Annotated in this window: 90 protein-coding genes, 2 pseudogenes and 1 riboswitch (1 of these 93 only partly in view); of the genes and pseudogenes, 62 read left to right on the top strand and 30 right to left on the bottom strand. The window is 44.8% G+C overall.

The window, feature by feature from the left end; translation table 11 throughout:
- The 7 genes from tsaB to rseP all read left to right on the top strand — a co-directional run.
- Positions 1–198: the final stretch of a tRNA (adenosine(37)-N6)-threonylcarbamoyltransferase complex dimerization subunit type 1 TsaB gene (gene tsaB / locus HMPREF9010_RS06765; protein ID WP_032852843.1), read on the top strand. It extends 492 nt beyond the left edge of the window; the window shows 198 of its 690 coding nt (coding positions 493–690); the start codon falls outside the window, past its left edge; it ends in the stop codon at positions 196–198.
- A gap of 36 nt (positions 199–234) precedes the next feature.
- Entirely contained in the window at positions 235–846 is a 612-nt protein-coding gene (locus HMPREF9010_RS06770) for a DUF4290 domain-containing protein (protein ID WP_004296797.1), read from the top strand.
- A gap of 30 nt (positions 847–876) precedes the next feature.
- The gene (gene murA / locus HMPREF9010_RS06775) at positions 877–2181 is read left to right on the top strand and encodes a UDP-N-acetylglucosamine 1-carboxyvinyltransferase (protein WP_004296796.1); all 1305 of its coding nucleotides are present in this window, start codon (positions 877–879) and stop codon (positions 2179–2181) included.
- The gene (rimM, locus tag HMPREF9010_RS06780) at positions 2178–2720 is read left to right on the top strand and encodes a ribosome maturation factor RimM (protein ID WP_004296795.1); all 543 of its coding nucleotides are present in this window, start codon (positions 2178–2180) and stop codon (positions 2718–2720) included. The genes murA and rimM overlap by 4 nt, the downstream gene beginning before the upstream one ends.
- A gap of 75 nt (positions 2721–2795) precedes the next feature.
- Positions 2796–3656, top strand: coding sequence for a M23 family metallopeptidase (locus HMPREF9010_RS06785; RefSeq protein WP_004296794.1), 861 nt, complete (start codon positions 2796–2798; stop codon positions 3654–3656).
- Between the two features lie 46 nt (positions 3657–3702).
- Positions 3703–4839: a 1-deoxy-D-xylulose-5-phosphate reductoisomerase gene (locus tag HMPREF9010_RS06790; protein ID WP_032852842.1), complete on the top strand. Its 1137-nt coding sequence runs from the start codon at positions 3703–3705 to the stop codon at positions 4837–4839.
- 129 nt (positions 4840–4968) lie between these two features.
- The gene (gene rseP / locus HMPREF9010_RS06795) at positions 4969–6324 is read left to right on the top strand and encodes an RIP metalloprotease RseP (RefSeq protein ID WP_004296792.1); all 1356 of its coding nucleotides are present in this window, start codon (positions 4969–4971) and stop codon (positions 6322–6324) included.
- 110 nt (positions 6325–6434) lie between these two features.
- Here the strand turns inward: rseP and HMPREF9010_RS06800 are convergent, their stop codons facing one another.
- Positions 6435–7316 carry a hypothetical protein gene (locus HMPREF9010_RS06800; protein ID WP_008998748.1) on the bottom strand — a complete coding sequence of 294 codons (882 nt, stop codon included), beginning with the start codon at positions 7314–7316 and terminating at the stop codon, positions 6435–6437.
- 187 nt (positions 7317–7503) lie between these two features.
- Between HMPREF9010_RS06800 and HMPREF9010_RS06805 the strand changes: the two genes are divergently transcribed.
- From HMPREF9010_RS06805 to HMPREF9010_RS06815, 3 genes are all read left to right on the top strand, one after another.
- A complete protein-coding gene (locus HMPREF9010_RS06805; protein ID WP_004296790.1) occupies positions 7504–8841 on the top strand; it encodes a DUF5690 family protein in 1338 nt (445 codons plus the stop codon).
- 37 nt (positions 8842–8878) lie between these two features.
- A complete protein-coding gene (phnX, locus tag HMPREF9010_RS06810; RefSeq protein WP_004306877.1) occupies positions 8879–9664 on the top strand; it encodes a phosphonoacetaldehyde hydrolase in 786 nt (261 codons plus the stop codon).
- Between the two features lie 74 nt (positions 9665–9738).
- Positions 9739–10827, top strand: coding sequence for a 2-aminoethylphosphonate--pyruvate transaminase (locus HMPREF9010_RS06815; protein ID WP_004306876.1), 1089 nt, complete (start codon positions 9739–9741; stop codon positions 10825–10827).
- 101 nt (positions 10828–10928) lie between these two features.
- Here the strand turns inward: HMPREF9010_RS06815 and HMPREF9010_RS06820 are convergent, their stop codons facing one another.
- The 5 genes from HMPREF9010_RS06820 to HMPREF9010_RS06840 all read right to left on the bottom strand — a co-directional run bounded on the left by HMPREF9010_RS06820 (position 10929) and on the right by HMPREF9010_RS06840 (position 17743).
- The gene (locus HMPREF9010_RS06820; RefSeq protein ID WP_004296786.1) at positions 10929–12332 is read right to left on the bottom strand and encodes an MFS transporter; all 1404 of its coding nucleotides are present in this window, start codon (positions 12330–12332) and stop codon (positions 10929–10931) included.
- 205 nt (positions 12333–12537) lie between these two features.
- Positions 12538–12996 (bottom strand): anaerobic ribonucleoside-triphosphate reductase activating protein, encoded by a 459-nt coding sequence (gene nrdG, locus HMPREF9010_RS06825; RefSeq protein WP_008650388.1) that lies wholly within the window; start codon positions 12994–12996, stop codon positions 12538–12540.
- A gap of 2 nt (positions 12997–12998) precedes the next feature.
- Positions 12999–15392 (bottom strand): anaerobic ribonucleoside triphosphate reductase, encoded by a 2394-nt coding sequence (locus tag HMPREF9010_RS06830; protein WP_008650387.1) that lies wholly within the window; start codon positions 15390–15392, stop codon positions 12999–13001.
- A 39-nt stretch (positions 15393–15431) separates the two neighbouring features.
- Positions 15432–15626: riboswitch (cobalamin riboswitch) on the bottom strand.
- Positions 15627–15907: 281 nt separating this feature from the next.
- Positions 15908–16732: an Rpn family recombination-promoting nuclease/putative transposase gene (locus HMPREF9010_RS06835; protein WP_008650386.1), complete on the bottom strand. Its 825-nt coding sequence runs from the start codon at positions 16730–16732 to the stop codon at positions 15908–15910.
- Positions 16733–17230: 498 nt separating this feature from the next.
- The gene (locus HMPREF9010_RS06840) at positions 17231–17743 is read right to left on the bottom strand and encodes an HU family DNA-binding protein (RefSeq protein ID WP_004296776.1); all 513 of its coding nucleotides are present in this window, start codon (positions 17741–17743) and stop codon (positions 17231–17233) included.
- Between the two features lie 247 nt (positions 17744–17990).
- On the opposite strand from HMPREF9010_RS06840, the gene HMPREF9010_RS06845 reads away from it, so the two are divergent.
- Positions 17991–18242, top strand: a complete 252-nt coding sequence (locus HMPREF9010_RS06845) for a DUF4248 domain-containing protein (RefSeq protein WP_008650385.1) — start codon at positions 17991–17993, stop codon at positions 18240–18242.
- Between the two features lie 204 nt (positions 18243–18446).
- Here the strand turns inward: HMPREF9010_RS06845 and HMPREF9010_RS06850 are convergent, their stop codons facing one another.
- The 8 genes from HMPREF9010_RS06850 to HMPREF9010_RS06880 all read right to left on the bottom strand — a co-directional run bounded on the left by HMPREF9010_RS06850 (position 18447) and on the right by HMPREF9010_RS06880 (position 30468).
- The gene (locus tag HMPREF9010_RS06850) at positions 18447–18974 is read right to left on the bottom strand and encodes a hypothetical protein (RefSeq protein WP_008650384.1); all 528 of its coding nucleotides are present in this window, start codon (positions 18972–18974) and stop codon (positions 18447–18449) included.
- A 20-nt stretch (positions 18975–18994) separates the two neighbouring features.
- A complete protein-coding gene (locus tag HMPREF9010_RS06855; RefSeq protein WP_008650383.1) occupies positions 18995–20788 on the bottom strand; it encodes a hypothetical protein in 1794 nt (597 codons plus the stop codon).
- A 65-nt stretch (positions 20789–20853) separates the two neighbouring features.
- Positions 20854–22053: a hypothetical protein gene (locus tag HMPREF9010_RS06860; protein WP_008650382.1), complete on the bottom strand. Its 1200-nt coding sequence runs from the start codon at positions 22051–22053 to the stop codon at positions 20854–20856.
- Positions 22054–22270: 217 nt separating this feature from the next.
- Positions 22271–23440 (bottom strand): BACON domain-containing protein, encoded by a 1170-nt coding sequence (locus tag HMPREF9010_RS06865; protein WP_032852840.1) that lies wholly within the window; start codon positions 23438–23440, stop codon positions 22271–22273.
- Position 23441: 1 nt separating this feature from the next.
- Complete coding sequence (locus HMPREF9010_RS06870; RefSeq protein ID WP_008650380.1) at positions 23442–24752, bottom strand: DUF4302 domain-containing protein; 1311 nt, start codon at positions 24750–24752, stop codon at positions 23442–23444.
- A gap of 61 nt (positions 24753–24813) precedes the next feature.
- A complete protein-coding gene (locus tag HMPREF9010_RS0124610) occupies positions 24814–25725 on the bottom strand; it encodes a putative zinc-binding metallopeptidase (protein WP_004321732.1) in 912 nt (303 codons plus the stop codon).
- Between the two features lie 20 nt (positions 25726–25745).
- A complete protein-coding gene (locus HMPREF9010_RS06875; protein ID WP_008650378.1) occupies positions 25746–27299 on the bottom strand; it encodes a RagB/SusD family nutrient uptake outer membrane protein in 1554 nt (517 codons plus the stop codon).
- 40 nt (positions 27300–27339) lie between these two features.
- Complete coding sequence (locus tag HMPREF9010_RS06880) at positions 27340–30468, bottom strand: SusC/RagA family TonB-linked outer membrane protein (protein ID WP_032852838.1); 3129 nt, start codon at positions 30466–30468, stop codon at positions 27340–27342.
- A 572-nt stretch (positions 30469–31040) separates the two neighbouring features.
- On the opposite strand from HMPREF9010_RS06880, the gene HMPREF9010_RS25590 reads away from it, so the two are divergent.
- Positions 31041–31265, top strand: coding sequence for a carboxypeptidase-like regulatory domain-containing protein (locus tag HMPREF9010_RS25590; protein ID WP_004310107.1), 225 nt, complete (start codon positions 31041–31043; stop codon positions 31263–31265).
- 18 nt (positions 31266–31283) lie between these two features.
- Here HMPREF9010_RS25590 and HMPREF9010_RS06885 read toward each other — a convergent pair whose 3' ends face one another.
- Entirely contained in the window at positions 31284–31754 is a 471-nt protein-coding gene (locus tag HMPREF9010_RS06885) for a hypothetical protein (protein WP_004296754.1), read from the bottom strand.
- Positions 31755–32111: 357 nt separating this feature from the next.
- Between HMPREF9010_RS06885 and HMPREF9010_RS06890 the strand changes: the two genes are divergently transcribed.
- The 6 genes from HMPREF9010_RS06890 (at position 32112) to HMPREF9010_RS06915 (ending at position 36007) form a co-directional block, all read left to right on the top strand.
- Positions 32112–32474 (top strand): SH3 beta-barrel fold-containing protein, encoded by a 363-nt coding sequence (locus tag HMPREF9010_RS06890; protein ID WP_004296751.1) that lies wholly within the window; start codon positions 32112–32114, stop codon positions 32472–32474.
- 2 nt (positions 32475–32476) lie between these two features.
- The gene (locus HMPREF9010_RS06895; protein ID WP_004296750.1) at positions 32477–32707 is read left to right on the top strand and encodes a hypothetical protein; all 231 of its coding nucleotides are present in this window, start codon (positions 32477–32479) and stop codon (positions 32705–32707) included.
- 93 nt (positions 32708–32800) lie between these two features.
- A complete protein-coding gene (locus tag HMPREF9010_RS06900) occupies positions 32801–33544 on the top strand; it encodes an HNH endonuclease (protein WP_008650367.1) in 744 nt (247 codons plus the stop codon).
- Entirely contained in the window at positions 33541–33984 is a 444-nt protein-coding gene (locus tag HMPREF9010_RS06905; RefSeq protein ID WP_004296748.1) for an N-acetylmuramoyl-L-alanine amidase, read from the top strand. The genes HMPREF9010_RS06900 and HMPREF9010_RS06905 overlap by 4 nt, the downstream gene beginning before the upstream one ends.
- A gap of 33 nt (positions 33985–34017) precedes the next feature.
- A complete protein-coding gene (locus HMPREF9010_RS06910; protein WP_008650360.1) occupies positions 34018–35022 on the top strand; it encodes a DUF4373 domain-containing protein in 1005 nt (334 codons plus the stop codon).
- Between the two features lie 109 nt (positions 35023–35131).
- Positions 35132–36007 carry an Rpn family recombination-promoting nuclease/putative transposase gene (locus HMPREF9010_RS06915; protein WP_004296746.1) on the top strand — a complete coding sequence of 292 codons (876 nt, stop codon included), beginning with the start codon at positions 35132–35134 and terminating at the stop codon, positions 36005–36007.
- 103 nt (positions 36008–36110) lie between these two features.
- On the opposite strand, the gene HMPREF9010_RS06920 is transcribed toward HMPREF9010_RS06915, so the two are convergent.
- From HMPREF9010_RS06920 to HMPREF9010_RS06935, 4 genes are read right to left on the bottom strand one after another with little or no spacing between them, the layout of a single operon-like run.
- A complete protein-coding gene (locus tag HMPREF9010_RS06920; RefSeq protein ID WP_004296744.1) occupies positions 36111–36719 on the bottom strand; it encodes a TetR/AcrR family transcriptional regulator in 609 nt (202 codons plus the stop codon).
- A 10-nt stretch (positions 36720–36729) separates the two neighbouring features.
- A complete protein-coding gene (locus HMPREF9010_RS06925; RefSeq protein WP_008650358.1) occupies positions 36730–38094 on the bottom strand; it encodes a TolC family protein in 1365 nt (454 codons plus the stop codon).
- Positions 38095–38136: 42 nt separating this feature from the next.
- Positions 38137–41334, bottom strand: a complete 3198-nt coding sequence (locus tag HMPREF9010_RS06930; protein ID WP_008650357.1) for an efflux RND transporter permease subunit — start codon at positions 41332–41334, stop codon at positions 38137–38139.
- An 18-nt stretch (positions 41335–41352) separates the two neighbouring features.
- Entirely contained in the window at positions 41353–42555 is a 1203-nt protein-coding gene (locus HMPREF9010_RS06935) for an efflux RND transporter periplasmic adaptor subunit (RefSeq protein ID WP_008650356.1), read from the bottom strand.
- 158 nt (positions 42556–42713) lie between these two features.
- On the opposite strand from HMPREF9010_RS06935, the gene HMPREF9010_RS06940 reads away from it, so the two are divergent.
- The 5 genes from HMPREF9010_RS06940 to HMPREF9010_RS06960 all read left to right on the top strand — a co-directional run bounded on the left by HMPREF9010_RS06940 (position 42714) and on the right by HMPREF9010_RS06960 (position 50623).
- Positions 42714–43562 (top strand): helix-turn-helix domain-containing protein, encoded by an 849-nt coding sequence (locus tag HMPREF9010_RS06940; protein WP_004296739.1) that lies wholly within the window; start codon positions 42714–42716, stop codon positions 43560–43562.
- A 247-nt stretch (positions 43563–43809) separates the two neighbouring features.
- Positions 43810–47067, top strand: coding sequence for a SusC/RagA family TonB-linked outer membrane protein (locus tag HMPREF9010_RS06945; RefSeq protein WP_004310102.1), 3258 nt, complete (start codon positions 43810–43812; stop codon positions 47065–47067).
- A gap of 10 nt (positions 47068–47077) precedes the next feature.
- Positions 47078–48556, top strand: coding sequence for a SusD/RagB family nutrient-binding outer membrane lipoprotein (locus HMPREF9010_RS06950; protein WP_004296736.1), 1479 nt, complete (start codon positions 47078–47080; stop codon positions 48554–48556).
- A 69-nt stretch (positions 48557–48625) separates the two neighbouring features.
- Complete coding sequence (locus HMPREF9010_RS06955; RefSeq protein ID WP_004326049.1) at positions 48626–49183, top strand: hypothetical protein; 558 nt, start codon at positions 48626–48628, stop codon at positions 49181–49183.
- A 3-nt stretch (positions 49184–49186) separates the two neighbouring features.
- A complete protein-coding gene (locus HMPREF9010_RS06960) occupies positions 49187–50623 on the top strand; it encodes a calcineurin-like phosphoesterase C-terminal domain-containing protein (RefSeq protein WP_004321760.1) in 1437 nt (478 codons plus the stop codon).
- 121 nt (positions 50624–50744) lie between these two features.
- Here the strand turns inward: HMPREF9010_RS06960 and HMPREF9010_RS06965 are convergent.
- Positions 50745–51188 (bottom strand): annotated as a pseudogene (locus tag HMPREF9010_RS06965) (Bcr/CflA family drug resistance efflux transporter); the annotation flags it as partial.
- Between the two features lie 451 nt (positions 51189–51639).
- Between HMPREF9010_RS06965 and HMPREF9010_RS06970 the strand changes: the two are divergent.
- The 12 genes from HMPREF9010_RS06970 (at position 51640) to HMPREF9010_RS07020 (ending at position 65564) form a co-directional block, all read left to right on the top strand.
- On the top strand, positions 51640–52959 hold the full coding sequence (locus tag HMPREF9010_RS06970; RefSeq protein WP_004306866.1) for a TolC family protein: 1320 nt from the start codon (positions 51640–51642) through the stop codon (positions 52957–52959).
- Positions 52960–53038: 79 nt separating this feature from the next.
- Positions 53039–54073: an HlyD family secretion protein gene (locus HMPREF9010_RS06975; RefSeq protein WP_004321762.1), complete on the top strand. Its 1035-nt coding sequence runs from the start codon at positions 53039–53041 to the stop codon at positions 54071–54073.
- Positions 54074–54160: 87 nt separating this feature from the next.
- On the top strand, positions 54161–55780 hold the full coding sequence (locus HMPREF9010_RS06980; RefSeq protein WP_008650353.1) for a hypothetical protein: 1620 nt from the start codon (positions 54161–54163) through the stop codon (positions 55778–55780).
- A 233-nt stretch (positions 55781–56013) separates the two neighbouring features.
- Positions 56014–58305 (top strand): NADP-dependent malic enzyme, encoded by a 2292-nt coding sequence (locus HMPREF9010_RS06985; RefSeq protein WP_004306858.1) that lies wholly within the window; start codon positions 56014–56016, stop codon positions 58303–58305.
- A complete protein-coding gene (locus tag HMPREF9010_RS25940; protein ID WP_004297674.1) occupies positions 58302–58478 on the top strand; it encodes a hypothetical protein in 177 nt (58 codons plus the stop codon). Before HMPREF9010_RS06985 ends, HMPREF9010_RS25940 begins: the two co-directional genes overlap by 4 nt.
- A gap of 247 nt (positions 58479–58725) precedes the next feature.
- On the top strand, positions 58726–60060 hold the full coding sequence (locus HMPREF9010_RS06990) for an NADP-specific glutamate dehydrogenase (protein ID WP_004297671.1): 1335 nt from the start codon (positions 58726–58728) through the stop codon (positions 60058–60060).
- Positions 60061–60363: 303 nt separating this feature from the next.
- Positions 60364–61824 carry a catalase gene (locus HMPREF9010_RS06995; protein WP_008650352.1) on the top strand — a complete coding sequence of 487 codons (1461 nt, stop codon included), beginning with the start codon at positions 60364–60366 and terminating at the stop codon, positions 61822–61824.
- A gap of 162 nt (positions 61825–61986) precedes the next feature.
- Positions 61987–62205, top strand: a complete 219-nt coding sequence (locus HMPREF9010_RS07000; protein WP_004297664.1) for a helix-turn-helix transcriptional regulator — start codon at positions 61987–61989, stop codon at positions 62203–62205.
- On the top strand, positions 62202–62528 hold the full coding sequence (locus tag HMPREF9010_RS07005) for a HipA N-terminal domain-containing protein (protein ID WP_004297663.1): 327 nt from the start codon (positions 62202–62204) through the stop codon (positions 62526–62528). The genes HMPREF9010_RS07000 and HMPREF9010_RS07005 overlap by 4 nt, the downstream gene beginning before the upstream one ends.
- 2 nt (positions 62529–62530) lie before the next feature.
- The gene (locus HMPREF9010_RS07010; RefSeq protein ID WP_032852837.1) at positions 62531–63466 is read left to right on the top strand and encodes a HipA domain-containing protein; all 936 of its coding nucleotides are present in this window, start codon (positions 62531–62533) and stop codon (positions 63464–63466) included.
- Between the two features lie 173 nt (positions 63467–63639).
- Positions 63640–64767, top strand: coding sequence for a PCMD domain-containing protein (locus HMPREF9010_RS07015; RefSeq protein WP_004297660.1), 1128 nt, complete (start codon positions 63640–63642; stop codon positions 64765–64767).
- A gap of 14 nt (positions 64768–64781) precedes the next feature.
- Positions 64782–65564: a porin family protein gene (locus tag HMPREF9010_RS07020; RefSeq protein ID WP_008650346.1), complete on the top strand. Its 783-nt coding sequence runs from the start codon at positions 64782–64784 to the stop codon at positions 65562–65564.
- An 830-nt stretch (positions 65565–66394) separates the two neighbouring features.
- Here the strand turns inward: HMPREF9010_RS07020 and HMPREF9010_RS07025 are convergent.
- Together HMPREF9010_RS07025 and HMPREF9010_RS07030 are read right to left on the bottom strand one after the other, a co-directional pair.
- Positions 66395–67876: a PCMD domain-containing protein gene (locus tag HMPREF9010_RS07025; RefSeq protein ID WP_032852836.1), complete on the bottom strand. Its 1482-nt coding sequence runs from the start codon at positions 67874–67876 to the stop codon at positions 66395–66397.
- 321 nt (positions 67877–68197) lie between these two features.
- The gene (locus HMPREF9010_RS07030) at positions 68198–71164 is read right to left on the bottom strand and encodes a PEP/pyruvate-binding domain-containing protein (protein WP_008650343.1); all 2967 of its coding nucleotides are present in this window, start codon (positions 71162–71164) and stop codon (positions 68198–68200) included.
- Between the two features lie 171 nt (positions 71165–71335).
- Here HMPREF9010_RS07030 and HMPREF9010_RS07035 point away from each other — a divergent pair, with 171 nt between their 5' ends.
- The 5 genes and pseudogenes from HMPREF9010_RS07035 to HMPREF9010_RS07055 all read left to right on the top strand — a co-directional run bounded on the left by HMPREF9010_RS07035 (position 71336) and on the right by HMPREF9010_RS07055 (position 79608).
- The gene (locus HMPREF9010_RS07035; protein ID WP_004326065.1) at positions 71336–73453 is read left to right on the top strand and encodes a prolyl oligopeptidase family serine peptidase; all 2118 of its coding nucleotides are present in this window, start codon (positions 71336–71338) and stop codon (positions 73451–73453) included.
- 199 nt (positions 73454–73652) lie between these two features.
- Positions 73653–74990 carry an NADP-specific glutamate dehydrogenase gene (gene gdhA / locus HMPREF9010_RS07040; protein ID WP_008650340.1) on the top strand — a complete coding sequence of 446 codons (1338 nt, stop codon included), beginning with the start codon at positions 73653–73655 and terminating at the stop codon, positions 74988–74990.
- Between the two features lie 232 nt (positions 74991–75222).
- Positions 75223–76386 carry a M24 family metallopeptidase gene (locus HMPREF9010_RS07045; RefSeq protein ID WP_004306834.1) on the top strand — a complete coding sequence of 388 codons (1164 nt, stop codon included), beginning with the start codon at positions 75223–75225 and terminating at the stop codon, positions 76384–76386.
- 82 nt (positions 76387–76468) lie between these two features.
- Positions 76469–78031, top strand: coding sequence for a sulfatase family protein (locus tag HMPREF9010_RS07050; RefSeq protein WP_008650338.1), 1563 nt, complete (start codon positions 76469–76471; stop codon positions 78029–78031).
- 49 nt (positions 78032–78080) lie between these two features.
- Positions 78081–79608: pseudogene (locus HMPREF9010_RS07055) on the top strand (arylsulfatase).
- A 400-nt stretch (positions 79609–80008) separates the two neighbouring features.
- Here HMPREF9010_RS07055 and HMPREF9010_RS07060 read toward each other — a convergent pair.
- Complete coding sequence (locus HMPREF9010_RS07060; RefSeq protein WP_004297989.1) at positions 80009–81442, bottom strand: CCA tRNA nucleotidyltransferase; 1434 nt, start codon at positions 81440–81442, stop codon at positions 80009–80011.
- Positions 81443–81537: 95 nt separating this feature from the next.
- On the opposite strand from HMPREF9010_RS07060, the gene HMPREF9010_RS07065 reads away from it, so the two are divergent.
- Complete coding sequence (locus tag HMPREF9010_RS07065) at positions 81538–82374, top strand: hypothetical protein (protein WP_004297988.1); 837 nt, start codon at positions 81538–81540, stop codon at positions 82372–82374.
- 222 nt (positions 82375–82596) lie between these two features.
- Here the strand turns inward: HMPREF9010_RS07065 and HMPREF9010_RS26385 are convergent, their stop codons facing one another.
- From HMPREF9010_RS26385 to ruvA, 3 genes are read right to left on the bottom strand one after another with little or no spacing between them, the layout of a single operon-like run.
- Positions 82597–82734 (bottom strand): hypothetical protein, encoded by a 138-nt coding sequence (locus tag HMPREF9010_RS26385; protein WP_008998781.1) that lies wholly within the window; start codon positions 82732–82734, stop codon positions 82597–82599.
- A 40-nt stretch (positions 82735–82774) separates the two neighbouring features.
- Positions 82775–83767 carry a DUF3843 family protein gene (locus HMPREF9010_RS07070; protein ID WP_008650334.1) on the bottom strand — a complete coding sequence of 331 codons (993 nt, stop codon included), beginning with the start codon at positions 83765–83767 and terminating at the stop codon, positions 82775–82777.
- A gap of 1 nt (position 83768) precedes the next feature.
- Positions 83769–84371: a Holliday junction branch migration protein RuvA gene (gene ruvA, locus HMPREF9010_RS07075; RefSeq protein ID WP_008650331.1), complete on the bottom strand. Its 603-nt coding sequence runs from the start codon at positions 84369–84371 to the stop codon at positions 83769–83771.
- A 187-nt stretch (positions 84372–84558) separates the two neighbouring features.
- Between ruvA and HMPREF9010_RS07080 the strand changes: the two genes are divergently transcribed.
- The 5 genes from HMPREF9010_RS07080 (at position 84559) to rpiA (ending at position 91319) form a co-directional block, all read left to right on the top strand.
- Complete coding sequence (locus HMPREF9010_RS07080; protein ID WP_008650328.1) at positions 84559–85458, top strand: diaminopimelate dehydrogenase; 900 nt, start codon at positions 84559–84561, stop codon at positions 85456–85458.
- Between the two features lie 96 nt (positions 85459–85554).
- Entirely contained in the window at positions 85555–87597 is a 2043-nt protein-coding gene (locus HMPREF9010_RS07085; protein WP_008650324.1) for a DUF3857 domain-containing protein, read from the top strand.
- A gap of 19 nt (positions 87598–87616) precedes the next feature.
- Positions 87617–89536, top strand: a complete 1920-nt coding sequence (locus HMPREF9010_RS07090) for a transglutaminase domain-containing protein (RefSeq protein ID WP_004310052.1) — start codon at positions 87617–87619, stop codon at positions 89534–89536.
- An 80-nt stretch (positions 89537–89616) separates the two neighbouring features.
- On the top strand, positions 89617–90267 hold the full coding sequence (gene trhA, locus HMPREF9010_RS07095; protein ID WP_004297979.1) for a PAQR family membrane homeostasis protein TrhA: 651 nt from the start codon (positions 89617–89619) through the stop codon (positions 90265–90267).
- A 350-nt stretch (positions 90268–90617) separates the two neighbouring features.
- The gene (gene rpiA, locus HMPREF9010_RS07100; protein WP_004297978.1) at positions 90618–91319 is read left to right on the top strand and encodes a ribose 5-phosphate isomerase A; all 702 of its coding nucleotides are present in this window, start codon (positions 90618–90620) and stop codon (positions 91317–91319) included.
- A 523-nt stretch (positions 91320–91842) separates the two neighbouring features.
- Here the strand turns inward: rpiA and HMPREF9010_RS07105 are convergent.
- A complete protein-coding gene (locus HMPREF9010_RS07105) occupies positions 91843–92064 on the bottom strand; it encodes a carboxypeptidase-like regulatory domain-containing protein (RefSeq protein ID WP_004297975.1) in 222 nt (73 codons plus the stop codon).
- Between the two features lie 333 nt (positions 92065–92397).
- Here HMPREF9010_RS07105 and HMPREF9010_RS07110 point away from each other — a divergent pair, with 333 nt between their 5' ends.
- Both HMPREF9010_RS07110 and HMPREF9010_RS07115 read left to right on the top strand, forming a co-directional pair.
- Positions 92398–95376: a SusC/RagA family TonB-linked outer membrane protein gene (locus tag HMPREF9010_RS07110; protein ID WP_255342295.1), complete on the top strand. Its 2979-nt coding sequence runs from the start codon at positions 92398–92400 to the stop codon at positions 95374–95376.
- A gap of 11 nt (positions 95377–95387) precedes the next feature.
- A complete protein-coding gene (locus HMPREF9010_RS07115) occupies positions 95388–97001 on the top strand; it encodes a SusD/RagB family nutrient-binding outer membrane lipoprotein (RefSeq protein ID WP_008650316.1) in 1614 nt (537 codons plus the stop codon).
- Between the two features lie 244 nt (positions 97002–97245).
- Here HMPREF9010_RS07115 and HMPREF9010_RS07120 read toward each other — a convergent pair whose 3' ends face one another.
- Positions 97246–97644: a response regulator gene (locus tag HMPREF9010_RS07120; RefSeq protein WP_004297972.1), complete on the bottom strand. Its 399-nt coding sequence runs from the start codon at positions 97642–97644 to the stop codon at positions 97246–97248.
- Positions 97645–97763: 119 nt separating this feature from the next.
- On the opposite strand from HMPREF9010_RS07120, the gene HMPREF9010_RS07125 reads away from it, so the two are divergent.
- From HMPREF9010_RS07125 to HMPREF9010_RS07150, 6 genes are all read left to right on the top strand, one after another.
- A complete protein-coding gene (locus HMPREF9010_RS07125; RefSeq protein ID WP_004311684.1) occupies positions 97764–99401 on the top strand; it encodes an ABC-F family ATP-binding cassette domain-containing protein in 1638 nt (545 codons plus the stop codon).
- A gap of 98 nt (positions 99402–99499) precedes the next feature.
- Positions 99500–99910 carry a DUF6769 family protein gene (locus HMPREF9010_RS07130; RefSeq protein ID WP_004306814.1) on the top strand — a complete coding sequence of 137 codons (411 nt, stop codon included), beginning with the start codon at positions 99500–99502 and terminating at the stop codon, positions 99908–99910.
- Between the two features lie 88 nt (positions 99911–99998).
- The gene (locus HMPREF9010_RS07135) at positions 99999–101234 is read left to right on the top strand and encodes an efflux RND transporter periplasmic adaptor subunit (RefSeq protein ID WP_008650313.1); all 1236 of its coding nucleotides are present in this window, start codon (positions 99999–100001) and stop codon (positions 101232–101234) included.
- Between the two features lie 77 nt (positions 101235–101311).
- Positions 101312–104410, top strand: coding sequence for an efflux RND transporter permease subunit (locus HMPREF9010_RS07140; protein WP_008650311.1), 3099 nt, complete (start codon positions 101312–101314; stop codon positions 104408–104410).
- A 157-nt stretch (positions 104411–104567) separates the two neighbouring features.
- Positions 104568–105752, top strand: a complete 1185-nt coding sequence (locus tag HMPREF9010_RS07145) for a TolC family protein (RefSeq protein ID WP_004311687.1) — start codon at positions 104568–104570, stop codon at positions 105750–105752.
- A gap of 258 nt (positions 105753–106010) precedes the next feature.
- The gene (locus HMPREF9010_RS07150; RefSeq protein ID WP_004321813.1) at positions 106011–106841 is read left to right on the top strand and encodes a hypothetical protein; all 831 of its coding nucleotides are present in this window, start codon (positions 106011–106013) and stop codon (positions 106839–106841) included.
- Here the strand turns inward: HMPREF9010_RS07150 and HMPREF9010_RS07155 are convergent.
- A complete protein-coding gene (locus tag HMPREF9010_RS07155; protein WP_032852834.1) occupies positions 106838–108301 on the bottom strand; it encodes a methyltransferase RsmF C-terminal domain-like protein in 1464 nt (487 codons plus the stop codon). The genes HMPREF9010_RS07150 and HMPREF9010_RS07155 overlap by 4 nt on opposite strands.
- Positions 108302–108410: 109 nt before the next feature.
- Between HMPREF9010_RS07155 and HMPREF9010_RS07160 the strand changes: the two genes are divergently transcribed.
- From HMPREF9010_RS07160 to HMPREF9010_RS07185, 6 genes are all read left to right on the top strand, one after another.
- Complete coding sequence (locus tag HMPREF9010_RS07160; protein WP_004306807.1) at positions 108411–109190, top strand: DUF6249 domain-containing protein; 780 nt, start codon at positions 108411–108413, stop codon at positions 109188–109190.
- Entirely contained in the window at positions 109187–109738 is a 552-nt protein-coding gene (locus tag HMPREF9010_RS07165) for an RNA polymerase sigma factor (protein WP_004297960.1), read from the top strand. Before HMPREF9010_RS07160 ends, HMPREF9010_RS07165 begins: the two co-directional genes overlap by 4 nt.
- Positions 109719–110048, top strand: coding sequence for a DUF5056 domain-containing protein (locus HMPREF9010_RS07170; protein WP_004297958.1), 330 nt, complete (start codon positions 109719–109721; stop codon positions 110046–110048). Before HMPREF9010_RS07165 ends, HMPREF9010_RS07170 begins: the two co-directional genes overlap by 20 nt.
- A gap of 120 nt (positions 110049–110168) precedes the next feature.
- Positions 110169–111440 carry a cardiolipin synthase gene (gene cls, locus HMPREF9010_RS07175; RefSeq protein ID WP_004311690.1) on the top strand — a complete coding sequence of 424 codons (1272 nt, stop codon included), beginning with the start codon at positions 110169–110171 and terminating at the stop codon, positions 111438–111440.
- Positions 111441–111479: 39 nt separating this feature from the next.
- On the top strand, positions 111480–112274 hold the full coding sequence (locus HMPREF9010_RS07180) for a thymidylate synthase (RefSeq protein ID WP_004311691.1): 795 nt from the start codon (positions 111480–111482) through the stop codon (positions 112272–112274).
- Positions 112275–112278: 4 nt separating this feature from the next.
- Complete coding sequence (locus tag HMPREF9010_RS07185; protein ID WP_004311692.1) at positions 112279–112773, top strand: dihydrofolate reductase; 495 nt, start codon at positions 112279–112281, stop codon at positions 112771–112773.
- A gap of 3 nt (positions 112774–112776) precedes the next feature.
- Here HMPREF9010_RS07185 and HMPREF9010_RS07190 read toward each other — a convergent pair whose 3' ends face one another.
- Positions 112777–113256: an Lrp/AsnC family transcriptional regulator gene (locus HMPREF9010_RS07190; RefSeq protein WP_004297952.1), complete on the bottom strand. Its 480-nt coding sequence runs from the start codon at positions 113254–113256 to the stop codon at positions 112777–112779.
- Positions 113257–113408: 152 nt separating this feature from the next.
- On the opposite strand from HMPREF9010_RS07190, the gene HMPREF9010_RS07195 reads away from it, so the two are divergent.
- Together HMPREF9010_RS07195 and HMPREF9010_RS07200 are read left to right on the top strand one after the other, a co-directional pair.
- Positions 113409–114686, top strand: a complete 1278-nt coding sequence (locus HMPREF9010_RS07195; RefSeq protein WP_008650304.1) for an IgA Peptidase M64 — start codon at positions 113409–113411, stop codon at positions 114684–114686.
- A gap of 43 nt (positions 114687–114729) precedes the next feature.
- Positions 114730–115269, top strand: a complete 540-nt coding sequence (locus HMPREF9010_RS07200) for a GNAT family N-acetyltransferase (protein ID WP_008650303.1) — start codon at positions 114730–114732, stop codon at positions 115267–115269.
- The last annotated feature ends 74 nt before the right edge of the window (positions 115270–115343 follow it).

Genomic DNA, 115343 nt, shown 5'->3' with positions numbered 1-115343 from the left:
GGAAACGGAGCCGACAAATGCCGCGAACAGATCACGCATCCGAACGCACATTTTATCGACAATATCCATCCGTTGGCTAAAATGATGTTCCCACTGGCAGAAAAAGCAGTGGCCGATGAAGACTATAAAGACGTGGCTTACTTCGAACCTTTCTACCTGAAAGAATTCGTTGCCTCCATGCCGAAAAAGCTTCTTTAATTTTTTAATTTTTAATTCTCAATTTTAATTTAACAAATGCAATACAATACTCAACAGAAAAGAATGCCGCTTCCCGAATACGGACGTAGCATCCAGAACATGGTAGATTATGCGTTGACCATTCAGGATCGTGCAGAACGTCAGCGTTGTGCCAACACCATCATCAACATTATGGGAAATATGTTCCCCCATTTGCGTGATGTACCCGATTTCAAGCACAAGCTTTGGGACCACCTGGCTATCATGTCCGGTTTTGAGCTGGATATTGACTATCCGTATGAAATCATCCGCAAGGACAATCTGGTGACCCGCCCGGACCATATCCCCTACTCCACTGCCCGTATGCGTTACCGTCACTACGGACATACGCTGGAAGTACTGATAAAAAAAGCGATCGAATTCCCTGAAGGAAACGAAAAGAGAAACCTGATTGCCCTTATCTGCAACCACATGAAAAAGGATTACCTGGCATGGAACAAAGATACAGTGGACGACAAAAAGATTGCCGAAGACCTATACGAACTGTCTAACGGGGAACTCCAAATGACCGACGATATCGTCCGGCTGATGGCAGAACGCCTGAATCAGAACTACCGTCCGAAGACGAACTATACCAACAATCGTCAAAACAATAAAAGAAGATACTAAAACACTTTATACTTAATACTAAAAAAATTAATGGCTTCATTTGTAATCGAAGGAGGACATCGGCTTAGCGGAGAAATCCACCCGCAAGGAGCTAAAAACGAAGTTTTGCAGATAATCTGTGCCACGTTGCTGACCGCAGAGGAAGTGACGGTGAACAATATACCTGACATTCTTGATGTCAACAACCTGATTCAGCTCTTGCGGGAGATGGGAGTGACGGTTGCAAAGAAAGGCATTGATTCTTATAGTTTTAAAGCAGAAAATGTAGACCTGGCTTATTTGGAAAGCGATGAATTCCTAAAGAAATGTTCCAGTCTGCGAGGCTCTGTGATGCTTATAGGTCCCATGGTGGCACGTTTCGGCAAGGCATTGATTTCCAAGCCGGGAGGAGATAAAATCGGTCGCCGCCGTCTGGACACTCACTTTGTAGGTATTCAGAATTTAGGGGCCGACTTCCGCTACGACGAAGAGCGGGGTATCTACGAAATAACGGCCGACAGACTTCAGGGAAGCTATATGCTACTGGACGAAGCATCTGTCACCGGAACAGCCAACATCGTCATGGCAGCCGTACTTGCCAAAGGTACGACCACCATTTACAATGCCGCCTGCGAACCCTACGTGCAACAACTCTGCCGGTTACTCAACCGGATGGGAGCCAAAATCAGCGGTATCGCATCCAACCTGCTCACCATCGAAGGCGTGGAAGAACTGCACGGCACGCAACACACCGTACTGCCCGACATGATTGAAGTGGGCAGCTTCATCGGCATGGCGGCAATGACGAAAAGCGAAATTACCATCAAGAATGTTTCTTACGAAAATCTTGGAATCATCCCCGAGAGCTTCCGCCGTCTGGGCATCAAGCTCGAACAAAGAGGAGACGATATTTACGTTCCCGCACAGGAAACATACCAGATAGAATCATTTATCGACGGCTCCATCATGACGATAGCCGACGCCACTTGGCCGGGACTGACTCCCGACTTGCTAAGTGTGATGCTCGTTGTAGCCACACAAGCCAAAGGCAGCGTACTGATCCATCAGAAAATGTTCGAAAGCCGCCTGTTCTTTGTGGACAAGCTGATCGACATGGGTGCACAAATTATTCTCTGCGACCCTCACCGCGCCGTAGTCATCGGACACAACCACGGCTTCAAGCTGCGCGGTGCCCGCCTGACTTCACCGGATATACGTGCCGGTATCGCCCTTCTGATTGCCGCCATGAGCGCCGAAGGCACCAGTACCATTAGTAACATCGAACAGATAGACCGTGGTTATCAGAACATCGAAGGACGTCTGAACGCTATCGGAGCCAGAATCACCCGGATATGATAAAGAAAGAAGAAGTATACAAGATAGGATTATTCAATAAACCGCACGGCATCCACGGCGAATTGCAATTTACCTTCACGGACGATATTTTCGACCGTGTGGACTGTGATTACCTGATATGCCTGCTCGATGGCATTTTCGTGCCTTTCTTCATCGAAGAATACCGCTTCCGTTCAGACTCCACCGCCTTGGTGAAACTGGAAGGAGTCGACAGTGCCGAACGTGCCCGAATGTTCACCAACATTGAAGTCTACTTCCCCGTGAAACACGCCGAAGAAGCGGAAGATGGCGAATTATCCTGGAACTTCTTCATCGGTTTCCAAATGGAAGACATCCATCACGGACTTCTGGGAGAAGTCATAGATGTAGATACCACTACGGTAAACACCCTTTTCGTGGTTGAAGGAGCGGAAGAAGAGGAACTGCTCGTTCCCGCCCAGGAGGAATTTATCGTAGGAATAGACCAGAAACAGAAACTCATCACGGTGGAACTTCCCGAAGGGTTGCTCAATCTGGAGGAATTGGAAGATGACCGGTGAGAACGAATCAAACGATGAGCCGCTCATCCACTGAAAATAGTAAATAGTAAATAGTAAAAACAGTAAATACCCGAGATGCCAAAGAGAAGACGAAGTAAAGCTTTCTGGAAAAATTTCAAGTTCAAGTATAAACTAACGATCGTTAATGAAAATACACTTGAAGAAATTGTCGGACTTCGCGTATCCAAGCTCAATGGACTTTCCGTATTACTTTGCGTGCTGGCGGTACTTTTCCTGATCGCTTCCTGCATCATCACCTTCACCCCGCTGCGCAACTACCTCCCCGGATACATGAACAGTGAAGTCCGTACACAAATCGTGGACAATGCCCTGCGTGTAGACTCTTTACAACAAGTGCTCAACAAGCAGAATCTTTACATCATGAACATTCAGGATATCTTCAGTGGAAAAGTATCCATCGACAGCGTGCAGACACTCGATTCACTGACCACTGCCCGCGAAGACACACTGATGGAACGTACCAAACGGGAAGAAGAATTCCGCCGTCAGTATGAAGAGAATGAAAAATATAACCTGACCTCCATCACTTCCCAACCGGACGTGACCGGACTCATTTTATACCGTCCGACACGAGGTATGGTGTCCGACCACTTCAATGCCGAGAAGAAACATTACGGCACCGACATCGCCGCCAATCCCAACGAAAGTGTATTGGCAACCATGGACGGGACCGTCATCCTAAGTACATACACCGCCGAGACAGGTTATCTGATTGGCGTACAACATAACCAGGATTTAATTTCAATCTATAAACACTGCGGCTCCCTCCTGAAAAAGGAAGGTGAACGCGTGAAAGGAGGGGAAGCCATCGCTCTGGTAGGAAACAGCGGCACACTTAGTACAGGGCCGCACCTCCATTTCGAACTTTGGTATAAAGGTCATCCGGTAAATCCCGAAAAATACATCGTATTTTAAGTGATAATAGAAAAATGAATATAGAGACTAACAAAAGAAAAAACAAATAGCTATCCTAGGCTCAACAGGCTCCATCGGGACGCAGGCTCTGCAAGTCATCGAAGAACATCCCGACCTGTACGAAGCCTATGCGCTGACAGCCAACAACCGCGTGGAACTACTGATTGCCCAGGCACGGAAGTTCCAGCCGGAAGTGGTAGTGATAGCCAACGAAGAAAAGTATTCCGAACTGAAAGAAGCATTGAGCGACCTGCCTATCAAAGTGTACGCAGGCACAGACGCTATCTGTCAGATTGTAGAAGCAGGCCCCATCGACATGGTGTTGACAGCCATGGTCGGTTATGCCGGACTAAAACCAACCATCAACGCCATCCGCGCCAAGAAAGCGATTGCGTTGGCCAATAAAGAAACATTGGTAGTAGCGGGCGAACTGATTAATCAGTTGGCACAACAATATCGCACTCCGATTCTGCCGGTAGACTCTGAACACTCTGCTGTTTTTCAGTGTTTAGCGGGAGAAGTGGGTAACCCGATCGAGAAAGTGATATTGACAGCCTCCGGAGGTCCGTTCCGCACTTGCACCTTGGAACAGCTGAAATCCGTCACAAAGACGCAAGCCTTGAAACATCCCAACTGGGAAATGGGAGCAAAAATCACAATCGACTCCGCTTCCATGATGAATAAAGGTTTTGAGGTGATCGAAGCCAAATGGTTGTTCGGTGTTCAGCCCAGCCAGATCGAAGTGGTGGTGCATCCGCAATCAGTCATCCACTCGATGGTGCAGTTTGAAGACGGAGCTGTCAAGGCACAACTTGGGATGCCAGATATGCGCCTGCCCATCCAGTACGCATTCTCCTACCCCGACCGTATCAGCTCTTCTTTCGACAGACTCGATTTCTCCCAATGCACGAATCTGACGTTTGAGCAACCCGATACGAAACGGTTCCGCAACCTGGCACTCGCCTACGAAGCGATGTACCGCGGAGGGAATATGCCCTGTATCGTCAATGCTGCCAATGAAGTAGTGGTAGCCTCTTTCCTGAAAGACGGCATCAGCTTCCTCGGCATGAGCGACGTAATAGAGAAAACAATGGAACGGGTTGCCTTCATCGCCAATCCGACATACGACGATTATGTAGCTACGGATGCGGAAGCAAGGAAAATAGCAGCCAGTCTGATATGATCCGCTTCATCCCATTGATGAACAAAGAAAATAAAGAAATTGATTAGTATTAATATAAATTGAAAATAGCCTTTATATCCTCTCTTCGGTAGAGAATTAGTTGAAGGCTTTAAACTGTAAATAGACTATATGGAAACATTTTTGATTCGTGCCCTGCAATTGATTATGAGCTTATCCTTGCTCGTTATCGTTCATGAAGGCGGGCATTTTCTTTTTGCCCGTTTGTTTAAGGTGCGTGTAGAAAAATTCTGCTTATTTTTTGACCCTTGGTTCACCCTTTTTAAGTTCAAACCCAAGAAAAGTGACACAGAGTATGCAGTAGGCTGGTTGCCATTGGGCGGTTATGTCAAAATAGCCGGCATGATTGATGAGTCGATGGATACCGAACAGATGAAACAACCCGAACAACCGTGGGAGTTCCGTTCCAAGCCGGCGTGGCAACGTCTGCTGATAATGGTGGGTGGCGTACTGTTCAACTTCCTGTTGGCACTGTTCATCTACTCCATGATTCTTTTTGCATGGGGCGACCAATATATAAAGGTACAGGAAGCCCCTCTTGGTATGGAATTCAACGAGACTGCCAAAGCGGTAGGTTTCCAGGACGGTGATATCCTCCTTTCTGCCGACGGTGTTCCTTTCGAACGTTATGACGGCGACATGTTGAGCCAGATTGCCGATGCACGCGAAGTAAGCGTCATCCGTAACGGGGCAAAAGCCTCCGTCTATATCCCGGAAGACCTGATGCAACGCCTCTTGGCAGACAGTGTCCGCTTCGCCTCCTACCGTTTCCCGTACGTTATAGACAGCGTAATGGTGAACTCTCCTGCCGCACAAGCAGGAATCCAGGCAGGTGACAGCATCATCGCCCTGAACGGAACACCGATCTCTTTCTCCGACTTCAAAGAAGCGATGGCAGAACGTAAGAAAAACGAAGCAACCCTGCTCAAAGACAGCATAGATCCGCGTCTAATCACGCTGACTTATGTGCGTAACGGTGCAACAGACACGCTAAGTATGCGTGTAGACTCCGCCTACCTGATGGGTGTAACCGCCTGTCTCGTCACAGACCGTCTGCTCCCTATGGTAAAAAAAGAATATGCTTTCTTTGAATCCTTCCCCGCAGGTGTCTCCCTCGGTGTGAAAACCCTGAAAGGCTATGTAGGAAACATGAAATACCTCTTCTCAAAAGAAGGAGCCAAACAGCTGGGCGGCTTCGGAACGATCGGCAGCATCTTCCCCGCTACCTGGGACTGGCACCAGTTCTGGTATATGACAGCCTTCCTTTCCATCATCCTGGCTTTCATGAACATCCTCCCTATCCCCGCATTAGACGGTGGCCACGTGCTCTTCCTCTTCTACGAGATGATAGCCCGCCGCAAACCGAGCGACAAGTTTATGGAATACGCCCAAATGACCGGTATGATTCTGCTCTTCGGTCTGTTGATATGGGCTAACTTCAATGATATTTTGCGATTCTTCTTCTAGCGAATATAACAATAGAAAGATAGAGAAAACATATAAAAAGAATCATCCCGGATGAAAAAGGTTTTAAAAACCAATTTTCATCCGGGATCTTTTTTTATTGTTGTTTGTCTTTAAATCTTCAACATCTTCTTCTCTCTCTCCAAATCCGTCTCATCCAACTTAGGTGAAGGCACCGTGCACGTTTTGATATAATCTCCCTCCTGACACGTATAATTATAGTACACCTCCAATTCCGGAGTCAATTCCGCCCGCGGAACCAGACACCCTTCCATCTCCAGAAACTGATTAACATCCGTACTATCCGACTGTTTCACCAGTACAATACGACGCGCAATCGGATTATGATTGTAGTCCAGACAGAGATAAAGCCCTTTCAGCATATTCGGAAACTCATAATGCGGAAGTTGCAGGTAAATAGTCACCAGCGCAAACTGTGGCAAATCCCTTTCGTTGAACATCAGGTAAGAGTTCTGATGATTACTGATAATCCCGCTCCCCCAATGCACCGACTTATACGCATTAATCATCCCCACCTTCACATACTCATTATTCTCGGAAGCACAAATCATGTACGGCTCGATCTTCAAGCTATCCGTAGAAGACGACAAACTGTAACTAAGATACATACCGCTATAATTATACACCTCCTGCACAGACTCCTTCGCCTCTTTCCCCAGCAACTTGATAAAAGAGTTGCCATTCTCCGCCTCGCTCTGCACGTCCGGCTCCATCTCCTGAAGCAACAGCCTCACCGATCCCACATTATTTAATAAGCGTTTCTTGGAAACATTATTCACCAGTGCCAAAGCTTCATCCAGCGCCTCGTCCGGTGTGCGTGTTTTCAATAAGTCGATATAAGCGGGAAGCACACTCGAATACAAAGCAGACAACACACTCGGAGCCATATCCACCCGGTCGGCAATTTCTTTCATCTTCACCCCGTTGTTGCGCAGGTACTCTATTCTTTTATAAATATCCGTAAGTTCGTCCATGATTTTTCGGTTTGTTAATTGATTCCGTTGCAAAGGAATGACTAAGGTATTATGTTTGTATTGCATGAATATTACATTAATATTTCAGTACACTTAAAGGCTCATATATACAATATGATTCATTGAAATTCATTTTTTCGTTCGCTCCGACACCCTACTTTTGCACCGGAAACAAAAAAATAGCATTATGAATTTCAAAGAAAAACTGTCGCCTTCGGCCCAAAAGAAACTTTCCGATTTACTCTTTATCCTTTATGCGGGAGGAGCGGCACTGCTATCCTATTCATTAGTCTACGCACTACGCAAACCGTTCACCGCTGCCACGTTCGACGGCATGGAACTATTTGGTATGGACTATAAGATAGCCACCAGCATCATCCAGATATTCGGATATATGGTATCCAAGTTTATCGGGATCAAACTTATTTCCGAACTGAAGAGAGAAGGCCGCCTGAAATTCATTCTTGTTTCTATTTTAGTGGCCGAACTCTCTTTGGTTCTTTTCGGATGCCTACCCCGCCCGTTCAATGTGTTGGCGTTGTTCTTCAACGGACTGTCGCTTGGCTGTATGTGGGGAGTCATCTTCAGCTTCCTCGAAGGACGCCGGGTGACGGATCTGCTCGCTTCCCTTTTCGGACTTAGTATCGCAGTCAGTAGCGGCACAGCCAAATCCATCGGACTTTTCGTTGTCGACACCCTGCATGTCAGTGAATTCTGGATGCCTGCACTGATCGGTGCGGTAGCATTGCCCTTGCTGGCAGGACTGGGCTATATCCTCGATCACCTGCCCAAACCGACTGCCGAAGACAAAGCACTGCGTGTGGAACGTGTCACTCTCAACAAACAACAACGCTGGAACCTGTTCCGCAGCTTTGCTCCCATATTGACACTGCTTTTCTTCGCCAACCTCTTTCTCACCGTTTTGCAAGATGTCAAGGAAGACTTTCTGGTGAAAATCATAGACGTCAATGCCGCCGGACTTTCCCCGTGGGTATTCGCCAAAGTGGACGGTGTAGTCACACTGATTATCCTGGCCATTTTCGCCACCTTGGCAGTGATGAAAAGCCACATCAAAGTACTTTCCGTTCTATTGACCCTTGTCATTGCGGGAGCAATCACACTTAGCACTGTGGCATTCAACTACCATACCCTGCAACTTTCTCCGCTCGTGTGGTTATTTATCCAGAGCCTCTGCCTCTATTTTTCCTACTTGAGCTTTCAAACCATTTTCTTCGACCGCTTCATCGCCTGTTTCCGCATCAAGGGAAATGTAGGTTTCTTCATAGCGATGGTCGATTCCATCGGCTACACAGGCACAGTGGTGGTATTGGTAGTGAAAGAATGTTTCAACCCGGATTTGAATTGGCTGGAGTTCTACAATACGATGGCAGGGACAGTAGGAATCGTCTGCACCTTTGCGTTCACCTTAGCAATGATTTATCTGACACAAAAATACAGAAAAGGGAAACAGGGTGAAATACGCGGGAACGAATCCTGCCCCGTCCCCTCCCTCGCTTCTTATTAATTTCCGACGAATAAACCAATATTATATAGAAACAAGAATGAAAAAGATTGAATGTATTATTATGGACTGGGCTGGTACAGCCGTTGACTATGGATGTTTTGCCCCCGTGGCTGCTTTTATCGAAGCATTTGCCGAAAAAGGACTGGTAATCGATGTTGTACAGACCCGCAAACCAATGGGACTACCCAAAATTCAACACATCCGCGAACTACTTTCCATGCCTGACGTGAACGAACAGTTTACCGCCCGTTACCAACGCGCCTGGACGGAAGAAGACGTGGTAGAACTAAACCGCCTTTTCGAGAAGCATCTCTTCGCCTCTCTCGAAAACTACACAGACCCTATTCCGGGAGTAATCCCAACTTTGGAAAAATTGCGTGCCGCAGGTATTAAAATAGGATCGACCACCGGCTATACCCGCGAAATGATGGATGTAGTTCTCCCCGCCGCACAGGCAAAAGGATACCACGTGGATTATTGCGCCACTCCCAACCTGCTTCCCGCCGGACGTCCCGCTCCTTACATGATTTTTGAGAACCTGACGAAATTAGCAGTCCCCAGCCTCGACGCCGTTATAAAAGTGGGTGATACGATTGCTGATATTCTCGAAGGAGTGAACGCGAAAGTGTATAGTGTAGGCGTGATTCTCGGCAGCAATGAAATGGCACTTACCGAAGCAGAAACAAAATCAATGCCTGCCTCCGAACTCGAAGCCCGCATCGCCGATGTCAAAGAGCGCATGCTTGCCGCAGGAGCTTCTTACGTGATACGCACTATCGAAGAACTTCCCGCACTGATTGAAACGATCAACGCCGGCAACTAACATTCAAGCCCGCACCCAACAATCAGAAAAGAAACAAAATCATTTATTTATTCATTTCTAAAGAAAACATCATTATGAAACCATATTTGTTATTAACTCCGGGACCTCTAACCACCTCTGAAACAGTAAAAGAAGCCATGATGACCGACTGGTGTACATGGGACGAAGACTACAACCTCGGCATTGTTCAGGAACTCCGCAAAGACCTGGTTAACATCGCCACTAAAAAACCGGAAGAATACACTTCCATCCTTTTACAGGGAAGCGGAACCTATTGCGTGGAGGCCGTTTTAGGCGCCACCATCACCCCGAAAGACAAACTCCTGATTTGTAGCAACGGAGCCTATGGCGACCGTATGGGCAACATTGCAGAATATTACCATCTCGACTACGACATGCTGGCTTTTGAAGAAACAGAGCAGGTATCAGTTGAATATGTAGACGATTATCTTAGCAATAACTCCGATATCACACATGTCGCTTTCGTTCATTGCGAAACAACGACCGGTATCCTGAATCCGATCAAAGAACTGTCCCACATCGTCAAGATGCATGGTAAAAAGCTGATTGTAGACTGTATGAGCAGCTTCGGAGGTATCCCCTTAGATGTAAACGAACTCGGTATCGACTTCCTAATCAGCAGTTCCAACAAGTGTATTCAGGGTGTACCGGGATTCGGATTCATCATCGCCCGCCGTTCGGAATTAAAATATTGCAAAGGAGTGGCACGCTCTCTTTCCCTGGACATCTACGACCAATGGGAAACAATGGAAAAGGGACACGGAAAATGGCGCTTCACTTCACCGACACACGTTGTCCGTGCTTTCAAACAAGCCCTGACCGAATTGATTGAAGAAGGAGGCGTAGAAGCACGTTACCAACGTTATTGCGAAAATCACCGTATTTTGGTGGAAGGAATGCGTGCACTCGGATTCAAAACACTGCTCGAAGATGACATCCAGTCGCCTATCATCACTTCTTTCCTTTATCCGCATGAAGGATTCGACTTCAAAACATTCTATTATGCACTGAAAAATAAAGGATTCGTGATTTACCCGGGAAAGATTTCAAAAGCAGATACCTTCCGTATCGGAAACATCGGTGATGTGCATCCGGAAGACTTCCGCCGTCTGGTAGAAGTCATACGGGAAACGAAATACTAGAAAGTCAAATCTTTCAAGTTCATCTTGAATGATTGCTTACTGATATGTTGTATGATGTTCCTGTGAAGTTCTGAAAGACTTAATCCTCTTTCAGGACTTCATTATTTTCTTTTCAGGGTGGAAGGCTGTGATAGCCTCAAGCTACTGACGATAGCTGCCACAACGGCAAACCCACTCCCCACCATCAGGCAAACAGCCGTGCTCCGGCTATGAGTAACAAAGCTGAAAAGCAAGGCAACCAATGTTGTTCCGGTGGTCTGTCCCAACAGGCGGGCCATTCCCAGCATCCCACTGGCCCCTCCCGAACGCTGCGTAGGAGCGGAAGAGATAATTGTGCTGTTGTTTGGCGTCTGAAACAATCCGAAGCCTGCACCGCATAACATCAAACGCAGGATAATACTTATATCAGATGATTCGGCAGTCAGACTGGAAAGCGAGAAAAGCCCGATGGCAAACAAAACCATCCCGATACTTCCCAGTATACCGGGGTGAATACGCTCCACGAGATACCCTGCCAATGGAGCCGTGACCAGCGTAGCCAACGGCCACGGAGTAAGCAAAAGTCCGGTCATCACCTCACTGTGTCCTAAAGTGTTCTGCAGGAAAAAAGGCAGGGAAACCATTGCCGACATTTGAGCGATAAAGGAACAAATGGAAGTCAGGATGGATAACCGGAAAATCGGAATCCGCAACAGGTCGAGCGGCAATAGCGGAGTAGTCTGCGTGAGTTGCCGGCGCACATAGTACGTGCCTACCACTGCCAATACAACCAGTTGGATGAAAAGGAAATCCATTTCCTCGTGATGGGCGAATCCGTCCAGCGTATATATAAGCAGGCCGAAGGTAACCGCATTCGCTATGGCGCTGATATAATCAAACTTGCGTTTCGAGCGTTCCTCCTGCCTTGGCAGATGTTTGATGCCGAGGAACAATGCGGTAAGTCCTAACGGAACATTAATAGCAAATAACCAGTGCCAGCTGGCAATAGAAAGAATACCGCTCGCCACAGAAGGCCCGGCGGCAGCCGATATGGCAACGACCATCGCATTAATCCCCATTCCCCGCCCAATCTGGCTCTTCGGATAGATGTAACGTAGCTGTGCCGTATTCACGCTGGTGATGGCAGAGGCACTGAACCCCTGAAAAATACGGGCGACGGTTAGCGTCCAAAACGAATCGGACAAGGCACAAATCAACGAAGTGATGCAAAACAGACCGATACCTGAAAGAAAGACTTTCCGGTAACCGATGATTTCACCCAAAGCGGAAAAAGACAGTAGCGATATGACGATGGCCAGCTGATAGCCGTTGATAATCCAGGTGGTTACAGCGGGAGAAGTCCCAAAATCATGCGAAAGCGTGGGTAGTACGATATTGACGATGTTAATATCCAATACCGACATACAAAGAGCGAATCCGACGGACACCACCGCCCAAATACGCTTAGGCATCGGCAATCCGTCGGTTTCCTCTATTTTTTGAGTTGAATTTATCGATTGTACCATAAAAACTTATTCTTGTAAGTAGTCATTCTTTTTTCACCATAAAGCAACGCAGGGATGCAAACACAAACACCACCGACGACAAAAAAAGCACCGCGTTACTCTGTGATGAAAAATGATTCACTTGGTTTCGTAAAGGTAAACAAAACAATGGTACAGGTGTTTTTGTTTCCTTTGAAAAATAAGTTTTTTTAGTGGAGAAAAGTCGTTACTTCAACTTCAAGATCCGTTGATTACTGCTTCCCCTGAACGCCAGATACGGAGAGAAAAGAGCCTGCTCGAAGCGTCCGTCCACCAACACATCTATATAATCAAGGGCAGCACTCAAGCGGGGCTGTGCCTTGATTTCTTCGTAGCTATATCCTGTATAGCACCACACATTCATCCCCGTCTCCTCTTTCACCCGTTTCAGTAAAAGCAGAAACTCCTCCGGATGGAAGAACGGATCACCACCGGAAAAAGTAACACCGTCCAGCAAAGGATTTGCCTTGATTTCACGGATGATGGACTGTATTTTTTCTTCCGTCAACTCTTCCCCCGCCCCCGGATTCCAGCTCTCCGGGTTGTGGCAACCAGGACAGTGATGGGAACATCCGGCAAGATAAATAGAGTACCGGATGCCTTCACCATCGACAATCGTTTCAGGATAAGTTCCTAATAAATTCACTTCTACAGGTGTTTTACGCGGTCTTGTTCTTCTGCCCGTTTAGCAGAGTTCCAGGAACTCAAATCGCCTGTCAGGTAACCGGTTATACGGCGCATACGAAGGATGCTTTCACTCTGGCACACCGGACATTTATCGAAGATAACCCCTTTGTAACCACAGTTATGACAAGTATCTACCGGGTGATTGATAGAGCCGTAGCCAATCCCCTCGTCGTGCATCACTTTCACAATCTTGGCGATGGCACGTACATTCTTCTGTGCTTCACCGTCCAGTTCTACATACGTGATATGTCCGCCGCGCGTAATGGCGTGGAACGGAGCTTCACGCTTGATTTTCTCAACGATGCTGATCGGTTCTTTCACGTCTACGTGAAAAGAGTTGACATAATAGTCGCGGTCTGTCACTCCGGGGATTTTTCCATATTTCCGACGATCCATTTTAGTGAAACGTCCCGAAAGTCCTTCGGCAGGAGTAGCCAGAACGGAGTAGTTCAGGTTATATTTCTCTTTATATTCGTTTACCACTTTATTCATTTCCATCACCGCTTCATACAGCGTGTCCCATGCTTTCTGGTTGTGGCCGTGACCTTGTCCGTAGAGAGCCACCATCGCGTTGTGTCCGCCGATAAATCCGATACCCAGCGTACCGCTGCGCAATGCATCACCCACCTGTTCATTCGGGTTCAGCTCACCGCCGCCTTTCCACACATTATTTCCCATCATGAACGGGAACTGACGTGCCAGGGCCGTACGCTGATACTGATAACGCTCGTAAAGCTGATCGGCTACAAGCACGGACATTTGGTGTACGGATTCGATGAAAATTTCTTTTGCCTTCTGTTCAATGGCATCCTTGTTGCGTTCATCCTCTATCAGGTTTTCCGCCTTGATGCGGGCTTCAATTGCCAGTCTCGGCATATTCAGCGTAGTGAATGAAAGATTGCCACGACCTAAAGAAGATTTTTCTCCTGCCACGTTTTCAAAGACACGGGTGCGACAACCCATCGTCGCCAATTCGTAGATGTAACGTTTCGGATCGTCCGCTCTCCATTTCTCGTTCTGGTTGAAAGGTGCGTCGAGGAACATGAAGTTCGGGAACAATGCTTTCGCCGTAGTCTGGCAAGCCTTCAACAGCAAGTCGAAGTTGGGAGCCTCGTAACGGTCGGTCATTGCCTCTTCGATATTTTCCGCTTTCATTGCTTTCTCAAAGTCTTTTTCCGAGTAAGAAACTCCGTCTTTCACCTTGAAAATCTGGATCGGGAATACAGGCACCTCACCTCTTGTACCCAATCCTTCAATGGTAGCTTTCAGCAATTCTTCGATCACCATGCGGCCTTCGGCAGAAGTGTCCGTACCGTAATTGATGGAGCTGAATACCACCTGATTACCGCCACGTGAATGCATCGTGTTCAGGTTGTGGATAAATCCTTCCATGGCCTGATGGGTATCTTTGCGAGTCTGCTGATAAGCTTTCTCAACGATACGGGCAAGGTGTTCCTTATCTATAATAATCTGTAAAGCCACCAAAGCAATGCGCAATGTTTCGCGTTCGGCTTCAGTAGTCTTGATAGACGGAAGATATTCTTTAATCAATGTGCGGATGGATTTCTCATCGACCTGATTTCCGTTTTCCATGGCGACATAGAAATTGATGAACGATGCCAGATGCTTGCGGAAAGATTTGGCCACACCTTTTGCCATGAAGAAATCGAAAGCAGGAATTGCCTGTCCGCCATGCTGCTCATTCTGATTCGTCTGGAAAATAATGGTAGCCAACGTAGCATAACTCTGGATGCTTTGCGGGGTACGGATACTACCGTTCTTGGTGCGAAAACCACGTTCAAAAAGGTCATCCATATCATATTGGATACAGGTCGTCGTCTTTGTCGGATAATAATCCAAGTCGTGAATGTGAATATCTCCCAACTGGTGCGCTTCGGCAAAACGTTTCGGCAACAGGTATTTATACGTATAATCTTTGGTTACTTCGGAAGCGAACGTCATCATCTGTCCGGCAGGCGTGTGACTGCTCATGTTGGCATTGCTCAAGTTGACATCGTTCTTGTCGATAGCAACGATGCCGTCCATCACTTGCTTCATCTGGGTTTTCTTATCGCGCTCCGTATTCCGCCATTCGCGATAAATAATATATTTCTTCGCTACTTCCGGGCGTACTTTCATCAACGACTTTTCTACTAAATCCTGAATCTCTTCTACGGTAATAGTAGGAGTAGTAAACTGACTGATTACGTTCATAGTGATGTCAGCCACCAACTGCTGCTCATCCTGAATACCTGTTGCACTGAATGCTTTACTAATTGCATTCTTGATCTTACTGATAGAGAAATCTTCTCTCTTACCATCACGTTTGATGATACAAATTTCCGCGTAGTTCATAACTTTAACTCCCGAAAGTTTAAATTTAAAATATTGATAACTAAAAGAAAAAGTTCCGGCAGGTCTTCTGACTTATCCCTCCCTCGCAACACCTTCCCACACCGACATCGATGCAGTGGCTTATTGTGCGGATTCTTAGAGAATTACAGCAGCGGGTACTGTCGCCGATTTACACAGCGTTCCCTCATTGACTAAACCTCTTTTAGCTCCGAAACCGGATACAAAGATAGAAGATAATCTAATAGCTTGGTTAGCTTTTAACATTAAATTTCGGGAAACATTTCTTTCTCGCTGATACAGAAAGTTTTCCAAAACGGAAAACTTTTTTCTGATTTTAACGTGGATAATATTCCAATTCCGTTTATTTCACCCAAAAGACATATATAGTTTTTAGCTACTTCACTCTTAGCGAAAAAAGAATGTGTTAAAAGTCTCCACAACTATCTTTTGCTTCATAAGTTACAGACTATTTTTCACTTTCAACCAAACCTTTCTTTCCGATAAAATGAAAGAAATTATAATTTTTCGATTTCTTCTTTCGAAAGCCCGGTAGATTTTATGATAATATCGTCAGCCACTCCTAATTCTTTCAAATTACGAGCTGTTTCTTCTTTACCTTTTTGCAAGCCTTTCTGTTCAGCAAAGTCCAACGTATTAAAATAATCGTTATAAACTTTCCATTCTTCTTCATACCGGGCTCTTTCCTCCTGGGTCATATTTGCTTTGGAAGCCAACTTTTCAAGTCGCTCGAAGACGGCCTTGCGAGCCTTGAAAGGCATCCGGTCAAGTGTATCCATATGCTTTAGTATATAAATCCAGCGTTCAAAATCATTTTCACATTCATCCTCCTCTTTGTTGAAGTTCGGCAGTTCGATAAAAATCTGCCGGAACTTGTTGCTGAAGAGCTTCCCCGTATCCCTGTCAGAAAGAACGATATCCGTTCTGATTTTAGAGGGCATATCCTTGTCCATCACGAAATTCATGAAGAACACTCCGTACACGGCATCCAATTGAAAGTTCCAAACTCCCCTTTTCGCCTGCTGCGTAATGGCCCTAGAAAGATAGAAGAGGGCACGATCTTTAAAGTAAGGCTGTTCCCGGTTCTGCATTTCTACGATAATACGTTCACCGGTATCGGTTACGCAATAGATGTCGTAGATAAGACCTCGTTCTGTTTTTACTTCCGGCTGCTGTTCACTGTTAAGGAACTGAATGTCGGTAATCACATGCTCTCCTACGAGCAAATCGTTCAAGAAGTCGATTAACAACTCCTTTTCTACCTCTCTGCCGAATAAAAACTTAAAGCCAAAATCGGTAAAGGGATTGATAAATCTTCCCATTATATGCTGTGTCTCAATTACAAAACAAAGATAGAGTTTTTTTGTTGAATACGGTCAAGAATAGAAAAAAATAAATGGGTACAAAAAAAGAAGCTGCCTCATTCATCGGGAGACAGCTTCTTCATTTGAACCTTGAGCCTTACTTTACTTTCACTTTATGAGTTGCTCCACGTTTGTTACCGGTTCCGTGAGCTATGTGCGGGCGGCACGTTTCGTTTTTTTCAGGATCATTTTTTTACACGTACACTAATCTTTTTCCGTCTTACTGCTTCTCCGATGACGGAACCGCAGAACAGCCTCAAGAATGTCTAACAACTTTTCCAGTAATAATTTCATTCGCTTTTCTATTAAGGTTGATAATCTATTTTATATCGGTCGAAGTGCAACCATCAGCTATACCCGATTCGCGGCTACTGATAAGTCTATCAATAAGCTTTAGTTTGCCTGACAAACTTATCAGTTAATCCCAACGGATTCAGCTGCCAGCTGCACTTCCGGTTAAGCGGCCGGGTCCGGCGCTTCGCCTCCTCCGCCACCAGGTTCGTCGCCGTCATCCGGGTCTTTGTCAACGACATCGTCGGCCACAAACGAACCCGCTACATCCTTGATGTGCACAAACTCCACTCCGGTGGTCAATGCGCGGGTAGCACTTCCGTTAGCGGCACGGGTGTATTCAGGGGTAAACTGACAACGCAATGAAGTGATCTGCGAACTGCTGACCTTACTCTCCAACTCCACTCCTTTTCCTCCTGCTTTGGCAATCATTGTAAATGTTCCCAAGCCTTCGAGGCGCACCGTGCGGCTGTTGAGCAACTGTTCGCGCATCACCGACATCAGGTTACGAATCACGTTATGAACATCACCCGCCGTCAGCGAGGCTTTTTCTGCAATCAATTCCGCCATTTTCTGCGTATTGACCATTTTCCCGAATTTCACCAGACGGGGATAATAAAGTTTCTGTCCTTCCTTGTTGGCAAGTGTTGCCTGATAAGGTTTGTAAATTAATGGCATACTGTTTTCCTTTCTTTTTTGATTGATTAATAAATAACTACTGTTTGTAACCGATTACGAAGACAAAAGTACACGAAGAGAAAAAAGCAGGGAAACACGATGTTACAACCCGTCGCAAGAGAGAACAGACAAGCACAAATTGACACGATTCATGCCTGCAAAGGCTTCTGTACAACACAGAACCAACCAGCATAAAAAGGCGTACCTTTGCATGAGTTCATAAATAAACCTCTAAAAAACAGTCAATATGAAAACAGAAACAACTCCAAAAGCAGAAACAGAGAACCGTACCCGCATACAATCCTATAGCAAAAGCCAGTTGGCCGGGCTTTACCTGCCTCACATACAGTCCGCCTCGGCACGACGTACCCTCCGTAGTTGGATTGCCAAGAATACCGCACTGCAAGCCGCACTTGCCCAAACCGGATATAGTGAAAAAGCCATCCTGCTCACCCCGGCACAAGTAGGGTTATTCTTCAAGTTTTTAGGAGAGCCTTGAAACGGCTCTTTTATAAGGAAACATCATTCGGACAAAGACAAAACAAGGCAAAAACAAGCCAAAGATAAATAAGGCAAGACCAAACAAAGCGGACATTTCATCACAGATCACGCGAATCAAATTATAACTAGCTGATTGCTGTTATAAAGAACCCAAGATAATCTGTTGCGAAATGTCCGCCCATTATATAAGAAAAGGATTATATCATTCCGGAGTACCTTCTCCCGACGGCTTCATCAAATCGGCTGTAACCTCCGCTTTAAAACGGACACCGTCGTGAAGCCGCAGATTCAATTTGACAGTAACATTCTTATCATTGTTACGCTTCACATAAAACGTTCCTGTCACCCTTTTATATTGGGAATAATAATAAAACGGATCTTCATAGATAAAGACATACTGGTCGTTGTGATACAAAGTCGATGCATCCACCACTTGCCCCTCCCAGTACATGTGAAGAGAAAACATAAAATAAGTATTAGTTTTCCCACCCTCCATCTCTTCCGGAGAAAGGATACAGGTGAAATAGTCACCGTCCATAGAGGCCACACCGGACACGATCTTGTTCGCTTCTCCCCGGAACGAATAAGTGCCGATGGAAGGCAATTCCTCCACATCCGGACCGGGATTTACCGGATCATTATCTTTATCGTCACTGCATCCGGCAAAACCCACCAGAAGCAGTCCCGATAAAACGAATAAATTTAAATATTTCAATAAGATTTTCTTCATGAATACACTTCATTAAATCGTCACTCTATTACCGTCACCGCACCTTTATAGTAGCCGGACAAACTGACATCGCCATACTTCTTAATACCTACCACTTCAAAAGTCATTTCAACCTCATTGCCCTGAAGAGACACCGAAGTCCGGCCTCCCAGAGCCAGGTTGCCCAATGTGGTATTAGCCTGACTGTACGTCACTCCTTCATACGTAATAGAGATTTTCGCATTTTCCTCATTACCGGAGAATCCGCGGAGCACTCCATCCATCATTGCTTTCGGAAGACGCACCACTGCATCCGCTGCCGACATTCCCGCCACAGTAGTGATACCTGCCTGCCGTGAAAGGTAAATAACACTGATATCTGCACCCGTCTTATCTATCACCACAGACTGGATAGTGACTGGAGCACCGTCCGCCCCTAAGCGATATTCATTCGGGATCGTCGTATCATACACCGTGAAAGTACCGCTATAGTTACCTGATATTTTAAGACTATTATCACCCAAATATTTGAGGTTAAGCGTCAATGAATATTCATTATCCGCTGATTTCGATACACTGAACGTACCTGCCGCATCCTCCAAGTGACCTTTGGATATTTGTATTCTTTCTTCGTCATACGGGCTATAATAAGTAAATTCAAAAGCCAGATTGGTATTTGTTATATCCACTTCCTTCCCGTTAAGTCCTGCGTTCGGGACAAAGAGACGCACATAATATGTGTTTACATTCTCCAAGTCCGCAGCAGACGAAATTCTCGACGGAGTGAGATACAATGCCACTCCTTCATCCGTCTTTTCATAGAAAGTAGCTTTGATGTCACGCGTTTTTTCTCCGTTCAACGTTAATATATTCGTCGTACTCTGCTTAATTTCAGAATAAGCACCCTCATAAGAACCTTCGAACTTTTCACCCGAAAGCAAAGTAAAGCTAAAAGTTACTTTCACATGATCGTCCGTCTTTTCTACTTTGAACTTACCTGCCGAACATATTTCAGACCATCCATAAGGCTCCACCGCACCCAGATCGTCAGCTCCCAATTCTGTCATATTATAGAAAGCATAATCCGTACCGTCATAAGACGTGATATCCAATACCTGTCCCAACATAGCGGGATTGATTCCGATCATCAGGAACTCCGTGTCCGACATATCTTCCACCGTTGTCACTCCCGCGTCCGGACTAAGATAAAGGTATTGAATCCCTCCGATGACAGTAGCCACCGCCGATTTCAACGGACGCACTTCACTTCCGAAAGAAAATTCACTGGGCAACTTTGCAGGAGCCTTGTAGCTACAACCAGCCTCCCCTGTAAACTTACCGCCACTTTTCAGCGTACAATCAAAAGTAGCTTTCACAGCCGATGTTTCATTCTCACCCGGAGTCATCGTCAAAGTGATCTTGCCTTGCGTCAGCACCTCTTCCCATTCGTAAGGGTCCACGGCTACAATAGCCTCACCATCGGCATCCATGTAATAAAGCACATAATTGTCATCTTCAGAGCCGCCTATCGTAACCGGGCTGCCCACCAGACTCTTACTCACTCCCAGCATCACATATTCCTTTCCGCTATTCATAAAGTCTTCAAGCGTTTCCAAACTCTGCAACGGACTCATACACACATACACAATGCCATCCTGTTCAAAACAATACACCGATTTAGCTTGTATCGTCTTATCCTTATACGTATACGTATTCACTGTTTCCACAGGTTCCGGCTCCGGTTCGGGATCAGGGGCCGGATCATCGTCACTACATGCCACCAAACAACTCATTGCCAGCATGAACAAGAAAAAGGAAATAAATCTAATTTTCATATTTCTTATTTTTAGGGTTAATTATAAAATCGCGTTATTAGTAAAATGATGCCATCCACCCGTATTTACTGCGGGCGATAGCTGAATACGGTAATAGGAGTATCCTGCGAATAAGTGGTACGCACATGGTGCGGGTGTTCCTTATCACAGTCAATAAAGTCTATCGTCAGCGTGTGTTTGTCACCGTCGCGTGCCACGGTCATGGTTCCGCCGTCTATGCGTGCATATTCTTTCATGGCTCCGTTCTGCAGTTTCTCATACCAGGTTCCTCCCGGATATGTAAAGACATTGGGGTAACCCGGGGCAATGCCTCCCGGTTTCAGCAACTCACGCGGGATACCCTGCGATCCCTCATCACGCGCCACCATTGTATAGGTGCCTGCCGGAATACCCTGTGTTACATCCGTAGCCCATTCCACGAAAAATTCCACCTTCAATACTCTTCCGTTACCGGACGGCCAGGTGTCGGCAAGACTTATACCGTCTTCCGCCAGATACAACTCGACTACACGACACGATTCATCTTGCAGATAATAAGAATCTCCCTTATCCTGCAGGCGGGCTTGCGTCCATCCGTTCAGTGCAATATCGGCGGTCAGGGTAGAATTAGAAGTTTCAACCTTGTTTTCGTGACGGTCGATGGTGGTTACTTTTCCCGTATAGGTGAAATAATGTTTCAAGGAAAGATTGCCTACCAACGTTCCGCTAATCGAATATTCGCCGCCGGACATCCGTTTCACCGTCATTTTACCATCGGAAAGCAAGTCGGCATCGACACTCGTAGAGTAGGATTTCACTTCACCATAGAAAGTTCCGGCAGGAATTTCCACCTTTCCGGTCGGTAAATCGATTTGATTCATATATCCGAGGTTGAACGTCCATTCATCAAACGTATATCCGTTCAATGCTGCATCAAAAGTGCCTTCAGGGAGCGGAAATTCCGTAGCTTCCGAAGCAAATGGCGGGACATTCAGGCTGAAAGCCATGATCTTGCCCGGTCCTATCGGATTACCAGTAGCATCCACTTCCATATCCGTATAAAGCGTCAATACAAAATGATCCGTTCCCACTCCGTCTTTATCTCCCCAGTACACCAGGTTGGAGTTGACAAACTCCACCACTTCCGGCGCCGGGTTTACGTCTTCTCCGCCGGGTTTTCCTCCCTCCGGATTTTCGGCGTCATTGTCACTGCAAGCGGTCAACACCCCCACAGACGCAACAGCGAACAGGCAGACACCCAACAACTTCATTATTTTCTTATCCATATCAGACTGATTTATATATTTTACATCATTGAAAAGAACTTCCGTAGCGACCGGGAATCATAAAAAAGGCGGAGTAAGCCCGGGAAAAGGATTCCCATTCTTCGCGCGAGTATCCCCGCCTGTCATATAGTAAAGTTAAATTAAGAGAGAATTAGTAAATTCTCATTCCGTTTCACAACGGTAGTTCTTTTCTTTATTCATCAAGGTAATGTTCGTTTTATCTGAAAAGTGCAATATCCGGGAAAAGGATATAATCTTTCAGCGTTCCGGTCAGGAACTGCTGTCCGTCAAACAATGCTATCGCCAGGTAGCATCCGCTTTCCGGTGCTTCGGCCACGTCCTGAAAACTGATTCCGACAGAACCGTCCTGATAGAGCACAGGAGCGAAACCGAAATTTCCTTTCGAATAAATATTGGAAGAAGCCGCTACAGAAAAACCGTACAGGGTTTGCAAAACAACACCTGCCCCATCATCCGATGTTCCGTCCGATGCGCCTTCTGCCGCCTCATCCGCAACCTCTTCCACGACTGTAAAGTCTTTCTGTGCCGCACCGATAGGTACCACAAACGATCCATTCTTATAGGTAGCCTGCAATGAAACCGTAGCCTTTGCGGGGTCTTTCAGATATTGTGCCGCCGGAGTATTTGCCAACGACATCTTAATGGTATATCCCTCGCCATCGACATTCTTCGAAATTTCAGTAGCCGACAAGGGATAGGCGTCTTCGATATCCTTCGTGTCCCATTTCACATAAATCCGGCTGTTTCCCCACGCTCCGAGCAAGTCTGTCACTTCATACTGATATACGTAGTAAAAGAACTTCCGCCCTTCATTGGTGCTGACCAATAACTGGCAGGCACGGGGATTTCCGGTTTTATTCTCTTTCAACACAAGCAAGAAACCATCTTCTTTTGAAGCAGCCGGCACTTCCAGCCAGTCGATTCCCCGCTGCACGCTCACTTTGAAATCAAACGAACTATTCACCCGTACAATCGTCTGTGAAGGAGCATTTCCGAGGCGTATCACCTGCTGGTCGGAGTCGGGAGCAAAAATATTTCCCTCCTGCGTCACTACAATTTTCTGTTCGCTATTGCCATCGCTCACGGTCACCTGCGTGGCACGTGACGTATATTCATAATTGGCTCTGACAAGCAAAGTTATCTTTTCGTTTGTCACTTCGATTACCCTGCACCAGTCCGCACCCGAAACGGCAGTTAGTTCTCCGGTAGCCTGCAAAGCCACTTCCACTGTTCCGCCTCCGGCTACCAGATCGACGTCCGCCTTCATGACGCGAAAGCCTTGTGCCGTTTCATCGTTTTCCTTGTCGCACGCTGTCGTCAGCAGACAGCACGCAGATAATAACAGTATAAAAAACTTATTCATCATATCATTCTTCTATTGTTTTTTTAACCAACCTGATTGCTGCAACTGCATCCGTGTATCCCATGAAAGAGGCCTCCTCATCCTGCGAGTTGTACACACCGAAGATAAATCCGGAGATTTCACCTATCCACACTCCATTGTCCACCAGATAAATGCCGTCGGTGGTAGGATAACTGATAAGACCGATTGCCGGACTGCGCAAAACGTAATCATTCATCAAATCCCACATAGCCAGATATACGTAACCTCCCTGTACTTTCTTCAAGAATTGCGGCAGGATGGAAAGTCCGCCACGCGGCTTGTCGTAAGTTACCAGAATGTCATATTCGAGTCCTTTAAGCCAGTAGCTCTTGCCGTCCTCGTTCTTCACCAGTTGAATCTCCTGCGAAGCCACTTCCAGTTGGTTCGTCGCACCGTTCAGGCGGTAGAAATCCATCAAATAAGTGCCCGGATAATAGTCGTAGCTCTGATATCCGTCAATGTAGATGCCTTTCATCTTCACTCCTGTAGCTCCTTCGTCGGTACAGACAAAGCTGATTTCCTCGTTCTTCCAGACAAAATTCTGCATGGTCTGTCCGTCTATCGTCACCGGTTCGTGAAAACGCATTCCGCCGGTGGTAAACATAAAAGGTACGGTTTTCTGATGCACCTTTCCAACTTCGTCATAATAGGTCACAATGAATGTATAGTTGCTGCGTAGCATTTGCCCGGTGTAGAGTCCGTCCATCCGCAGGTCGTATTCATAAAAGAAAGCATCGTTTTCCACTTTCTTTATCCGGGTGAGATATTGCTTCCACGTCTGGTCGGCAGAAAAAGCCTTCATCACGATGCGGTTGCCATATTTCTTGCCTTTCAGTTCGATACGGTCGGCGGTGGCATCGGAGATCACGAATTCGTAGTCGCCTCCGAGCGTTCCGTTCGGGTCGTCGGCCATACTTCCCTGTGGTTGACCGAAATAATGCACCAGATAATTGTAGGTATCGAAAGACAACATCGTTGCCTGCTCGGACTTGACGCTATAAAGCGAACTGACCGTCTCATCCGCTCCCGCTATCTGCGAAGCCATCGTCACCCGCTGCCCGTCGAACTTGCAAAGCAGGGTAATACCTCCCAGCGAGTAGTCCTTACCGACGTAATATTCCATCACCCATCCGTTGGGTGCTGCTTCCAGCAGTTCGCTGCAACGCTTCACATCGGCCGTGGCACGGTTGGCAGACGAATCGTCAAAATAATCTTCTTCCTGAAAGAGGCACGACTGCAAACCCAGGCAGACAAGGGCCAACAGGAAATATATCGTTCTATTTTTCTTCATCATAATAATGTGTAATTAAATAATCATCCAATCGTCAATCAAAAAAACAAGAGGTGACCGGCACTTATTGAATAGTGCTCAAGTCAATTTCGGTAATCTCCTGCTGGCGGCGCAGCACGATCTTACGCAGTTCGTTGAGGTCGATCCCCCATGTGTCGCGCATATAGTTATAGACAATCGTGAATTTCTTGTTGATGATGGCAGCGCCCGATTCTCCGGCTGCCGTCATCATATTGTCCCAGTAGGCCTGCGTATGCGTGACGTACATGGCTATATTTTCCACAAAATCCTCGTTGGACTGGCTCATGGCATAAGCCGTCACGAAACCGTCGGGCCAGGCCACATCGTCCGTACGGGGCATGGCACCTTGGGCGGTCATGTAGTAATACCAGTCGGCTCCCACGTATTTTCCCTCCGAGATGCGGTTGAAAGAAGGGTCGAAATTCCGTTTCTGATGCAGGATATGGGCAAACTCATGATGCATCGTTTCAAAATAATACTCGTTGAGCTTTTCGATATTGATCTTCTTTATGTTGAGGTCGTTCACGTTGTAGAGGGTGATTTTCTTCCCGCCTTCTGCCGTGCCGAGCACCATGTTACCGCTACTTTCGTAGGCGGGCGATCCGATGAGGTGGAATGTCTTGGGTACGTAGACACGGAGAAAATCCATTCCTGCCAGTTCGACGTAAGCGTCCATCCAGACGTGTTTGATGATTTTCGACAGTGCCACCGCTTTGTCATAGTCGGCGGGCACGAGGTTGTATTTATGATCGCTCTCGATATCCTTCATGCGGTACATGAAGTCGATGTTATAAGGATAGGTGTAGTTGTCGAGCAGCCAGTAGTCGAAAGCATTTCTCTCCAGCGGTTCGGTAGAGAAGATGCTGTTCGCGGTGTCTATCTCGTCGTTATTGTTGCAAGCCCCCAGGCAGACTGTGGTGAGAGCAAGCAAAGAGTAAATGATCTGTTTCTTCATAATTTTCACTTTTTTCTCTGTTAGTTTCTTCTCGGGTTAGGTTGCATTCCCGCCACGATCACGTTTCGCGGAATCTGGATGGCACGGCGCAGGTCGTTCGGCGGCATTTCGTCGGTGACACGTTGAGTAGCCATGTTGCGACGGTAAATCATAATACCGTACCGTTTGATATCGGGCCAGCGCATCCCCTCGTGCAGGGTGGTGACACGGCGTATATGCAGAATACAGTGAAGAATATTTTCCTGCATCCCTTCCTCGATAGTGAAATCGGGAGCAAGCTGTTTCTTAGGTGTCTGCTGCGTAAAAGGCGTGTAGAAATTCATTTTATCATAATACGCATTGATCTGGTCGGGTGTCAGGGCCGATTTGTTGCGGGTGTAGGCACGTTGCCAGCTTGTGATGTCGGCAGCCGACTGGGGGTACATTTTCTTCAACGCGTATGCTTCGGCACGGCAAAGCAGGGTTTCGTCCGTTGAAAACAATACCGGCATATAATAAAGGTAGCCGCCATCATAAAGTCCGCTCTTGCGCAGGATGCTGGCTACAAATCCGGTGGTAGAGAAAGGTTTCAGATACAAATAATCCGAGCTGCCCCACAGTCCTGCAGAAAGACAGGTTTCGCTGGTGGCGAGCGTTTGGTTGTGGAAGTAACGCGGGCCTACCAGGTAGTCGCTTCCGAGTGCGCCCCAGTTGGAGACGGTGCTGCTTATCAGCAGGTTGGCCTCATTGGAAGAAGCAATATACGCATCTGCCTGCACATTTCCGTTCACGGAAAGATTGCTCAATGCTTCCCAGTCGCGGAGCAGGTCGTCGGGGTTGCTGCCCAACACACGGGTGGCAAAGTCAATCACCCGGTCGCAGTTGGAGAAATCGGGTTTCATATAATAAAGGTAGAAACGGGCGGCAAAGGCATAGGCGGCCTTGCGGGTGAAATGGTATTTGGGGACGGAATATCCGTCGTCCGAAATCAGTTCCACTCCCTCCAGGAGGTCACGCTCCACTTTCCGGTACACTTCTTCCAGCGTGCTGCGTTCGTAACGGGGCGACACGGTGGTTTCCACGTCTTCCATATAAGGGATTCCCAACGATTCGGAAGCATGAGTGTCATAAGCGTTGCAGAAGATAGTTGCCAGCATGAAATGGCAGTAGGCACGGCACACCAGTGCTTCACCGCGCTGCGGGTTGAGCGATGCCGGATTTCCTTTCTCCTCTATCGCCTTGAGTGCCATGTTGGCGGCTGAAATTGCACCGTAATAACCTCCCCAAAGGGAATTGGGTGTGTCCTGATATTCCTCTTTGGTATCTTCCCAGTTGTAACATTCCTTTTCGGAAAGCTGGTAGTAACCGTAGGTGGGGCCGCTATCATCGGAGTTGTCGCTGTAGAGTTCGAACAGTTCGTTGGGCGATACGTCGGGATAGGCCGATACAAGCAGTTTGGCTATTTTCTGGTCGGTGTTCAGTTCCGTGCGGTTGTCCGGTGTTTTGTCCAGAAAATCATTGCAGGAAACGGTAGTCAGACCGGAAGCTGCGGTGAGCAGCAGCACAGGGAGTATATGGTTTATTTTCGTCTTCATCTATCGTATATTTTTTCGGGTTCTCTATTGGGGGTTACAATCACAGTCCCAGACGCAGGGTGAGGGTAAACTGACGCGGAACGGGGGATGCCACCCCTCCGGTGTTCACAAATTCGGGGTCCTGCCCGTTCAACTTCTTGTCGGCGTAGATCAGGAAGAGGTTGGTAGCCTGCAACTTGAGCGACAGGTTGGATATTTTGGCAGGAGCGATCCAGCTTCTCGGGAACTCATACATCAGTGATATTTCTTTCATGCGGATAAAATCGCCTTTGGCGATGCGCTCCGTAGAATAGTTGTAGGCGTTGTAGGCAAGATAAAGCGATGTATTCGTCCTATATTGCGGGTCGCTAAGTATCACCGGGATATTCGTTCTCGCTTCGTCTCCGGAAACAGTCCATCGGTTTTTGAACTCACGCGGCATGGCGGTAAGGTCGGAATATTTGTAGTTGAACACCGGGTTGAGGCGGACTACGTTGCCAAAAGAGTAAGTCATAAAGACATTTAGTTTGAAGCCTTTATAGGTGAATACATTACCGAAACTTCCCGTGACGGTGGGATCGGTAGGACCTTCGTATTTCAGGTAATCCAGTTTTTCGCGTTCCTGGAAGTTGATGCTGGTGCTAGTCACTTTTCCGTCGATGAGGTATTGCGGAATACCGTCTTCATCAAGTCCCGCAAAAGGGATGGAGAAGAGTCCGCGCACGGGGTATCCTTCGCGGGCAAAGCCGTTGCCGGAAACGAGTTCCATCATACTTGTGAGTCCTTTCAGTTGGGTGACTTCGTTCTTGGCATAGGAGAAGATAAAGTCTGTGTTCCATGAAAAATCCTTCGTGCGGATGTTGCGGGTGGAGAGCGTGAATTCCACACCGTGAGATTTCATGGTGGCTACGTTGGCATATTTGTTGATGACGCCGCCTACTCCCTGTGTGGGGACTACACCGATCAGGTCGTAGTTGTTACGCTGGTACCAGTCGGCGGAGAAGTTGATGCGATTTTCGAGCAGGCCGAGGTCAATGCCGATGTTCAGCTCATGCTTTTTCTCGTAGGTAAGTTCGCTGTTCTCGATGTCATCGATATAAAGTCCCGTTTCCTGAATGTCGGTAAAGGGGCGGTAGGGCGAGAAGCTGCGGATAATGGCTTGCGAGTTGGTCACTTCCGCCGGACCGCGGTCGGCGGTGAGGGAGTATGAGGCTTTCAGTGTCAGGTTGGAAAGGGTGGGTTGCAGCGCTTTGAAGAAAGATTCTTCATGCACGTTCCAGGCACCGGACAGGTTCCATGTGGGTAGCCAGCGGGATGAACGGCTGCGTCCCATGCGGTTGGTTCCTTCATAGCGGAAAGTGCCGTTGAGGGTGTAGCGTCCGTCGTAAGAATACGTGGCGTTGAAGAAGCTGGCTATACTCCGGGTTTCGGAGTGTCCCAGGCTGTAATAGCGCGAACCGGATTCGATACCGTTCTTGAAGAACTGGTAGATGTAGGACGGAATTTCCCCCATCGAATATTGCATTCCCCAGCCTTGGAAAGAGGAATATGTTTTTTGAAGGCTGTTCACTTCCATTCCGGCAAAGAAGTTGGCGATGTGCTTTTCGGCGAAAAGATGATTCCATGAGAGTGTTCCACGGAAATCGAGTCCCAGCATACGGCGGTCCTGACGCTGGTAGATACCACCTTCGGGCAGCAGGGTGATAGGCAGGGCGTATGGGTTGTCGGGGTCGGTATAGAGCAATTTGTTTTGCTCGCGGATGGTGGCGTCGTCCATACCGGTGCGGTAGGCGATTGCCTGATTGGCGTCGTCGAGCACGTTGTGTTCCTGCGATGAAGTCTGGTATCTAACGGCTCCGAGGGCACTCAATTCGAGTCCCTGAACCACTTTCCACTTCATCTCGCCTTGAAATTTCACATCGACCATATTGATTTCGATGTAGTTATTGTCGAGTTCGTGGAGAATATTGAATGGGGCGTAGTTGCTGATATAGTCCACAGAGGGGTCGAGTGTGCGGCTTGTGTTGAGCGCGTATGAATAAGGGTTGATGTCGAATCCGCGGGACATCTTTCCTGATGCGATGTCGAGGGTGGAGTTCATCGTTCCCGGCGCGTTCTGCTGGCGGTAGGAGGCGTTGGATATGAGGTTGAGCGACAGATTTTTATATATATTATAGGTTGTGTTCACATTGGCCGTATAGCGTTTCACCTTGCTCTGCTTGTACCAACCCGGATCGAGCATGGCACTCAAGGAGGCGTAGAAAGAGGATTTTTCCGTTCCGGCGGTGATGCTGACGGAATGGTTCTGCGAAACGGCATTGGTGAAAAGCACGTCGAACCAGTCAGTGTTGCGCATTTCCGCTTCGCGGAGGTAAGCGTTACGGGCTTCGGTGGTGTTGAGCAGTCCGCGTTGGCCGTTACTGTTGTTGTATTCGTCGATGAGGCGGTACATACGACCGTACACTCCGGTGTCTCTGGTGCGGAAAAGGTCGGCACTGTTCAACCAGCCTTTCTGTTCCATTTCTTTGTAGATTCCCATCTGTTCCTGCGAATTCATGATATTGAATTCTTTGTAGCTGGGGATAGCACGGGTGGTGAACTCGCCCGTATAACTGATCTTGCTGACTCCGGCACGTCCTTTCTTAGTGGTGACTACGATAACGCCTGCCATCGCACGTGCACCGTAAATGGAGGTTGCCGAACCGTCTTTCAAAATTTGGAAACTCTCGATATCGTCGGAATTCAGTCCGGCTATGGCGGAACTAATCAGTGTCTCGGCATCACCGGAGGAAAGGTCATCGGGACCTACGTCGATGGCGTCTTCCAGAATCACGCCGTCAACAACCCACAATGGTTTGGAACTTCCGTAAATGGAAGTAGCTCCACGCACACGAATCTTGGGGGCAGTTCCAAAAGTGCCCGAAACATTCTGAACGGAAACTCCTGCCGCACGACCTTCCAGTCCGCGACTAATGTCGGGCAAACCGTCCAGCTTCACATTATCGGCATTTAATTGTTTGGTGGCTCCGGTAAAAAGACGTTTATCCATTTTCTGCATACCGGTCACTACCACTTCCTGTAATACTTCGGAATCGGATTTCATCATTACCTTGATGGTCCCGGACTTGATGGGAACATCCTGCGACTTCATGCCGACATAGGTGATTTGCAAAGTTCTTGATGAACTCATGCATTTTCTGCCCCTCCTTCCATAAGTGCTTGAGCACAAAATATTTAATAAATATAAAAAAGAAAATACCGAAAGGGGAATAAAAAAAGCAAAAAAGGAAGTGAAACGCAAAATAAATCGTCCTTTTTTGCTTTTTATCTACTTACTGAAAAGGTAGAAAATATCTTTCATGTAGCAAACTTCAAGTCCGGCAGCAACTCTCGTCTCCCCAATTAGGGTATTAATATAAGAGACTATGGATAGAATTTCTTTCTTTGTCCAATAAACTATCTTTTTTCTACCTGCAATTATTTATTTGCAGATTATTATGTGTTATTAAACATCTTATCTACGAATTTATCCACATTTATTTATCAAAAAGATACTTATTTTCGTTTATTAATCACCAAAAAGAAATAAGAAACCGCCTTTCATGTACTTATCTTGTATTTAAGTCCTTTTGCTACAAGTATTTTGTATCGACAGCACAAATTCATATTTTTTTTCATATTTTTCTTTGTTTTTCTAAAAAAGTGATTACTTTTGCGAATCGTAAGATAGCAAAACAGACTATTCTACTATATAAAAACTATATGAAAAGAAAACTAACGCTGTTATTAACCTGCCTGCTAGCAGGCATTAGCCTGGCAATCGCTCAAACCTCCAGAAAGGTAATGGGCGTTGTCTTCTCCGAGGAAGACAACCAGCCCGTCATAGGAGCATCCGTTTTAGTTAAAGGTACATCTATAGGAACCACCACCGACCTCGATGGAAAGTTCGTTATCAATAATGTACCAAGTTCATCAAGAACTTGGTAACTCCCCTCCCGCTTTCTTCTATTTTCCATCTTTTTTCTTCACCTTTCCTTCCTTTTCACCAGTCTCCAGGAACAGTGTTTTATCGTCATGAAACTGAATATCTATACGAATATGATGACTATCATCAACTGTATAGCCTACATCCGCAGAATCTCCTAGAAAAAGCTTCAGAATCCAGCACAACACCTCCGGAATATTGACAATAATCGTTGCCTTTCCAATCACACAAGAGAAAAAATTAAAGATAGTTGTCCAATTTGGTATAGGACTCCGACCGTCGAAATTACACCTGTACACACGCCCCACGGACGAACGCGAACAATCCGAATTCTTTTCAACATATTTTTCTGGAATATTATTCAGTTGCCCCAACTTAAAAACACAATCAATTACTTTCTTCTTAACATCATCGTCGCTGTGACGTACACCGGTCATTTCTTTCTGACCATTTTCACTGTTAAAAACCACTTCTCTTTCTACCTTAGTCATTTTTTTACATTTTATTTAATATCTACATATAAAATTCACGACAAAAGTACAATGCTTATTTTAACATATATGTTCAAGCATGACACATTCTATATTTTTCATCCATATTTTCACAAAGAAAGAGGGTTTGGGGTACCCATTTTCTACCTTACCGGTATTATCAAGAAAATAGATGAAATAAAATCTGCCAAAGAGGAAAGAAATCACTCGTTCCAAAAGCTGTGATTTGCGCTAAAAAAGAGAAAGCATTCCTGCACTAAAAGTTTCAACGTTTCATTATGGTTCAAGCTTGGACAGCCTTTGCATTACCTGCTCTCTACCTTTGTCCCCATAATCAAATCATTAAAACGAATCAAAATGACTGAAACTGAAAAAAATCATTCCTTCCAACGGGTACAGCTAATGAAGCAAGCTGCCGTCATCCGGCAAAACAACGGTATGAACCGGCACGATGCACTCGTCACGGCTCACCGGATAGGGGCTCTCATCCGGCAGATGCATCACGGAAATGTCTGTTTCCGCTACACCAAACAGGATGGAACCATCCGACATGCCACCGGCACCCTCACCGGATATGAACATAGTTTCCACCGTCCGTATCTACCCAAACCGGAAAATACGTTCGTTGTCTACTATGATATCGAAGCCAAAGGCTGGCGCACCTTTCACGCTGAAAATTTTCTGGATATCGAAACGGACGGGCAAGACAGCAACAAGTAAAAATGAATCTGCAAAAGAACGGAATGAACGGGCAGGAACGAAAAGAATGGGAGGCGCTTTGCAGACAGTATAACGTAGATTCGCTATACGAGGCCATTCAAGGCTGCCGGGAAGAACTGGAGTTTCTGATTCATTGTGCCGAACGGCTCGAACCTCATACGGAGGAGGAGGAAGAAACGCCGTTTAACACATACAGACCACAGCGTTTCTCCGCACCAGAAAGCGCCGTTTAACAGATGGAGGAAACGCCGTTTCTCCCCGCATGATTCAGAAAAACGATTATTTTTTAACAGAGTATAATTTTATTAACATTATCAATATCAAGTATGGAAAATTGGAGATTTATTGAAGAAAACCCCGACTATATGATTTCAGATCACGGACGGGTATTGAGTTTCAAGGGCAGATCAAAGTTGATCCTTTGTGCCAAAATCATGGGGACCGGTTACGAAACTGTCATACTGCCGAATAAAGGTGTTTGTATCGAATACAAAATTCATCGTTTGGTTGCCAAAGCATTCATCCCCAACCCGGAGCAGCTGCCACAGATTAACCACCTCGATGGCAATACGATGAACAACCACGTGTCAAACCTCGAATGGTGCGATGCATACACCAATATGATGCACGCCATCCGGACGGGATTACGACGTACGGGAGTGGGATCTCATCAAACACCTTTCGCCGTTACGGATGCAACGGGGAAAGTATTGCGTGCCTACCCGTCTATGAAAGAAATGGTCAGAGAGGAACGTCTGAAGCCTGCGCACCGAAACTGGCTTATCCTCCAACTAAAGCATCCGGACCGCGTGAAACAACACGCCTTGCGTGTGCAACATCATCGGGGAGATGCTTTTATTATGGTTCAGACAAGGCCTGATCTGATTACAGTGCTTAATCGGCCCACCATGCCTAATCAAACGACAACGCCGCCGATGGATGCTCCCTTCTCTCCGGTGCTCCATTCAGTAACAAAGCAATATTACCGCCAACTGTCCAAAGAGGAGGCTATTGCGTTCGGGGTTATCTCACCTGCCGTCTGCAAACAGGAAAGGAGGATTCTGCCATGAAAGACACGATCATCATCCACTGTTCCGCCACTCGTGCGGGACAGGATTTTACCGCTACCGACATCGACCGCTGGCATCGTCAACGTGGTTTTCGTTCTATCGGTTATCATTTCGTCATCCGTCTCGACGGTACGATAGAACCGGGAAGAGATGTTGCTCTCGACGGAGCGCATTGTACAGGTTGGAACCATCGGTCTATCGGCATCTGCTACATTGGCGGATTGGACAGGAACGGCCGGCCTGCCGACACACGGACGGAAGCGCAACGTGAAGCACTCGTCCGGCTGGTAGAAGATTTGCGCCTTGTCTTCCCTTCTCTGAAGCAGGTGATAGGGCATCGGGACACCAGTCCTGACCTCAATGGAGACGGCATTATCTCACCTGACGAGTATATAAAATCCTGCCCCTGCTTCGATGTAAAAGCAGAATTTATTCAGTAATAATCAACCATTTACAACCAGCATTTTATCATCATGGCCCGCATTTCCAAACCCGGATTAGATTATTTCCCCCTCGATGTCAATTTTCTGCAGGACAGAAAAGTACGCCGCATCTCCTGTCGCCACCACGCGGCAGGGATTGCCGCACTCACTTCGCTGCTCTGCCTCATCTATAAAGAAAAAGGTTATTATATTTTGTGGAACAAAGACACTCTTTTCGACATCGCCCAGGAAGCGTGTTGCGGGGAGGAGGAAATGCAGGCCATCATTGATGATTGCCTGTCAGTGGGGCTGTTCGATGATCTTATATATAAGGAGTATGGCGTACTGACTTCACAGGCGATTCAGGAACAATATCATAAAATCATCACCGACAGCCGGAGAAAATATAAATTACCCCTGGAACATTTCTGGAATATCAAGGAGGAGAGTAGTGAAATAGAACCGGAAAATACGGATGACTCCAGTGCCAACTCCGGCAAAGATGTTACAAAACCCCATGAATTTGCTACAACAATGCCACAAACAAAAGAAGAAACGGATACAGATATCAAAGGTAAACAGGAAAGGAATATGGAAAATGAAATCAAACCTGAAATAAAAAAAGACATAGAGACAGAGAGGGAAGGAAAAGACGGAAAGGAGAATGAGAGGAGCATGCCGCCCGTTCCGTCAAACAGCGTTTTTCAGGCTTCGCCTGTCGTTGTAGAGGGTTTGTCTTTGGATAAATCGATTGGAAAAGAAACGGTTTCGGAAGGGATGCAAGCGGGAGGAGGCTCGGAAGCTATACTTCTACTTAATATGCAAACTATCGGCATCCGGAACGAACAGACCGTAAAAGCGATTGTCGCCCTTGCCCGACGTAAAGAATTGGGAGGCCCCGGCGGTATTTTATGGAAAATTCTTAGTTCCCAATACCGCCCTACCCTACTCAAAAAGAATGAACCGGGTGATTACATTCTTTGGGCACTCAATCATCCGACGGAATTTGAAAACACCTACAACGGGACACTGAAAAAGCTAATCAGGGGAAGATAAAGCGGAAAAGTCTGCCTATAAACAAGGAACCTTTTTATTTTTACTGCAAAAGGGATGGAAAACCAAGAATTATCGTACCTTTGTAGTACGAAGAAAAAGCCTCTTTTTTATGTATAAAGAGAAACGTCTCTTTGCAAAACATAAAAAGAAGCGACCCAAAACAATGAGTAAATTTATCAATCCGTTCACCGACTACGGATTCAAACTAATATTCGGCAGAGAAGTGTCTAAGGATTTACTAATCGAATTTCTGAACGACCTGCTCGAAGGTGAACGAGTGATAACGGACTTACAGTTTTTGAATAATGAGCAATTGCCGCTCTATCCGGAAGGACGAGGTATTATCTATGATGTATATTGCACCACGGACACAGGCGAAAAAATCATCGTTGAAATGCAGAACCGTATGCAAAGCAACTTCAAAGAACGCTCGATTTATTATTTATCGCGTGCCATCATCAATCAAGGAAGGGTAGGCAATGAATGGAAGTTTGAAATAAAAGCCGTATACGGAGTTTTCTTGATGAATTTCATTATCGACAAGAACATAAAACTCCGCACGGATGTTATTCTAAGTGACAGGGAAACAGGAGAACTCTTCTCGGATAAGTTCCGGGAAATCTTTATCGCTCTCCCTCTCTTCAACAAAAACGAAGAGGAATGCGAAACGAATTTTGAACGTTGGATTTATATATTAAATAATATGGAAACTTTAAAACGCATGCCGTTCAAGGCACGAAAAGCTGTCTTCGAGAAATTGGAAGATATCGCTGATGTGGCTTCTATGTCTCCGGAAGACAGGGAGCGATACGACAATAGCGTCAAAGTGTACCGAGATTATTTGGTGACAATGGATGCAGCTGAACAAAAAGGTGCACAAGAAACCCAGCTGAAAATAGCCCGGAACATGAAAGCCAAAGGGATAGACAATGAGTCTATCGCCGAATGTACCGATTTACCTTTAAGCATAATCGAAGGGTTATAAAGTAATCGGATTCATAAAGGCACTATGTTGTAACCAACCGTTTACGAACGAAGAAAATAAAAAGAGGTGAGCTCCCTTTGCAGGGTAGTCCACCTCTTTCTCTTCATACACAAACATTCAAATTATCAGGTTTCAGGTGTTCGTCAATATAACGGATACCGTCCATCTTAAAAAGCCCCCGCAGAAGCGTATAGTTCAACATACGCTGTACCAGGTACGGGGTGCCTTGCAAGCTGCTCTGGTAGATGACCTCCTGCAAATCCGGTGCAAAACGGTCGGGATCGACTCCGGGAAGCAGATAACCGCAAATCTTACAATGCGTCAAGACATCAATCAACTGCTGCAACCAGAAAGCCTCCTCCCGCTCGAAAGCAGCACGGTATTCCCTGTCGGCAGCAATATCCATCAGCAACTTCTTCCCCAGCGAATGAAGCAGGGTGAGATAGCCATCCACTGTGATGAAAAGTGCCTCCATGCACGAGCTGTCCATCCGTATCTGTTTTTGCTGGATCCGGCTTCTGATTCCGTTGGCAAAATCAGAAAGACAGACACGGAACAGACTCGTTTTGCTGGGAAAGAGCTTGTAGAGTGTCCGCTTCGACATCTTCATTCCCCTGGCTATATCATCCATCGTCAACCCGTCGGCACCATGCTGGTACATTTCCCGCTTGGTGTAGTCGAGTATCCGGCAACGCAGTGTTTCTGGATTCATACATACCTCCCTACATACGGCCGCCACCCAATGCCTGATACAAAGTGATTACGCCTTGGATTTCGGTAAAGCGGTTCGCTACTTGTGACAGTTGCGCGTTGAGCAACGTCTGTTGGGCGGTCAATACTTCCAGATAAGTGGTGTTGCCATGTTTCATCAACAGGCTTGTGCTTTTGGCTGCTGTTTGCAGGGAAGCCACCTGCTTGTTGTAGTAGTCGGCTTTCTCGCGGGCAGTCTGGTACTGCACCAGTGCCTCGTTCACTTCCACGCCTGCGTTCAGCAAGGTCTGTTCGAAACTAAGGCGGGCTTCCTCCTGTTGGGCTTTCGCTATTTTCAGTTGGGCGATGTTCGCTCCTTTATTAAACAAAGGCTGCGTCAGGGAAGCCACGGCGGAGGCCAGGAACTTACCCGGGTTGACAATCATGCTCCCTGCACTGTTGGTCCATCCTGCACTGCCGCTCAACGTGATGGAAGGATAGAAAGCGGCACGGGCGGCATTCGTGGTATAGAAAGCCTGTGCCAACGAAAATTCTGCGCTACGCACGTCAGGACGGTTGGCAAGCATCTGTAAGGGAACACCCACGGAGAAGTTTTCCGGCAACTGTTGATTTCCCAATTTGCCACGCTGTATTTTGTGAGGAGTTTCTGCCAGTAAAAGTGCCAGTGAATTTTCCGCCTGATTGATTTGCTCTTTCAGGTCGAGTACGGTGGTACATATATTGAAGTAGGTAGCCTCCGTCTGCGCCAGTCCGGCCTCATTCACCATCCCGGCCTTTTTCATGGCATGGGTGGCATTTACACTTTCTTTCCAGGCAGCTTCGGTAGCCACAGCTATCTCATACTGCGAATCGAGCATCAGCAAGGTGTAATACGTATTGGCAACGGATGCTACTAACTGCGTCTTGACAGCCTGTTCATATTCCTTGCTCTGTTCGTAGGCAGCTTTCGCACGACGCTTTGCTGTTGTCACCTTTCCAAAAATATCCAGTTCCCACGAAGCAGTCACGGGCAGCGAATAAGTTTGTGTAGCCTTTCCACGGTCGAAGCTGCTGACAGCTCCTTCCGGTGCCAGAAACAAAGAAGGCAGATAAGACAGTTTGGACGTCAACAGCGTGGCTTCCGCTTCTTTCACACGCAAATGGGCAGTCTGCATATCGGTGTTGCGCAAGAGTGCCGAATCCACCAAATTCTGCAAATAAGGGTCGGTAAAGACCTCCCGCCACGAGAGGTTACCGAAGTTTGCCGTATCGGTGGCAGCAACAGACTCGCTGCCGTAAAGTCCTTCGGGAACTTCCGATACCGGTTTGTATTTATTGTAGATACCGCAACTACTCAATATAAGCGTTGCTGCGGACAGAATGATTATTTTTCTCATTAGTTCTTATTTTAATTCAGGTCTAAAACCTTTAATCATCAATTATTCTTTTCCAGCTTTAGATTTTTCTTCGTCGCTCACCTTGATTTCTTCTTCAATCTGCCAGTCATGCGTCGGGACGCTCTGCACGGGACGCAAACGTTCCTGCAACCACTGGAAAGCAATAAACAAAGTAGGCACGATGAAGAGCAACGCCAATGTACCGATGGTCATACCACCTACTACACCCGTGCCCAATGAACGGTTACCGTTGGCTCCCACTCCACTTGACATCATCAACGGGAACAGACCGAAAATCATCGTCAATGCCGTCATCAGAATCGGACGCAGACGGGCTTTAGCCGCACTGACCGCAGAAGCAATCAGCCCCATACCTGCTTTACGACGTTCGGCAGCATATTCCGTCAGCAAAATAGCCGTCTTCGCCAGCAGACCGATCAACATAATCAAACCTGTTTGCAGATAAATATTATTCTCCAGTCCGAACATCCAGGCGAAAAGGAAGCTACCCATCAATCCGCAAGGCACACTCAAAAGCACAGCGAACGGAATAATGAAGCTCTCATAAAGCGCACTCAAAATAAGGTAAATCATCAGGAAGCAGATACCGAAAATAATGATCGTCGTACCGCTCTGCTGGTTTTCCTCACGGGTGATACCTCCGTAATCATAGCCATAGCCTTTCGGAAGAGACTGTTCGGCAGTTTCCTGCACAGCCTTGATGGCGTCTCCCGTACTATATCCGTCGGCCGGCATCGCATTTACCGCAATGGAGTTGTACATATTGAAACGGCTCAACGATTCCGCACCGTAGCTACGGGTCAGCGTAACGAACTGGCTCAACGGCGCCATCTCTCCATTCGACATACGCACAAAAGCATTATCGAGGGAAGTTTCGTCCAAACGGAACACCGGATCGGCCTGAATCATGACACGGTACACTTTAGAGAAACGGTTGAAATTGGACACATACTGCCCACCGTAATAACCGGACAGCGTACTCAACACAGCGTCGGGCGTGATACCTGCACGCTTACATTTAGCCGCATCCACCTCTACCGTCCACTGCGGATAGCGAACGTCGAACGTCGAATAAGCCATCGATATTTCAGGCCACTGGTTCAAAGCTCCCAAGTATTGCTGGGTGGTGGTGAAGAACTCGTTCATATCACCGCCCATCTTATCCTGCATGTGGAGTTCGAGCGCATTACCCATACCGTAACCCGGAATCATACCCGGAGAGATGGCGAACACACTGGCATCCTTGATATCAGCCGTACGCGCATATACCTGACCGATCACCGACTGCACATTGTCCTCATCACCCGGACGTTCGTCCCACGGTTTCAGTTTGAGAATCAACATACCGAACGAACTACCCTGTCCTGCCAACAATCCGTAACCGGCCACTTTCTGCACGTGTTTCAGTTGAGGTATTTCTATCAGGCGTTTTTCGATACGTTCCATCACCTTATCCGTCGTTGTCAGCGAACTGCCTGCCGCTGTACTCACATTGACGAAAATAACACCCTGATCCTCGTCGGGTACCAGACTGGTCTTCGTGTTATTCATCAGTAACACAAGCAATACCACGGAACAAGCCAGCAACGACCATGTCAACCATCTGCGCTTGATAAAGAACAATACAATCGTCTTATATTTATCCACCATCATATCGAAAGCCGAATTGAAAGCCTTACGGAAGCGTGCCGCAAAGTTGTTCTTCTGCGTTCCGTCTTCATTAATATAAGGTTTCAGCAGCAATGCACACAAAGCCGGACTCAAAGTCAACGCGTTAATAGCGGAGATACCTACCGCAACCGCCATCGTCAAACCGAACTGGGTATAGAACGTACCGGAAGTGCCGCCCATGAAGGACACCGGAATGAACACCGCCATAAACACCAGCGAAGAGGTGATAACGGCATTACTGATACCTTTCATAGCGTCGATACTTGCCATATATGACGACCTGTAGCCCACATCGAACCGCGCCTGCACCGCCTCGACGACAATAATGGCATCATCCACCACCGTACCGATAACGAGCACTAGCGCAAACAGGGTCAGCAGGTTGATACTGAATCCGGCTATCGCCATGAAAGCAAACGTACCCACCAGGGAAACCACAATTCCGACCAGCGGAATCAATGTAGAACGGAAGTCCTGCAAGAAGACGTACACCACAAGGATAACCAGGATGATAGCCTCGATCAACGTTTTCACCACCTCATGAATGGAAGCGAACAGGAAGTCGTTGGAGCTCATCATCTGCGTCAGTTCCACGCCTTTCGGAAGGTCTTTACTTGCCTCTTCGAGGAGTTTGTCGATATTCTGGTTTACTTCGGTCGCATTGGAACCTGCCGTCTGGAACACCATACAGGATACACCCGGATGACCGTCCATACCACCGTGGTAAGCGTAGCTGTCCTGTCCCAGTTGGATATCGGCAACGTCTTTCAGTTTCAAGACTTCGCCATTGTCGGTGGAACGGATGACGATATCCCCGAATTCTTCGGGAGTAATGAGACGTCCGGTGTACTTCATCGTATACTGATAAGTCTCATCGGAATTTTCACCGAACGAACCGGTAGCCGATTCGATATTCTGCTCGGCAAGCACACCGGTGATATCGGACGGAATCAGTTTGTACTGTGCCATCACGTCCGGTTTCATCCATACACGCATACTATATTCACCGCCCATAATCATCAGGTCGCCCACACCGGAGATACGAAGAATCTGCGGTTTCAGGTTGATGCTGATATAGTTGGACAGGAAGTTCTCGTCGTAACTGTCGTCCGGACTATACAATGAGAACATCTGCAGAATACTCGTCTGACGCTTGGAAGTGGTCACACCGACCTGGGTTACCTCCGCCGGAAGTTGTCCCGTAGCACGTGATACACGGTTCTGCACGTTGACAGCCGCCATATCGGGGTCTGTGCCCTGCTTAAAATAGACGGTGATGCTCACCGAACCGGAATTGGTGGCGGAGGAAGTCATGTAGGTCATGTCTTCCACTCCGTTGATCGCCTCTTCCAAAGGCGCAATAACACTCTTCTGCAATGTTTCCGCACTGGCGCCATAATAGGTGGTACTCACCATAATGGTAGGCGGAGCAATATCGGGATACTGCTCAACGGGCAAGCTGAACAGCCCGATGATACCCACTACGACAATCGTGATAGAGATGACTGCCGATAATACGGGGCGTTCTATAAAGGTTCTTAAATTCATGAATGATTCCTCCTTGGTTTAATTTTCAGTAGTAGTTGCCGGAGACTTCGTTGTTGTCTCTGTTGATGAGGATTGATTAGCATTTGTCACTCCTGCCACTGGAGTTTGAGCAGCCTTTGCCTTGACCGGAGTACCTTCACGAAGCAAACCTACTCCTTCTGCCACGATCACATCTCCCGGTGCCAATCCTTCATCTACAATAAATTCCCGACCGCCATTGACACGGGTCACTTGTACCTGGCTGGATTGAGCCTTGCCGTCCACTACCTTATAGACATATCTCTTATCTTGTATTTCGAAAGTGGCAGCCTGTAGAATGGTCAGCGCAGCTGTTTTTTGAACAGGAACAATCACATTACCCGCACCACCGCTATGCAGCAATCCTTCCTTGTTCGGGAAAACTGCACGCAGGCTGACCGTACCCGTCGAACGGTCGATCACTCCGCTGATAGATTCAATCTGTCCCCGTTCGGAGTAGGCTGACTTATCGTTCAGTTGCAGGTCGATGGCAGGCATATTTTTCAATGCTTCCTCTTTAGAACCGTATTGGCGGATCAGTCCCAGTAATTGGTTTTCCGTCATGGAGAAGTAGACGTACATATCCGAATTGTCGGAAACGGTAGTCAACGGCTGGGCAAGAGCGGAACTAACCAAAGCTCCTACACGGTAAGGCAACGTGCCTACCACTCCGTCGGCCGGACTTTTCACAACCGTATAAGAAAGATTATTGCGGGCACTCACTTCCTGCGCCTTGGCCTGTGCCAACTGTGCTTTGGCAGCCAACAGGGAGTTTTTTGCCGTACTCAAATCGAAAGAGGAAATTACGTTCTCTTTATACAGTTCCTCTTTACTGTCATACGTCAGTTGCGCTGTAGCCAGAGAGGCCTTGGCCGATTCAACGTTTGCCACTGCCGTCTGCAAAGCAGCTTCATACGGCACTTGGTCGATGATGAACAATGTCTGTCCGTTCTTTACACGCTGCCCTTCCGTTACACAGACTTTAGTCAGCGTACCACTTACCTGGGGGTAAATATCAATATCCTGACGTCCGCGGATGGTCGCCGAGTAGGCGCTTGAAATCATCCGGTCGGCCGGAGAAACGGTCATCACTTCGTATTCTGTTTCCATTTGTGCCGGAGGAGCTTGTTTACAGCCCGTAGCAGCTACCATACAGCAGAGCAACAATAGCCCTTGCTTCACTTTACATACCTTTTTACTCATTTTCTGTTACCTATTTAACTATTTTTGAACGCGGCAAAGGTAGACTGTTTTCTTCATAGGAAACTGGACTTAACATCTTCAGTTTTGTTCATTTTAGGAACATTAAAACCGATATTTAGTGAAAAAGTCCTATTTTTGTACCCAAAATAAGAACAACAATGGAATCAAAAAACTCTAGCCTAGCCATACTTCATGAACCGTTCGTTGCCGGAATGGACGAAAACCTGTCTCCAATTATGCAACGCCTGTGGAAACTGGAAGGGGGTGCCATCTATTTTTGCAGAAGCGGATGGGCACACGTCACAATCGACCTGAAAGACTATGAAATAGTAGAAAACACTCAAATCGTGCTCTTGCCGGGAACGATTATCCGCATCAATGGCAACAGCAGCGATTTCACAGCTTCTTTCTTCGGATTTCCCAAAGAAATGTTTCGCGAAGCCTGCCTCCGTTTCGAGCCGATCTTCTTCCGGTTCATCAAAGAAAAACCGTGCTATACACTCAAGGATGAAAGCACAGGAGCAATCAACGGGTTAATGCGTGCCACAACAGCTATATACAACGATCGTGAAAACCGTTTCCGCAACCAGATCGCCAAAAATCATCTCCAGTCGTTTATGCTGGATATTTATGATAAGTGTTACCGCTACTTCGACCGACAGGAAATCGAAGGAGGAAGCCGGCAGGATGAAATCTTTAAGAATTTCATCGCACTGGTACATGAAAACTGTATCTCACAACGGGAAGTGACTTTCTACGCCAGCAAACTGTGTATCTCCACCAAATACCTGACAGGTATCTGCAAAAGCGTGACGGGCGAGGCTGCCAAAAAGATTATCGACGACTTTGCCATCCTGGAGATAAAAGTGTTGCTTCAATCCACCGGATTGACGATTCAGGAAATAGCCGACCGACTTGGTTTTCCCGATCAGTCGTATTTAGGAAGGTACTTCAAACGGCACGAGGGGATGTCGCCGAAAGAGTATCAGAGTAAATATTCTATCTAATCAAGTAAAATAATCTTTTATTATTAGATTATTAGGCACGGATTACGCGGTTCTTTTATTAACTAAAACCGTGTAATCCGTGCCTCCATTTATTTTATTAATTTGTATTTATCGCACAACACAGATTGTTAACAGATCTGTAATACTATCTTAATCTGCCTTGCATTCCTTTGCACCGTGAAACAAAAACACGGGTGTGAATAACTTTATTGCATTTAATAAATTAAAAGAAGCAAGGTAAAAGATTATGAAAAGAAACAAATGGCTGCTTTCTCTGTCAATTGGGCTCTTGTGCTGTGGCTCTGCATACGCACAGACAACAGTGAAAGGAAAAATAACGAGTGAAGGTGGGGAACCGTTAATCGGGGCTACCGTAGCTGTGAAAAACTCGACAGACGGCACGGTGACCGACATCGACGGAAACTACTCCCTGAAGACTAAGAAAACATTGACTCAAAAGGATTTGCTTGTATTCAGTTATGTGGGATATAAAACGCTACAGAAGAACTATGCAGGCAATACGATGAACGTAAAACTGGCGGAAGAGTCGCAACAACTGAATGATGTGGTGGTGACTGCCCTGGGGATCAAACGTGAAGAAAAAGGATTGGGATATGCCACGGAAACCGTGAAAGGGGATATGATTACGAGTGCCCTGCCCACCAACTGGTCGACGGCACTGAACGGCAAGGTAGCCGGATTGAGTGTTATCTCTTCCGGTGGTCCGCTTAATTCGAGCCGTATCTCGCTGCGGGGGGACGTCTCGCTGAACCAGAACGGAAACGACGCATTGGTGGTAGTGGACGGTGTACCGATGAGTAGTCCGATGACCAATCCGGGTGTTGCCTACGGTGCAGGTTCAAACAGCGAACTTTCCGTGGACTATGGTAACGGATTCTCCGACATCAATCCGGATGATATCGAAAGCATCCAAGTATTAAAAGGGGCCAGTGCGACAGCCTTGTACGGTACGCGTGCAGCCAATGGCGTGATTATGGTGACTACCAAATCGGGAGCGGGTGCACCCAAAGGTATCGGTGTGTCTTACAGCGGTAACTTCAGTATTGACGATGTGATGAGATGGCCCGATTACCAGTATGAATTCGGACAGGGATTGCCGAGCAATATCGGTCCGGCAGGTTCTATCTACGAAGGCCAGCCCTATTACTCTTACGGGAAAGCGGAAGACGGCAGTTACGCAAGCACCAGCGGAACCAGTAGCGCCTACGGAGCACGTTTCGACGCCAACAGGTTGTTCTACCAATATGACCCCGTAACGCAGGGACGCGCTTCTGTTGCCACCCCTTGGGTAGCGTACAAAAACAACCGCAAAGATTTGTTCCAGACAGGATACACCCTGACCAACTCGGTAGCCTTGACCGGAAAATCCGACCGGGGCAGCGTACGGGCGTCCATCACCCACACTAAGAACGAATGGATTCTCCCCAATACAGGTTTCCAGCGTATCACCGCCATGGTTTCCGCCCAACAGCAGATTTCGAGGGCACTGCGCATTAATTTCAAGTCGAGTTATACGTACCGCAAGCTCAACAACACGCCTGCACTGGGATATAACAGTAACTCTATCTCCTACTTCCTTATCTTCCAGAATCCGAATGTCAACCTCGACTGGTTGCGTCCGATGTGGCGTACCGGACAGGAAAATGTGAAACAGCTCCAACCGTACAGTTCCTTTATCGGAAACCCGTATGTCATTCTGTACGAATCTGAAAATCCTTCGGAGAAACACAGTAATGTATCATCCGTTTCTGCCAATCTGCGCATCAACAGTAAATTCGATTTCATGATCCGGTCCGGTATCCAGTTGTCAGCAGACCAACGCGAACAGCATCGTCCTATCAGTGACGTGGTTTTCGGAAACGGGTTTTTCAAGAAGCAGAATGTGTTCGATTATGAATTAAACAGCGATGCTTTATTTACTTACCATGATTCATTCGCCAACGGATTGCGTGTCAACGCTTCGGCAGGTGGAAACATGATGCAACAAAGCTACGATATGTTGGCTGCCTCGGTGGTAGGATTGATTACGCCGGGAGTATACAAACTGGCAAACGGTGTTTCCAACCCGAACGTGCAGACGGTTATCAAAAAGAAAGCGCTGAACAGTCTTTATTTCACGGCCAATTTCTCGTATAAGGATAAACTGTTTCTCGATGTCACCGGGCGCAATGACTGGTCGTCTACCCTGCCGAAAAGTAACCGTTCTTTCTTCTATCCGTCGGTCAGCGTCAGTGCAGTGATGAACGAGTGGTTCACGTTGCCGGAACAGATCAGTCTGTTGAAAGTGAGAGGTTCGCTGGCACAGGTGGGCAATGACACAGACCCTTACAAGACATCGCCCTATTATGGCACGAGCGATTTCCCCGGATCGGCCATCGTATCTTCTACGCTCTATAATCAGGATTTCAAACCGGAGATTTCGACCAATTACGAAACGGGATTCGACTTCCGTATGTTTCACAACCGCATCGGACTCGATTTCACATTCTATTATAACCGCACCAAAAACCAGATTCTGGATGCTCCGATGGACCCGACCACAGGTTACAGCAAAGCTACCATCAATTCGGGATGCGTCCGCAACCGCGGTTACGAAATCCAGTTGGACGTTACTCCGGTAGTCAGCAGGGATTTCCGATGGAACGCTACTTTCACCTGGTCTAAGAACGAGAACCGGATTCTCTCACTGGCGGAAGGGGCGGATGAGAACCAGTTAATCAGCAGTATCGGTAGTGTGTCTATCATCGGACGTGTGGGTGGAACTACGGGCGATCTCTGGGGATATAAACTGGTACGCGACCCGGAAGGAAATGTGGTCATCAACGACAATGGATTGCCCGAACGTTCGGGAGAGATTGAATACGTCGGCACGGCCTATCCGAAATGGAAAGCCGGACTGTACAATGAATTTTCTTACAAGAACTTCACGCTTAGCGTCCTGCTCGACGGACAAGTGGGAGGTAAAATGTACTCGCACTCGCACCACAAAATGACGGAACAGGGAAAACTGCAACATACCCTGAACGGACGTCTGCCGGGAACGGAATTTTATATGTCGAAAGACGACCCGCGCATCGCTGCCGCCGGACTTTCACCACAAGACGGGATGTACATGATTGCCCCGGGAACGGTGAAGAACGATGACGGAACTTACTCGCCAAACACCAAAGTGGTGACCGTGGAAAGTTATTATAAGGAATATTACCGGATGGCCAATGTGGAAACTAACACGTTCGACACTTCATTCCTCAAGTTGCGCGAAATGAGACTGGAGTACAAGTTGCCGAACAGCACACTGAAGAAAACACCGTTCAGCAAAGCATCGGTGGCACTCTACGCACGCAACCTGTTCTGTATCACCGACTATCCTCTGTTCGACCCCGAATCTGCCGCCCTCAACGGAAGTTCGATGGTGACCGGTGTGGAGACGGGCTCACTGCCTACGGCACGTACTTTCGGACTGAATATTAACGTATCTTTTTAAACACTGACTTATGAAAACCAATAAACTTTTCAAAAATATAGTATGGGGAATGACTTTGTGCGGAGCTCTCTGCACGACTTCCTGCACCAGCTTCGACGAACTCAATACAGACCCCACCCGCATGGATGAGGTGAATCCCGGCACGCTGCTCAACCCGATTTTATACGAAACATCGGTCTACAACTGGAAACGCTACAACAGCTATACCTACGACCTGATGCAATGCGCCGTATCTACCAGCAGCACCAACGGTGTGGGATGGTGGTATATGACGGACAGCGAAGGAGACGGCACATGGACTACTTATTATAAATGGATCAACAACGCCAAAGAGATGATGCGCCTCACCGGAAAATTGCCGGAAGCCTCCAAACAACCCAACTACGATGCTATATCGCTGACTTTGCAATGTTGGCTATACCAGATTCTGACGGATGCCTTCGGTGATATTCCGATGAGCGAAGCCTGCTCCGCCGACGAGGGAATACTTGCACCGAAGTTCGACACCCAGCAGCAGGTGTACCAACAGATTATCGACAACCTGAAAACAGCTAACGAGTTGTTCGACAAAGCTAACGGGTTGATCTACAACCAATCGGGCGAAATGTTGTACAAGACGTCCAAAGGGGATGCAACCGGTATTTTGAAATGGAAGAAGTTCTGCAACTCGCTCCGTCTGCGTGCACTGCTCCGGGTGATCGACGTGCCGGAATTCAACGCGAAACAGGAGCTGCGTACCATGCTGACCGATCCCGCCACTTATCCGGTATTCGAATCGAACGATGATGCTGCCCTGCTTGCCATCAGCGGAACTTATCCGGAGGAAGCTCCGCTCACCCGTCCACAGGATTTCACTTCTTATGTTCAGATTTCAGAGTTCTTTGTTAATCTGCTGAAAGGTTGGAACGATCCCCGTCTGCAGGTGTATGCAACACAGGTCACTCTCCCCGACCAGACTAAAGATTATGTGGGTTTGCCCAGCGGTTATCAGACGTTGCCTTCAATCACTGCTTCGGGACTGAATCAGGAAATGGCGAAGGCACCTATGAAACTTGCCATGATGCCTTATGCCGAAGTGGAATTCATCAAAGCGGAATTACTGAAAAAAGGAGTGATCGACGGAGGAAGTAGCGCTGCCAAAGAGGCTTATCAGAAGGGAGTGCAGGCGGCTATCGAACAGTGGGGACAGAAAATGCCTGACCATTATTTTGAAAATCCGGAAGCTGCTTATGATGATACGCTGGAACGAATCATGAACCAGAAGTTTGTCGCACTGTTCTTCTGCGATTATCAGCAGTGGTTTGAATATAACCGTACCGGTTTTCCTGTGTTACCTGTGGGGCCCGGCATCGCAAATGCTAATAACAAAATGCCGAAACGCTTTAAATATCCATCTGCTCTGCAGCGTACTAATCTGAAGAATTATCAAGCGGCTAAAGCGAACATGGGAGGCGATGACTTCCATATCCGACTGATGTGGCAGCAATAAATGAATGTGTCGGTCACCAAGATTGCGGCAATAATCATCATTTCAATCAATCTTTAAAATTCAATGAATATGAAAAGAATAATCAGTATGGCTGTTGTGTTAGTTATAACGATGGCAGCAATGGCGCAAAAAGGAGAGCTCGCCATGAACGAGAATATCTCCGGAAAAGACCATATTTCCAAAAACGAAAAAGAAGCTACTCCCGTAGGCAAAAAGCCGAAAGCGGCGTTTATATTCGACGTGTATGGAGAAATCCCGACTACCAAACCAGTGTTTGAAGCGGAACATTATCTGGGGAGTGACATTACCGGAAAATGGAATACTTTCATCCAGAATTATACGCACGAGTATGATGTAACAATCGGATTTACGGATTCTTCGGTCGAAATTTTGAAGCCTTCTATTTACAAGGCGGTCAATAAGGTGAATAAATATTATAAGAAGGCATTGAAGAAAGAAGAGGTGAGCCGGGAAGTTGCTACATTCAACATGGGTCATATTCTGGATTGCGCCAATGTGATGTGTTTCGATGATAACAGCAAGTCTTTTGAGGAGGCTCTCAAGTCGGCAGATGAACCGGAAGAAATTATCGCATTATTCAATCAGGTTACTTTAAGAAAGTTATAAGCAATGAAAAAGATCAATTTTAGAAAAACGCTGTTTGCAGCGGTTTTGCTTTTCCAGCTGAACGCTATTGCCGCCTTTGGTCAGACGGTGGTGAAAGGTAGTGTGAAAGATAATACAGGTAAACCCATCAGCGGTGTAGTGGTGACAGACGGGGCACATTTCAATACGACTGATGCAGAAGGAAATTATGTTCTGAACACTGATCCGACACGTTATCCAATGGTTTACATCTCTACTCCGGCAGCGTATGAGCTTCCTTCCAAAGAGGGGGTAGCCGATGGTTTCTATCAATATCTGGATGCCGGGAAAAGCGAAAACCAATGTGACTTCGTATTGACTAAACGGCAGAAGCCGGTGGATGAATTTGTCTACATCGTCCTTTCCGACCCGCAAGTGAGAAACGAAAAGCAACTGGACCGCTTCCGCACGGAAACAGTGCCCGACCTGAAACAGACTGCCGACTCACTAAAGAACTTCGAAATCGTCGGCATGGGACTGGGGGATCTGGTGTGGGATGCCATGAACCTGTACGCTCCTTACCGGCAAGCGGTGTCCAACTTGGGAATGACGATGTTCCAACTGATGGGAAACCACGACTTCAACCTGCTCTACAAATCTATAACGCAGACGGATCATCCGGCGGATGGTTATGGGGAACAGAATTATTATCAGTCATTCGGCCCGGCCAACTATTCATTCAATATCGGTAAAGTGCATGTGATAGCAATGAAGGATATTGATTACGACGGCAACAAGAAATACACGGAACGCTTCACGCCGGAAGATTTGGACTGGTTGAGAAAAGATTTAAGTTATGTGCCTAAAGGAAATATCGTGTTCCTGAACGTTCACGCTCCAGTAGCTAATAACACGGTAGCTGCGGGGGGAAATGCGCGCAACGCCAATGCGCTTTTCCAACTGTTGAGGCCTTACCAAGTACATATTTTCTCCGGACACACGCACTTTTATGAAAATCAGTTGCCCGCCCCTACCATTTACGAACATAATATCGGAGCGGCCTGCGGCGCATGGTGGGCAGGACACGTGAATCGTTGCGGAGCACCAAACGGTTATCTGGTGGTACAAGTGAAAGGTGATGATGTGAAATGGCGTTACAAGGCAACAGGGTGTTCGCCGGACTATCAGTTCCGGCTTTACCAACCGGGAGAGTTTGAAAGCCAGAAAGACTATGTGGTAGCCAATATCTGGGATTGGGACTGGACGTATACGGTAAACTGGTACGAGGATGGAGTGTTGAAAGGTGCTATGCAGGCTTTTGACGATGAGGATCAGGATTATATCAATATGGTAAAGGGAAAGAAAACGGGTTATCGCACACGTCATCTTTTCCGTGCACAGCCTTCTAAAGATGCAAAATCTGTCAAGGTGGTGGTTAAGAATCGTTTCGGGGAGATATTCACGGAAGAGATAAAACTCTAGTTTTATTTCAGTCTGTTTATACTGGTAGTAATTATAATTATACTGGTAGTAAATTATAAAAGTCATGAGGGAGTTTAAGCTTTAACTTCCTCATGACTTTTATTTTTGAAACAATCTCACTTTAACGGAAAATCCGGCACATTGCTACTTTCATCGGTACTTTCCTCATCGCCCATAGTGCACAAAGCAGGGAACAGATGGCGCAGACCACAAATGTAACTCCGGTAGATACAAGGATATTTCCCAAGCCGACCAACGGAGAAACAATACCTCCGGAAGCAAAACAGAGTGCTCCCAACAGGGCGGAAGCTGCTCCGGCGTAACGGCGTTCGCTATCCATCGCCAAGGTGGTGGAGGAAGTAAAGGTCAGTCCCATTGTGAAAAGTAATGCGAACATCAGCAGTTCATAGGTCCAGAAGCCGCATCCGTTATACAAGGCAATCATCACACAGACGGACAGACACAACATACCGATGCATCCGGTCAGCGTCCCAGTTTCAGGTTGGCGGAATTTCACGGAGATAGCTGCTGCCACCCCGATAGCTACCGCATTCACCGCGAAGCAAGCTTCACCTTACGGTACATATTATATCGCATCTTTACTTCAGGAGTGGTTGTGCTTCTTTCTATTCTTTCTCCTATTTGATATGCTAGCTGCCATTCGTTAAAAAACATTATATTTGAGCCTATATAGGGTTACAACTTACTTGTTTTTTTTCATAATTTTGCAAACCAAAAATAGAAAAATAGGTATCAAGATGAAACTAAGATATTATCAAATCGCCATTCGTTACAAGAACAAAATGCATGACTTTCACGGTTGGGGTGTAGCAGCGCAGATTTGATAACCCTCCTATTTTCACTACAGAGAACGCCAGAGGACACAGCGTTCAAATAATCTTCATTAACTTGTGTCAACTGACATATTTCAAAAGAAAAAACTCTGTGTTACTCTGTATTATTCCGTGGTGAAGAAAATTCAAAATTCTACTATTAATTAAATTTCTTTTCACTTTATGAGCAAAAAAAGATGGCTCATAGTGCCGCTATGTGCCGTGCTATGCAGTCAGGGACTGTTTGCCCAGACGCTTGACAGGAGAGTGTTGGGCATTGACGAAATGTTCCGTCTGGCAGACGAGAACAGTCAGAGTATTCAAACGTATAAAACCGGAAAGGAAGCAGCCGATGAAGCTTTGAAGGCTGCCAAGTCACAACGTTTGCCGGACATAGGTGCCTCACTCTCATTTAGTTACCTGGGCGACGGATATATATGGGACCGTGACTTCAAAAACGGGCAGAATATCCCTATGCCACACTTCGGCAATAACTTTGCGTTGGAAGCGCAACAAGTGATTTACGCCGGAGGAGCCATCAACAGCAGTATTACTCTGGCTGAACTCGGTCAGCAAATGGCTGCATTGGACTGGCAGAAGAACCGTCAGGAAATCCGCTTTCTCCTGACCGGCTATTACCTGGATTTATACAAGTTGAATAACCAGCTGCAAGTGTTACAGAAGAATCTGGATTTGACGGAACAGGTGATCCGCAACATGGAATCACGCCGCACACAGGGAACGGCCTTAAAAAATGACATCACCCGCTATGAGCTACAGAAAGAGACGCTGAAACTGCAACTGGCAAAGGTGCAGGATACCCGCAAAATAATGAATCACCAACTGGTGACTACCTTACATCTGCCTGCCGGAACAGAAATCGTTCCCGATTCTACCTTGCTGAACGAGGAAGTGACAGCATTAGCCGAAAACGACTGGCAAATGATGGCCAGTCAAAGCAATGTAGGACTGCAACAAGCCCAGCTGGCTATGAAAATGAACGAGCAGAAAGTGAAATTGGAACGCTCGGAACTGCTTCCGAAAATTGCACTTGTGGCCGGTGAACATTTAGATGGTCCTATCACCATCGAAGTCCCGGTGCTCGACAATAACTTCAATTACTGGTATGTGGGGGTCGGTATCAAATACAATCTTTCTTCTTTATTTAAAAACAACAAGAAAGTGCGCCAGGCAAAACTGAACGTCCGCAGAGCACAGGAGGAATATTCACTGGCACAGGAACAAATAGAAAACGGTGTACAGGCGAACTACGTCAACTTTCTCACCTCTTTCACAGACCTGCGTACACAGGAGAAAAGCGTGGAACTTGCCGACCAGAACTATAACGTAACCAGCAACCGTTATAAAAACGACCTTGCCCTGCTCACCGATATGCTCGATGCCAGCAATATGAAACTAAGTGCCGACCTCGGTCTGGTCAATGCACGTATTAACTTGATATACAGTTATTATAAAATGAAATATATCACACACACTCTCTGACAGAGAAGTAATGACTTATCAAAAAGAATCCAACTTATAACAGAATCAAATTCTCATCTCTCTTAAAATAGAACAGATTATGATAGCTAGAAAAACCCAGAAGATAATATACAACATTGTAATTATCTGTTTACTTATCGGTGGTGTCACTTATGTTTGTTCCCGGTTTATCCACTTGGGAAATATCGAATATACGGATAATGCACAGGTGAAACAACATATCACGCCGATCAATACCCGTGTACCGGGATTCATCAAGAAAATCTACTTTGACGAGTATCAGCAAGTGCGCAAAGGCGACACGCTTCTTATCATCGAAGATGCGGAATTCCGTCTCCGTGTGGCACAGGCAGAAGCAGATTTGGCGAATGCCACCGCAGGACGCCAGGCCACTACCATCGGTATCGCCACTACGCAAAACAATTTAAGTGTGAGCGACGCAAGTATTGAAGAAGTACGTGTACAGATGGAAAATGCCAAACGTGAACTGAACCGTTTTGAGAAACTGTTGCAGGAAGACGCAGTGACGAAACAGCAATATGACAACGTACATACAGCATACGAAGCTGCCAAAGCCCGTTATGAACAGGTGTCACGGGCTAAAATGTCTACTTCTTTAGTGAAAAGTGAGCAGACTCATCGCCTGGGACAGAATGAAGCAGGTGTCCGCCTGGCAGAAGCTGCGTTGGAACTTGCCCGTCTGAATCTCTCTTATACAGTCATCATTGCTCCGTGTGACGGCACGACAGGAAAGAAAGAAATCCTGGAAGGGCAACTGGTGCAACCGGGACAGACTATGGTTGATATCGTAGACAGCAGTGATTTGTGGGTAATCGCCAATTACCGCGAAACCCAGCTTCCGAATATCAAAGAAGGTGCAGAAGTGGAAATAACCGCAGACGCCGTGCCGAACGTCACATTCAAAGGAGTAGTAGAATCCATCTCCGATGCAACAGGAGCCGCCTTCTCAATGATTCCGCAAGACAACGCCACCGGAAACTTCGTGAAAGTGGAGCAACGTATTCCCGTACGTATCAGTCTGAAAGGAAACAAACCGGAAGATTTAAAACGCATGCGTGCCGGTTTTAACGTGGAATGTGAAGTGAAGTATTAACCGCTTTAACCCTTTATCGTTTTAATCATTGTTTTAATTATCAATTGCTTTAATTTTTTAATTTTCAATTCTTAATTTTCAATTCTTATGAGTGCTCCTGTTCTGAACGGTCCTTTTGTTTTGCCGATGTTCCGCAGTTTCGTGCCGCGGAAGATGCAACCGTGGATTTATCTTTTCATAGCCGTCACCTTCCAACTTTCGGGAGGTGTCTATTTGGGTGCATTGAATCAGATGATCGGCAGCATGTCACTGATGCGGGAGGATATTTTAATGTGCATGTATGCCAACCTGGCCGGTATGGCGATCTACTTTCCGTTACTGTTCCGCATGAAGTTCCGTTTTACCAATAAAACCCTGCTTACATCGGCCGCACTGGGAGTATTACTCTGCAACCTGATAGCACCGCATATCACCTTTCTCCCTCTATTGTGGTTGGTCTGCTTCATCGAAGGTATGTGCAAAATACAGGGAACTTTCGAGTGTATGTCAAACATTCAGCTGTGGATGACCCCTAAACGGGATTTCACCGTTTTCTTTCCCTGGCTTCATATTGTAATTTTGGGAAGCATCCAGCTATCTGACCTACTTACGACCCGTCTAATGTATCATTATCACTGGACGTACATGAACCTGTTCGTTGCCGGTCTGATGCTGATTGTCTTATTGATACAGTTCACTTGTGTGAAGCATTTCCGGTTCATGCGTAAATTTCCTCTGTTTGGTATCGACTGGCTGGGCGGGATACTATGGGCTGCCTTATTAGCGGAAATCGCCTTCCTCTTCAACTACGGAGACTGGTACGACTGGTGGAACAGCCCGGTCATCCGCCAACTTACCATCGTGATTTTCATCACTTTAGGAATTTGTATTTGGCGCATGATGACCATTCGACACCCATTTCTCGAACCAAAGATGTGGACGTACCGCCATTTTTTGCCTTTATTGGGATTAGTCACTTTAGTGGAAGCGTTCCTCGCCACGGAGCACGTGCTGGAGGAAGTCTTTTACGAGGAAGTAATGAAATATGAAGAACTGGTCAGTTCCCAACTCGATTGGCTTGCCATTGTCGGTATCGTATGCGGTTGTGTGTTTTCGTATTGGTGGATGCACGTCAAGCAGTATAATTATGTACGCCTGGTCATTGTCGGCTTTATCGGGTTGATCGGTTACCTGATCGGTTTCTACCTGACTTTATCCACCGACATCCATATTTCACAGCTTTACCTGCCGACCGTATGTCGGGGCTTCGCTTATGCCATATTGAGTGCTACTTTTATGGTGTGTCTGGAGGAAATCATGACTTTCCAGCATTTCTTCCAGGGATTAAGTGTGTTCAATATGCTGCACATGGTAGTAGGCGGCGTAGTGGGAGCCGCAATCTATGCACAGGGATTGGCGTATTATGTTCCCGACAATCTGGCCCGTTACGGTTCAGCCATCGATCATGTAGCTTTCAGCAGTAGTCCGTTCAATCTGGGTCACTATATGGAAGAGTTTATCAGTCAGATGATGGAGATAAGCATCAAGCAGATTTACGGCTGGGTGGCTTATGCCTGCATTTTCCTCTTCCTATTGTTATTGCTTTACGATTTCCCGGCTCGACGCTCACTAAAAAATATACCAAGCTGGAAAGAGGTGGCAAGGGAGGTGAAAAATACGTTCTGGCGGACAACACACACGCCGTCGGAGAAAGAAATAGAAAGATAACTATTAGACACAGATCGTATGATAACCGCATGTTTATATCAAACGAAAAATATGTGATCCTGCGTCATCTGTATCTGATAATAGTAAGTTGTCCATTAATTGTATCCGACTTCATTATTTTAGCCATTTTGCTATAAAATTAATAGAAATTATTAATCAACAGCTACAATTTCGAACTTTTATTCCTACATTTGCGGTCAAATGATAACTTATTAACAAATTTCATAAATACCATGGCTAAAATAACGAAAGAAGCCGCTTTGCTCTATCATTCACAGGGCAAACCCGGTAAGATTGAGGTAGTGCCTACCAAACCTTACAGTACACAAACCGACTTATCACTCGCATATTCTCCCGGTGTAGCAGAACCTTGTCTCGAAATTGAGAAGAATCCGCAAGATGCGTATAAATATACGGCTAAAGGTAATCTGGTAGCCGTTATTTCCAACGGTACAGCCGTACTCGGACTGGGTGATATAGGTGCATTGAGCGGTAAACCTGTAATGGAAGGTAAAGGTCTGCTTTTCAAAATTTACGCGGGCATCGACGTTTTCGACATCGAAGTGGATGAAAAAGATCCGGAGAAATTTATTGCTGCAGTAAAGGCTATTGCTCCTACTTTCGGAGGTATCAACCTGGAAGACATCAAAGCTCCCGAATGTTTTGAAATCGAACGTCGCCTGAAAGAAGAACTGGATATACCTGTCATGCACGACGATCAGCACGGTACTGCTATTATCTCCAGTGCCGGTTTGGTGAATGCCCTGCAAGTGGCCGGAAAGAAAATCGAAGATGTAAAAATCGTTGTGAACGGTGCAGGTGCATCTGCCGTATCTTGTACTAAATTGTATGTGTCACTGGGTGCACGTCTCGAAAACATCGTCATGCTGGATAGTAAAGGCGTTATCAGCAAGGCGCGCACGGATCTGAACGAACAGAAAAGATTTTTTGCAACCGACCGCACGGATATTCACACGCTGGAAGAAGCAATCAAAGGTGCAGATGTATTCCTCGGCCTGTCGAAAGGAAATGTGTTAAGCCAGGATATGGTGCGCAGCATGGCTCCGATGCCGATTGTGTTCGCATTGGCTAACCCGACACCGGAAATCTCTTACGAAGATGCCATGGCAGCACGTCCTGACGTACTGATGGCTACCGGACGTTCCGACTATCCGAACCAGATTAATAATGTAATCGGTTTCCCGTATATCTTCCGCGGTGCTTTGGATACTCACGCTAAAGCTATCAACGAAGAGATGAAGATTGCAGCCGTACACGCTATCGCTAATCTGGCAAAACAGCCGGTACCCGATGTAGTTAATGCGGCATACCACGTGAACAACCTCTCTTTCGGCGCGGAATACTTTATCCCGAAACCGGTAGATCCACGCCTCATCACCGAAGTTTCCTGCGCAGTGGCAAAAGCTGCTATGGAAAGCGGAGTGGCCCGCACTGAAATTAAAGACTGGGATGCTTACTGTGTTCACCTGCGCGAATTGATGGGTTATGAATCCAAACTGACCCGTCAGCTGTATGATACAGCCCGCCGTTCACCGCAACGTGTCGTATTTGCCGAAGGTATTCACCCGAATATGCTGAAAGCCGCTGTTGAAGCGAAAGCCGAAGGTATCTGCCATCCTATCTTATTAGGAAACGACGAAGCTATCGGAAAACTGGCAGAAGAAATGGATCTTAGCCTGGAAGGTATTGAAATCGTCAATCTCCGCCACCCGGATGAATCGGAACGCCGCGAACGTTACTCACGCATTCTTGCAGAAAAACGTGCACGCGAAGGCTTTACTTATGAAGAAGCCAACGATAAGATGTTCGAACGCAACTACTTCGGTATGATGATGGTGGAAACGGGAGATGCAGACGCATTCATCACCGGACTTTATACAAGATATAGCAATACGATCAAAGTGGCCAAAGAAGTAATCGGTATCCAACCGGGCTTCAAACACTTCGGAACAATGCATATCCTGAACTCCAAGAAAGGTACTTACTTCCTGGCAGACACACTGATTAACCGCCACCCGGATACGGAAACATTGATTGACATCGCTAAATTGTCTGATAAAACAGTTCGCTTCTTCAATCACACGCCGGTTATCTCAATGTTGTCATACTCCAACTTCGGTGCTGATACTGCAGGTAGCCCTGTGAAAGTGCACGAAGCTGTTGCCCACATGCAGGAAGAATATCCGGAACTGGCTATTGACGGTGAAATGCAGGTAAACTTTGCCATGAACCGCGAATTGCGTGATACCAAATATCCGTTTACCCGCCTGAAAGGAAAAGATGTAAATACATTGATTTTCCCGAACTTGAGTTCAGCAAACGCCGGTTACAAACTGTTGCAGGCAATGGACCCGGATACGGAATTCATCGGCCCTATCCAGATGGGATTGAACAAACCTATTCATTTCACCGATTTCGAAAGCTCTGTCCGCGACATTGTCAATATCACAGCTGTAGCCGTGATCGACGCCATCGTTGACAAAAAGAAAAGAGGAGGTAAATGAAACGTCCGTTATCCAAATCACAAATAGTTTGCATCAGCCTGCTTTGGTTGGCGCTTTGCTATCTAGTTCTGACAAAAGCCGAACGAATTGACGGGATGACGGTGGTAATGCTTGGCATTTCGGCAGCATTAGTGTTTATTCCTGTCTATAAGTCGATCAAAAAGAACAAATAAATATCTTTTTTCCTATTTTTAATGCGATAAAATATCAAATTTGATGTTTTATCGCATTTTTCTTTATAAAATGTTTGCTAGTTCAATTTTTATCTTTACTTTTGCAACCGAAAATAAATATCCGATGTACCCATACGCAGATGTGCAAATCTGCTATATAGCACAAAAGCACATAGTCAAACGGTATATTAGCAAATTGTCAAATTAGCACTTTATTTATATCAACCAATTAAAGAAAAAAAAGATTATGAATGCAGCAAAGGTATTAGACGATCTGAAAAGAAGATTTCCCAATGAACCGGAGTATCATCAAGCAGTAGAAGAAGTACTTTCTACTATTGAAGAAGAATACAACAAACATCCGGAGTTTGATAAAGTAAACTTGATCGAACGTTTGTGTATTCCTGATAGAGTATATCAGTTCCGCGTGACTTGGATGGATGATAAAGGTAATATTCAGACCAATATGGGTTACCGTGTTCAGCACAACAACGCGATCGGCCCTTACAAAGGCGGTATCCGTTTCCACGCATCTGTAAACCTTTCTATCTTGAAGTTCCTTGCCTTTGAACAAACATTCAAAAACTCACTGACTACTCTGCCAATGGGTGGTGGTAAAGGTGGTTCCGACTTCTCTCCTCGTGGAAAGTCAAATGCTGAAGTAATGCGCTTCGTACAGGCATTCATGCTGGAACTGTGGCGTCACATCGGTCCTGAAACTGACGTTCCTGCTGGTGACATCGGTGTTGGTGGCCGCGAAGTAGGTTTCATGTTCGGTATGTATAAAAAACTGGCTCATGAATTTACCGGAACATTTACAGGTAAAGGCCGCGAATTCGGTGGTTCACTGATTCGTCCGGAAGCTACAGGTTACGGTAACATCTACTTCCTGATGGAAATGTTGAAGAGAAAAGGAACTGACTTGAAAGGTAAAGTTTGTCTGGTTTCTGGTTCTGGTAACGTTGCTCAATATACAATCGAAAAAGTAATCGAACTGGGTGGTAAAGTAGTTACTTGCTCTGACTCTGACGGTTATATCTACGATCCGGACGGTATCGACCGCGAAAAACTGGATTATATCATGGAACTGAAGAATCTGTACCGTGGCCGTATCCGTGAATACGCAGAAAAATATGGTTGCAAATATGTAGAAGGAGCTAAACCTTGGGGTGAAAAATGTGATATCGCTCTTCCTTCTGCTACTCAAAATGAATTGAACGGTGACCACGCTCGTCAGTTGGTAGCAAACGGTTGTATCGCTGTATCTGAAGGTGCTAACATGCCTTCTACTCCAGAAGCTATCAAAGTATTCCAGGATGCAAAAATCCTTTACGCTCCGGGTAAAGCTGCTAACGCCGGTGGTGTATCAGTATCAGGTCTTGAAATGACTCAAAACTCTATCAAATTAAGCTGGAGCGCTGAAGAAGTAGACGAAAAGCTGAAGAGTATCATGAAGAATATCCACGAAGCTTGCGTTCAGTACGGTACAGAAGCTGACGGATACGTAAACTATGTGAAGGGTGCTAACGTAGCCGGATTCATGAAGGTTGCTAAAGCAATGATGGCACAAGGTATCGTATAATCAGCAAAAGATATATAAGCTATAGTTTATTTAAAAGCTCCCGTCTTCCGTGAAGGAAGTGCGGGAGTTTTTTATGCAATAAAAAGATGTACGACACCCGGGTGTCAGCACAATAATCTTTGTAGAAAAATAAATAGCAGACAATACACACACAATTCATAGTTATTCTCTATCTTTAGATAGAAATTATCTGTTTGACAAGCGAGCAAAAGAAGCCTATCTTTGTTATATATTATAAACCCCGGATGAAAGAATAAAAGGAAACAGTCTGCTTATACTTGTATCCGACTAAAAAATCTATTTATGGAAAAGAAAAAACTTACTGCAGCGAACGGTCGTCCTATCGCTGACAATCAAAACTCGCAAACCGCAGGTCAACGCGGACCTGTAATGTTACAAGATCCCTGGCTTATAGAGAAGCTTGCCCATTTTGATCGTGAAGTAATTCCTGAAAGACGTATGCACGCTAAAGGTTCGGGAGCTTACGGTACGTTTACTGTCACCCATGACATTACAAAGTACACCCGTGCTGCTATTTTCAGTAAAGTCGGAAAACAAACAGAATGTTTTGTCCGTTTCTCCACCGTAGCCGGAGAACGTGGAGCTGCTGATGCAGAACGTGACATCCGTGGTTTTGCTATGAAATTCTATACGGAAGAAGGTAACTGGGATTTGGTGGGTAACAACACTCCTGTATTCTTCTTACGTGATCCGCTTAAATTTCCGGATCTGAATCATGCCATCAAACGAGATCCGAAAACAAATATGCGTAGCCCGAACAGTAACTGGGACTTCTGGACGCTTTTACCGGAAGCATTACATCAAGTTACTATCACTATGAGTCCGCGTGGTATTCCTTATTCATATCGCCACATGCACGGATTCGGCAGTCATACTTATAGTTTTATCAATGCAGAAAATCAACGTATTTGGGTTAAATTCCATCTGCGTACCTTGCAGGGTATCAAGAATCTGACAGACCAGGAAGCAGAAGCAATAGTTGCTAAAGATCGCGAATCTCATCAACGTGATCTCTTCGAGAGCATCGAAAAGGGCGATTATCCGAAATGGTTATTCCAGATTCAGTTAATGACGGAGGAAGAAGCGGACAACTATCGTATCAACCCGTTTGACCTGACTAAAGTATGGCCGCACAAAGATTTCCCTCTACAAGATGTTGGTGTCCTTGAACTGAACCGCAACCCGGAAAATTATTTTGCTGAAGTGGAACAAGCTGCTTTCAACCCGATGAATATTGTAGACGGTATCGGTCTGTCTCCCGACAAAATGTTACAAGGTCGTTTATTCTCTTATGGCGACGCACAACGTTATCGTCTAGGGGTGAATGCAGAACAAATTCCGGTCAACAAACCTCGTTGTCCTTTCCACGCCTATCATCGTGACGGTACTATGCGCGTAGACGGTAACTACGGTGCTACTAAAGGGTATGAACCGAACAGTTACGGCGAATGGCAGGATTCTCCTACTATGAAAGAACCGCCTCTTAAAGTTACCGGTGAAGTTTACAACTACAATGAACGGGAATATGATGACGACTATTATAGCCAACCGGGTGACTTATTCCGACTGATGCCAGCTGAAGAACAACAATTATTGTTCGAAAATACAGCTCGCGCCATGGGAGACTCCGAATTGTTTATCAAACAACGTCATGTGCGCAACTGCTACAAAGCCGATCCTGCATATGGAACAGGAGTTGCCAAAGCGCTGGGTATTGACTTACAAGAGGCTTTGAAAGAATAATCTGCTATCACTTTCCTCTACAGGTACTCCTTCTTCCCAAAGAAAGAGTACCTGTTTTCTTATACCCCATAAGGTATAATTCATAAATCTACAACTAAATTTATACCCTAAAGGGTGTAAAATAGAAAATTTACATTATCTTTGTACCCAAAAGGGTATAATATGAACGATAAATCATTATCAGAATACGTCAAGCAAATGCGTAAAGAACATAACTTGACCCAAGTAGAGCTGTCCGAAAAATCAGGAGTCGGGTTACGTTTTGTACGCGAACTCGAACAGGGGAAACAGACTTTGCGTCTTGATAAAGTAAATCAAGTGCTTAGTCTCTTTGGAACGGAAGTGGGTGTTGTACCAATAAGTAAATTCAACAAGCTATGAGACAAGCACTCATATACAACCAAGACCAGTTGGCAGGATTGCTTACAGAAGATGAAAATGGCTATACCTTTCAATATGATACAGCCTACATTAAATCCAGCGATGCGGAATCTATCAGCCTCACACTGCCAATCTCGGAAAAGCCATATACAAGTCTAATATTATTCCCATTCTTTGACGGTCTTATTCCTGAAGGCTGGCTTTTAGATATTGCTGAAAAAAGTTGGAAGATAAATCGACGTGACCGTATGTCACTACTGCTTGCCTGTTGCAAAGATTGCATCGGTGCAGTTAGTGTGATTCCCATCTTAAATAAAGAATAATGATGAGCAGATGCCTATATTGTTATCAGGAACTTGGCGAGGGAGAAACTGATTTTCACCCTCAATGCGGAAAGAAAATATTTGGGAGCAAAACAGTTCCTCTCCTACCTTATACAAAAGCGGATATTAAGCAACTTGCCGAACAAGTCATACGCTCACAAACCACACTTACAGGAGTGCAAGCAAAATTGTCTCTCGATATATCATCGTCCCCCAACCAACCGCAACGCTTTACTATCGTTGGTTTATGGGGACGTTATATTCTCAAACCGCAAACGGAACAATTTAAATACATGCCTGAAGTTGAGGATTTAACGATGCATCTTGCCGAATTGGCTAAAGTGAACGTTGTCCCTCATTCATTGATTCGTTTTGCCGATGGCGAATTGGCCTATATCACTAAACGCATAGATAGAACCGCAAAGGGTGAAAAGTTGCCAATGGAGGATATGTGCCAGCTCTCGGAACGCCTCACAGAGTATAAATATAAGGGCTCTTATGAAAAGATATCAAAGATAATTATGCAATATTCCTCTGTGCCAAAACTTGACGTAATAAATTTCTGGGAACAAGTCGTTTTCTCATGGCTGACCGGAAATGCGGATATGCATCTGAAAAACTTTTCACTTTATAGTCAGCGTAAAGGCTATTATTCACTGACCCCGGGATATGACATGCTCTCTACGGCACTCCTCATGCCGGAGGACACTGAAGAATTGGCTTTGACACTTAATGGGAAAAGACGCAAAATCAAGCGTTCTGATTTTGAAGTTGCCATGAATAGCTGCAGTTTAGAGAAAAAGATCATAGACAACCTATTTTCTAAATTTACCAAAGTTGCCGAGAAATGGTTAGAGTTCATAGATATTTCTTTCTTGCCCAAAGAAATGAAGCAACAGTACAAGTTGATTATAACAAGGAAGTTAGATTTATTATAAAAACAGTGCGGGGATTTAAAAAGGAATAATTCATTTATAACATTAATTTTAAAAAGGCGCTAATTTTATTGAATTACTTAAGTGATGAAGTACTGCATTTCAAAAAAGAAACTTAACTTTGCAACCAAGTTTTATAAAAGAGACTGAATTAGTAAACTAAAAAGGAAAATCAAATGAAAATTAAGACTTTAATAGCCTATTTCATCTTTACATGTGCAATATCTTCCTGCATACAGGATGAAGCATTAAATTCAGAAGCAGCCATTGATGTTTGTTCAGGCGATGATGTGCAATTGGCAAATATCGATGCAGATTCTAAAGTAATCAATGTATATGTAAATAAAGGAGCCGACCTTTCCAAACAAAAATTAGAATTTACACTTCCACAAGGAGCTACAATTAAAGTAAATACTCCAATAACTGGAGATACTGAATCTACCTATGATTTCAGCGAAGAACCGCACTCCCGTAAATTCACTGTTACATCAGAAGACGGTCAATGGCAGCCTGTTTATACCGTTAATGTGATTTTAGCGGAATTACCTACCCTTTTCAAATTTGAAGAATTACTGACAACCTCCAGTGAATACGATACATTTTACGAATTTACACCTGCAACCTCACAAGAAATATCTAAAGTATTACAATGGTCAAGCGGTAATCCCGGTTTTAAATTAACGGGTATGGCTAATTCTAGAATAGATTACCCAACAGTACAAGTTGCAAATGGTTTTAAAGGTAAGGCTGTAAAGCTAGAAACTCGTAATACTGGAGATTTTGGTGCAATGGTAAAAATGTATATTGCTGCTGGAAATTTATTTATCGGGACATTTGAAGTAGAAAATGCACTGACAAATCCTAGAAAAGCAACGAACTTTGGTTTTCAATTTTATAAACATCCCATAGCACTTAAAGGATATTATAAATTTAAAGCTGGGGAAGTTTATTCTGTAGAAGGACAGCCACAAACCGGAAAAAGGGACAAATGTGATATTTATGCTGTTATGTATGAGGCAGAAAATAATTCTATCATGCTTAATGGTGATAACGTATTTAACTCTGATAAATTGGTATTATTAGCACGAATAGAACCTGAAGATATTGTTGAATCAGATGAATGGAATGAGTTTACTATACATTTCGAATCAGTAAAAGGACGAGAAATTGACGATACGAAACTACAAAACGGTAAATATAAATTAGGTATTGTACTATCATCCAGCGTAGATGGCGCCTATTTTAGAGGAGCTGTCGGTAGCACTCTATACGTTGATGAGCTAGAACTTATTTGTAAAGAATAAATAAAACTAACACAATGAAAAAATATCAATCAATCAATATCATAGTTGTGCTGCTATTTGTAAGCATATTCACAGCTCAAGCACAGGAAGAAAGAAACCAAGGTATCATCTGGTCTTATTTACATGGATGGGAATATGGAATAAAAGCCGGTTTCAATATTGGTGGAACTTCACCATTACCTCTACCAAAAGAAATCCGTAAAATTGATAGTTATGCACCAGGAATCGCAATTTCAATTGAAGGTAATGCGACGAAGTGGTTCGATCCCAAATGGGGGATGACTGTAGGAGTGCGACTTGAAAATAAGAATATGACCACCGAAGCTACCGTAAAAAATTACGGTATGAAAATTATCAACACCAATGGTGGAGAATTACAAGGATTATGGACAGGAGGAGTAAAGACCAAAGTTAAAAACTCATATCTGACAATTCCGGTGGTTGCTAACTATAAGATAAGCAAGCGTTGGAAATTGTCTGCAGGTCCATACATATCATACCTCATCGAAGGAGGATTCTCCGGACATGTATACAACGGTCATTTACGTACCCCGGACCAAACAGGTTCACGAGTTGTTTTCTCTGGGGAAAGCATAGCTACCTATGATTTTTCCGAAAATCTCCGAAAATTTCAATGGGGACTACAACTAGGCGGCGAATGGAGAGCATTTAAACATCTAAATGTATACGCTGACTTAACGTGGGGGATGAATGATATTTTCAAAAAAGATTTTGATACAATCTCATTTGCCATGTATCCTATTTATTTGAACGTGGGATTTGGATATGCATTTTAGCATATTGTTTTATACTAAACGATCCAGAATATTGTGTCAATAGAAAACTACGGGAATTCTTCTCGTAGTTTTTTATTTATGTATGGGCTAAATCAATAAATACAGGGTAGTATCGTAAGCGTCTCTGCGTTTCTATACCACCAAAAAGCGGGTATCTCTCATCAATAAAATAGTCCAATAAGGTTCAAACAGGCGTAAGATGGCTTGTTTTTGTTGCAATGAATCTATATAAATCCGGCTTGTATGGCTTAATAATCCCACTTTGATAGCCAGGGCTGTACAGCCTACATATGTAGGCTATAAAAAGATTACCGTTTCCAATGTATTATTTAGCTGCCAAATACAAGTTATCATCCTATAAAGTGAATATTCTTGTGGCTTCATATGGGTGTTTTTCCATGATACTACACTAAAGCGGATGCAGTAGGGGTATGATAGATACCTGTTTGAGAAATCATCTATCACACTTATCTTATTGAAAATTAGCTTAATATAAAAATAAATGATAGTATGGTAAATATTTTTCACTATGTAGTATTTGCTGAGTTCAAATTCATTGAAACTTTATATCCGGAGTTATTCTATAGTGAACAAATTCTTTTCTGTATCGTATATTGAATGACATTTTGGGTATGATTGCCATAAACAAATAATTATTCTCCCTCACTACAAAAAAATTCCCCACTGTCCAAAAACAGTAAGGGAAATTTATTTAATATTTATTTGATATATATACAGGATTTTACAGAAAAACGAGGATATCCTCATAGACACCCTCGTTTATACAATAAACACACATTAAATGTATGCCAACTTATATTATAACAATCTTATTCACATATTACTTCAAATTCATCCACAATCAAAGTACTACCACCAGCACCTTTAAATAAATCACCATCTTTACTTGAAGAGCAAACTATAGCAAATTTATATTTTGCATTTCGATCATACTCTTGTAAATATTCAAATTCAATGTTAAAAGGAGTATATTCTTTAATATCCTCAACGATAATATTAGCAACAGCAACTCTTAATTCCGAAGTGTTCACATCGTGACCTGTCAATACAATCTCTTTACCATCCTCGCCTGTTTGCACTTTATACAATACGGCTTGAATCTGTCCTTTATCTTTAATATCAACCGGTTTTACATCTTCATAATTAGAAGCATCAAGATAATTAGAACCTGATTCATATTTATAAACACCCTTAAAACGAAGCGGTTTTCCACCTAAACTAACTGTTTCTGCATCAAGACCAAATTTAGTACAACTCAACCTATCACCTTGTAAAGCAGGCATCATATCAAATTTACCAATAAAAATAGAACCGGCAGTAATCTTCGGAACTAATGAATTTGGCTCATTTGGATATTCAAAAGTTATCAGTTTAGCCGCATACGTACCATCCTCTCTAGTTTCCTTTCTCAACAAAGTACCACCTAAAATACCAGCTCCAGCAGCACTTCCTGCCCACAAATCTTTGGGTAACAGTTCATCATTCTTACTACCTTCCTTCCAGTCTTCAAAAGAATATTTCAATACCTTACGAGTACCTTCCACAAAAGCTGTATAAACTTTCACGGTGCCATCTTCCGCCGTCACAGTATAAGTCACTTTCTTATTATTCGAGAAGTCCTGTGCTACGCCGGAAGCCGGAGTAATAGTTGCTCCTTCAGATATTTCAATAATAGGAGTAAACTTTAAAGATTCTACTTCCTCATTAACAGCAAAAACAATCGTACCAGCTTCTTCATTTATAACTGGTTGTTCTACTACTGCCTCATCGTCAATAATAAAACTTGTTATTTTAGCCTCCGAACTTTCACTACCTGTCAATTTACGACCAACAAAAGTAGCCTTTACATTTTGATTTAAAGGAGCACCAACCTTTACACCTATTTCAATATTAATATTGCTACCTTTCACAGTACCAGAAATACTAACAGGGCAATTACCAAGTGGCTGTACCAAATCTAGATTCTGTTGACCTTCAAAAGCATAACCACCATCTATAGCTTTCACAGTGCAAGGATCAACTTCAATATCACCAACATTTACCAAAAAAGTAAAATTCTTCAATGATAATGCAATTTGGTTAGTTCCCTTATTAGACTGTGAAATTGTGATTTTTTGATTTTCGGTAGTTCCCATTTGATTACCATCCACATTTACAGACAGATTACCAACATAGCCTCCAGCCAATTCTGTATCTATCGGATATTTCACTTCATCGTCATCATCACTACAACTCATGAATATGCTAACAGAACAAACAAGCATAAACAAGTACAATAAACTCTTCTTCATAATTCTCATAATTAATTAATAATCTATTTGATCACAAAAACGAGTGCAAAGTAACAACTTTATAATAATTCACACAAGGTCAATTCTTTGTATTTTATGTTCTATTTTTAAGATTATAAGACCATATTTCCTGTCTATATAGACTTTTTTAAGGTTAATATTCACACTATACGGTATGCTACGGAAGATTTAAATCATATTTTAATTTAGTTAAAAAGACCAACGGTCAGAAAATAGAATCTTATCAATTCCAACACATAAAAAAACGATCCTCCTAGTACTTCCAAAATTTGTTTCACATTAAATTATTGCGAGTTCCACTTAAAAAGGCATCAACACTACTCCCAGCTTCTTCTTTCCATCCATCTTGACCACCATCGGTTTCTCAAAGCGAACATGACGAAGATATTTCGTTTCTTCCACCGCAGGTTGCGCATTGAGGAAGTCCTGATTATACACACCATCATTCATAAAGGCGTTAATAGTAAAATATCCAACTCCAAATGAAGTCAAATTTTGGAAAAAGTGTGTCCCTTGACTTGGATCTACCCGATAATTAGTCAATCCGGCTTCCACAATCACACGGGCAGCCGAAATATGCGGCCACTTCACAGGGATGCCGAGCCAAGTATCGCTGCTTCCCCAACGTCCCGGACCGACAAGCACATAATTCTTTCCTTCATTCAAGAATTGTTGGTTAATCTTTTCTATCTCCCAGGCAATTGTCTGATTGTTGGAGGCACTATAATTATCGGTCTTTACATAGACCACATCATAAATATCATTCATGATACCATGTCCCAATGAATTATATGAGCGGAGAATCACATCTTCATCCGGTATCTCGTTCAAATCCTCATCCAGCATTTCTTTACTGTCTACGATAGGACGGATCTGCAACAGATAGAAAGTTCCGGATTTATCATGTTCGCGACTTAACGTTGCTGCAAATTCAATTTCAACCGGACGGCGCATCTCCTGTTCACCATATTTCAATACTAACTGCAGAATACGAGCTAACGGAAAAACATCATGTTGCAGGATATTAGCAAAAGTAATCACCTTACGTCCTCCCGGATATAAACCATCACGAATGATCTGATCGTACGGATCGTAGGTAGAAGCAATATAACGCAGAGCACCGTCACTTTCTGCCTCTTTGACATGAAGTTTCAGCAAATTAAAACCATCGTCGATAGAAAAATCATGTCCGGCATTTTTCAAATCCAATGCATAGAAACGGGTTTGAGTCTCCTTGAGAGCAATTTCCATTTCGCTGGTCTGTAACACCTGATTAGGATGATAAGGAGAAAAACGAAGGGTCATGCCACCGTCAACAATATATTTTCCTAATCCCAAAGCCAGATTCACCGTTCCCTCTTCTGCCTTTTCATTCCCCAACGGATAATAATTGAGCGAGCGTGCCACACCGGACATGGAAGGATAATAACGGTCACCATACTGATTGCCAACTACTTCCTGTAAGATAACAGCCATTTTCTCCTGATCGATTACATTCGACGTAGCTTGCATATACGCTTTGCTGTCACGGAAATAAACCGAAGCATACACCCCTTTGATGGCATCGGAAAGCATCCGCAACATTTCATAGCGGTCGTCCAGATAAGGAATCATGTAAGTGTTGTAAATTCCGGCAAACGGTTGATAGTGAGAATCCTCCAACAAGGAAGAAGACCGAATGGCAATCGGAGACTTCACAACATCGAAGAAAGTGAAAAAGTCCTCTATCAACCGGTCCGGTAACTTAGCCTTCAAAAAATATTTTAAAATCGTAGCATCATCCGCATCCGATAGTGCAATCTGATACAAGTTGTTGGTGTCCATGAACTCATCAAAGACATCCGTACAAAGCACCACTGTTTTAGGAATAGCAATACGCGCATTTTCAAACTCGTCAAACTCCGGATGACGCTTCACCATATTATCAATAAATGCCAGTCCACGCCCTTTTCCTCCGAGAGAGCCATCCCCGATACGGGCAAAGTTAGAATAACGGTCGAAGCGATCGCGCTTAAAGACCGCCACAACTCCCTGGTTCTTCATCTTACGATATTTCACAATCGCCTCAAAGATGATTTTACGATGCGCATCCACATCCTGAAGACTATTCCAGGTAATCGGTTTCAAGAACTCGGCTACCGGGAACATGGCACGTGAATAAAACCAACGCGACACGTGATTCCTGCTGATATGATATAAGAAAGATTCCGCAGGTACGGCAAAAAGAATGTTTTGCAGCTCCTTCAAATTCCGGACGCGGGCAATCTCCTCCCCGGTATCCGGATTGCGGAAAATAAAATCACCAAAACCAAAATTATCGGAGACGATACGGCGCAAATCAACGTCCATCTTCTTGGAGTTCTTGTCGATAAAGCTGGCACCATACTTGGCTGCATAAGACGAATTTTCAGATTCGGAAGACTGAATAATCAAAGGAACAAACGGATCATTCTTACGTATCTCCGCACACAGCTTGATACCTGCCAGACCGTCTTTCTCTCCCCGTTCCACTTTCGGGAAACGGACGTCAGTGATTACCCCCAATATATTATTCTGATACTTATGATAGATCTCCATCGCCTCCTGATACGTACGTGCCAACACTATTTTAGGACGTCCGCGCATACGGAGCGTACGCTGGTGTGCATTCAAGGCTTCGGTAGAGAATTCCTGACTCTGCTTCAACACGAACTTATACAGATTCGGCAAAATGGAAGAATAGAAACGAATGCCATCTTCCACCAAAAGAATCAGCTGCACACCGACCTCCTGTACATCGTGTTCCAGATTCATCTTGTCCTCTATCAACTTAATGATAGACACCAACAGGTCGGTATTACCCAACCAGCAGAACACATATTCGAACGCACTTAAATCTTCATTGATAATCCGTTTGGTAATACCATGGCTAAAAGGAGTCAGTATGACGATAGGAATATGCTCGTATTTCTCTTTGATGTGACGGCCGATATCGAAACTGTCATTATCCCCCGTACTCGGCATACAAATCACCAGGTCGAACGACATATTTTCCAACTGTGACAGTGCTTCCTCCTCCGTAGATACCTGCGAGAAACGAGGTGGATAGCGCAGAGACAAAGAAGTGTATTCATTGAAAATCTTCTCATCAATGCGCCCGTCATCCTCCAACATGAAAGCATCGTAAGGATTAGCGATTAATAACACGTTAAAAATCCGCCTTGTCATCAAGTTAACGAATTGTGTATCTTTGAAGTAAAGCTGGTTTAATTTATATTTACTAAGCATAAAGTCATTCTCCTTTCTTATTTCAAATCGTCTATCTGCAGAATCACATTTTGCAAAGTTAATTCTTTAAATCTCATTTTCCACCATCTTCTTTATAAAGTTTACTTGTTTATCTCTTATTATTTTGTAGATTTGTAACTTTAAGTTTATTCAAAAAGACTTTTTATTCACATGAAAAAAGTAACTTTATTAATGAGTGGAATCATGGTGATGTCATGCGCTCCCCAACAGAAAAAGCTAGTCTACCCCGAGACGGCGAAGGTAGACACCGTAGACGTGTACTTCGGTACACAAGTTCCCGACCCTTATAGATGGTTGGAAAATGACACCAGTGCAGCTACTACTGCCTGGGTAGAAGCACAAAACAAAGTAACGAATGAGTATCTAAGTCAGATTCCATTTCGGGAAAACTTGTTGAAACGATTGACCACACTGGCCGATTACGAGAAGATCAGTGCGCCAATCAAGAAACATGGCAAATATTACTTCAGTAAAAATGACGGCCTGCAAAACCAGAGTGTATTCTACGTACAGGATTCACTGGACGGCGAGCCTCGCGTTTTCCTCGACCCGAACAAGCTCTCGGACGATGGCACAGTAGCACTGACCGGTCTTTATTTCTCAAACGACGGCAAATATACCGCTTACAGTATCTCACGCAGCGGATCGGATTGGTCTGAAATATTTGTCATGGACACTGAAAGTGGCAAACTATTGGAAGACCATATCGAATGGGCCAAATTTACCGGTGCCGCCTGGCAGGGAGACGGATTCTACTACAGTGCCTACGATGCTCCCGCCAAAGGAAAAGAATTCTCCAACGTAAACGAAAAGCACAAAATCTATTATCACAAAATAGGTGAACCGCAATCGAAAGATAAACTGATTTATCAGAATCCGGCTTATCCGAAACGTTTCTATACAGCCAGCACCAGCGAAGACGAACGTATTCTCTTCCTCACAGAATCCGGTGCCGGAAGAGGCAACAACTTATTTATAAGGGACCTGAAAAAGCCGAATTCTCCTTTTATCCAACTGACTACCGACCTCGACTACCAATACTACCCGATTGAAGTGATCGGCGATCAGATGTATATTTATACTAACTATGGCGCACCGAAAAACCGGATCATGGTAGCCGACATCAACCGTCCGAAACTGGAGGACTGGAAAGAACTCGTTCCCGAATCGGAAGCCGTTCTTTCAAACGCAGAAGTGATCGGTGGCAAACTGTTCCTTACTTACGACAAAGATGCTTCGAACCATGCATACGTTTACGGCCTCGACGGCAAACAAATTCAGGAGATTCAACTGCCGTCACTCGGTTCCGTAGGCTTTAGCGGCAACAAAGATGATAAAGAATGTTTCTTCGGATTTACTTCATTCACCATTCCGGGTGCCACTTACAAATATGATATGGACCAGAACACCTACGAACTATACCGTGCACCGAAAGTACAGTTCAACTCGGATGATTTTGTGACGGAACAAGTATTCTTTGCCAGCAAAGACGGTGTAAAAGTCCCGATGTTCCTTACCTATAAAAAAGATCTGAAGAAAGACGGCAAAAATCCTGTATTCCTCTACGGATACGGTGGTTTCGGCATCAGCCTCAACCCGGGTTTCAGTGCAATGCGCATCCCATTCCTCGAAAATGGCGGTATCTACGCACAAGTCAACCTGCGTGGTGGCAGCGAATACGGTGAAGACTGGCACGTAGCCGGAACTAAGATGCAGAAGCAGAATGTATTCGACGACTTCATCTCTGCTGCCGAATATCTTATCAACGAAAAATATACGAATAAAGACAAAATCGCCATTGTAGGTGGCTCCAACGGTGGTCTGCTGGTAGGTGCCTGCATGACACAGCGTCCGGACCTGTTCCGTGTAGCAATTCCGCAAGTAGGCGTGATGGATATGTTACGCTATCATAAATTTACTATCGGCTGGAACTGGGCAAGCGATTACGGAACAAGCGAAGACAGCAAAGAAATGTTTGAATACCTCAAAGGCTATTCTCCATTGCACAACCTGAAACCGGGCACGAAATATCCGGCAACACTAGTGACCACTGCCGACCATGACGACCGTGTGGTTCCCGCCCATTCATTCAAGTTTGCCGCTACGCTGCAAGCAGACAACGACGGTACAAACCCGACACTGATCCGCATCGACAGCAAAGCAGGTCACGGTGCAGGCAAACCGATGGCAAAAGTACTTGAAGAACAGGCAGACATTTACGGTTTCATCATGTACAATTTGGACATGAAGCCGGATTTTAAGAAGTAAAAGTACAAAGTATTAAATTCAGGTATCAAGTATTAAGTATTAGCACTGAATACTTGATACCTAATGCTTTTTCTACTATCATTTTATCATTATTTAATCAAAATAATGGCATAAAATCAATCACATCTGAAAAATTTTCCTATATTTGCAGTGAGTTAGTTGACATTTTATCAGAATTAACCTTTTAAAATATAGTATCATGAACATCCAGAAAATCATGTCCTCTTTGGAGGCTAAGCATCCCGGTGAATCTGAATATCTTCAGGCAGTGAAGGAAGTTCTTCTTTCTATCGAAGATATATACAATCAACATCCTGAATTTGAAAAAGCTAAAATCATAGAAAGATTGGTAGAACCTGATCGTATCTTCACTTTCCGTGTGACGTGGGTGGATAATAAAGGTGAGGTGCAGACCAACCTCGGTTATCGTGTACAATTCAATAATGCGATAGGCCCATATAAAGGTGGTATCCGTTTTCATGCATCCGTTAATCTTTCCATTTTGAAGTTCCTCGGTTTCGAACAAACATTCAAGAATGCACTGACTACCTTGCCTATGGGTGGCGGTAAAGGCGGTTCCGATTTCTCTCCACGCGGAAAGAGTGATGCTGAAATCATGCGTTTCTGCCAGGCATTTATGCTGGAGTTGTGGCGTCATCTCGGACCGGACATGGATGTGCCTGCCGGTGACATCGGCGTAGGAGGACGTGAAGTGGGCTATATGTTCGGCATGTACAAGAAACTGACTCGTGAATTTACCGGTACATTCACTGGTAAAGGATTAGAATTCGGCGGTTCATTGATTCGTCCGGAAGCTACTGGTTTTGGAGGACTGTATTTTGTCAATCAGATGCTTCAGGCAAAAGGGATTGATATAAAAGGTAAGACAGTAGCCATCTCCGGTTTCGGCAACGTTGCCTGGGGAGCAGCTACTAAAGCTACCGAACTGGGTGCAAAAGTGATTACGATTTCCGGTCCGGACGGATATATCTACGATCCGGATGGTATCAGCGGCGAGAAGATAGACTATATGCTCGAACTTCGTTCTTCGGGTAACGATATTGTGGCTCCTTATGCTGAACAGTATCCGAACGCAACCTTCGTAGAAGGAAAACGCCCGTGGGAAGTGAAAGCAGACATCGCACTTCCTTGCGCCACCCAGAACGAATTAAATGGAGAAGATGCTCAAAATCTCATAAAAAATGACGTACTTTGCGTCGGAGAAATTTCCAATATGGGATGTACCCCTGAAGCTATCGATCTTTTCATTGAACATAAGACGATGTACGCTCCGGGTAAAGCGGTCAACGCAGGTGGTGTAGCCACTTCCGGCTTGGAAATGTCTCAAAACGCAATGCACCTTAGCTGGAGTGCTGCCGAAGTGGACGAAAAACTCCATGCAATCATGCACGGCATCCATGCACAATGCGTGAAATACGGCACGGAACCCGACGGATACATTAATTATGTGAAGGGTGCCAACATTGCCGGATTTATGAAAGTAGCTCACGCAATGATGGGGCAAGGCGTTATTTAGAAGACTTTGTTTAGTTGTATTTGTATTTGTGGTTTGCGCTGCTCGTCTCCTGTGACAGGACGCGGGTAGCGCTATTTTTTTGAGATTAACATTATTTTCGCTGGAATTAATTATCTTTGTAGCATGATAGGTTAAATAATAGTTTGTGAATTTGTTATATGCGATAAACAACTCACAACTAATAATTTACCATTATTGGTTTTGTAATTAATAATCAAGTAATAAATAAAAAATGCTACAACCCGAATTGAAATTTCGCCGTGACAAAATTCGCAGTCTGATGGTGTCGCAGGGCATTGACGCCGCACTTATCACGTGTAATGCAAATTTAATTTACACGTATGGCTGTGTAGTCAGTGGCTATCTTTACCTCCCCCTTCATTCGCCTGCACTATTATTTTTTAAACGTCCTAATAACATCACAGGAGAGCACTCATTCTCTATCCGCAAACCGGAACAAATTGTTGATCTGCTGAAAGAACAAGGATTACCGATGCCAACCAAACTGATGTTAGAAGGTGACGAACTTCCTTATACGGAATATTGTCGTCTGGCCGGTCTCTTCCCGGAAGCGGAAGTGGTAAATGGTACCCCGTTGATTCGCCAGGCACGCAGCGTGAAAACACCTGTAGAAATTGAAATGTTCCGCCGCTCCGGCATTGCTCATGCAAAGGCTTATGAGCAGATTCCAGGTGTTTATCGTCCCGGTATGACGGATATTGAATTTTCCATCGAAATAGAACGCCTGATGCGCCTGCAAGGTTGCCTCGGAATTTTCCGGGTATTCGGACGCAGTATGGAAATATTCATGGGTAGCGTACTGACCGGAGATAATGCCGGTTACCCCTCTCCTTATGATTTTGCCTTAGGCGGTCAGGGACTTGATCCTGCCTTGCCGGGAGGAGCAAATAAAACTCCGTTAAAAGAGGGACAAAGCGTTATGGTGGACTTAGGTGGCAACTTCAACGGTTACATGAACGATATGAGCCGTGTATTCTCCATCGGCAAACTGCCCGAAGAAGCTTACACCGCCCATCAGGTTTGTCTGGATATCCAAGAAAAAATTGCTTCCATTGCCAGACCGGGTATTGCCTGTGAAGTGCTTTACGACACAGCAGTCGAAGTGGTCAAAGCAGCCGGATTTGCCGACAAATTTATGGGAACAGGACAACAAGCCAAATTTATCGGTCACGGCATCGGGCTTGAAATTAACGAAGCTCCGGTACTGGCTCCCCGCATAAAGCAACAATTAGAACCGGGTATGGTCTTTGCCCTCGAACCGAAAATCGTTATTCCGGGTGTAGGTCCCGTAGGTATCGAGAACTCTTGGGTAGTGACCAACGAAGGAATAGAAAAACTGACGAACTGCAATGAAGAAATCATTGAATTAAGTTAAACAGACGATGAAAAAGATGTGTCCAGCAAAGAACAGGCACATCTTTTTCTACTAATAATAACACACTTAACCCCCAAAACCAATGAAACAACCTTTCATTCTAACCCTTGTATCTTCTGTTGCCTGTGCTGTAACAGCCGCCAACAAAGCACCGGAAAACACCACACCGACAAAGTCAAAAACACCCAACGTTGTATTTATCTACGCCGACGATCTCGGCTACGGCGATCTGGAATGTTACGGAGCTAAAAATGTACAGACACCCAACGTCAACCGACTGGCAAAATCGGGAATCCTTTTCACCAATGCTCATGCAACAGCCGCCACCAGCACCCCTTCCCGCTACTCCATGCTAACCGGAGAATACGCATGGCGCAAAGAAGGAACGGATGTCGCGGCAGGAAATGCCGGAATGATTATCCGTCCCGAACAATACACCATGGCAGATATGTTCAAAAGTGTCGGTTACACCACTGCCGCAGTAGGCAAATGGCATCTGGGACTCGGAGATCAAACCGCCACTCAAGACTGGAATGCTCCGTTACCGTGCGCACTGGGCGATTTAGGTTTCGACTATCATTACATTATGGCAGCTACAGCCGACCGTGTACCCTGTGTATACATCGAAAACGGGAAAGTAGCCAACTATGATCCGAGTGCTCCCATCGAAGTCAGTTATCAAAAGAACTTCGAGGGTGAACCTACCGGAAAAAGTAATCCTGAATTACTTTATAACCTCAAGCCAAGTCACGGTCACGACATGTCGATCGTTAATGGAATTTCACGCATCGGTTTTATGAAAGGCGGTGGAAAGGCACTCTGGAAAGACGAAAACATTGCTGATTCACTTACCACACACGCCATTCAATTCATCGAGGAAAACCAAAACAAACCTTTCTTTCTCTACTTTGCCACCAATGACGTACATGTGCCCCGCTTTCCTCACGACCGTTTCAGAGGAAAAAATCCGATGGGATTAAGAGGCGACGCTATCGTACAGTTCGATTATTGTGTCGGTGAAATCCTGAATACACTCGAAAAACTGGGATTAAGAGAAAATACACTCATTATTCTTTCAAGTGACAACGGCCCGGTAGTAGACGACGGATACGATGACAAAGCAGAAGAACTACTCAACGGTCATAGTCCTGCGGGACCACTACGGGGCAACAAATATAGTGCCTTTGAAGGAGGAACCCGTATTCCTGCCATCGTCAGCTGGCCTGCAGGAGTAAAAAAAGGAATGACTTCAGACTTATTGGTTTCACAAGTGGACTGGCTCGCCTCTCTCGCTTCCCTGACCGGAGCTACGATGCCTAAGAATACCGCACCGGATAGTTACAACTATCTGGGAAGTTGGCTGGGTAAAGAAAAGACAGACCGCCCGTGGGTGATAGAGCAGGCTTCTAATCACACACTTTCCGTCCGCACCAAAGACTGGAAATACATCGAACCGAATGACGGACCGAAAATGATTCAATGGGGACCGAAGATAGAAACCGGAAACTCTAAAGAACCCCAGCTTTATAAGATGAAAGAAGTGAAAGAGGTAACCAACTATGCAAAGAATATGCCGGAGAAAGTGGCAGAACTGCAAAGTATCCTTCAAAGCGTACGCGAAGGAAAGGACTTAATCGGGAAATAATTCCAGATATGAAACACTGAAACGCTTTTATTTTAATGACAACAATATCATGAATTATCAATCAATCCCGTTGATAGGCAGTGCCCTGCTCCTATCTACCCTATCTGCCAACGGACAGAAAAAAAATACCCAGCCCAATATCCTCTTCATCCTTTGTGACGATATGGGATATGGAGACTTAGGATGCTACGGTCAACCATTTATCCGTACCCCTCATATAGACGCCATGGCCGGTGAAGGAATGCGTTTTACGCAAGCATACGCAGGAAGTCCCGTCAGCGCCCCTTCCAGAGCTTCATTCATGACAGGACAACATTCAGGCCATTGTGAAGTACGAGGTAACAAGGAGTACTGGAAAAATGCACCGATCGTGGAATATGGACAGAATAAAGAATACTCAATAGTGGGGCAACACCCTTATGATCCCGACCACGTAATCCTGCCGGAGATAATGAAAGATAACGGCTATACCACAGGTATGTTCGGTAAATGGGCCGGAGGTTACGAAGGTTCCTGTTCCACTCCCGACAAACGGGGGATAGACGAATACTACGGTTATATCTGTCAGTTTCAGGCTCATCTTTATTATCCCAATTTCCTGAACCGTTATAGTAAAGCGTTGGGTGACACCGGAGTGGTACGTGTAGTGATGGATGAAAACATCCAATATCCGATGTATGGTCCCGACTACCTGAAACGTCCGCAATATTCGGCCGACATGATTCACCAGAAAGCATTGGAGTGGCTGGATCAGCAAGACGGCAAACAACCGTTTTTCGGCGTATTGACTTACACCTTACCTCATGCGGAACTCGTTCAGCCGGAAGATTCTATCCTGAATGAATACAAAGCTAAATTCAACCCGGATAAAGAATTTAAGGGAAGCGAAGGCTCACGATACAACGCCATCACGCATACACACGCCCAATTTGCCGGAATGATTACCCGCCTGGACTATTACGTGGGCGAAGTTTTGAAAAAACTGAAAGAAAAAGGACTGGACGAAAACACATTGGTTATTTTCTCCAGTGACAACGGCCCTCACGAGGAAGGCGGAGCTGATCCTACTTTCTTCGGCAGAGACGGAAAACTACGCGGACTGAAACGTCAATGCCACGAAGGAGGAATACGTATTCCATTTATCGCCCGTTGGCCGGGACACATACCTGCAGGCGAAGTAAACGATCACATCTGTGCATTTTATGATTTAATGCCGACGTTCTGCGAAGTTATTGGTATCAAAGACTACGAAAAGAAATACCGCAATAAGGAAAAAGAAGTCGATTATTTCGATGGGATTTCTTTCGCCCCCACACTCCTGGGTAAATAAAAAGCAAAAGAAGCATGATTTTCTGTATTGGGAATTTGATGAAACAGACCAGATTGCCGTACGCATGGATGATTGGAAAATGGTAGTGAAAAAAGGAACACCGTTCCTCTATAATCTAAAAACAGATATTCATGAGGATCATGACATAACACTCCAACATCCGGATATCGTGGAAAAGATGAAGGCTATCATCTTTGAACAACATACTCCGAATCCTCATTTTTCGGTAACGTTGCCCAAACGATAAACACACAGATAAAGAAATAATGAGTAATCAGCAGTTGGAAAGCAAGTTATCATTCATTCCTATACAGTTTTCACCACAGAGGACACGGAGGGTACAGAGGTGAATCTTGTTCATGCCGGTACTGAAATGAACTAATTTCGAGCTTGTGCAGATTTATTTTTGATACCTAATGGGGTTATGGCTAATGATACATGAATTTATTCGTCTGACAATTGTCAGACGAATAAATCTATGTATAATGAATATTAAATCATCGCATATTACCAATTAAATCTTAGAAGAACTAAGATTAGTTCATTCCTGCCTTGTTTTACTCCAATTCAACTACTGATTCGCATAAATCAGTGTCTGAATACTATAGGATTACGATGCCTGATTTTATATCTGTTCCGTCCTTCTATCAGCGAATAGGCGTCATTCCCATCTTCTTTGCCCGTTCCAGCATGAAAGCATGAGCCGCCTCATATTCATTCGGAATCACTCCATCCAAGATTGCATCTTTGATAGCACTCTTCAAGACTCCGACCTCACGACAAGGTTCCAAGCCGAAAATCTCCATAATTTCTTCTCCGCTCACAGGTGGCTGGAAATTACGGACACGGTCTTTCTCTTCCAAATCCTTCAGTTTCTGTCGAACCAACTGGAAGTTATTCAGGAAACGCTGTTTACGTTCCATATTCTTGGAAGTAATATCCGCTTCACAAAGCATCATCAAGTCGTCAATGTCATCACCCGCTTCGAAGAGCAGACGGCGTACAGCCGAGTCTGTCACCACATCATCTGCGATAACGATCGGGCGCATGTGCAGGCTGACCAGCTTTTGTACATACTTCATCTTCTCATTCATCGGCAACTTCATCTTGCGGAAGATATGCGGAATCATCTTTTCACCGATAAAGTTATGATTATGGAACGTCCATCCCGCTTTAGGCTCCCAACGTTTCGTGGCAGGTTTGGCAATGTCGTGCAACAAAGCAGCCCAACGCAGCCAAAGGTTATCAGTCTTCTTGCTGATATTATCCAGCACTTCCAACGTATGATAAAAATTATCCTTATGGGAACGTCCGTTCCGTGTTTCCACACCCTGCAAGGCAGCAAATTCCGGAAAAATCAACGGCAGCAAACCGCTACGCTCCAAATCAATAAATCCTTTTGAGGGGATTGGAGAAAGAATAATCTTATTCAGTTCGTCCGCAATACGTTCACGGGATATAATTTCAATCCGTTCCTTATTCCGGCAAAGCGATTCGAAAGTATCATCGTCAATGTAAAAACCCAATTGCGTAGCAAAACGGATGCAACGCATCATGCGCAAGGGATCATCGCTGAAAGTAATATCCGGGTCGAGGGGAGTGCGGATTGTCTTTTCCTTCATATCCTCCAAACCTCCAAACGGATCTACCAATTCACCAAAACGTGCTTTATTGAGACATACGGCCAGAGCATTGATCGTGAAATCGCGACGATTCTGATCGTCTTCCAGCGTGCCGTCTTCAACAATAGGTTTACGCGAATCCCGTTGATAAGATTCTTTACGTGCACCAACAAACTCTACTTCCGTGCCTCTATATTTTACTTGTGCTGTTCCGAAATTCTTGAAAACAGAAACATGAGCACCACGTCCCAACTGTTTTCCAAGGGCTTCCGCCATTGCAATTCCACTTCCTACAACTACTACATCTATATCTTTAGAGGGACGCTGCAGAAAAATATCACGAACATAACCACCTACCACATAACACTCCATACCGAGTGTATCAGCCGTTTCGGCTATCTGTCCGAAGATGGGTTCGCTAAAATGCTGCTTCAATTCCTCTTGAGTCAACTCTATCATTCTTTTTAGTTATAAGTTTTGAGGGGACAAAATTACAAAAATAAGGGATATATTTGTATTTTTGCCGCTAATAAAACCAGTAAATAGAATTTGTGATGAAAAAACTGATTATCCTCTTTTGTGGTACGCTGGCATTAGCTGCCTGCGGAAATGGCCTTGAGAAAAAAGCCAATGAAAAACTGATGGTTGCCAAGGCTGCCTACGAACGTGGCGACTATGAAGAAGCTAAGTTACAAATTGACAGTATCAAGATTCTCTATCCCAAAGCGTTCGAAGCACGTAAGGCGGGACAGGCACTGATGCTCGATGTTGAAACAAAGGCACAGCAAAAAACGCTTGCTTACCTGGATAGCGCCTTTCAGGCAAAGACAGAAGAATTCAATGCCATCAAGGACAAATTCAAACTAGAAAAAGATGCCGAATATCAACAAGTCGGCAACTATCTCTGGCCTACACAGACCATTGAAAAGAATATGCACCGTTCGTACCTCCGCTTCCAAGTGAACGAGCAAGGTATAATGAGTATGACTTCCATCTACTGTGGTGCCGGCAATATTCACCATACAAAAGTGAAAGTGATTGCTCCTGACGGCAGTTTTGCAGAAACTCCAAGCTCCAAAGACAGCTACGAGACAACGGATATGAACGAGAAAATAGAAAAAGCTGACTACAAACTAGGGGAAGACGGAAATGTGATCGAATTCCTGAATCTCAATAAAGACAAAAATATCCGTGTGGAATATATAGGCGACCGCACCTATAAAACGACAATGAGTCCAACCGACCGCCAGGCCGCAGCAGGTGTTTACGAATTAGCACAAATCCTCTCGGCCATGGAACAGATTAAAAAAGAACAAGAGGAAGCCAACCTGAAAATCGGATTCATCAATAAGAAGAAAGAACGGAAAGCACAGGAAGAAATTACCGATTAGTAAAAGGAAAGCCATCCACCAGAAAAAGCCATTGGTTAATAATAAAATAGACGGGAATAGTTGTTATTTTTCATAAACGACAACTATTCCCGTCAAATGCATAATGAGACTCTTAATCCTCTGCGTGAGAGAAAAGGCGTTTCCTGGTAGGGAGAAAAGGCGTAGTCTGCCATCATCAAACGGCGTAGCCTGATAACCAAAAACGGCGTGGTCTACACGCCTTTATTTTATCCTTCTATTCAACTGATTATTAGCCTTTTCCTGCTTTGATTTTCCGACCCGTTTTCCGGTCGTCTTCTTTTTACCGACTGCAGACTTTGTCTTTCCGGCAAAAGGATTGTTACTTTTTTTGATTGGCATAGACAGCACTTATATAAACAGTACTTATTTCTTATAATTCTTATTCTCCTTCGTAATACTCACCCAAAAACCAGCGAGCCACAAAATCCCAGTTTTCCTGCAATAACTCCTTTCCGTTCTCAAACGGGAACTGTGCTTCCGGCAACAAATCGTGTTCCATTCCATATTTCAGCAGATCGAACGGACACAAACCTTCTTCACAAAACAGCTCGTATGCTTCCTCTTCAGCCAGTTCGGCATTGTAGAGCGGATTACGTTTGTCTGCAAAATATTCGGCTACATCAGGACCGATCAACAACCCTTTCGGATTGGCAAAAACCACGAAATTACCGAACTCCTTTAAGTCAGGCAACAAAGAATCCTCTTCATCCTCCCATTTCAATGATTGCACAAAGAAAAATTTCAGCGCATCGTAAGAGTCAAAATATAAAAGCGGTTCACCTTTGCTTGCTTCAAGGAAACGTTCTACGTTGGTAGGCATTTTTTCTCCCGGCAAAGCTACCGGCAGAGGCATCCGCTTCTTTTGCATCAGCTCCGTTTCCATCAGCCAGTCCGTTGCCAGATAATCGCTGATAGGAGCCGATTCGAACGCAGCATCCAAACGGTTGTAAAGCGCATCCGCAAACTCCAGCAAATCCGCATCCATCGGGTTCTCTACTCCATCAAAATCATCGCCAACCGGAGAATTGATGGCCCACAAAAGGAAAACAACATCTTCACGGTTAATTTCGTCCGGCAAATATTCTCCCGTCAGTGCGTAAAAAGGTAAATAATGTCCGTAGCTTTTCCGGTGCCAATGAATAAACTGACGCCAATTTCCTCCGTCTGCTACGCAATCTTCCAAATACAGGGCACACGTCAAAGCCACTCGCTTCTGGTCTTCCTCCCACTCTCTCCCACCATATATAAAAGAATCTGCCACCAACGGCAATAGCTGGTTAGCGAAATCCAGATACCATTCATCCGTATCCACTGCTTTTGCACGACCGTGAGCGTCCAGCCATGCTTTCATATATATCTTCTGTTGCTTCATACTACAAACGTTTCAAAGCCAGTTTGATAACCTTTTCTACCGGAGCATCCGGCTCCTCCTTCAAGATAGCCAACACCACCTTCTGTGAAGGCGCAGCAGCAAAGCCTAGCATCGTCAATGCAGACACCGCCTCTTCCTGCACTTCCGCATTGGCAGGTTGTAACAACAAACCTGCGGAAGCCCCTCCGGCAGCAGACATACCCATTATTTTTATCTTATCTTTCAGGTCGACAATCACGCGTTGCGCAGTCTTCAGCCCGATGCCTTTCACCGTTTTCAACATGTTCGCATTTTCGGTGCTGATTACGTTCACCAGTTCGGCAGGCGAGAGAGCCGAAAGAATCATACGAGCCGTGTTCCCACCGATTCCGGAAACGGAAATCAATAATAGAAAAATCTCCCGTTCCTGTTTCTCGGCAAATCCGTAGAGCACATACGCATCTTCACGAATCGCCTCGTAAATATATAGCTTACAGCTTTTCTTTCCCTGAATAGCCGAATAGGTATTCAAAGATATATTGGCGGCATATCCCACCCCGTTACAGTCGATCACCGCGGTTGCCGGACTTAGTTCGGCAAGTTCGCCTCTAATATATTCTATCATAACAGGGACAAAGATAAAACTTTCTCACCACAGATTACACTGATTTTCACAGATTATTCTTTTGTACATTAGATATGAAGAATATGAAAAAAATAAAAATATTAAAGCAGATGAACCAAAGTTAGTAGTAATTTGTTTACTTTTGCAAGCAAAAGAAAGAAATTTGTTCATTAAAACCAAGAAAAGAATGAAAAAAGTAAGAGCTGCCATCGTTGGTTATGGCAACATTGGACATTATGTACTTGAAGCGCTTCAGGCGGCACCTGATTTCGAAATAGCCGGAGTCATTCGTCGTGCAGGAGCAGAGAACAAACCGGAAGAGTTAGCAAACTACGCAGTAGTGAAGGACATAAAAGAGCTGGGAGAAGTAGACGTAGCTATTCTTTGCACGCCGACCCGCAGCGTAGAAAAATATGCAAAAGAATATCTGGCGATGGGGATTAATACGGTAGACAGTTTCGATATCCACACCGGTATCGTAGACCTGCGCCGTACCTTGAATGCTACCGCCAAAGAACATAAAGCCGTATCGATCATCTCTGCCGGATGGGATCCGGGAAGCGACTCCATCGTACGCACCATGCTGGAAGCAATTGCTCCGAAAGGCGTCACCTACACCAACTTTGGTCCCGGTATGAGCATGGGACACACAGTAGCCGTAAAAGCGATTGACGGAGTGAAAGCTGCCCTTTCCATGACCATTCCGACCGGCACGGGAATCCACCGCCGCATGGTATACATCGAACTGAAAGACGGATATAAATTCGAAGAAGTAGCCGCTGCCATCAAAGCAGATCCTTACTTCGTGAACGATGAAACACACGTGAAACTCGTTCCGAGTGTAGACGCCCTGCTGGACATGGGTCATGGTGTAAATCTGACTCGCAAAGGTGTATCCGGCAAAACACAGAACCAGTTGTTCGAATTTAATATGCGTATCAACAACCCCGCACTGACCGCACAAGTACTGGTATGCGTGGCACGCGCTTCCATGAAGCAACAACCGGGATGCTACACGATGGTAGAAGTTCCCGTTATCGACCTTCTCCCCGGCGACCGCGAAGAATGGATCGGACATTTGGTATAATATATTTTATACATAAAACAAAATTAAAATAGAGAAAGGCGGTACACCTTTCTCTATTTTTTTTATCTTTGTGAGCATACTACAAAAAACACAATTATGAGAAAACTATTCATTCTCTGCGCATTTCTATTACAGCTCCTGTCGCCTGTCTACCCACAGCAAGCCACAACAGCCACCATAGAGCCCAATCTGAAATACGGAAAACCCTCCAAAGAAGAACTGTCTCTCACCTCTTATGCCCCGGACACCACCGCTACGGCTATTTATCTCTTCCATCAGGGACAAAGTGACTTCATCTACCATGACGGTTTTCAACTAACTACCGAGCACTGGGTACGCATCAAAATCCTGAAACCACAAGGAGTGTCATACGCCGACGTGTCCGTTCCCTACTACTCTCCTACCGATAAAGATGAAGGACAGGAAAGAGCCAGTGAGATAGAAGGCTGCTCCTACAATATGGAAAACGGGAAATGCATAAAAACACCCATGAAGCGGGAATCCATCTCTTTCGAGCGGATCAACAACCTGTATAAAATGCTAAAATTCTCTCTGCCTGCTGTCAAAGAAGGCACTGTCATCGAATATCACTACAAACTCTACTCCGACTATTTTTCACACATCGACAACTGGATGATGCAGGAAGAACTCCCGATGCTCTACAACCAGTATAAGATCACCATCCCGCATGTGTTTATCTACAACATCGAACTCCGGGGAAAGGACTACATACAAGTGAAGCAAAGAGACTCCTCCATTCATGCCACAGAACGTGAAGGCTCCGGTGCGGGTGGAGTCAGCAAAGACTTCACCGTTTCGGCACAAGAAACCACCTTTATCTCACGCAACCTTCCGGCTATCCGTCAGGACGAATCCTACTGCTGGTGTCCGGAAGACTATAAGGTGCAAGTGAGCTTCGATCTGCAAGGCACTCAATTCACCCCCAATGAATACAAACCATACAGCCAGAAATGGGAAGATGTAGACAAGCAGTTGCTCAAACCGGAAAATATACAGTTCGGCGAACACCTCTCACTCACCAACCCTTTCCGCCCTGAAACCAAACAAGCCTACAACAGCGAAATGAATTTCGAGGAGAAAATCATCTGCGCCTTCCAGGTGCTCAAAAAGAAAATGGCCTGGAACGGACGGTATCAGCTCTACAGCAAAGAGCTCGAAAAAGTAATCAAGAAAGGAAGCGGCAGTAATGCCGACCTGAATTTCATCCTTATCAGCATCCTGAAAGACTTTGGACTGGAGGCCTATCCGGTGGTTATGAGCCGACGTTCATCAGGTATGCTGCCGTACAACTTTCCTTCTCTGCAAAAACTAAATACGTTCTTTGTTGCTATCCACGATATAAACAAACAAAAATATGTATTTTTAGACAGTTCTATGGACGTACCTGCCTTTAATATATTACCGCTTGAATTGTCTGTAAACAAAGCACGCATCCTTTCCCGGAAAGAGAAAGAAGAGAATAAATGGGTGAATGTGATGACTCTTTCCAACAACAAAAGTTTCATGAAAATCGATGCCCGAATAGAAGGAGATCAGGTGAAAGGACATCGCAGCACAGTTCTTTACGGACAAGAAGCTGTAGAGTATCAGGCAAATGCAAAACATAAGCAGGACAGCCTCGTCTCGAATCCCGAAAACAAGATCAGTAGTCAGAAAGAGCAACTCACTGTCACCAACCTGAAAGTGAAAAAACAAGAAAATGACTGGGCACTGATAGAAGAAGAATTCGATTTCGTCTTGCAAGTCAACCGGACGGACAATCATCTTTATATCAATCCGATGCTCTTTCCGCAACTAAAGAGTAATCCGTTTATCCAGACGGAACGGGTGCTCCCCATCGAATTTCCATATCCGTACAAGTTCACGATGTTGTCTACGCTGACTCTCCCCGAAGGCTACGAAGTGGAAGAACTCCCCCAACCACAAGCCATCCGGTCGGAAGGAGACGGCCTGCAATGCAAATATATGATTCAGAAACAGGGAAATACAATCCTGCTCAATTATGTATTCCACTTAAAGGGATATATATTCCTTTCCGAACAATATAAACAACTACAAGAACTGTGGACTAAAGTGATCGAGAAAAATAATGCGCTGATCGTACTCAAGAAAATATAAACTTTACCTATCTATACCGATGATCCGTTCCAGCTATCTCATCCTGAAGCAAATGACACATCGGGCATTCAGCCTGTCCTGTGTCCTTATCTGCCTAAGTCTGCACATACAGCCGGCATGTGCACAGGATATTCTCAAGGATGCCAATTCCGTTATCGTTGAAGCACGCACAGAGGTTCTCTGCAAATCTATGACCCAATCCATAGAAAAAGAGAGCCTGACAATCACCATCCTCAACCGTAAGGGGTTGGAAGCTGCACATTTCTTCTGCGGATGTGATATGTTCCGTTCTTTGCAGAAATTCTCCGGGGAAATCATCAATGCCGATGGACAAAGTGTACGTAAGATAAAGAAATCTGAACTACAGAAAAGTGAATACAGCTCCTCGCTTAGCACGGATGATTATTTTTATTTTTACGAATGCAATTATCCTTCTCTCCCTTTCACGGTGAAATACGAATGGGAAGTGAAGTGCAACAACGGTCTGATCGGCTATCCCCCCTTTATACCGCTGGCAGACTTCAACCAAGGTGTGGAAAAAGCGACTTACCGGATCGAACTGCCCGCAGGACAAGGATGCAGATATCGTGAACTGAACACGCAAGGAAAAGGAATCCAGGTAAAAGAATCCACCGGAGCCAACGGACAGCAAGTGATTGAAGCCACCGCCTCCAAACTCTCTCCCATCATTAAAGAACCTTTCGGACCGGATTTTACTGAACTGTTTCCACGTGTCTATTTTGCGCCTTCCGCCTTCAAGTACGACAAGTCGGAAGGCGATATGAGCAACTGGCAAAAGTACGGAGAATGGCAATACCGATTGCTCGACGGGCGCGACCTGCTCACCGAACCTTTCCGCGCCAAACTGCACGAACTGACAGCCCACTGCACTACCGACCGGGACAAGGTGAAAGCAATCTACGATTATCTGGCCAAAACCACCCGTTACGTGAGCATCCAACTAGGCATCGGAGGTTTACAGCCCATTGCCGCCGCCGATGTTTGCCGCACGGGATTCGGCGACTGTAAAGGATTGTCCAATTACACCCGCGCCATGCTGAAAGAGTTGGGAATTGCTTCCACTTATACAGTCATCAGCACCACCAACGAGCGTTTACTACCGGACTTCTCCAGTGCCAACCAGATGAATCACGTCATCCTACAAGTTCCACTTCCCCAAGATACGCTCTGGCTGGAATGTACAAACCCATCGTTTCCCTTCGGTTATGTCCACCAAGACATTGCGGGACACGACGCCTTACTCATCGAACCGACCGGCGGCCAGATGTATCGCCTGCCCACCTATCCCGACTCACTGAACACGCAGCACATCGTTGCCAACATCACCCTCTCCCCCACAGCCGAGGCACGGATAGAGGTGAACGAAATCTCCCGGATTTTCCAATATGAGAATGAAGCAGGCATCGTCTATCTGGAGCCTAACAAACAGAAAGACCGCATCCGTTCAAGCATCAACTTATCCCAAGCCGATATTCAGAACCTGCAAATCAGCGAGTGCAAGGAGCCCAATCCGTCTATCACCTTCGACTACACTGCCACCAGCAATCAATACGGGCATAAAACGGGCAACCGTCTGTTTATCCCCACCAATGTGTTCCGAAAAGAATTCAGTGTTCCTCCTGTGACGAAGCGCACCTATCCCATTTACATCAACTACGGATACACAGATACCGACAGCATCCGCATCCAACTGCCGGAAGGATATGTAATCGAAGGACTTCCGAAACCGCTTGACGTGAAAAGCAAGTTCGGCAGTTTCCATTCCGGTATTCAGGTGAAAGATAAGGAAATCTACATCACTCACCGATTGTTTATGCGCAAAGGGGTTTACAGTCCGGATGAATATGCGGCATTCATTGATTTCCGCAAGCAAGTGGCAGGACAATATGGAGGAAAAATCATTTTAAAAAAAGAATAAGGAGGGAAACGCTTTACAGAAAATAAAGTATCTTTGCGACTCAACATTTTTTGTGACTTAACCATTCAAAAAAAGGAACATTGAAGAACAAACGATACAATCATATAGAAGAATGGGCAAATACCCTTAGCCACGGAATAGGCATCCTGCTTGGAATCGTGGCCGGATATTTCCTATTGGAAAAGGCTTCCGAGAATATGGAACCGCAGTGGGCAGTTGCTTGTGTATCCGTCTATCTGGCGGGGATGCTTTCCTCTTATATCAGTTCTACGTGGTATCACGGCAGCCGTCCGGGGAAACTGAAAGAGTTGCTCCGCAAATTCGATCATGGAGCTATCTACCTGCACATTGCCGGAACCTACACTCCTTTTACCCTGCTCGTTCTGCGGCATGCCGGCGGATGGGGATGGGGAATCTTCGCTTTCGTCTGGCTGTCGGCTATCGCCGGTTTCATTCTTAGCTTCAAAAAGCTGAAAGAACACAGCAATCTCGAAACGGCTTGTTACGTAGGTATGGGCGCCTGTATATTGGTAGCCATGAAACCTTTGTTAGATCATCTGGGAGAACTGGGAGCCACTACCGCTTTCTGGTGGCTGATTGGCGGAGGAGTTTCGTATATTGTGGGAGCTGTTTTTTATTCATTGCGCAAACCCTATATGCATGCCACTTTCCACTTGTTTTGTCTGGGAGGCAGCATCGGGCACATCATTGCCATCTGGCTGATTCTGTAAGGAATGGTAGGGACAAAAAAAGGCTATCTATCCCAGACAGCCAATCTTTGTTAACCTTAAATCTAATACTATGAAAAACACAGTACAAAGATACGGACTTTTCGGTCATCTCCAAATTTTCAGGCCAAAGCAGCCTAACTTATAACACGGTTTAATAAAAAGCAGATGTTCGTTAACGTTTAACGCAATAAAGTTAAAAATTAACGAATCGTTTATTAACGATTTAAATGATTGAATTGCCGCTAATGAGTTTTTTCCTTCTGAATTTGAAACGAACAAACAAACAGATTCACAAATTCGTTATATAGAAAAGAGGAACTTAAAACGAAAACGATTTAGAACGCAAATTTATGGATTGGAAAAATCACCTGATAAAACACCTGCAATGGTCGGACTCCATCATCAACCGGGAGGCAAAAGAACACGTAGCCCGTGAAATTGCCGCCACGGCAAAAGACGGAGATGTGATAGGAGCCGGCTCCGGCTCTACAGTCTACCTGACTCTGTTCGAACTCTCACGACGAATTCGTGAAGAGTACTTGCATATCGAAGTGATTCCCGCCTCACAAGAAATCTCGATGACCTGCATACAGCTAGGCATCCCCCAAACTACCCTCTGGAACAAACGCCCCAACTGGACATTCGACGGAGCGGACGAAGTAGATCCGCAACAGAACTTGATTAAGGGACGTGGCGGAGCGATGTTCAAAGAGAAACTACTGATTAGAAGCAGCCGCAAAACGTTCATCATCATCGACCCCAGCAAGCGTGTGAATCAGCTGGGAAGCAAATTTCCCATCCCTGTAGAGGTCTTTCCGGACTCACTGACTTATGTAGAGCATGAGTTGCAGCGGCTGGGTGCCTCGGAGATTGTTCTTCGTCCCGCTCGTGGCAAAGACGGACCTATCTTTACAGAAAACGGCAACTTTATCCTCGACACCCGTTTCAACTACATCGACTCTTCGCTCGAAGAACAACTGAAGGCAATCACCGGTGTTATAGAGAGCGGACTTTTCATAGGTTATGACATCAAAGTGATCGTGGCGGAATAAAATAACACAAGCTGAAAATCCCATTTTGCAGAGACGTAAATTTGATTTGTTCTAATGCAAATTAAATAGTATGGCTTTACCTTTATTTTAGTTAGTAGAACTAGGTTATCTGACACCCGGGTCTCATACATACCGACACCCGGGTGTTGGGTATGCTGACACCCGGGTGTCAGGCATCATGAGACCCGGGTGTCAGACAACTTATACTTGCAGTCTTTTGCATTCTTCTTTACTATCACTCATAATTTCAATCACTATTAGATTGTAACATTTAACTCATACCTCCAAAACACGAATATTAAAAACGCCTAGATAAAGAAAAACACCGGGAAATTTATTAAAAATTTGGGTAGAATATTAATCCCTTCTCAAAAATCAATGAGAAGCAAAGACTACTAAATTGATAAAGGAAGTTTCAATAAAAGAAACCGGAAGAATAGGTTAATTTTTAAAATCCGAAACAAAAACATTGAAAAACAACAAGATAGGAGAAAAAAAGCAGAAGGAAAGGAGGAAAGAAAAATCAATAAGTCTTAGCAGAACTTGGTACATTCGTGATTGTAAACTTACCGTCAATATCAGTGATAGTACCAAGGGTAGTGCCATTCACCAATATTGAAGCACCTACGACAGGTTGCCCATCTTCTTCAGAGGTAACCAAACCGGTAACTCTGGATGTTTGCGCTGTCACTAGACCTATACCTATAAAAAGGAAGGTCATTAAGAACATCAATTTTCTTTTCATAAATTCTCTCTTAAATTTAACCTATAAACAGATTTTTTGTCTCTAACAGGTTGCAAAGATAACACTAATTATGACAAACCGAAAAAAGTGTTACGTATTTAACTAAAAAGTATCGTTTTGAAAGCAAGAAGTATTCAAAAACTGATAGATTAAAATAATACCTTTCCGATTTAGCATATTTTAAAAGATAATTTCTATCATAAAGATAGCACCAAAATCAGGCTTTTCAAGGAAAAGTGAACATTATTGCCTCCAAAACGGTATCTTTTTATCATTTTGCACCTTCAAAAGGGTTAAAGAACTATTAACAATGATAAAGGCAGAAACTTCTACATACCAAGTTCTGCTAAAACTTTGCGCGTTTCTTATGTAGGAATGATTTCGCAGGACGTTTCCATCAAACCGGGAGTGATAAAAATTGTTTTGAAAAACGACGCGAAAGCACTGGATGAGGTTGTGGTGACAGCCATGGGTATCTCACGCGAGAAAAAAGCACTGGGTTACGCCGTTCAGGACGTAAAATCGGATCAACTGACGCAAGCTGCCAACTCTAATCTGGCGGGAGCGTTGCAAGGTAAGGTGTCCGGTTTGGACGTGAAGCCTTCAAGTGGTATGCCGGGAGCTTCTTCACAGATCACTATCCGTGGTGCACGTTCTTTCTCGGGTGACAACACTCCGCTTTACGTTATTGACGGAATGCCGGTGACCAGTACGCCGGATGTTAGCACAGACATTCAGAACAATGGTAGTGTGAGCGGAGCGGACTTCGCCAACCGTGCGGTAGATATCGACCCTAATGATATTGAAAGTATCAACATTTTGAAAGGACAGGCTGCATCTGCACTTTATGGTATCCGCGCTTCCAATGGTGTGATTATCATCACAACCAAGAGTGGTAAAGGACTGGAAAAAGGCAAACCGCAGGTTAGCTTCTCTTCTAATGTCAGCTTCGATGTAGTCGGTCGTCTGCCGGAGTTCCAGAAAACATACGCACAAGGTTCGGGTGGAGTATTCAGCACTACTTCGGGAACGTCTTGGGGACCTAAGATTTCCGAACTTCCAAACGACGCAACGTATGGAGGTAACACAGATAACGAATACACGCAGAAGTTCGGTAAGCAACAAGGAAAATATTATGTTCCCCAGCGTGCAGCAGCCGGTCTTGACCCGTGGGCTACTCCACAGGCATATGACAATGCAAAAGACTTCTTCGACACAGGAATCACCTGGAGCAATTCATTGAATGTAGCGCAGATGCTCGACAAAAGCTCCTACTCTATCTCATTGGGAAATACACATCAGGACGGTATTATCTCAAGCACTGGTATGGACAGATATAATGTAAAGGTTAGTGCTGACACGAAACTGACTAACAACTGGAGTTCCGGATTTACAGCTAACTATATCACTACTTCTATCGACAAGGCAGTGACTTCCGGTAACGGTCTGTTGAGAACGGTTTACGCAGCTCCTCCCAGCTATGATCTGGCCGGTATTCCAAGTCACGTAGACGGTAACCCGTACACACAGAATTCTTTCCGTGGCAGCTTTGACAACGCTTACTGGGCGATGGAAAACAACAAATTTACGGAAGATACCAACCGCTTCTTCGGAAATGTGTATGCAAGCTATCAGACTGATTTCGGCACAACGAACCACAAGTTGAACGCGAAATACATGGTTGGTGTGGATGCTTACACCACTCACTATGTAGACAGCTACGGATATGGTAGCAACACCGGTGGCGGTCGCGGACAGATCGAGAACTACGGCTGGACAAATGCTACATACAACTCATTGCTGACCATCAACTACGACTGGCATATCAATGAAGACTGGGGACTGAACGCGGTAGTGGGTAACGAAATTATCCAAAGCAACAGAAAGAAGTATTATGAATATGGTACGAACTACAACTTCCCGGGATGGAACCACATCAACAACGCCACTACTCAACAGACAGAGGAAGAGACATGGAAAAACCGTACGGTGGGATTCTTCGGTAACGTATCGGCTTCTTACAGAAATATGCTTTATCTGACCCTCACCGGACGTCAGGACTATGTATCCAATATGCCACGTAACAACCGCTCTTTCTTCTATCCTTCTATTTCGGCTGGTTTTATCCTGACGGAATTAGATGCATTGAAAAACAATATAGTTAATCACGCCAAATTGAGAGTATCGTATGCGGAAGTAGGACAAGCAGGGGATTTCCTTGAAAACTACTACTCTACTCCTACGTATGGAGGTGGATTCTATACGTTAACTCCAATCATGTACCCGATGAAAGGTACTACCGCCTATACTCCGTACTACACGATTTTCGACCCGAAACTGAAACCGCAGAATACACGTTCGTATGAAGTGGGCGCTGACGTGAACTTCCTCGATAACTTAATCACATTCAGTTATACGTACTCACGCCAGAACGTTAAAGACCAGATTTTTGAAGTGCCTTTGGCTTCTTCTACCGGTGCTAGCAAACTGCTCACCAACGGTGGTAAGATTCATACCAACACGCATGAATTCACTCTTGGCTTCAATCCAATCCGGACGAAGAATATCAACTGGGATTTTGCATTCAACTGGACGAAGATCGACAACTACGTAGATGAACTGGCACCGGGTGTGGAGAATATCTCTCTGGGAGGATACGTTACTCCGCAGGTACGCGCTTCAGCAGGTGAGAAATTCCCTGTCATCTACGGTGTAGGCTTCAAGAGAGATGCGAATGGTAATCGTCTGGTAGACGAAAACGGTTTACCTATCGCTGGTGAAGCACAGGTTATCGGTAAGGTTTCTCCGGACTTCCTGATGGGCTTCAACACCACATTACGCTTATGGAAGTGTACAATCAGCGCAGTGCTCGATTGGAAACAGGGTGGTCAGATGTATAGTAGGACAACCGGACTGGCAGACTACTATGGTGTCAGCAAGAGAACGGAAAACCGTGATGGTACTATCATCTTTGACGGCTACAAAACTGATGGAACTAAAAACGATATCGCCATCACAGGTGCAAACGCACAACAGGTATATTACAGCCGTTTGAACGACATCGACGAATCTTCTGTATATGACAACTCTTTCATCAAACTGCGTGAAGTGGCTGTCAACTACAAAATTCTTCAAAAACGTTCGATTGAACTTTCTGTAAACGCATTTGCCAGAAACATTCTGATCTGGGCACAATTGCCTGACCTCGATCCGGAAGCCAGTCAGGGTAACAACAACATGGCAGGAGCATTTGAAGATTATTCAATGCCGCAAACAGCTAGTTTCGGCTTTGGTTTCAACATTAAATTTTAATCTGCAAGACAATGAAAAAATATAAATCAATAGGAAAATTGCTGGCAGTTTCTTTCTTGACTGCTACCATTGCTTCTGCTTGTACGGAAGACGCAATGGATAAAATCAATGAAAACCCTAACAATCCGTTGGATGCGCCCGCTAAGTTCTTAATTACGGACTTAGGCGTAAGTACTGCATTCAGCACTGTAGGAGGGGATTTCTCGCTCTATTCTTCTGTTTACATAGAACATGAAACGGGTATATCCAACCAGCTTTACCGCGCGGAAGTACGCAGCGGAGAGCCCACAACGGCTACTACCTACAACAATGCATGGATCAACGTGTACTCAAATATCAAGAATGCTAAAATCGTTATCAAGAAATGCGAAGAAGATCCTTCGGAAAAAGGAAACGTAGTGACGGAAGCGATTGCTAAAATCCTGCTCGCCTACAATGGAGCTGTGGCAGCCGATGTGTTTGGAAACACACCGTATAGCCAGACAGGTATCCTCAATCCGGACGGTACACCGATGTATATGCAACCTAAAATGGATACACAGGAAAGTATCTATCAGGAAGTAATGCAGAACCTGGATGATGCCATCACTCTACTGAATAACGGTACTGCCAAAGATACGGGCTTATCCGGTGCAGTCGGTTCTAAAGACTTGATCTATGGTTCAAACACCAGTACACAGGCAAGTATGTGGCTTAAAACGGCCTATGCGTTAAAAGCACGTTATACAATGCGTCTGCTCAATAAAAGTGCCAACAAGACTACAGATCTTCAGAATATTCTTACTTATGTGAGCAAATCATTTGCCAACGCAAGTGAAGAATGTAAGTTGGCCGTTTACGATGCTGATTCGCAATTGAATCCGCTTTGGTCCTTCAGCTACAGCCGCAACAGTTTAGCAGCTAGTGCAAGTCTGATTGAAAAGTTCGTTGAGCGCAATGACCCCAGAGCACCGCAAGCGTTCCTGGAACCTGATCCTACCGGATATATCACTTATGGATACGGAGCTACGCAAGCTACGGACATCGCAGGCATCAAAGCGGCTCCTAACGGAACTCCGCAAGAGTTGCAGAATAATTATGGTATGTCGATGATATCATGGGCTATGTCGGCTCCTACTCTTTTAATCAGCTATCACGAAGTGAAATTCCTTGAAGCAGAAGCATTGTGCCGTTTGGGAGGCAGACTGGGCGAAGCTAAGACTGCTTTGAAAGATGCAGTCACTGCCGGATTCGAGAATCTGGGAAATTCAATTATAGATGCTGCAGACACTTGGATATATGATGGTGACAGCGATTTGGGTGCAGATGTGGCAGAAGCCTATTTCACGGATGAAGTGGAACCGTTATTCGATACCAACCCTCTGCAAGAGACAATGATACAAAAGTATCTTGCTTTCTTCGGCGCATCCGGCGAATCACTGGAAGCCTATAATGACTACCGCCGTCTGAAAGGTGCAGGAGAAAACTTCATTGTACTGAAAAACCCGCAGAACAGCAGTAAATTCCCATTGCGCTTCGGTTATGGAGCAGACGATGTATTGGCAAATCCTGAAGTGAAAGCTGCTTTCGGTGATGGACAGTACGTATATAGCGAGGCCGTATGGTGGGCTGGCGGAAACAAATAATGAACTTAAAATCTCTCAAAGGAGAGACTTTACATAGAGTCGTTTCTGTACTCTAACAAATTAACAGAGACGAACAAAAATAGGCCAACCGTGAGGTTCGCCTATTTTATTTTATCCAAATGCATTAGATGAAGTTAGAGTAATACCATTTTTCTACCCAATCATACTTCTTTTCCATGCTTTTACGTTTTTAACGCTTAAGCACTTTTTTAATAAACTAAAAAAAATCTCGTAAGAATCAATCTTACCACTGCAAATCGGGTAAATATTTACTCAACGTAGTGCGGAGAATACCCAAGGTGATAGGTTTCACTAATACTTCAGTTGCTCCTGCATTCATTGCATTTTCCTTATCAGAGCTAAAAGCATAAGCCGTCTGCATGATAATAGGAATTTCTGTGTTAGATTCACGGATTATCTTCGTTGCTTCCAATCCGTTCATCACCGGCATCTTAATATCCATTAGCATTGCTTTGGCTCTTTGCTGGTGTTGCTGAAACAACTCCACCATTTCCTGGCCATTTTTAGCCCACTCGATATCACACTTTTTGCCTATGATAGCCTTGATTAATTTAAAGTTGCTGTCATCGTCTTCAGCTACCAAAATTAAAGGTCTGAATTCATTCATTTGTTCGCTTTCCATATCGCTTATATATTGTTTTTTTTATCTGTTTTTTTAGAGCTATCTTCCTTTTCAGCCCGCAAGGTATAAAAAATATTCATATATTTCGCTATCTTTGCGCCTCAATTTAAAAGAATAGTATGATTTCTGTTGACGGACTAGCCGTAGAGTTTGGCGGCACTGCTTTATTTAGTGATATTTCTTTCGTAATTAATGAAAAAGACCGCATCGCTCTGATGGGCAAAAACGGGGCTGGAAAAAGTACGCTGCTGAAGATTTTGGCAGGCGCACGGCAACCGACACGTGGAAAAGTTTCCGCACCCAAAGATTGCGTAGTAGCATACCTGCCTCAACATCTGATGACGGAAGACGGAAGAACAGTGTTTGGCGAAACGGCACAGGCTTTTTCACATCTTCATGAGATGGAAGCGCAGATCGAAAAGTTGAACAAGGAGCTTGAAACACGGACGGACTACGAGAGCGACAGTTACATGGCGCTGATCGAGGAAGTGTCCAGCTTGAGCGAGAAGTTTTATTCAATCGATGCTACTAATTATGAAGAGGATGTGGAAAAGGCATTGCTTGGATTAGGATTCACCCGAGGAGATTTCCAACGCCAGACGAGTGATTTCAGCGGTGGATGGCGAATGCGTATCGAACTCGCCAAATTGCTGTTGCAGAAACCGGATGTGCTCTTGCTCGATGAGCCGACGAATCATCTGGATATCGAATCTATTCAATGGCTGGAGGATTTTCTTATTAATAATGGGAAAGCGGTCATTGTAATTAGTCACGACCGTAAATTCGTGGATAATATTACAACACGCACCATCGAAGTAACGATGGGACGTATCTATGATTACAAGGTAAATTACTCGCAATATTTGCAGCTGCGCAAGGACCGCCGCGAACAGCAACAGAAGGCTTATGACGAGCAGCAGAAGTTTATTGCTGAAACGAAGGAGTTTATCGAACGGTTCAAGGGGACTTATTCAAAGACGTTGCAGGTGCAGAGCCGTGTCAAAATGCTGGAGAAGCTGGAATTACTCGAAGTGGACGAGGAGGATACTTCTGCATTGCGACTGAAATTCCCGCCTTCACCCCGTTCGGGCAGTTACCCGGTCATCATGGAGGGTGTTGGAAAGACATACGGAGACAAAGTGGTATTCCGCAATGCTAATCTGACGATTGAGCGTGGTGATAAGGTAGCTTTCGTTGGTAAGAACGGTGAGGGTAAGTCTACGCTCGTGAAGTGTATCATGAAGGAGATTGAGCATGACGGTACATTGACTCTCGGACATAATGTGCAAATCGGATATTTCGCTCAAAATCAGGCTTCGCTGATGGATGAAAACCTGACGGTTTTCCAAACGATTGACGATGTAGCCAAAGGGGATATCCGGAACAAGATTCGTGATTTGCTGGGGGCGTTTATGTTTGGCGGTCCCGAGGAATCGATGAAAAAGGTCAAAGTGCTTTCGGGTGGAGAGCGTACCCGTCTGGCTATGATTAAATTATTGCTGGAACCTGTCAACCTCCTGATTTTAGATGAGCCGACGAATCATCTGGACATGAAAACGAAAGATATTCTGAAACAGGCATTGCTGGATTTTGATGGTACGCTGATCGTCGTTTCACACGACCGTGACTTCCTTGACGGGCTGGTTACCAAGGTGTATGAGTTCGGTAATCAAAAGGTGACGGAACATCTTTGCGGTATCTATGAGTTCCTCGAAAAGAAGAAAATGGATTCGTTGCAAGAACTGGAAAAGAAATAATAAATAATAAAAAGAGGGTATCGGCTACAGGCGAAATAAAAGTATTTGTATATTTGCACTTTGAAGCTCTGAAAAGCGGATAACCTCTAAAAGAAAGGATGAAAGGGAAGAAACGAATTATAGTAACTCTGCTGTTTTTTATCAACATTATTATGTTGGTGGCAGCGGTTATTCCCCATCATCATCACCCCAACGGAATGATTTGCATGAAGCAGGACTTGCCTGTAGAACAGCAATGTCCCACGCATCATCATCACCCGGGAAACGACTCATGTTGCAGCAGTGAATGTATGACTCGTTTCTACTCTCCCACTCCATCCATACATACGGATAGCGGACCGGATTACGTATTCATCGCTACCTTATTCACGGATGTAATCATCGAGCATTTATTACGACCGCAAGAGAAACGGATTAAAAACTATTACGTTTACCGAGACTCTCTGCATGGTACGGATACTCATCGTACCACTTCTCTTCGTGCCCCTCCCTACTCTGTTTTTGCGTAAAAGCGTAAATGCAAATTAGTTGCATCTGCGCTACCTTATCTTTGTAGCGTAAAAAGAAAACAGTAAAATTTAGTAGGAAAATATCATTATGAAAAAACTTATTTTCGTGGGAATCCTGGGCTTATTCGTGCTGGGATCCTGTAATAATAGTACCGTCACACACACACACGATGAACACGATCATGCCGCGGAAGAACATAATCACGAGGCAGAAGGACCCGATCATTCCCATGAAGGCGAATGTAGCGGAGAACACAATCATGAAGCAGCCGATGAATACAACGAAGCTGCCGAAGCCCACAGTGATGAAATCATTCTTCCGAAAGCGAAAGCTGAAGCAGCCGGTGTAAAGGTGAGCGTTATTGAACCTGCACCTTTCCAGCAAGTGATTAAAACCAGCGGACAGGTGCTGGCTGCTCAAGGGGATGAATCGGTTGCCGTAGCTACAGTAGCCGGCGTGGTATCTTTCCGTGGAAAAGTAACGGAAGGTATGAGCGTCGGCAGCGGCACTCCGCTAGTCACTATTTCTTCAAAGAATATCGCCGATGGTGATCCGGTGCAACGTGCCCGCATTGCCTACGAGGTATCCAAGAAGGAATACGAACGTATGAAGGAGCTTGTTAAAAACAAAATCGTATCCGACAAGGATTTTGCACAAGCGGAGCAAAGTTACGAAAACGCCCGTCTTAGTTACGAAGCTCTTTCCAAGAATCATTCGGCTATCGGCCAAAGCATTACGGCTCCTATTGCCGGATATGTGAAAAGTATTCTCGTGAAAGAAGGTGACTATGTGACAATCGGACAACCGCTGGTAAGCGTGACGCAGAACCGTCGTCTTTTCCTCCGTGCCGAAGTGTCGGAAAAATATTACCCGTATCTCCGCACCATCAGCTCCGCCAATTTCCAGACTCCTTATAATAATCAGGTGTACGAGTTGAAAGCATTGAACGGTAAACTTCTCTCTTTCGGAAAAGCTGCCGGAGACAATTCTTTTTATGTGCCTGTCACTTTTGAGTTCGACAACAAAGGGGAAGTGATTCCCGGCTCATTTGTGGAGGTATTCCTGCTTTCTTCAGCAATGGAAAACGTGATTTCTCTTCCGCGCACCGCGCTGACAGAGGAACAAGGCATATTCTTCATATATCTGCAACTGGACGAAGAGGGTTATAAAAAACAGGAAGTAACGATAGGAGCCGACAACGGCAAAAGCGTTCAAATCCTAACTGGTGTAAAGGCTGGCGACCGTGTAGTGACCGAGGGTGCTTATCAGGTTCGACTGGCAAGCGCAAGCAATGCAATCCCGGCACACAGCCACGAACACTAAAGAGACTAGGCGTCGCAGCCGTTTTTTTGTGCGGCGCATCCATCAAGTTTTTTATAACTCTCAATTAATGAAATATCATGCTTAATAAAATTATACATTACTCCCTACACAACCGGCTGGTGGTAGTTTGTGCGGCCATCCTCCTGCTTATTGCGGGAACGTATACCGCCATGCATACGGAAGTAGACGTATTCCCCGACCTAAATGCACCTACGGTAGTAATCATGACCGAAGCGAACGGTATGGCTGCGGAAGAAGTTGAACAGCTCGTTACTTTTCCTGTTGAAACTGCCGTAAACGGAGCTACGGGTGTGCGCCGTGTCCGCTCTTCCTCTACTAACGGATTTTCCGTTGTTTGGGTAGAATTTGATTGGGGAACGGATATTTATCTCGCTCGTCAGATTGTTAGTGAGAAATTAGCGGTGGTCAGCGAATCGCTGCCGGTCAATGTCGGCAAACCGACTCTTGGACCACAGTCTTCTATCTTAGGCGAAATGCTCATCATCGGTCTGACTGCCGACTCCACTTCCATGCTCGATCTTCGCACGATTGCGGACTGGACCATCCGTCCACGCCTGCTGTCTACCGGAGGAGTGGCACAAGTGGCTGTGCTCGGAGGAGATATCAAAGAATATCAGATTCAGCTAGATCCCGAACGGATGCGTCATTACGGCATCTCGATGGGAGAAGTGATGGCTGTAACACAGGATATGAACCTAAATGCCAATGGAGGTGTGCTCTATGAATTCGGAAATGAATATATTGTACGTGGTGTACTCTCCACTTCGAAAACAGAGCAACTTGGCAAAGCGGTAGTAAAGACAGTGAATAACTTCCCTGTCACGCTGGAAGATATTGCAAACGTAACCATCGGCCCGAAGGCTCCGAAACTGGGTACTGCTTCAGAACGCGGCAAATCTGCCGTCCTGATGACTGTTACCAAGCAACCGGCTACCAGCACACTGGAACTGACGGACAAACTGGAAGCATCTCTGAAAGACCTCCAGAAAAATCTGCCGCCGGACGTAAAAGTTTCAACGGACATATTCCGTCAAAGCCGCTTTATCGAAAGCTCCATCGGCAATGTGAAAAAATCACTCTTTGAAGGAGGTATTTTCGTTGTCATCGTGCTTTTCCTGTTCCTGGCAAATGTACGTACTACGCTGATCTCATTGGTGACACTGCCTCTTTCCCTGCTCGTTTCGATCCTGACTTTACACTACATGGGGCTGACAATCAACACCATGAGTCTTGGAGGTATGGCGATAGCTATCGGTTCATTGGTAGACGACGCCATTGTCGATGTGGAAAACGTATATAAACGACTGCGGGAGAACCGCCTGAAAGCGGAAGCAGAAAGACTAAGTACGCTCGAAGTGGTATTCAATGCGTCGAAAGAGGTGCGCATGCCTATCCTTAATTCAACGTTGATTATCGTAGTCAGTTTTGTTCCGTTATTTTTCTTGAGCGGCATGGAAGGCAGAATGTTGGTTCCACTAGGTGTTGCTTTTATCGTGGCCCTGTTTGCGTCTACGATAGTTGCCCTGACACTAACTCCGGTACTCTGCTCTTATCTATTAGGAAGCAATAAGACGAACAAGGAACTGAAAGAAGCTCCTGTTGCCCGCTGGATGAAAGGGATTTATGAAAAAGCACTGACTTGGGTACTGGCACATAAACGTGTGACTCTCGGAAGTACAATCGGACTTTTTGTAGTTGCCCTCGGAGTGTTTTTCACACTTGGACGCAGCTTCCTTCCTTCGTTCAATGAAGGATCGTTTACTATCAATATCAGTTCTCTGCCAGGTATTTCGCTGGAAGAAAGCAACAAAATGGGACATCGTGCCGAAGAGTTATTGATGACAATTCCCGAAATACAAACGGTAGCCCGGAAAACGGGACGTGCCGAATTGGATGAACATGCGTTAGGAGTCAATGTTTCTGAAATAGAAGCTCCGTTCGAATTGAAAGACCGCTCGCGCAGTGAACTGGTAGCTGATGTACGTGAAAAATTAGGTACGATCACCGGAGCAAACATAGAAATCGGACAACCGATCAGCCACCGTATCGACGCAATGCTATCGGGTACGAAAGCGAATATTGCTATCAAATTATTCGGTGATGACCTGAATAAAATGTTTTCACTCGGTAATCAAATCAAAGGAGCGATCAGTGACATTCCCGGTGTTGCCGACCTGAACGTGGAACAACAGATTGAACGTCCGCAGCTGAAAATACAGCCTAAACGGGAAATGCTGGCTAAGTTCGGTATTACCCTGCCGGAATTTTCGGAATATGTGAATGTAGCTTTGGCTGGAAAAGTGATCTCACAAGTGTATGAACAAGGCAAGAGTTTTGACCTGATCGTAAAAGTGAAGGATGATGCCCGAGATGAAATAGAGAAAATCCGTAACCTGATGGTAGACACGAACGACGGCCGCAAAGTTCCTTTGAGCTATGTAGCGGAAGTGGTATCGGCCATGGGTCCGAATACGATCAACCGCGAGAATGTGAAACGTAAAATTGTCATTTCCGCCAATGTGGCCGATCGTGATTTGCGCAGTGTTGTGAATGATATTCAGAAACGTATCGACACATCGGTACAATTACCCGAAGGTTATCATATCGAGTATGGTGGACAGTTTGAAAGCGAGCAGGCTGCCAGCCGGACATTAGCGTTGACTTCATTTATCAGTATCGTGGTTATCTTCCTGTTGCTGTACAATGAGTTCCGCAGTGTGAAAGAATCCGGGGTTATTTTGCTGAATCTTCCGCTGGCATTGATCGGTGGTGTCTTTGCCTTGGTGATTACAACAGGGGAAGTCAGCATTCCGGCTATCATCGGTTTCATTTCCTTATTCGGTATTGCGACCCGTAACGGTATGTTGCTCATCAGCCACTACAATCATTTGCAAAAGGAAGAAGGTTTGAATGTATATGATAGTGTGATTCAAGGTTCTCTCGACCGTCTGAATCCGATTTTAATGACGGCATTATCTTCTGCACTGGCACTGATTCCATTGGCACTTGCCGGCGACTTGCCCGGTAACGAAATTCAAAGTCCGATGGCAAAAGTGATTCTAGGAGGATTATTAACGTCTACTTTTTTGAACGGTTTTATCGTTCCGATTGTTTATCTGATGATGCATCGGAAAAAGGCCCAGAAAAGCCTGTAGAGAGGGATATTTTTCCTCGGTGAGAAAGCCATTGTTCCCCGGTGAGGAAACAAGTGTTTCTCGGTGAGGAACGGGTCGTTCCTCGGTGTCAAACAAATAGATGCCTTATCATAAAGTATCTATCAACAATAGCTTGTAATAAATAAAGAAATTAGAAATGAAACAAATCATGACCATAAGCGCTGCACTTCTTTTCTTAACCATAGGTGAAGTGCAAGCCCAAAACGGAATTGAACAGGTATTGAAGAATATCGAAACGAACAATAAGGAGTTGCAGGCAAACGAGCAACTGATTACCTCGCAGAAGTTGGAAGCCAAAACGGATAATAACTTGCCTGATCCTACTCTCTCTTACGCGCATCTATGGGGAGCAAAAGATAAAAGCGAAACAATCGGTGAGCTGGTTGTTTCACAAAGTTTTGATTTCCCTAGTTTATACGCCACACGTAACAAGTTAAACCGTCTGAAAGCCGGAACTCTTGACAGTCAGTCGGATGTTTTTCGTCAGGAGAAACTGTTACAGGCAAAAGAACTTTGCCTGGACATTATCATGCTTCGTCAGCAAAAGCATATTTTGGAGGAACGTCTCCGCAATGCGGAAGAACTTGCTAAAATGTACGCCAAACGTCTCCAAACAGGGGATGCAAATGCTCTCGAAACCAATAAAATCAACTTGGAACTGTTGAATGTCAAAACGGAAGCGTCTCTGAACGAAACGGCACTTCGCAATAAGCAGCAGGAACTGAATACGCTGAATGGTAATATTCCGGTGGTTTTCGAAGAAAATCAATATCCGGCTATACCGTTCCCAAGCGATTACCAAATGTTGAAATCAGAAGTCATGGCTACAGACCGTACCTTAATGGCACTAGGCAACGAGGCTCTCGTTGCCCGTAAACAGATTGCTGTCAATAAATCCCAGTGGCTGCCGAAGCTGGAACTCGGCTACCGTCGGAATACAGAGACTGGTGTACCTTTCAACGGTGTAGTGGTGGGCTTTTCCTTCCCGCTTTTCGAAAATCGGAATAAGGTGAAAATTGCTAAAGCGCAGGCACTCAACATCGACTTGCAAAAGGATAATGCTACACTGCAAGTGGAATCTGAATTGGCACAACTTTACCGGGAAGCGAAAACGCTGCATGCTTCAATGGAAGAATATAGCAAGACTTTCCAGTCTCAACAAGATTTGGCATTGCTGAAACAAGCTTTGACAGGTGGACAAATTAGTATGATCGAGTACTTCGTTGAAGTATCGGTGATCTATCAAAGTCATCAAAATTATCTGCAATTGGAAAATCAGTACCAAAAGGCAATGGCACGGATTTACAAAAGCAAGCTATAAATAGTACATAAAAACCCTTTAGGTATGGGTTACGCTGAACATACTAATTTCTATTTTTAAGTTATATAAGTATGTTTATATAATAAATTAGGCACGGATTACACAGAATTCACGGTCTTTAGTATTGTCATAACTATAAAGCAACAGTGTTAATCCGTGTAATTCGTGCCTAAATATATCTCCTCTCTTTTTCTTCAAATTCCGACTGGATATTTCAAAACAATACATTACATTTGCAACGAACATAAAATCTGAATTATGAGACCTAAACATTTCTATTTATTCATGTTATGCTGCATCCTTACGCTACTAAGTGGCTGTAAAGATGATGACGACAATCCACTGCGTTTTTACAACAGTGAATACGAAGTACCTATGGGTGGCAGACGTTACCTCGGCCTGGAAAGCGGAAATGGTGACTACTCACTTGCAGTGAAAGACACACGCATCGCAAGTGCCGGAACTGAAACTGGCTGGAGTGGAGTACCTGCCGGACGTATGATTTATGTAACCGGTATCCTCACCGGAACGACTTATCTGACAGTAACAGACAACGCCACACAAGAAACCTGCACTTTACCAATCAAGGTGGTCGATAATTACGAAAATATGGAGTTGCTACGCAGCTACTTGTCTAACTTACCCAACGGAGATGCGAATCTTCTACCCGGTATTTCTGACATTTTTCTGATTAACAACCACGCACGGGATGCTTATTTTTTCAAACAAGGAGAACAGACCGCCTTTTCATCCGGACTTGAATTAATAACCCAAGGAAGTTACAAACTGGAAAAAGAAGAAGGAGACGATAAGAAAATGACACTAACCCTCACTTTTTCGGAAGATATGGCAACACCTGTTTCCGATCATAAATTCATAATATGGGGAAACTCATACTTATTTCATCGGTTGGATAAAAGCCTAAATCTGAACTGGAACACTCCGCCCATTGGAGAAACGCGGACATCACCTGCACCTCCTCCTTCCTACACGCTGGAAGAAATAGCTGAAGGCACAGAAATCGGAAAAGGCAGACAGCTTAGCTTTAGTCTTTCCCAACAGGAAATACCTGCGGGAATACTGCCTTAATCAGTAACGTATTCTGATAAGATGCGTATATTTTCCGGTAAGTATCCACTACGGATGCGCCATTCTTGCGGATAAAGATTATTGGCACGATTGCCGATGTTCTTCACAAATCCGAGAGGAATATGCCGATAAGTAAGCAAAACATATCCACGAGGGGCTGTTACCGGTAAGGTAATGGCCTCTTTTCGTAAATATGTGATGGCCTGTTCATAACTTATTTCTTCCGTAGCGAATGCTTCCCGGCATAAAAGTGAGGTACACATTGCCAACGCATGGTTAGGGATCAAATCCTTTCCTTTCACTTCGCCTATTTCAATCCCTGCCGACACGATTTTCAGGCTTTGTTTCATCGTCGCCAATTCATTAGTATAGTACTGTGAGAAAGCTCGGATATTTGTTCCTTCCGCCAATAAAATATACTTGTCCGAATTTTCATCATTCAACCAACTTTTAGCCATATTCAGATATTCTTTCGATACAGGAGCAGATGCTGCTGTTCCTTTCTTATCCTTCTTCTTGAAAGCTTTCTCTTTGGCGGAAGAAGATACTGGGATCTCTTCTTCCGTCTCCGGCTTACGAAAAGCCACCAGAAAAAAGCCTTCACCTTTCGTCTTATGAGGGAAAAAATGATAGACGGGAATAGAAGATTTAGAATGATCCCCTTTATCTGACAAAAGATCTCCTGTTATATTCCAATTCTCCTGCACCTGCACAGTTAATGGTTCGCCCCCATACTCTTGTTGAATCCAACGTGCATTCTCTTCATCCTCTTTTGTATTAAATGTACACGTACTATATATAAGAATACCTCCGGGCTTCAACGCATCCCAGATATCTGCAATAATCCGTCGCTGGCGCTGCCAACAGATTTCCACATTCTCGGGGCTCCACTCTTCCACAGCTACCGGGTCTTTACGGAACATACCTTCACCGGAACAGGGAACATCTGTAAGAATCACATCAAAGAAAGAGAGTAAAGCCGAAAAATCTGCCGGATCATTATTGGTCACTACCACATCCGGATGTCCCCACTTCGTCAGGTTTTCAGCAAGAATCTGCGAACGATTCCGGATTACCTCATTGGCTACCAACAGGCTCCCTTCGGGAAGTACACTACGGGCATGAGTCGATTTTCCACCGGGAGCCGCACAAAGATCCAACATCTTCACCGGTCCCGTGATATATTGCCGGAGTACCTGCTCCACAAACATGGAAGAAGCTTCCTGAACATAATAACAGCCTGCATGGAATAAGGGATCGAACGTGAAAGTGAGACGCTCCTCCAAATAGAATCCTTCGGAAGACCAAGGTACTTTATCCGATAAAGAATGATTGATTTTCAATTGATTCAACCGGATGCTAACCGGTGATTCCTGTTGGAGGGCAACAGCCAGTTTGTCGTATTCTTCATCGCCCAATAGAGCGCGGGTGTAGTCTATAAAAGAAGCAGGTAATTCCATCTTTCGTTTATTAATTTCCGCAAATATCAAAAATATTTCGTCTCTTTGCAACTTTCTATGATATTAACTACGTCTAACAGATAAAGAAATAAATTAAAAAACTATTGATATGAAAAATTTTCTATTAGCATTGATGGTTGTACTGACCACTTGCACACTGGCTGTTGCCCAGACCACCGTTGTTCGTGATTCCATCGGGAAAGTAAAAGTAACTGTGACCAAAGACAATAAAGCAAATACGAACAATACTGCTGTCACAGTGATTGGTGTAGACACAGCAGATGCTGATTCTGCAGACGTAAATGCAAACTCAAGTAATGTTAGCACCACTCATGGCAAAGCCAGCTTCACATTCGATTCGGATGACAGCGATTTCCCCTTCCACAATGTTAGTGCCGGCGGAGGTATTCTGGTAGCAATCATTGCAATCATTGCTGTATTCGGATTTCCGGTATTCATTCTATTTGTAATCTTCTTCTTCCGTTATAAAAACCGGAAAGCACGTTATCGCCTTGCCGAACAGGCACTTGCTGCCGGCCAACCGCTTCCGGCAGAGTTTATCCGCGAAAACAAAACAGTCGATTCGCGTTCACAAGGCATCAAGAACACCTTTACGGGTATCGGTCTTTTCATCTTCCTCTGGGCAATCACCGGCGAATTCGGAATTGGAGCTATCGGCTTACTCGTTACATTCATGGGTATCGGACAATGGATTATCGGTAGTAAACAACAGACTCAAGACGCAAATGCTACCCGGATGTATACGGGTAATAAGGATGAAAAAAAGAACCCGAATAACGTTAGAACCGATAGTTTCGAAATCATCCCTTCCGAATCCGAAGAGAAAGACAAAGGAGTAAACGAAGAAAAGAACGACGAGAATAAATGAGCCAACTCAATGATATATCGTTAGTCGCACAGGTCGTGGTGTTCAAGAACACCAGGGCCTTTGACCAGTTGGTGAAGGAGTATCAGTCGCCCATCCGGCGATTCTTCCTGAACCTGACTTGCGGCGACAGCGAATTGAGTGACGACCTTGCGCAAGATACATTTATCAAAGCGTATACGAACATTGCCTCTTTCCGGAACTTGTCAAGTTTCTCTACGTGGCTGTATCGTATTGCTTATAATGTTTTTTATGATTATATTCGCAGCCGGAAAGAGACAGCCGACTTGGATACAAGAGAAATAGACGCCATCAACAGCACCGAACAGGAGAATATCGGGCAAAAAATGGATGTCTACCAGTCGCTCAAAATGCTTAAAGAAGTGGAAAGAACCTGCATCACGTTGTTCTACATGGAGGACATTAGTATCGACAAAATTGCAGGGATTGTAGGAGTACCGTCAGGGACAGTGAAAAGCCATCTGTCACGCGGGAAAGAAAAATTAGCAACGTATTTAAAACAAAACGGTTATGACAGAAATAGACAATGATAAGCTCTTGCGCGATTTCTTCGCAGAAAACAAGCAGGAAATAGCAGATAACGGATTCAGTCGCCGTGTCATGCACCACTTACCCGATCGTAGTAATCGCCTGGCTCGTATCTGGAGCGCTTTCGTGATGACTGTGGCGGCCGCACTTTTTGTATGGTTAGGCGGATTGGAAGCAACTTGGGGAACCATAAGAGAAGTATTTATCGGTATGATTAATCATGGCACTTCAAGCCTTGATCCGAAGTCAATTATTATCGCAGCTGTTGTACTATTATTCATGGCTACACGAAAGGTTGCTTCGATGGCATAATTAACTCCTGGAAAGAAGTTATTTCGTTAAAGAATGATAAATTTGCCCTTGTTAGCAAAGGAGCCCAAACTTAGATATCGTATCTTTGTTCTTCTGTAAACTAAAAGAGTGAGAAGAGTTTTGAAATTACGTATATTTATTTTATTTCTGTTCCTGCCTATATTGAGTGTTCAGGCAGGTATCATCGACAGTCTGATGATACATCCCAGGGACTCAATCGGATTAACCAGCGATTCCCTTGTGCTACGTTATTTACAAGAATCGGGAATCCCTATATCTGATAATAATAAGGTAAAACTGCTAAAAAGCGGACGGGAGAAGTTTATCGATTTGTTTGAAGCCATCCGGGAAGCTAAACACCACGTCCATCTGGAATATTTCAACTTCCGAAATGACTCCATCGCCAATGCTTTATTTGCTCTGCTGGCCGAAAAAGTGAAAGAAGGGGTCGAAGTACGAGCTATGTTCGATGCATTCGGAAACTGGTCGAACAACAAACCACTTAAAAAGAAACATCTCAAGAAAATACGTGAACAAGGAATCGAGATTGTCAAGTTCGATCCATTCACTTTTCCTTATATCAATCACGCCGCCCATCGCGATCACCGGAAAATAGCTGTCATCGATGGAAAAGTGGCTTATACCGGTGGTATGAATATCGCCGATTACTACATTAACGGACTACCCAAAATCGGAACCTGGCGTGATATGCACACACGCATTGAAGGGGATGCCGTCAATGATCTGCAGGAGATATTCCTAACGATCTGGAATAAGGAAACCAAGCAGAATGTAGGTGGAGCCGCTTATTTCCCCCAACATGAGGAACAAACGGACAGTACGAATATTGTGGTAGCAATCGTAGACCGTACCCCGAAAAAGAATAGCCGTATGTTAAGCCACGCTTATGCCATGAGCATCTATTCGGCCCAAAAGAATGTTCATATCGTCAATCCTTATTTTGTACCGACTTCTTCTATCAAAAAGGCGTTGAATCGGACAATCGACCGAGGCGTAAATGTTACAATCATGGTTTCTTCTGCCTCCGATATCCCGTTTACTCCGGATGCCGCACTTTATAAGTTGCACAAACTGATGAAAAGAGGAGCTACTGTCTATATGTATAACGGTGGATTTCATCACTCTAAAATAATGATGGTGGATGATTTGTTCTGTACAGTTGGCACTGCCAACCTGAACAGCCGCAGCTTGCGCTATGATTACGAAACAAATGCCTTTATCTTTGATACCAAAATAACGGGTGAATTAAATACAATGTTCCGGAACGATATCGAGCATTGCACGCAACTAACGCCTGAATTCTGGAAAAAGCGCTCCCCGTGGAAGAAGTTCGTCGGCTGGTTTGCTAATTTATTCACTCCATTTTTGTAATTTTGTGCGGAGAATCATTTTCACCACAACTTATTCATTATGAAACAATACCTGGATTTACTCAATCGTGTACTAACCGAAGGTACAGAAAAAAGTGACCGTACCGGAACCGGAACCATCAGCGTTTTCGGTCACCAAATGCGTTTTAATCTTGATGACGGTTTCCCGTGCCTGACAACCAAGAAACTACATCTGAAATCAATCATATACGAATTACTTTGGTTTCTGCAAGGTGATACTAATGTGAAATATCTTCAGGAACATGGAGTGCGCATCTGGAACGAATGGGCGGATGAGAACGGCGACTTAGGACATGTTTATGGTTATCAATGGCGTTCATGGCCTGACTATAACGGTGGATTTATCGACCAGATCAGTGAAGTGGTGGAAACAATCAAACATAATCCGGATTCACGCCGTATCATTGTAAGCGCCTGGAACGTAGCAGATTTGAATAATATGAATTTGCCTCCCTGCCATGCTTTCTTTCAGTTTTATGTAGCAGACGGACGGTTGAGCCTGCAACTGTATCAACGCAGTGCAGATATTTTTCTGGGTGTTCCTTTTAATATTGCATCATACGCATTATTGCTGCAAATGATGGCACAAGTGACGGGACTGAAAGCCGGAGATTTTGTTCATACCTTCGGTGATGCGCATATCTACCTGAACCACTTGGAACAAGTGAAGCTCCAATTATCACGTGAACCTCGTCCATTGCCACAAATGAAGATCAATCCGGATGTGAAAAGTATCTTCGACTTCAAATTTGAGGACTTTGAATTAGTGAACTATGACCCGCATCCGCATATTGCGGGAGCAGTAGCCGTGTAACTTTATGAGTAAAATATCTATCATTGCTGCCGTAGACCGCCGTATGGCTATCGGCTTCGAGAACAAACTTCTTTTCTGGTTACCCAATGATTTGAAACGTTTCAAAGCATTAACTACCGGAAACACCATACTGATGGGACGCAAAACTTTCGAGTCACTACCGAAAGGCGCATTACCCAATCGCAGAAACATCGTTTTATCTTCCAACCCGGCTACAGAATGTCCCGGTGCGGAAGTTTTCCCTTCACTCGAAGCAGCTTTGCAAAGTTGTAAAGAGGAGGAACACATTTATATTATAGGAGGAGCAAGTATTTATCAGCAGGCTCTTTCTTTCGCTGACGAACTTTGCCTGACAGAAATAGATGATATGACTCCCGAAGCCGACGCCTATTTTCCGGAAGTATCGCCAGAGATGTGGCAAGAAAAAAGCAGAGAAGCTCATCCTGCGGATGAGAAACATCTCTGCTCCTATGCTTTTGTTGATTACGTGAGAAAATAACGATTAATCTTCATCTTCTATGTCGACCATGATTGGCATCTGCCGCTTAATGGCTTCATGGAAGGAGATTAATGTCTCGGTACGCGCCAAACCCAATGGTTGTAACTTATCGTGAATAATACTCAATAAGTGATGGTTATTCTTTGCGTAAATTTTGATAAACATATCGTATTTTCCGGTAGTGAAATGACATTCCACCACTTCGGGGATAGCTTCTAAAGCTTTTGTTACCGAATCAAAGGATTCGGGATCTTTCAGATATATACCAATATAAGCGCAAGTCTCATATCCGATTTTCTCGGGGTCGATGACATATTCCGAACCTTTTAATATACCTAAATTAGTAAGCTTCTGAATACGCTGATGGATTGCAGCGCCGGAAACATTACATGCTCGTGCTACTTCCAAAAAAGGAATACGCGCATTCCCTGCAATCAGTTTCAGAATTTGCTCATCTAAAGCATCTAATTGATGATGTCCCATTTTTGAATCAAATTGTTTTTATCAATGAATCTTTTATGCAAAGTTAGCGATTTTTCGACAACAAATACTATAATCTATTACTTTTATTTGCAGAAAGCGGATAAGTCAACAATAGTTCGTACCTTTGCGAAAAACATAAATATACCATTAATATGAAACATATTTGCTGTATTATTCTGTGTTTCTGTACTTCTATAGGAAGTTATGCACAGAATTTTGCTGATTATTTTCAGAACAAAACATTGCGAGTGGATTATATCTTTACCGGGGATGCTACACAACAGGCTATTTATCTGGATGAGCTATCACAACTTCCTACCTGGGCAGGACGTCAACATCATCTTTCGGAACTTCCATTGGAAGGCAACGGACAAATTATAGTGAAAGACCTTGCCAGCAAACAGTGTATCTACAAAACGTCATTCTCTTCTTTGTTTCAAGAGTGGCTGTCCACAGACGAAGCTAAAGAAACAGCCAAAGGATTTGAGAATACTTTCCTTCTTCCTTATCCTAAACAGCCTGTGGAGGTAGAAGTCACTTTATATTCTCCGCGAAAAAGAAGATTGGCTACCTATAAACATATCGTGCGTCCGGATGATATATTGATTCATAAACGGGGGGTATCACATGTCACTCCGCATCGGTATATGCTTCAAAGTGGTAACGAAAAAGACTGCATAGATGTTGCCATCCTTGCAGAAGGATACACAGAAAAAGAAATGGATATTTTCTACCAGGATGCCCAACGTACCTGCGAAAGTTTGTTTTCGTATGAGCCGTTCCGCTCCATGAAGGGTAAATTTAATATTGTTGCCGTAGCCAGTCCTTCTACGGACAGTGGTGTCAGTGTTCCCCGTGAAAATCAGTGGAAACAAACGGCGGTTCACTCCCATTTCGATACTTTTTACTCAGACCGTTATCTGACTACCAGCCGGGTAAAGTCTATCCATAATGCATTGGCAGGCATCCCCTACGAACATATCATTATCCTGGCTAACACGGATGTATATGGTGGTGGAGGAATATACAATTCGTATACGCTGACCACGGCCCATCACCCGATGTTCAAGCCGGTAGTCGTGCACGAATTCGGACACAGTTTCGGTGGATTAGCTGACGAATATTTCTATGATGATGATGTGATGACAGATACTTATCCGCTGGATGTCGAACCATGGGAACAGAATATTTCAACACGTGTGAACTTCGCTTCCAAATGGAAAGATATGCTTCCGTCAGGTACCCCGATCCCGACCCCCATTGCTGAAAAAAAGAAATATCCCGTAGGAGTATATGAAGGAGGTGGCTACTCTGCCAAAGGCATTTATCGTCCGGCTTATGACTGTCGCATGAAAACAAACGAATATCCGGAGTTTTGTCCGGTTTGTCAACGTGCCATCCGTCGAATGATTGAATTTTATGTTCCTTAATGGAATACAATTATATTATTGTCAAACTTAAAACCCAAACCTCATGATTAGACTTCAACCAATTAGTACGTCGGATCTGCAACATTACAAATTCATGGAAGAGCTTCTAATTGATTCGTTTCCACCGGAAGAGTACCGTCAGTTGGAACAACTGCGCGAGTACACTGATCGTACGGGCAACTTTCATAATAACATCATCTTTGATGATGACCTGCCAGTCGGCTTCATTACCTATTGGGATTTTGACAGTTTCTACTATGTAGAACACTTTGCAACCAATCCTGCCCTGCGAAATGGAGGCTATGGAAAACGCACGCTGGAATACTTATGCAATTATTTGAAACGCCCGATCGTATTGGAAGTAGAACGTCCGATAGAGGAAATGGCAAAACGACGTATCAGCTTTTATCAACGTCAAGGCTTTACGCTGTGGGAAAAAGACTATAGCCAACCTCCTTACAAGCCCGGAGATGATTTTCTGCCCATGTATTTAATGGTACACGGAGAATTGGATTGTGAAAAGGATTTTGAAACAATCAAAAAGAGAATACATAAAGAAGTATATGGAGTAAAAGACAACTAATTAAATTAGGTAGCAGCTCGAAATTAGTTTCACAAATGGAAAACCTTACTCCAGCTACGTATATATAAAAAGGG

Origin of the sequence: Bacteroides sp. 3_1_23 (assembly GCF_000162555.1) — a bacterium.
GTDB lineage: Bacteria > Bacteroidota > Bacteroidia > Bacteroidales > Bacteroidaceae > Bacteroides > Bacteroides ovatus.
The sequence above is the reverse complement of the archived record's forward strand: the minus strand, read 5'-3'. Positions and strand labels throughout refer to the sequence as shown.

Excerpts from the sequence above, each read along its gene's own strand:
- HMPREF9010_RS06905 (WP_004296748.1), top strand. The coding sequence starts at position 33,541 with ATGAAAGACACGATCATCATCCACTGTTCCGCCACTCGTGCGGGACAG.
- HMPREF9010_RS06845 (WP_008650385.1), top strand. The coding sequence starts at position 17,991 with ATGAAAACAGAAACAACTCCAAAAGCAGAAACAGAGAACCGTACCCGC.
- HMPREF9010_RS07120 (WP_004297972.1), bottom strand. The coding sequence starts at position 97,644 with ATGGAAAGCGAACAAATGAATGAATTCAGACCTTTAATTTTGGTAGCT.
- HMPREF9010_RS07160 (WP_004306807.1), top strand. The coding sequence starts at position 108,411 with ATGAAAAATTTTCTATTAGCATTGATGGTTGTACTGACCACTTGCACA.
- HMPREF9010_RS07000 (WP_004297664.1), top strand. The coding sequence starts at position 61,987 with ATGAACGATAAATCATTATCAGAATACGTCAAGCAAATGCGTAAAGAA.
- HMPREF9010_RS06870 (WP_008650380.1), bottom strand. The coding sequence starts at position 24,752 with ATGATGAAGAAAAATAGAACGATATATTTCCTGTTGGCCCTTGTCTGC.
- HMPREF9010_RS07165 (WP_004297960.1), top strand. The coding sequence starts at position 109,187 with ATGAGCCAACTCAATGATATATCGTTAGTCGCACAGGTCGTGGTGTTC.
- rpiA (WP_004297978.1), top strand. The coding sequence starts at position 90,618 with ATGGATTGGAAAAATCACCTGATAAAACACCTGCAATGGTCGGACTCC.
- HMPREF9010_RS0124610 (WP_004321732.1), bottom strand. The coding sequence starts at position 25,725 with ATGAAGAAACAGATCATTTACTCTTTGCTTGCTCTCACCACAGTCTGC.
- HMPREF9010_RS07065 (WP_004297988.1), top strand. The coding sequence starts at position 81,538 with ATGAAAAAACTGATTATCCTCTTTTGTGGTACGCTGGCATTAGCTGCC.
- HMPREF9010_RS06935 (WP_008650356.1), bottom strand. The coding sequence starts at position 42,555 with ATGAGTAAAAAGGTATGTAAAGTGAAGCAAGGGCTATTGTTGCTCTGC.
- HMPREF9010_RS06910 (WP_008650360.1), top strand. The coding sequence starts at position 34,018 with ATGGCCCGCATTTCCAAACCCGGATTAGATTATTTCCCCCTCGATGTC.
- HMPREF9010_RS06990 (WP_004297671.1), top strand. The coding sequence starts at position 58,726 with ATGAATGCAGCAAAGGTATTAGACGATCTGAAAAGAAGATTTCCCAAT.
- HMPREF9010_RS07025 (WP_032852836.1), bottom strand. The coding sequence starts at position 67,876 with ATGAAGAAGAGTTTATTGTACTTGTTTATGCTTGTTTGTTCTGTTAGC.
- HMPREF9010_RS06830 (WP_008650387.1), bottom strand. The coding sequence starts at position 15,392 with ATGAACTACGCGGAAATTTGTATCATCAAACGTGATGGTAAGAGAGAA.
- HMPREF9010_RS07010 (WP_032852837.1), top strand. The coding sequence starts at position 62,531 with ATGAGCAGATGCCTATATTGTTATCAGGAACTTGGCGAGGGAGAAACT.
- HMPREF9010_RS25590 (WP_004310107.1), top strand. The coding sequence starts at position 31,041 with ATGAAAAGAAAACTAACGCTGTTATTAACCTGCCTGCTAGCAGGCATT.
- HMPREF9010_RS06770 (WP_004296797.1), top strand. The coding sequence starts at position 235 with ATGCAATACAATACTCAACAGAAAAGAATGCCGCTTCCCGAATACGGA.
- HMPREF9010_RS06970 (WP_004306866.1), top strand. The coding sequence starts at position 51,640 with ATGAGCAAAAAAAGATGGCTCATAGTGCCGCTATGTGCCGTGCTATGC.
- HMPREF9010_RS06915 (WP_004296746.1), top strand. The coding sequence starts at position 35,132 with ATGTATAAAGAGAAACGTCTCTTTGCAAAACATAAAAAGAAGCGACCC.
- HMPREF9010_RS06920 (WP_004296744.1), bottom strand. The coding sequence starts at position 36,719 with ATGAATCCAGAAACACTGCGTTGCCGGATACTCGACTACACCAAGCGG.
- HMPREF9010_RS07060 (WP_004297989.1), bottom strand. The coding sequence starts at position 81,442 with ATGATAGAGTTGACTCAAGAGGAATTGAAGCAGCATTTTAGCGAACCC.
- HMPREF9010_RS06950 (WP_004296736.1), top strand. The coding sequence starts at position 47,078 with ATGAAAACCAATAAACTTTTCAAAAATATAGTATGGGGAATGACTTTG.
- HMPREF9010_RS26385 (WP_008998781.1), bottom strand. The coding sequence starts at position 82,734 with ATGCCAATCAAAAAAAGTAACAATCCTTTTGCCGGAAAGACAAAGTCT.
- HMPREF9010_RS07145 (WP_004311687.1), top strand. The coding sequence starts at position 104,568 with ATGAAACAAATCATGACCATAAGCGCTGCACTTCTTTTCTTAACCATA.
- murA (WP_004296796.1), top strand. The coding sequence starts at position 877 with ATGGCTTCATTTGTAATCGAAGGAGGACATCGGCTTAGCGGAGAAATC.
- HMPREF9010_RS06785 (WP_004296794.1), top strand. The coding sequence starts at position 2,796 with ATGCCAAAGAGAAGACGAAGTAAAGCTTTCTGGAAAAATTTCAAGTTC.
- HMPREF9010_RS06835 (WP_008650386.1), bottom strand. The coding sequence starts at position 16,732 with ATGGGAAGATTTATCAATCCCTTTACCGATTTTGGCTTTAAGTTTTTA.
- phnX (WP_004306877.1), top strand. The coding sequence starts at position 8,879 with ATGAAAAAGATTGAATGTATTATTATGGACTGGGCTGGTACAGCCGTT.
- HMPREF9010_RS07185 (WP_004311692.1), top strand. The coding sequence starts at position 112,279 with ATGAGTAAAATATCTATCATTGCTGCCGTAGACCGCCGTATGGCTATC.
- HMPREF9010_RS07150 (WP_004321813.1), top strand. The coding sequence starts at position 106,011 with ATGAGACCTAAACATTTCTATTTATTCATGTTATGCTGCATCCTTACG.
- HMPREF9010_RS06855 (WP_008650383.1), bottom strand. The coding sequence starts at position 20,788 with ATGAAAATTAGATTTATTTCCTTTTTCTTGTTCATGCTGGCAATGAGT.
- HMPREF9010_RS06985 (WP_004306858.1), top strand. The coding sequence starts at position 56,014 with ATGGCTAAAATAACGAAAGAAGCCGCTTTGCTCTATCATTCACAGGGC.
- HMPREF9010_RS06865 (WP_032852840.1), bottom strand. The coding sequence starts at position 23,440 with ATGATGAATAAGTTTTTTATACTGTTATTATCTGCGTGCTGTCTGCTG.
- HMPREF9010_RS06930 (WP_008650357.1), bottom strand. The coding sequence starts at position 41,334 with ATGAATTTAAGAACCTTTATAGAACGCCCCGTATTATCGGCAGTCATC.
- rimM (WP_004296795.1), top strand. The coding sequence starts at position 2,178 with ATGATAAAGAAAGAAGAAGTATACAAGATAGGATTATTCAATAAACCG.
- HMPREF9010_RS06900 (WP_008650367.1), top strand. The coding sequence starts at position 32,801 with ATGGAAAATTGGAGATTTATTGAAGAAAACCCCGACTATATGATTTCA.
- HMPREF9010_RS06955 (WP_004326049.1), top strand. The coding sequence starts at position 48,626 with ATGAAAAGAATAATCAGTATGGCTGTTGTGTTAGTTATAACGATGGCA.
- HMPREF9010_RS06890 (WP_004296751.1), top strand. The coding sequence starts at position 32,112 with ATGACTGAAACTGAAAAAAATCATTCCTTCCAACGGGTACAGCTAATG.
- HMPREF9010_RS06850 (WP_008650384.1), bottom strand. The coding sequence starts at position 18,974 with ATGAAGAAAATCTTATTGAAATATTTAAATTTATTCGTTTTATCGGGA.
- HMPREF9010_RS06940 (WP_004296739.1), top strand. The coding sequence starts at position 42,714 with ATGGAATCAAAAAACTCTAGCCTAGCCATACTTCATGAACCGTTCGTT.
- HMPREF9010_RS07085 (WP_008650324.1), top strand. The coding sequence starts at position 85,555 with ATGAGAAAACTATTCATTCTCTGCGCATTTCTATTACAGCTCCTGTCG.
- HMPREF9010_RS07195 (WP_008650304.1), top strand. The coding sequence starts at position 113,409 with ATGAAACATATTTGCTGTATTATTCTGTGTTTCTGTACTTCTATAGGA.
- HMPREF9010_RS07035 (WP_004326065.1), top strand. The coding sequence starts at position 71,336 with ATGAAAAAAGTAACTTTATTAATGAGTGGAATCATGGTGATGTCATGC.
- HMPREF9010_RS07005 (WP_004297663.1), top strand. The coding sequence starts at position 62,202 with ATGAGACAAGCACTCATATACAACCAAGACCAGTTGGCAGGATTGCTT.
- HMPREF9010_RS07115 (WP_008650316.1), top strand. The coding sequence starts at position 95,388 with ATGAAAAAATATAAATCAATAGGAAAATTGCTGGCAGTTTCTTTCTTG.
- HMPREF9010_RS07190 (WP_004297952.1), bottom strand. The coding sequence starts at position 113,256 with ATGGGACATCATCAATTAGATGCTTTAGATGAGCAAATTCTGAAACTG.
- HMPREF9010_RS06840 (WP_004296776.1), bottom strand. The coding sequence starts at position 17,743 with ATGCCATTAATTTACAAACCTTATCAGGCAACACTTGCCAACAAGGAA.
- HMPREF9010_RS07155 (WP_032852834.1), bottom strand. The coding sequence starts at position 108,301 with ATGGAATTACCTGCTTCTTTTATAGACTACACCCGCGCTCTATTGGGC.
- HMPREF9010_RS07015 (WP_004297660.1), top strand. The coding sequence starts at position 63,640 with ATGAAAATTAAGACTTTAATAGCCTATTTCATCTTTACATGTGCAATA.
- HMPREF9010_RS06975 (WP_004321762.1), top strand. The coding sequence starts at position 53,039 with ATGATAGCTAGAAAAACCCAGAAGATAATATACAACATTGTAATTATC.
- gdhA (WP_008650340.1), top strand. The coding sequence starts at position 73,653 with ATGAACATCCAGAAAATCATGTCCTCTTTGGAGGCTAAGCATCCCGGT.
- HMPREF9010_RS07045 (WP_004306834.1), top strand. The coding sequence starts at position 75,223 with ATGCTACAACCCGAATTGAAATTTCGCCGTGACAAAATTCGCAGTCTG.
- HMPREF9010_RS06860 (WP_008650382.1), bottom strand. The coding sequence starts at position 22,053 with ATGGATAAGAAAATAATGAAGTTGTTGGGTGTCTGCCTGTTCGCTGTT.
- HMPREF9010_RS07200 (WP_008650303.1), top strand. The coding sequence starts at position 114,730 with ATGATTAGACTTCAACCAATTAGTACGTCGGATCTGCAACATTACAAA.
- HMPREF9010_RS25940 (WP_004297674.1), top strand. The coding sequence starts at position 58,302 with ATGAAACGTCCGTTATCCAAATCACAAATAGTTTGCATCAGCCTGCTT.
- HMPREF9010_RS07170 (WP_004297958.1), top strand. The coding sequence starts at position 109,719 with ATGACAGAAATAGACAATGATAAGCTCTTGCGCGATTTCTTCGCAGAA.
- HMPREF9010_RS07135 (WP_008650313.1), top strand. The coding sequence starts at position 99,999 with ATGAAAAAACTTATTTTCGTGGGAATCCTGGGCTTATTCGTGCTGGGA.
- HMPREF9010_RS06995 (WP_008650352.1), top strand. The coding sequence starts at position 60,364 with ATGGAAAAGAAAAAACTTACTGCAGCGAACGGTCGTCCTATCGCTGAC.
- HMPREF9010_RS07140 (WP_008650311.1), top strand. The coding sequence starts at position 101,312 with ATGCTTAATAAAATTATACATTACTCCCTACACAACCGGCTGGTGGTA.
- HMPREF9010_RS06880 (WP_032852838.1), bottom strand. The coding sequence starts at position 30,468 with ATGAGTTCATCAAGAACTTTGCAAATCACCTATGTCGGCATGAAGTCG.
- HMPREF9010_RS06815 (WP_004306876.1), top strand. The coding sequence starts at position 9,739 with ATGAAACCATATTTGTTATTAACTCCGGGACCTCTAACCACCTCTGAA.
- HMPREF9010_RS06875 (WP_008650378.1), bottom strand. The coding sequence starts at position 27,299 with ATGAAGACGAAAATAAACCATATACTCCCTGTGCTGCTGCTCACCGCA.
- HMPREF9010_RS07090 (WP_004310052.1), top strand. The coding sequence starts at position 87,617 with ATGATCCGTTCCAGCTATCTCATCCTGAAGCAAATGACACATCGGGCA.
- HMPREF9010_RS07050 (WP_008650338.1), top strand. The coding sequence starts at position 76,469 with ATGAAACAACCTTTCATTCTAACCCTTGTATCTTCTGTTGCCTGTGCT.
- HMPREF9010_RS06945 (WP_004310102.1), top strand. The coding sequence starts at position 43,810 with ATGAAAAGAAACAAATGGCTGCTTTCTCTGTCAATTGGGCTCTTGTGC.
- HMPREF9010_RS07125 (WP_004311684.1), top strand. The coding sequence starts at position 97,764 with ATGATTTCTGTTGACGGACTAGCCGTAGAGTTTGGCGGCACTGCTTTA.
- HMPREF9010_RS06805 (WP_004296790.1), top strand. The coding sequence starts at position 7,504 with ATGAATTTCAAAGAAAAACTGTCGCCTTCGGCCCAAAAGAAACTTTCC.
- HMPREF9010_RS06885 (WP_004296754.1), bottom strand. The coding sequence starts at position 31,754 with ATGACTAAGGTAGAAAGAGAAGTGGTTTTTAACAGTGAAAATGGTCAG.
- HMPREF9010_RS07080 (WP_008650328.1), top strand. The coding sequence starts at position 84,559 with ATGAAAAAAGTAAGAGCTGCCATCGTTGGTTATGGCAACATTGGACAT.
- rseP (WP_004296792.1), top strand. The coding sequence starts at position 4,969 with ATGGAAACATTTTTGATTCGTGCCCTGCAATTGATTATGAGCTTATCC.
- HMPREF9010_RS07020 (WP_008650346.1), top strand. The coding sequence starts at position 64,782 with ATGAAAAAATATCAATCAATCAATATCATAGTTGTGCTGCTATTTGTA.
- HMPREF9010_RS07030 (WP_008650343.1), bottom strand. The coding sequence starts at position 71,164 with ATGCTTAGTAAATATAAATTAAACCAGCTTTACTTCAAAGATACACAA.
- HMPREF9010_RS06895 (WP_004296750.1), top strand. The coding sequence starts at position 32,477 with ATGAATCTGCAAAAGAACGGAATGAACGGGCAGGAACGAAAAGAATGG.
- HMPREF9010_RS07070 (WP_008650334.1), bottom strand. The coding sequence starts at position 83,767 with ATGAAGCAACAGAAGATATATATGAAAGCATGGCTGGACGCTCACGGT.
- HMPREF9010_RS06820 (WP_004296786.1), bottom strand. The coding sequence starts at position 12,332 with ATGGTACAATCGATAAATTCAACTCAAAAAATAGAGGAAACCGACGGA.
- HMPREF9010_RS06925 (WP_008650358.1), bottom strand. The coding sequence starts at position 38,094 with ATGAGAAAAATAATCATTCTGTCCGCAGCAACGCTTATATTGAGTAGT.
- HMPREF9010_RS06960 (WP_004321760.1), top strand. The coding sequence starts at position 49,187 with ATGAAAAAGATCAATTTTAGAAAAACGCTGTTTGCAGCGGTTTTGCTT.
- HMPREF9010_RS06980 (WP_008650353.1), top strand. The coding sequence starts at position 54,161 with ATGAGTGCTCCTGTTCTGAACGGTCCTTTTGTTTTGCCGATGTTCCGC.
- HMPREF9010_RS06800 (WP_008998748.1), bottom strand. The coding sequence starts at position 7,316 with ATGGACGAACTTACGGATATTTATAAAAGAATAGAGTACCTGCGCAAC.
- HMPREF9010_RS07130 (WP_004306814.1), top strand. The coding sequence starts at position 99,500 with ATGAAAGGGAAGAAACGAATTATAGTAACTCTGCTGTTTTTTATCAAC.
- HMPREF9010_RS07105 (WP_004297975.1), bottom strand. The coding sequence starts at position 92,064 with ATGAAAAGAAAATTGATGTTCTTAATGACCTTCCTTTTTATAGGTATA.
- HMPREF9010_RS07180 (WP_004311691.1), top strand. The coding sequence starts at position 111,480 with ATGAAACAATACCTGGATTTACTCAATCGTGTACTAACCGAAGGTACA.
- ruvA (WP_008650331.1), bottom strand. The coding sequence starts at position 84,371 with ATGATAGAATATATTAGAGGCGAACTTGCCGAACTAAGTCCGGCAACC.